General features: G+C 67.5%; 102 protein-coding genes, 2 tRNA genes and 1 pseudogene (2 of these 105 only partly in view). 53 read left to right on the forward strand and 52 right to left on the reverse strand.

Going from position 1 to position 114211, the window contains the following annotated elements:
* The 10 genes from AC1DDA_RS14860 to AC1DDA_RS14905 all read right to left on the reverse strand — a co-directional run.
* Positions 1–342, reverse strand: partial view of a 2-hydroxyacid dehydrogenase gene (locus AC1DDA_RS14860; protein WP_476796321.1) — the start only. The gene continues 624 nt to the left of window position 1, outside the view; only the first 342 of its 966 coding nucleotides appear in the window; it begins with the start codon at positions 340–342; its stop codon lies off the left edge, out of view.
* Between the two features lie 139 nt (positions 343–481).
* Entirely contained in the window at positions 482–1159 is a 678-nt protein-coding gene (locus AC1DDA_RS14865; RefSeq protein ID WP_476796322.1) for an RraA family protein, read from the reverse strand.
* Positions 1160–1168: 9 nt separating this feature from the next.
* Entirely contained in the window at positions 1169–1957 is a 789-nt protein-coding gene (locus tag AC1DDA_RS14870) for an ABC transporter permease (RefSeq protein ID WP_476796323.1), read from the reverse strand.
* A complete protein-coding gene (locus tag AC1DDA_RS14875; RefSeq protein WP_476796324.1) occupies positions 1954–2796 on the reverse strand; it encodes an ABC transporter permease in 843 nt (280 codons plus the stop codon). Before AC1DDA_RS14875 ends, AC1DDA_RS14870 begins: the two co-directional genes overlap by 4 nt.
* Positions 2793–3845 carry an ABC transporter ATP-binding protein gene (locus tag AC1DDA_RS14880; RefSeq protein ID WP_476796325.1) on the reverse strand — a complete coding sequence of 351 codons (1053 nt, stop codon included), beginning with the start codon at positions 3843–3845 and terminating at the stop codon, positions 2793–2795. The genes AC1DDA_RS14875 and AC1DDA_RS14880 overlap by 4 nt, the downstream gene beginning before the upstream one ends.
* A 10-nt stretch (positions 3846–3855) precedes the next feature.
* On the reverse strand, positions 3856–4911 hold the full coding sequence (locus AC1DDA_RS14885; protein WP_476796326.1) for an extracellular solute-binding protein: 1056 nt from the start codon (positions 4909–4911) through the stop codon (positions 3856–3858).
* 73 nt (positions 4912–4984) lie between these two features.
* Positions 4985–5809 (reverse strand): creatininase family protein, encoded by an 825-nt coding sequence (locus AC1DDA_RS14890; RefSeq protein WP_476796327.1) that lies wholly within the window; start codon positions 5807–5809, stop codon positions 4985–4987.
* Between the two features lie 32 nt (positions 5810–5841).
* Entirely contained in the window at positions 5842–6660 is an 819-nt protein-coding gene (locus tag AC1DDA_RS14895) for an ABC transporter permease (protein ID WP_476796328.1), read from the reverse strand.
* Positions 6657–7613, reverse strand: coding sequence for an ABC transporter permease (locus AC1DDA_RS14900; RefSeq protein ID WP_476796329.1), 957 nt, complete (start codon positions 7611–7613; stop codon positions 6657–6659). Before AC1DDA_RS14900 ends, AC1DDA_RS14895 begins: the two co-directional genes overlap by 4 nt.
* Positions 7610–9142 carry an ABC transporter substrate-binding protein gene (locus tag AC1DDA_RS14905; protein ID WP_476796330.1) on the reverse strand — a complete coding sequence of 511 codons (1533 nt, stop codon included), beginning with the start codon at positions 9140–9142 and terminating at the stop codon, positions 7610–7612. Before AC1DDA_RS14905 ends, AC1DDA_RS14900 begins: the two co-directional genes overlap by 4 nt.
* Positions 9143–9462: 320 nt before the next feature.
* On the opposite strand from AC1DDA_RS14905, the gene AC1DDA_RS14910 reads away from it, so the two are divergent.
* Positions 9463–10131: a GntR family transcriptional regulator gene (locus AC1DDA_RS14910; protein WP_476796331.1), complete on the forward strand. Its 669-nt coding sequence runs from the start codon at positions 9463–9465 to the stop codon at positions 10129–10131.
* Positions 10132–10454: 323 nt separating this feature from the next.
* Here the strand turns inward: AC1DDA_RS14910 and AC1DDA_RS14915 are convergent, their stop codons facing one another.
* Together AC1DDA_RS14915 and AC1DDA_RS14920 are read right to left on the reverse strand one after the other, a co-directional pair.
* Complete coding sequence (locus AC1DDA_RS14915) at positions 10455–10685, reverse strand: hypothetical protein (protein WP_476796332.1); 231 nt, start codon at positions 10683–10685, stop codon at positions 10455–10457.
* An 84-nt stretch (positions 10686–10769) separates the two neighbouring features.
* A tRNA-Glu gene (locus tag AC1DDA_RS14920) sits at positions 10770–10845 on the reverse strand.
* Positions 10846–11192: 347 nt separating this feature from the next.
* Here AC1DDA_RS14920 and AC1DDA_RS14925 point away from each other — a divergent pair.
* From AC1DDA_RS14925 to AC1DDA_RS14945, 5 genes and pseudogenes are all read left to right on the forward strand, one after another.
* Positions 11193–11960, forward strand: a complete 768-nt coding sequence (locus tag AC1DDA_RS14925; RefSeq protein WP_476796539.1) for a ComF family protein — start codon at positions 11193–11195, stop codon at positions 11958–11960.
* Positions 11961–11992: 32 nt separating this feature from the next.
* Complete coding sequence (gene grxC / locus AC1DDA_RS14930; protein ID WP_441509575.1) at positions 11993–12250, forward strand: glutaredoxin 3; 258 nt, start codon at positions 11993–11995, stop codon at positions 12248–12250.
* 94 nt (positions 12251–12344) lie between these two features.
* The gene (locus tag AC1DDA_RS14935; protein ID WP_476796333.1) at positions 12345–12821 is read left to right on the forward strand and encodes a DUF1178 family protein; all 477 of its coding nucleotides are present in this window, start codon (positions 12345–12347) and stop codon (positions 12819–12821) included.
* Between the two features lie 477 nt (positions 12822–13298).
* A pseudogene (locus AC1DDA_RS14940) lies at positions 13299–13656 on the forward strand (cell wall hydrolase); the annotation flags it as partial.
* Between the two features lie 606 nt (positions 13657–14262).
* Positions 14263–16251, forward strand: a complete 1989-nt coding sequence (locus AC1DDA_RS14945; RefSeq protein WP_476796334.1) for a methylmalonyl-CoA mutase family protein — start codon at positions 14263–14265, stop codon at positions 16249–16251.
* A gap of 108 nt (positions 16252–16359) precedes the next feature.
* Here the strand turns inward: AC1DDA_RS14945 and AC1DDA_RS14950 are convergent, their stop codons facing one another.
* Complete coding sequence (locus tag AC1DDA_RS14950; RefSeq protein WP_441509579.1) at positions 16360–16977, reverse strand: J domain-containing protein; 618 nt, start codon at positions 16975–16977, stop codon at positions 16360–16362.
* Positions 16978–17072: 95 nt separating this feature from the next.
* Here AC1DDA_RS14950 and AC1DDA_RS14955 point away from each other — a divergent pair, with 95 nt between their 5' ends.
* Entirely contained in the window at positions 17073–17345 is a 273-nt protein-coding gene (locus AC1DDA_RS14955) for a BolA family protein (protein ID WP_476796335.1), read from the forward strand.
* A gap of 50 nt (positions 17346–17395) precedes the next feature.
* Here AC1DDA_RS14955 and AC1DDA_RS14960 read toward each other — a convergent pair whose 3' ends face one another.
* The 3 genes from AC1DDA_RS14960 to AC1DDA_RS14970 form a co-directional block, all read right to left on the reverse strand.
* Complete coding sequence (locus AC1DDA_RS14960) at positions 17396–18604, reverse strand: MFS transporter (protein WP_476796336.1); 1209 nt, start codon at positions 18602–18604, stop codon at positions 17396–17398.
* Between the two features lie 84 nt (positions 18605–18688).
* On the reverse strand, positions 18689–19858 hold the full coding sequence (locus AC1DDA_RS14965; protein ID WP_476796337.1) for an acetyl-CoA acetyltransferase: 1170 nt from the start codon (positions 19856–19858) through the stop codon (positions 18689–18691).
* A 136-nt stretch (positions 19859–19994) separates the two neighbouring features.
* Positions 19995–20900, reverse strand: coding sequence for an EamA family transporter (locus tag AC1DDA_RS14970; protein WP_476796338.1), 906 nt, complete (start codon positions 20898–20900; stop codon positions 19995–19997).
* A 236-nt stretch (positions 20901–21136) separates the two neighbouring features.
* Between AC1DDA_RS14970 and AC1DDA_RS14975 the strand changes: the two genes are divergently transcribed.
* The 4 genes from AC1DDA_RS14975 (at position 21137) to AC1DDA_RS14990 (ending at position 26187) form a co-directional block, all read left to right on the forward strand.
* Entirely contained in the window at positions 21137–22714 is a 1578-nt protein-coding gene (locus AC1DDA_RS14975; protein WP_476796339.1) for a D-alanyl-D-alanine carboxypeptidase family protein, read from the forward strand.
* 7 nt (positions 22715–22721) lie between these two features.
* Positions 22722–23618 (forward strand): DMT family transporter, encoded by an 897-nt coding sequence (locus tag AC1DDA_RS14980; RefSeq protein WP_476796340.1) that lies wholly within the window; start codon positions 22722–22724, stop codon positions 23616–23618.
* Positions 23619–23741: 123 nt separating this feature from the next.
* Positions 23742–24908, forward strand: a complete 1167-nt coding sequence (locus AC1DDA_RS14985) for a CobW family GTP-binding protein (protein WP_476796341.1) — start codon at positions 23742–23744, stop codon at positions 24906–24908.
* A 139-nt stretch (positions 24909–25047) separates the two neighbouring features.
* Positions 25048–26187 carry a GNAT family N-acetyltransferase gene (locus tag AC1DDA_RS14990; RefSeq protein ID WP_476796342.1) on the forward strand — a complete coding sequence of 380 codons (1140 nt, stop codon included), beginning with the start codon at positions 25048–25050 and terminating at the stop codon, positions 26185–26187.
* On the opposite strand, the gene AC1DDA_RS14995 is transcribed toward AC1DDA_RS14990, so the two are convergent.
* The 3 genes from AC1DDA_RS14995 to AC1DDA_RS15005 form a co-directional block, all read right to left on the reverse strand.
* On the reverse strand, positions 26156–27772 hold the full coding sequence (locus AC1DDA_RS14995) for an AMP-binding protein (protein WP_476796540.1): 1617 nt from the start codon (positions 27770–27772) through the stop codon (positions 26156–26158). The genes AC1DDA_RS14990 and AC1DDA_RS14995 overlap by 32 nt on opposite strands.
* A gap of 96 nt (positions 27773–27868) precedes the next feature.
* The gene (locus AC1DDA_RS15000) at positions 27869–28930 is read right to left on the reverse strand and encodes an ABC transporter substrate-binding protein (RefSeq protein ID WP_476796343.1); all 1062 of its coding nucleotides are present in this window, start codon (positions 28928–28930) and stop codon (positions 27869–27871) included.
* A gap of 106 nt (positions 28931–29036) precedes the next feature.
* Positions 29037–29495: an Lrp/AsnC ligand binding domain-containing protein gene (locus AC1DDA_RS15005; protein ID WP_441510104.1), complete on the reverse strand. Its 459-nt coding sequence runs from the start codon at positions 29493–29495 to the stop codon at positions 29037–29039.
* A 126-nt stretch (positions 29496–29621) separates the two neighbouring features.
* On the opposite strand from AC1DDA_RS15005, the gene putA reads away from it, so the two are divergent.
* Complete coding sequence (putA, locus tag AC1DDA_RS15010; RefSeq protein ID WP_476796344.1) at positions 29622–32723, forward strand: bifunctional proline dehydrogenase/L-glutamate gamma-semialdehyde dehydrogenase PutA; 3102 nt, start codon at positions 29622–29624, stop codon at positions 32721–32723.
* A gap of 135 nt (positions 32724–32858) precedes the next feature.
* Here putA and AC1DDA_RS15015 read toward each other — a convergent pair whose 3' ends face one another.
* Positions 32859–33959 carry an NADH:flavin oxidoreductase/NADH oxidase gene (locus AC1DDA_RS15015; RefSeq protein ID WP_476796345.1) on the reverse strand — a complete coding sequence of 367 codons (1101 nt, stop codon included), beginning with the start codon at positions 33957–33959 and terminating at the stop codon, positions 32859–32861.
* 89 nt (positions 33960–34048) lie between these two features.
* On the opposite strand from AC1DDA_RS15015, the gene AC1DDA_RS15020 reads away from it, so the two are divergent.
* The 3 genes from AC1DDA_RS15020 to AC1DDA_RS15030 all read left to right on the forward strand — a co-directional run bounded on the left by AC1DDA_RS15020 (position 34049) and on the right by AC1DDA_RS15030 (position 35351).
* Complete coding sequence (locus AC1DDA_RS15020; protein WP_476796346.1) at positions 34049–34354, forward strand: ArsR/SmtB family transcription factor; 306 nt, start codon at positions 34049–34051, stop codon at positions 34352–34354.
* Between the two features lie 101 nt (positions 34355–34455).
* Complete coding sequence (locus tag AC1DDA_RS15025; protein ID WP_476796347.1) at positions 34456–34974, forward strand: RNA pyrophosphohydrolase; 519 nt, start codon at positions 34456–34458, stop codon at positions 34972–34974.
* Complete coding sequence (locus AC1DDA_RS15030; RefSeq protein ID WP_476796348.1) at positions 34971–35351, forward strand: VOC family protein; 381 nt, start codon at positions 34971–34973, stop codon at positions 35349–35351. Before AC1DDA_RS15025 ends, AC1DDA_RS15030 begins: the two co-directional genes overlap by 4 nt.
* A gap of 49 nt (positions 35352–35400) precedes the next feature.
* Here the strand turns inward: AC1DDA_RS15030 and AC1DDA_RS15035 are convergent, their stop codons facing one another.
* The 6 genes from AC1DDA_RS15035 to AC1DDA_RS15060 form a co-directional block, all read right to left on the reverse strand.
* Positions 35401–35814, reverse strand: coding sequence for a F0F1 ATP synthase subunit epsilon (locus AC1DDA_RS15035; protein ID WP_441509594.1), 414 nt, complete (start codon positions 35812–35814; stop codon positions 35401–35403).
* Positions 35815–35927: 113 nt separating this feature from the next.
* Positions 35928–37415 (reverse strand): F0F1 ATP synthase subunit beta, encoded by a 1488-nt coding sequence (gene atpD / locus AC1DDA_RS15040; protein ID WP_476780703.1) that lies wholly within the window; start codon positions 37413–37415, stop codon positions 35928–35930.
* A gap of 75 nt (positions 37416–37490) precedes the next feature.
* Positions 37491–38360: a F0F1 ATP synthase subunit gamma gene (locus AC1DDA_RS15045; protein WP_476796349.1), complete on the reverse strand. Its 870-nt coding sequence runs from the start codon at positions 38358–38360 to the stop codon at positions 37491–37493.
* A gap of 103 nt (positions 38361–38463) precedes the next feature.
* The gene (gene atpA / locus AC1DDA_RS15050; protein WP_441509597.1) at positions 38464–39996 is read right to left on the reverse strand and encodes a F0F1 ATP synthase subunit alpha; all 1533 of its coding nucleotides are present in this window, start codon (positions 39994–39996) and stop codon (positions 38464–38466) included.
* Positions 39996–40565, reverse strand: coding sequence for a F0F1 ATP synthase subunit delta (locus AC1DDA_RS15055; RefSeq protein WP_476780701.1), 570 nt, complete (start codon positions 40563–40565; stop codon positions 39996–39998). Before AC1DDA_RS15055 ends, atpA begins: the two co-directional genes overlap by 1 nt.
* A gap of 207 nt (positions 40566–40772) precedes the next feature.
* The gene (locus tag AC1DDA_RS15060; RefSeq protein ID WP_476796350.1) at positions 40773–42974 is read right to left on the reverse strand and encodes a primosomal protein N'; all 2202 of its coding nucleotides are present in this window, start codon (positions 42972–42974) and stop codon (positions 40773–40775) included.
* 155 nt (positions 42975–43129) lie between these two features.
* On the opposite strand from AC1DDA_RS15060, the gene AC1DDA_RS15065 reads away from it, so the two are divergent.
* Positions 43130–44059, forward strand: coding sequence for a tyrosine recombinase XerC (locus tag AC1DDA_RS15065; protein WP_476796351.1), 930 nt, complete (start codon positions 43130–43132; stop codon positions 44057–44059).
* 63 nt (positions 44060–44122) lie between these two features.
* Positions 44123–44683, forward strand: a complete 561-nt coding sequence (locus AC1DDA_RS15070; RefSeq protein ID WP_476796352.1) for a DUF4337 domain-containing protein — start codon at positions 44123–44125, stop codon at positions 44681–44683.
* Positions 44684–44695: 12 nt separating this feature from the next.
* On the opposite strand, the gene AC1DDA_RS15075 is transcribed toward AC1DDA_RS15070, so the two are convergent.
* Genes AC1DDA_RS15075 through AC1DDA_RS15095 form a run of 5 tightly spaced genes read right to left on the reverse strand, consistent with a single transcriptional unit; the run spans position 44696 to position 50233 of the window.
* Positions 44696–45496 carry an SDR family NAD(P)-dependent oxidoreductase gene (locus tag AC1DDA_RS15075; protein WP_476796353.1) on the reverse strand — a complete coding sequence of 267 codons (801 nt, stop codon included), beginning with the start codon at positions 45494–45496 and terminating at the stop codon, positions 44696–44698.
* Positions 45497–45522: 26 nt separating this feature from the next.
* Entirely contained in the window at positions 45523–46905 is a 1383-nt protein-coding gene (locus AC1DDA_RS15080) for an amidase (protein WP_476796354.1), read from the reverse strand.
* 16 nt (positions 46906–46921) lie between these two features.
* Positions 46922–47782, reverse strand: a complete 861-nt coding sequence (locus tag AC1DDA_RS15085; RefSeq protein ID WP_476796355.1) for an ABC transporter permease — start codon at positions 47780–47782, stop codon at positions 46922–46924.
* Positions 47779–48723, reverse strand: coding sequence for an ABC transporter permease (locus tag AC1DDA_RS15090; protein ID WP_476796356.1), 945 nt, complete (start codon positions 48721–48723; stop codon positions 47779–47781). Before AC1DDA_RS15090 ends, AC1DDA_RS15085 begins: the two co-directional genes overlap by 4 nt.
* 25 nt (positions 48724–48748) lie before the next feature.
* Positions 48749–50233 (reverse strand): ABC transporter substrate-binding protein, encoded by a 1485-nt coding sequence (locus AC1DDA_RS15095; RefSeq protein ID WP_476796357.1) that lies wholly within the window; start codon positions 50231–50233, stop codon positions 48749–48751.
* A gap of 237 nt (positions 50234–50470) precedes the next feature.
* Here AC1DDA_RS15095 and uxaC point away from each other — a divergent pair, with 237 nt between their 5' ends.
* The 3 genes from uxaC to AC1DDA_RS15110 all read left to right on the forward strand — a co-directional run bounded on the left by uxaC (position 50471) and on the right by AC1DDA_RS15110 (position 54321).
* Complete coding sequence (gene uxaC / locus AC1DDA_RS15100) at positions 50471–51874, forward strand: glucuronate isomerase (RefSeq protein WP_476796358.1); 1404 nt, start codon at positions 50471–50473, stop codon at positions 51872–51874.
* Complete coding sequence (locus tag AC1DDA_RS15105) at positions 51871–53340, forward strand: mannitol dehydrogenase family protein (protein ID WP_476796359.1); 1470 nt, start codon at positions 51871–51873, stop codon at positions 53338–53340. The genes uxaC and AC1DDA_RS15105 overlap by 4 nt, the downstream gene beginning before the upstream one ends.
* Before the next feature lie 150 nt (positions 53341–53490).
* Entirely contained in the window at positions 53491–54321 is an 831-nt protein-coding gene (locus tag AC1DDA_RS15110; protein WP_476796360.1) for a transporter substrate-binding domain-containing protein, read from the forward strand.
* A gap of 84 nt (positions 54322–54405) precedes the next feature.
* Here the strand turns inward: AC1DDA_RS15110 and AC1DDA_RS15115 are convergent, their stop codons facing one another.
* Positions 54406–55560 carry an amidohydrolase gene (locus AC1DDA_RS15115; protein ID WP_476796361.1) on the reverse strand — a complete coding sequence of 385 codons (1155 nt, stop codon included), beginning with the start codon at positions 55558–55560 and terminating at the stop codon, positions 54406–54408.
* A gap of 216 nt (positions 55561–55776) precedes the next feature.
* Between AC1DDA_RS15115 and AC1DDA_RS15120 the strand changes: the two genes are divergently transcribed.
* From AC1DDA_RS15120 to AC1DDA_RS15130, 3 genes are all read left to right on the forward strand, one after another.
* Positions 55777–57486 (forward strand): lysine--tRNA ligase, encoded by a 1710-nt coding sequence (locus AC1DDA_RS15120; RefSeq protein WP_476796362.1) that lies wholly within the window; start codon positions 55777–55779, stop codon positions 57484–57486.
* Positions 57487–57505: 19 nt separating this feature from the next.
* The gene (locus AC1DDA_RS15125) at positions 57506–58891 is read left to right on the forward strand and encodes an FAD-binding oxidoreductase (RefSeq protein WP_476796363.1); all 1386 of its coding nucleotides are present in this window, start codon (positions 57506–57508) and stop codon (positions 58889–58891) included.
* Positions 58892–58969: 78 nt separating this feature from the next.
* On the forward strand, positions 58970–59662 hold the full coding sequence (locus tag AC1DDA_RS15130; RefSeq protein WP_476780686.1) for a nitroreductase: 693 nt from the start codon (positions 58970–58972) through the stop codon (positions 59660–59662).
* A gap of 120 nt (positions 59663–59782) precedes the next feature.
* Here AC1DDA_RS15130 and AC1DDA_RS15135 read toward each other — a convergent pair whose 3' ends face one another.
* The gene (locus AC1DDA_RS15135; RefSeq protein WP_476796364.1) at positions 59783–60844 is read right to left on the reverse strand and encodes a DUF808 domain-containing protein; all 1062 of its coding nucleotides are present in this window, start codon (positions 60842–60844) and stop codon (positions 59783–59785) included.
* 173 nt (positions 60845–61017) lie between these two features.
* On the reverse strand, positions 61018–63090 hold the full coding sequence (locus tag AC1DDA_RS15140; RefSeq protein WP_476796365.1) for a 3-hydroxyacyl-CoA dehydrogenase NAD-binding domain-containing protein: 2073 nt from the start codon (positions 63088–63090) through the stop codon (positions 61018–61020).
* Between the two features lie 187 nt (positions 63091–63277).
* Between AC1DDA_RS15140 and AC1DDA_RS15145 the strand changes: the two genes are divergently transcribed.
* The gene (locus AC1DDA_RS15145) at positions 63278–64024 is read left to right on the forward strand and encodes an enoyl-CoA hydratase-related protein (RefSeq protein ID WP_476796366.1); all 747 of its coding nucleotides are present in this window, start codon (positions 63278–63280) and stop codon (positions 64022–64024) included.
* A 15-nt stretch (positions 64025–64039) separates the two neighbouring features.
* Here AC1DDA_RS15145 and AC1DDA_RS15150 read toward each other — a convergent pair whose 3' ends face one another.
* The 4 genes from AC1DDA_RS15150 to AC1DDA_RS15165 all read right to left on the reverse strand — a co-directional run bounded on the left by AC1DDA_RS15150 (position 64040) and on the right by AC1DDA_RS15165 (position 68724).
* Entirely contained in the window at positions 64040–65557 is a 1518-nt protein-coding gene (locus AC1DDA_RS15150; protein ID WP_441509618.1) for a tripartite tricarboxylate transporter permease, read from the reverse strand.
* A 10-nt stretch (positions 65558–65567) separates the two neighbouring features.
* Entirely contained in the window at positions 65568–66038 is a 471-nt protein-coding gene (locus AC1DDA_RS15155; RefSeq protein WP_441509619.1) for a tripartite tricarboxylate transporter TctB family protein, read from the reverse strand.
* A gap of 103 nt (positions 66039–66141) precedes the next feature.
* A complete protein-coding gene (locus AC1DDA_RS15160) occupies positions 66142–67143 on the reverse strand; it encodes a tripartite tricarboxylate transporter substrate binding protein (RefSeq protein ID WP_476796367.1) in 1002 nt (333 codons plus the stop codon).
* Between the two features lie 126 nt (positions 67144–67269).
* Positions 67270–68724, reverse strand: coding sequence for a peptidoglycan-binding protein (locus AC1DDA_RS15165; protein ID WP_476796368.1), 1455 nt, complete (start codon positions 68722–68724; stop codon positions 67270–67272).
* 242 nt (positions 68725–68966) lie between these two features.
* Here AC1DDA_RS15165 and AC1DDA_RS15170 point away from each other — a divergent pair, with 242 nt between their 5' ends.
* Both AC1DDA_RS15170 and pbpC read left to right on the forward strand, forming a co-directional pair.
* On the forward strand, positions 68967–74225 hold the full coding sequence (locus AC1DDA_RS15170) for an alpha-2-macroglobulin family protein (RefSeq protein WP_476796369.1): 5259 nt from the start codon (positions 68967–68969) through the stop codon (positions 74223–74225).
* 98 nt (positions 74226–74323) lie between these two features.
* Entirely contained in the window at positions 74324–76417 is a 2094-nt protein-coding gene (pbpC, locus tag AC1DDA_RS15175) for a penicillin-binding protein 1C (protein ID WP_476796370.1), read from the forward strand.
* A gap of 545 nt (positions 76418–76962) precedes the next feature.
* On the opposite strand, the gene AC1DDA_RS15180 is transcribed toward pbpC, so the two are convergent.
* The gene (locus AC1DDA_RS15180) at positions 76963–80049 is read right to left on the reverse strand and encodes an efflux RND transporter permease subunit (RefSeq protein ID WP_476796371.1); all 3087 of its coding nucleotides are present in this window, start codon (positions 80047–80049) and stop codon (positions 76963–76965) included.
* A complete protein-coding gene (locus AC1DDA_RS15185; protein ID WP_476780676.1) occupies positions 80049–81128 on the reverse strand; it encodes an efflux RND transporter periplasmic adaptor subunit in 1080 nt (359 codons plus the stop codon). The genes AC1DDA_RS15180 and AC1DDA_RS15185 overlap by 1 nt, the downstream gene beginning before the upstream one ends.
* A gap of 150 nt (positions 81129–81278) precedes the next feature.
* Here AC1DDA_RS15185 and AC1DDA_RS15190 point away from each other — a divergent pair, with 150 nt between their 5' ends.
* From AC1DDA_RS15190 to phnE (AC1DDA_RS15210), 5 genes are all read left to right on the forward strand, one after another.
* Complete coding sequence (locus AC1DDA_RS15190) at positions 81279–81971, forward strand: TetR/AcrR family transcriptional regulator (protein WP_476796372.1); 693 nt, start codon at positions 81279–81281, stop codon at positions 81969–81971.
* Between the two features lie 156 nt (positions 81972–82127).
* Positions 82128–82946 (forward strand): phosphonate ABC transporter ATP-binding protein, encoded by an 819-nt coding sequence (phnC, locus tag AC1DDA_RS15195; RefSeq protein WP_476796373.1) that lies wholly within the window; start codon positions 82128–82130, stop codon positions 82944–82946.
* Positions 82947–83023: 77 nt separating this feature from the next.
* Positions 83024–83938, forward strand: coding sequence for a phosphonate ABC transporter substrate-binding protein (gene phnD, locus AC1DDA_RS15200; RefSeq protein ID WP_441509628.1), 915 nt, complete (start codon positions 83024–83026; stop codon positions 83936–83938).
* A 142-nt stretch (positions 83939–84080) separates the two neighbouring features.
* Positions 84081–84962, forward strand: a complete 882-nt coding sequence (gene phnE, locus AC1DDA_RS15205; RefSeq protein ID WP_476796374.1) for a phosphonate ABC transporter, permease protein PhnE — start codon at positions 84081–84083, stop codon at positions 84960–84962.
* Positions 84959–85813, forward strand: a complete 855-nt coding sequence (phnE, locus tag AC1DDA_RS15210; RefSeq protein WP_441509630.1) for a phosphonate ABC transporter, permease protein PhnE — start codon at positions 84959–84961, stop codon at positions 85811–85813. The genes phnE (AC1DDA_RS15205) and phnE (AC1DDA_RS15210) overlap by 4 nt, the downstream gene beginning before the upstream one ends.
* 112 nt (positions 85814–85925) lie before the next feature.
* On the opposite strand, the gene phnF is transcribed toward phnE (AC1DDA_RS15210), so the two are convergent.
* Complete coding sequence (phnF, locus tag AC1DDA_RS15215) at positions 85926–86672, reverse strand: phosphonate metabolism transcriptional regulator PhnF (RefSeq protein WP_476796375.1); 747 nt, start codon at positions 86670–86672, stop codon at positions 85926–85928.
* Positions 86673–86760: 88 nt separating this feature from the next.
* On the opposite strand from phnF, the gene phnG reads away from it, so the two are divergent.
* From phnG to AC1DDA_RS15255, 8 genes are all read left to right on the forward strand, one after another.
* Positions 86761–87189 carry a phosphonate C-P lyase system protein PhnG gene (phnG, locus tag AC1DDA_RS15220; protein ID WP_476796376.1) on the forward strand — a complete coding sequence of 143 codons (429 nt, stop codon included), beginning with the start codon at positions 86761–86763 and terminating at the stop codon, positions 87187–87189.
* Positions 87189–87791: a phosphonate C-P lyase system protein PhnH gene (gene phnH, locus AC1DDA_RS15225; protein WP_476796377.1), complete on the forward strand. Its 603-nt coding sequence runs from the start codon at positions 87189–87191 to the stop codon at positions 87789–87791. Before phnG ends, phnH begins: the two co-directional genes overlap by 1 nt.
* Positions 87791–88993 carry a carbon-phosphorus lyase complex subunit gene (locus tag AC1DDA_RS15230; RefSeq protein ID WP_476796378.1) on the forward strand — a complete coding sequence of 401 codons (1203 nt, stop codon included), beginning with the start codon at positions 87791–87793 and terminating at the stop codon, positions 88991–88993. Before phnH ends, AC1DDA_RS15230 begins: the two co-directional genes overlap by 1 nt.
* Positions 88990–89913 (forward strand): alpha-D-ribose 1-methylphosphonate 5-phosphate C-P-lyase PhnJ, encoded by a 924-nt coding sequence (locus AC1DDA_RS15235; protein ID WP_476780669.1) that lies wholly within the window; start codon positions 88990–88992, stop codon positions 89911–89913. The genes AC1DDA_RS15230 and AC1DDA_RS15235 overlap by 4 nt, the downstream gene beginning before the upstream one ends.
* Positions 89910–90716, forward strand: a complete 807-nt coding sequence (phnK, locus tag AC1DDA_RS15240) for a phosphonate C-P lyase system protein PhnK (protein WP_441509636.1) — start codon at positions 89910–89912, stop codon at positions 90714–90716. The genes AC1DDA_RS15235 and phnK overlap by 4 nt, the downstream gene beginning before the upstream one ends.
* Positions 90717–90877: 161 nt before the next feature.
* Positions 90878–91573, forward strand: a complete 696-nt coding sequence (phnL, locus tag AC1DDA_RS15245) for a phosphonate C-P lyase system protein PhnL (RefSeq protein ID WP_441509637.1) — start codon at positions 90878–90880, stop codon at positions 91571–91573.
* Between the two features lie 2 nt (positions 91574–91575).
* Complete coding sequence (locus tag AC1DDA_RS15250) at positions 91576–92715, forward strand: alpha-D-ribose 1-methylphosphonate 5-triphosphate diphosphatase (RefSeq protein ID WP_476796379.1); 1140 nt, start codon at positions 91576–91578, stop codon at positions 92713–92715.
* On the forward strand, positions 92712–93407 hold the full coding sequence (locus AC1DDA_RS15255) for a DUF1045 domain-containing protein (protein WP_441509639.1): 696 nt from the start codon (positions 92712–92714) through the stop codon (positions 93405–93407). The genes AC1DDA_RS15250 and AC1DDA_RS15255 overlap by 4 nt, the downstream gene beginning before the upstream one ends.
* A 198-nt stretch (positions 93408–93605) precedes the next feature.
* Here the strand turns inward: AC1DDA_RS15255 and phnN are convergent, their stop codons facing one another.
* Complete coding sequence (phnN, locus tag AC1DDA_RS15260; protein ID WP_476780665.1) at positions 93606–94196, reverse strand: phosphonate metabolism protein/1,5-bisphosphokinase (PRPP-forming) PhnN; 591 nt, start codon at positions 94194–94196, stop codon at positions 93606–93608.
* Between phnN and AC1DDA_RS15265 the strand changes: the two genes are divergently transcribed.
* Both AC1DDA_RS15265 and AC1DDA_RS15270 read left to right on the forward strand, forming a co-directional pair.
* Positions 94195–94830, forward strand: coding sequence for an LbetaH domain-containing protein (locus AC1DDA_RS15265; RefSeq protein WP_476796380.1), 636 nt, complete (start codon positions 94195–94197; stop codon positions 94828–94830). The genes phnN and AC1DDA_RS15265 overlap by 2 nt on opposite strands.
* Positions 94831–94951: 121 nt before the next feature.
* Positions 94952–96457, forward strand: coding sequence for a methyl-accepting chemotaxis protein (locus tag AC1DDA_RS15270; protein WP_476796381.1), 1506 nt, complete (start codon positions 94952–94954; stop codon positions 96455–96457).
* A gap of 168 nt (positions 96458–96625) precedes the next feature.
* Here AC1DDA_RS15270 and AC1DDA_RS15275 read toward each other — a convergent pair whose 3' ends face one another.
* The 7 genes from AC1DDA_RS15275 to rpsU form a co-directional block, all read right to left on the reverse strand.
* On the reverse strand, positions 96626–97288 hold the full coding sequence (locus AC1DDA_RS15275) for a class I SAM-dependent methyltransferase (protein ID WP_476796382.1): 663 nt from the start codon (positions 97286–97288) through the stop codon (positions 96626–96628).
* Complete coding sequence (locus AC1DDA_RS15280) at positions 97285–98439, reverse strand: glycosyltransferase (RefSeq protein ID WP_476796383.1); 1155 nt, start codon at positions 98437–98439, stop codon at positions 97285–97287. Before AC1DDA_RS15280 ends, AC1DDA_RS15275 begins: the two co-directional genes overlap by 4 nt.
* 222 nt (positions 98440–98661) lie before the next feature.
* Complete coding sequence (locus AC1DDA_RS15285) at positions 98662–99930, reverse strand: S8 family serine peptidase (protein ID WP_476796384.1); 1269 nt, start codon at positions 99928–99930, stop codon at positions 98662–98664.
* Positions 99931–100179: 249 nt separating this feature from the next.
* Positions 100180–100875 carry an anti-sigma factor family protein gene (locus AC1DDA_RS15290; RefSeq protein WP_476796385.1) on the reverse strand — a complete coding sequence of 232 codons (696 nt, stop codon included), beginning with the start codon at positions 100873–100875 and terminating at the stop codon, positions 100180–100182.
* A 48-nt stretch (positions 100876–100923) separates the two neighbouring features.
* Positions 100924–101484, reverse strand: coding sequence for a sigma-70 family RNA polymerase sigma factor (locus tag AC1DDA_RS15295; RefSeq protein ID WP_476780658.1), 561 nt, complete (start codon positions 101482–101484; stop codon positions 100924–100926).
* 279 nt (positions 101485–101763) lie between these two features.
* On the reverse strand, positions 101764–102138 hold the full coding sequence (locus AC1DDA_RS15300) for a DUF6481 family protein (RefSeq protein WP_441509648.1): 375 nt from the start codon (positions 102136–102138) through the stop codon (positions 101764–101766).
* 85 nt (positions 102139–102223) lie between these two features.
* Positions 102224–102487: a 30S ribosomal protein S21 gene (gene rpsU, locus AC1DDA_RS15305; protein WP_441510105.1), complete on the reverse strand. Its 264-nt coding sequence runs from the start codon at positions 102485–102487 to the stop codon at positions 102224–102226.
* A 382-nt stretch (positions 102488–102869) separates the two neighbouring features.
* On the opposite strand from rpsU, the gene proB reads away from it, so the two are divergent.
* The 9 genes from proB (at position 102870) to AC1DDA_RS15350 (ending at position 111537) form a co-directional block, all read left to right on the forward strand.
* Entirely contained in the window at positions 102870–103994 is a 1125-nt protein-coding gene (proB, locus tag AC1DDA_RS15310; protein WP_441509649.1) for a glutamate 5-kinase, read from the forward strand.
* A gap of 112 nt (positions 103995–104106) precedes the next feature.
* Positions 104107–105348 carry a glutamate-5-semialdehyde dehydrogenase gene (locus AC1DDA_RS15315; RefSeq protein WP_476796541.1) on the forward strand — a complete coding sequence of 414 codons (1242 nt, stop codon included), beginning with the start codon at positions 104107–104109 and terminating at the stop codon, positions 105346–105348.
* 14 nt (positions 105349–105362) lie between these two features.
* Positions 105363–105974, forward strand: coding sequence for a nicotinate-nucleotide adenylyltransferase (locus AC1DDA_RS15320; RefSeq protein ID WP_476796386.1), 612 nt, complete (start codon positions 105363–105365; stop codon positions 105972–105974).
* Positions 105975–106098: 124 nt separating this feature from the next.
* A complete protein-coding gene (gene rsfS, locus AC1DDA_RS15325; RefSeq protein WP_441510107.1) occupies positions 106099–106455 on the forward strand; it encodes a ribosome silencing factor in 357 nt (118 codons plus the stop codon).
* 12 nt (positions 106456–106467) lie between these two features.
* Entirely contained in the window at positions 106468–106962 is a 495-nt protein-coding gene (rlmH, locus tag AC1DDA_RS15330) for a 23S rRNA (pseudouridine(1915)-N(3))-methyltransferase RlmH (protein ID WP_476796387.1), read from the forward strand.
* The gene (locus tag AC1DDA_RS15335; protein WP_476796388.1) at positions 106959–108320 is read left to right on the forward strand and encodes a murein hydrolase activator EnvC family protein; all 1362 of its coding nucleotides are present in this window, start codon (positions 106959–106961) and stop codon (positions 108318–108320) included. The genes rlmH and AC1DDA_RS15335 overlap by 4 nt, the downstream gene beginning before the upstream one ends.
* Complete coding sequence (locus AC1DDA_RS15340; protein ID WP_441509653.1) at positions 108317–109702, forward strand: S41 family peptidase; 1386 nt, start codon at positions 108317–108319, stop codon at positions 109700–109702. The genes AC1DDA_RS15335 and AC1DDA_RS15340 overlap by 4 nt, the downstream gene beginning before the upstream one ends.
* Before the next feature lie 159 nt (positions 109703–109861).
* Positions 109862–111031: a divergent polysaccharide deacetylase family protein gene (locus tag AC1DDA_RS15345; protein WP_476796389.1), complete on the forward strand. Its 1170-nt coding sequence runs from the start codon at positions 109862–109864 to the stop codon at positions 111029–111031.
* Positions 111028–111537 (forward strand): RNA pyrophosphohydrolase, encoded by a 510-nt coding sequence (locus tag AC1DDA_RS15350; protein ID WP_441509655.1) that lies wholly within the window; start codon positions 111028–111030, stop codon positions 111535–111537. The genes AC1DDA_RS15345 and AC1DDA_RS15350 overlap by 4 nt, the downstream gene beginning before the upstream one ends.
* Positions 111538–111652: 115 nt before the next feature.
* On the opposite strand, the gene AC1DDA_RS15355 is transcribed toward AC1DDA_RS15350, so the two are convergent.
* Positions 111653–112240 (reverse strand): hypothetical protein, encoded by a 588-nt coding sequence (locus tag AC1DDA_RS15355; protein WP_441509656.1) that lies wholly within the window; start codon positions 112238–112240, stop codon positions 111653–111655.
* A gap of 401 nt (positions 112241–112641) precedes the next feature.
* On the opposite strand from AC1DDA_RS15355, the gene AC1DDA_RS15360 reads away from it, so the two are divergent.
* Complete coding sequence (locus AC1DDA_RS15360; protein WP_038358045.1) at positions 112642–112851, forward strand: cold-shock protein; 210 nt, start codon at positions 112642–112644, stop codon at positions 112849–112851.
* Positions 112852–112969: 118 nt separating this feature from the next.
* Positions 112970–113203, forward strand: a complete 234-nt coding sequence (locus AC1DDA_RS15365) for a hypothetical protein (protein WP_476796390.1) — start codon at positions 112970–112972, stop codon at positions 113201–113203.
* 9 nt (positions 113204–113212) lie between these two features.
* Here AC1DDA_RS15365 and AC1DDA_RS15370 read toward each other — a convergent pair whose 3' ends face one another.
* Together AC1DDA_RS15370 and AC1DDA_RS15375 are read right to left on the reverse strand one after the other, a co-directional pair.
* Entirely contained in the window at positions 113213–113497 is a 285-nt protein-coding gene (locus tag AC1DDA_RS15370; protein WP_476796391.1) for a hypothetical protein, read from the reverse strand.
* Positions 113498–113786: 289 nt separating this feature from the next.
* A tRNA-Arg gene (locus tag AC1DDA_RS15375) sits at positions 113787–113863 on the reverse strand.
* Between the two features lie 28 nt (positions 113864–113891).
* Between AC1DDA_RS15375 and AC1DDA_RS15380 the strand changes: the two genes are divergently transcribed.
* Positions 113892–114211, forward strand: partial view of a hypothetical protein gene (locus AC1DDA_RS15380; protein WP_476796392.1) — the 5' end (the start) only. It continues 451 nt past the right edge of the window; the window shows 320 of its 771 coding nt (coding positions 1–320); its start codon is at positions 113892–113894; its stop codon lies off the right edge, out of view.

The raw sequence follows: 114211 nt of genomic DNA on the forward strand, positions 1-114211 counted from the left end.
CGAGAGCGTGAGGCCGAGCGCGAATTCGGCGACGGGCACCGCGTTGGAGCCGGTCGTACGCGCGACCCTGATGCCGAGCTCCTTGGCTGCGGCGATGTCGATGTTGTCGTAGCCGACGCCCCATTTGTGCAGCAGCTTCAGCTTCTTCGCCGCCCGCAGCACATCGGCGGAGACGCCGACCTGCCCGGAGATCGCGTAATCGGCCTCGGCGATGATCTCCTTCATGTGCTCGTCGCCGCGCGCGGTCCCATGCGTCAGCACGAAGCCATCAGGCAGCAGCGCGCGAAGCCGGTCGGCCCGCTCGGGGCTGGTCATGTCGAGGAGGACGATGGTCTCGGGCATGGAAAGGTCCAGTCGAATACTCAAGTCAGGGATGCAAGGAGATGCGGTCGGCGAGTTCAGGGCCCCAATCGCTGGCCCTACCCCGGAACGGCGGAGGTGGAGCACGAAGGCAGATATCGGCGCGCTTCCGCGCCGGACATCAGTCCTTCTGTGCCAGCGCGTCGAGGACCATCTTGGTCGCGCCGGAGATGTCTCCGAGCTTCTCGCCGGCCTTCACGCGCTCCTGATTGCGTTCACCGCGCTCCTGCCGGGCGATGGCGGCGTCGGCAATCGCCTCCGCCTCGGCCCGCGGCAGCACCAGCACGCCGGATTCGTCGGCAAGGATGACGTCGCCGGCCTTGACCGAGACATTGCCGCAGGAGATCGGCAGGTTGAGCGTGCCGCCGAGATTGTAGAGCCGCGTGGTGATCGGCGACATGCCGCGGCACCACATCGGGAAATCGGAATCCTCAATCTCGGCGAGATCGGTGCAGGGGCCATCGACGATGCCGCCGACCGCGCCGGCAGCCTTGGCCGCGACGGTGACGCCGCCGCCCCAGCAGGCATGCTTGTCGTCGCCGAGCCGATCGACAACAAGGATATCGCCAGGGCGAAGCAGGCCGAGCGCGTGATGCAGCAGGGTCGAATCTTGCCCGGGGATCGCCAGCGTCACGGCCGCCGCGGCGATGCGCTTGCCGCGTAACAGCGGCTGGATGCCGCGATCCATGAAACCCCAGTGCTGGGAATGGCCGATGGTCGCGGTCTCGACCTTCTGCAGCTTCTCGACCAGTGCGGCCGGCAACTGCTCGGGCATGGCTTCGATGCGGTAATCAGGCATGAGAGTCTCCTATTTCCCTACGGCACGGGCGACGCCGACGAGGCGCTCGACCACGAGGACGACGGCGAGCGTGGCAACGATCAGAACAACTGACAGCGCCGCGATGAGCGGATCTGTGCGGCCTTCGACATAGCGGACCATCTCGACCGGTAGCGTCGAGGCGCGCGGGCCGGCGATGAAAAGCGAGATCACGGTCTCGTCGAAGGACAGCAGGAAGGACAGGCAAGCGCAGGCGATGAGGCCGGGCGTTGCCAGCGGCAGCGTCACCCGGCGAACGACGCGCCAGGGCGAAGCTCCAAGCGTCGCCGCAGCCGCCTCGATATCATCCGGCAGGTTCGCGAGCGCCGTCGTCATCATCCGAATGACGAAAGGCACCGTCACCGTCATGTGACCGAGCACGAGGCCTGGCAGCGTCGCCGTCAGCTTGAGAGGCGAGAAGAACAGCAGGAGTGCCAGACCCGTGATCAGCGTCGGCAGCAAGAGCRGCGCCAGGAAAAAGCCGTTCAGCGCATCCTTTCCGGCAAAGCGCCCTTTCGCGAGGGCGAGCGCCGCCGGCACACCAATTGCGAGCGAGAGCAGGGACACCACCGCGGCGATCCGCACGCTGAGCCAGAGCGCCGCAAGCAACGGCCCGTTGCCGGCGAGCTGCTGAAACCAGCGCAGCGAATAGCCGGAGGGCGGGAACAGGATGAAGTTGTCCGCCGAGAAGGACAACATTACCACCACGACGATCGGCGACAGGATCAGCACATAGACCAGCGCCGCAAAGCCGGAGAGAACGCGCCCTGCCCCGGTCATCGCTGCAGCCTCCGCGCCACCAGGTTGGAGACCACGAGCAGGGCGAGCAGCAGCACGAGTGTGTAGATCGCCAGCACCGCCGCGACCGGCCAGTTGGTGTTGGTCGTCGCCTGCTCGAAGATCTCGGTCGCCAGCACGAAGACGCGCCCGCCACCCAGGAGCTTGGGCGTGATATAGGCCGACATCGACAGCACGAAGCCCAAGCCCGCCGCGAGCGCGATGGCCGGCAGGCTGAGTGGCAAGGTGACGCGCCAGAAGGTCCGGAACGGCGAGGCGCCGAGCGAGCGCGCGGCTTCCTCCAGCGTGCGGTCGAGCCGGCCGAAACCGGCGAGCAGCGCCAGGATCATATAGGGCATGATGCTCTCAGCGAGGCCGATGGTGACGCCGGTCCAGTTGAAGACGAGCTTCAGCGGCGCCGAAATCAGGCCAAGAGACTGCAGGGTCGTGTTGACGAGCCCGCGATCGCCGAGAATGGCGAGCCAGCCGAAGACGCGCACCACGCCCGAAACCAGCATCGGCATGATCGCGACCACCGCCAGCAGGCCGCGAAAGCGGGAATCGGTGCGGAACAGGAAGAGCGAAACGGGATAGGCGAGGCACAACGCGATCAGCGTCGACACCGCCGATAGCCAGAGCGAATTCAGCGTCAGTTCGAAGGTGAAGCCGTCATGCAGCGTGGCGCGCCAGGTCTCCAGCGACCAGGCCTCCACCATCGCGCCGGTCGGCCCGACCTCGTTGAAGGCGTTGCGGAACAGCCCGAGCGATGGCCAGACATAGATGACGAGCAGGAACAGCGCCGCCGGGATCAGGAGCAGCGGCAGGCGTTGCGAGGCGGTCATGACGCCTCGCGTGCGAAGATGCGGCTCTCGCTGCGCGGCCAGACGACCGCCACCTCGGCGCCCTCTGCGGGAACCGCAGTTCCCGACGGCATCTCGACGGTGAGTTGTCCATGGCCGCCGTCCTCGACCAGTACCTCGACGTGGTCGCCGACATAGACGCTGCGCAGCACTCGGCCGGTCAGGCGCGCCGTATCGCCGCCGGCCGGTTCGGAAACCGGCACGATCCGCATGCGCTGCGGCCTGACGAAGAGATCGGAATCCGCGGCAGCGTCCACGGGCAGGGATTGCCCCCACACGGTCGCCCGGCCCTGCCCATCGCGCGCCAGCGGCAGCACGTTCGCCCGCCCGACGAATTCCGCGACGAAGCGGGTCGCAGGTCGCTCGTAGATGTCCTCGGCGCTGCCGATCTGCGCGATCCGGCCGCGATGCATCACGGCGATGCGGTCGCACATCGTTAGCGCCTCGACCTGATCATGCGTGACGAACAGCGCGGTAATGCCGAGCGAGCGCTGGATCGAGCGGATCTCGTGCCGCATCGCATCGCGCAGCTTGGCATCGAGATTGGAGAGGGATTCGTCGAGCAGGAGGAGGGAAGGCTGGATCACAAGCGCCCGCGCCAGCGCGACACGCTGCTGCTGGCCGCCCGAAAGCTCCTTGGGGCGGCGCAGGCCGAGCCCGGCCAGTCTGACGAGCGCCAGCGCCTCCTCGATGCGCCTGGTGATCTCCCGCTGGGCTACGCCCCGCTCCTCCAGCCCGAAGGCGATGTTGCGGGCCACCGACAGATGCGGAAACAGCGCATAGGACTGGAAGACGTAACCCATGTTGCGCCGGTGCGGCGGCAGTCGAGTGATCTCGGTGCCATCGAGAGAGATCGCGCCCCGATCGGGCGCGACGAGACCGGCCAGCATGCGCAGCGTCGTCGTCTTGCCGCAGCCGGAGGGGCCGAGCAGCGCGACGGATTCGCCCCGCTCCATGGACAGCGATACATCGTCCACGGCCACGGCGTTGCCGTACCGCTTCTGCAGGCTGGAGAGTTCAAGGTAGCTCATCGCAAACCGTTCAGCGCGCCGCCGCGATGACCTCGCGCCGCCAGCGATTGTTCCACTGGTCGCGCAGCTTCAGGATCTCGTTCCAGTCGACGCCGATCATCCGGGCGCGATTTTCCGGCGAGGCGGCCGTGCGGGCCAACGCCTTGGGATCGATCTCGGCCTTGCCGTTGACCGGCGCATAGAACATCCGCTCGGTGAACGCCTTCTGCGCGGCTTGCGACAATGCATGCGCCAAGAAGGCGGCGGCTGCCGCCCTGTTCTTCGAGCCCGCAGTCAGATTGATCGTGTTGACCTGGAAGACCGAGCCTTCCGGCGGGAGCAAGGCGTTGATCTTGCCGCCGGTCTGGTCGGAATAGAGCTGAGCGCGGGCGTTCCATCCTGTCGCCACCTTCGCCACGCCGTTGAGGATCAGCGAATAGCCGTCGGGGTTGGGCTCGAAGGTGGTCACGCCAGGCGCGAGTTCCTTGAGCTTCTTCATCGCGGCATCGATGGATTTGCGGTAGTCGCCGCCTTCCATCTTCTCGACCATTGCCGTCAGCGCGAGACCCTGGATGTTCGGCGGCGCGGCGAGCGCGATCTGGCCCTTGAGATCGGGCCGCCAGAGATCGGCGAGCTTGGCGAGCTGCGGCTTGAGCGCCGCGTCCTGCACGATGACGAGATGGTCGAAAGTCACGGCAGGGCCGTACTCGCCTCCGGCGGCGCGGGCCTCCGGCAACAGCTCGTTCAGCACCGGGAACTCGGCGGGCGTCAGCTTCTCGAACAGCCCTTCGATATTACCGATGCTGGAGGTGGTGACGTCCATGATCGCGACGTCGGTCTGCGGGTCGGCCTTCTGCGCCCGCACGCTGCCGACCATCTGGGCCGAGGTGCCGCCGGGCACGTAGTTCACCTTGACGCCGGGATGCGCCTGCAGGAACGGCTCGATCACCGCCTTTGTGTAATTGTCCTGAAAGATGCCGGAATAGGACATCAACGTGATCTGCCCCGAGAGCGTCTGCGCCCTCAGGATGGCAGGCGCGGCGATGGTGGCGAGACCGGACTGAACGACGAGACGGCGGGTAATCATCAGAACCTCCTGCTGGAGCGTTGCTCCGGCCGGGCGCCGGAGCAGCGTGCTGCGGTGGTGGGCGTGTCGCAGCTCAGGCCGGAACCTTGGCGGCGAAATGAGCGACGAAGCGGGAGACGATCTCGCTCAGTTTTTCGGCCAGCTTGGCTCCGGTGTCGGGCGAGCACAGCTTCGGATCGCCCTTGCCGACACCGTCATGATAGACCTCGTCGTATTCGTGCGGCACGCCGACCTCGGCCCCTTCAAAGCTGGCGGTGCCGAGCCCGGTGAAGGGCAGATCGAGCACGGGATCGCGCTTCAGCGGCTTGCCGGCCGGCACGAAGTCAGGACGCATCAGTTCCGGGAAGAGATGCAGGCCGAGGCTGGTCAGCGGATCTGCGCCATGGCCGGAGACCTTGGCCGACATCTCGGCGCCGACGATGCCCGGCAGGAGGCCGTAGGCGATCCGCCAGAGATAGAGGCTGGGCAGCACGATGCGCTCGCGCTGGTAGAGTTCGCGCGCCACCTCCGAGATCGGCCCGACATTGCCGCCATGGCCGTTGATGACGATGATCCGGGTCAGGCCGTTGCGATGCAGCGAGTCGACCATCTCGGCGATCACCGCCGTCAGCGTTGCCTGCGAGATCGCAATGCCGCCGATCATCGGCCCGAACCAGTCGGCGCCGCCATAGGGCAGCACCGGCGCGACAAGCGTTCGCACGCCGGCCTTGCTCGCCTGGAGCGCGGCGAGCTCCGCGATCTTCTCGGCGAGGAGATAATCACCCATCGGGGCGTGGGGCCCCTGGTCCTCGTGGCTGCCCATCGGCAGCAGGATCACCGGGTTGGACTTGAGCAGCTCACGCGCCTCCCCGCCGGTGATGGTGCCCATATGGACGAGAGGTTCGGTCTTGGCGGCCATGGCGAGGTCCTTCCCTTGATTTCGGTTGGTGTTCAGCGTTCCGCCGTGCGCGGATCGAGGATGTCGCGCAGCGCGTCGCAGAGCAGGTTCATCGCGAGGATGGTCAGCGTCAGCACGGCGCAGGGCCAGAGCAGCAGCAGGGGAGCCTGCTCCATCGTCGAGCGCGCCCCACGGATCATCAGCCCCCAGGACGGCGCTGGCGGTACGACGCCGAGCCCGAGAAACGAAAGGCCGCTCTCGATCACCACTGCGGCCGCGACGGCGAGCGAGAACTGCACGAGCAACGGCCCCGCGATATTGGGCAGCACGGTCTTGAACAGCAGATGCGTGGAGCTGGCGCCGAGCGCCCGCGTCGCCTCGACATAGTCGCGCCCCTTCACCGCCAGCACCTCGGCATAGGTCACGCGGGCGAAACCCGGTAGGTAGAGCACCGAGAGCACCAGGATCAGCGTCGCGGCTCCCGGGCCGAGCAGCGTCACCACCAGCAGCGCCAGCAGCACCGGCGGGAAGCACATGATGATCTCGACACTGCGCACCGTGAGGAACGCGCCCCAGCTTCTTGCCCATCCGCCGATCAGCCCCAGCGTGACGCCGACGAGCCCGGCGGCCAGCGCCGAGGCGAAGGCGACGGAAAGGCTGGTGCGCGCACCCCAGATCAGCCGCGAGAGCACGTCGCGGCCGAACTCGTCGCGCCCGAGCCAGGATCCGGCCATGGGCCCCGCCAGCCGGTTCGCGACGTCCTGACGGACCGGATCGGGCAGCGGCAGCAGCGGCGCGGCGAGCGCGATCAGGAGGATCAGGGCAACGCAGCCCCCCGGCAGAGCCAGCTTTGTCAGGCCACGCCGTCTCATGCCGCCTGGACCCGCGGATCGATCGCCGCATGCAGCAGCTCGACGAGGAGATTGATCAACAGGAAAAGCACCGAGATCGTCAGGATGATGCCGACGACCATCGGGTAGTCGCGGCCCTCGACCGCGCGCAGCAGCGGCGTCGACAGCCCCGGCCAGTTGAAGACGTATTCGACGAGCACGGTGCCCCCGAGCAGCGTGCCCATCTGCAGACCAAGCACGGTGACGACCGGGTTCAGCGCGTTGCGCAGCACGTGCACGACCAGGACCCGACGCGGCGACAGGCCCTTGGCGCGGGCTGTGCGGACATAGTCATGGGCGAGCGCATCGAGCGTCGCCGCCCGCGTCATCCGGAACAGGACGGCGGCAAGCCCCTTGGCGATGGCGATCGCCGGCAGGGCGAGGAGCTTGAGATGCTGCGCGGGCTCCTGCGAGAAGGCCACATAGCCACCAGCCGGCATCAGCCTGAGCGTTTGCGCCAGCAGCAGGACGAGCAGCGTGCCGACAACGAAGACGGGCACGGCCAGAAGGAGCGCAGTGATCCAGGACGCGACGCGGTCGAAGGTTCCGCCGCGATGGACCGCCGCATAGATTCCCGCCGGCACGCCGAAGGTGATCGCGATGACGGTGCCGGCGAGGATCAGCTCCAACGTCCGCGGCAGCCTGAGCGCGATCTCCTGCAGGACGGGATAGTCGTCGACGAGGGAGTTGCCGAGGTCGCCGCGCAGCAGCCCCGCGAGGAAGTTCCCGTATTGCACGAGCAGTGGCCGATCGAGACCGAGCTTCTCGCGCAGTTCCGCGACCGAAGCCGGATCGGGCATCGCGCCCGAGGTCGACAGCAGAAGCTCCGCCGGATCGCCCGGCACCATATGGAGCGCCAGGAAGACAATCGTCGCCACCAGCCAGGCCGTCAGCACGGTCAGGATCAGTCGTCGTCCGAGCCAGGCCGCGCTCATCCGAAATAGGTCTCCTCGAGCATGTTGCCTGAGGAGTTGGAGAGCGCGCCGGGCAGGTTGGTGAACCCCTGCACGCTCTTGTCCATCCCGTAGCCCTGCTGCCGCCAGGCGAGGCCGACCAGCGGCACCTCCTCCAATGCGGCGCGCTGCATCTCCTTGTAGATGTCGACGCGCTTGGCCTGATCGAATTCCGCACGCCCCGCGGCGAGCGCAGCGATCGTGCGCGGCGCATCCACCTTGAAGGAGCGGCCATGCGAGGGCGAGAGCGAGGTATCCAGCACGACGGTCAGGCCATCGGGGTCGTTGTTGTCCGAGGAGACGCCATGGATCGCCATGTCGTATTGCCCGCGCGAGCCGCGGCTCACCCGTGTCGACCAGTCCGGCAGCTGCAGCTCCGCCTGGATCCCGATCGCGGCGAGGTACTGCTGGACGATCTCGGCGGTGTCCTTGTGCATGCCGAACTGAGCCGTGGCGAGCAGCGTCGTCTGGAAGCCGTTGGCGAAGCCGGCCTCGGCCAGCAGGGCCTTGGCGCGCGCCGGATCGTAGTTCCAGCCATGCGCCAGCTCCTTGTCGTACCAGGGCGTCCCCTCGACGATCGGCAAGCCCTCGAGCGGCTTGCCGCGGCCGAAGAAGGCGACCTTGACGATATCCTCGCGCTTCACGGCATGGGCGACGGCGCGGCGCACGCGCGGGTCGTTGAAGGGCGGCTTCGTGCCGTTGAACAGCACGTCCATGAACGGCCCTTCCTGGTTGTCGAGCTTGAGCCGGGGATCGGCTTCGACCGCCGCCATCGACTGCCAGGGCACATACTCGATCATGTCGACATCGCCGGAGATCAGCGCCGCGTTGCGCAGGTTCTCATCGGCGTAGACGACGAACTTGATGCCTTTGAGCTTCGGAATGCCCGGCTTGTAGAACTTGTCGAAGGCGGCGAGCTCAAGCGAAGTGCCTCGCTCCTGCCCGACGAGACGATAGGGGCCAGCGCCGATCGGCTCGTTCGGGCTCGACTTTCGCCAGATGACGAACGTGTTGTAGTTGGCAAACCAGCTCGGCAGCGTCGCCTGCGGCCCCTTGGTGACAAGGCGAACGGTCTGCGGATCGGGAATCTCGACCCGCTCGACCAGCTGGAATTGCGACCGCATATAGGCGGTCGATTTCTCGCCGGCGATCTGCTCGATCGACCACTTCACGTCATCGGCCGTGACCGGTTCGCCATTGTGGAAGACGCAGCCCTTGCGCAGCTTGAAGACCCAGGCGCCATCCGCGTCGCGTGACCAGGATTCAGCCAGTTCGCCGCGCAATTCGCCCTTGGGATCATAAGAGACGAGGCTGCGGTGGGTCAGCATCTTCACAGTGCCCGCCGATGCACCGGTCGAAACCCATGGCTGCAGATTGGGCGGGAAGGCGGAGAGCCCGTAGCGGATGATGCCGGAGGAGCGCTGCGCGCGCGCCGGACGGCTCAGGAAGGGCGAAGCCAGGAGTGGAGCGGCAAGGCCACCACCAAGGACGGAACGGCGAGAGATGGTCATCGGCTGATCCTCTGCTGCTATGTCCAATGGCCCGCCGGACTATCCCGGCTCGTGGCCTGGGAAGGGGACGAGCGACGGAACCGTTCTGGTACGAGCAATTGCCGCGCCAGCGTTCCCGACATGCCGGACGAATCCGAAATCTCGATCCGGAAACCGGCTTCGCAGCATCATGAGAGGCAGCACGGTCATAAGGTTCCCCGGCGTGGCTTCGGCGCGCTTTGTCGCTCGGTCCATGCTCTTGATGCGCCATGTATACGTGGCGGATTTTTTGCTGTCTACTGCCGACTTGCCCTATACCGCGCAGAATGGGGGCACCAACGATGACGATGATCGAGCAAGATGAAACGGCTGCCGCGCGCAGCAAGCCGACCCGCGAGCGGGTTTACCTCTATGTGCGGGAGCAGATCCTGCGCGGGCGCTTCCCCGGCGGTTCCTTTGTCGAGGAGGAGGAAATCTCCTCGGCGCTCGGCGTTTCGCGCACGCCGGTCCGCGAAGCCTTCCATCGGCTCGAAGCTGAGAGGTTCATCGACCTGCTTCCGCGCCGCGGCGCGCTCGTCCGGCAAGTCACAGCCCAGGAATTGCTCGATCTCTACGAAGCCCGGCGCATGATCGAAGGGCATGCGATCAGCCGCATCTGCCGGGAAGAAATTCCATTGCCTGCCGACATGCAGGCCATTCTCGACGAGCTCGAACGCATGCCGCAGGACGACTATTTCAACCGGGTCGAGCTGAACCGCCAGTTCCATTTCGTCATGGTCGCGGCCGTCGGCAATATCGTACTCTCAGAACTCTACCAGTCGCTTGGCGCGCGCCAGCAACGCGTCGCGATGACCGCGATCCACACCGACCCCAGCCGCATCGCGCGCATCAGCAAGGAGCATCATGCCTTGTTCGCGGCGCTCGCCGAATGGGACGAGGAGAAGGCCCTCGCCATTCTGGAGCAGCATCTGCGCCCGATCGTCGGCGTGATCTCGCGCCTGCCGGATTGAGCCGGCTCCCGGGGCACAGGCTTGGGAACTGCGAGGATCGCCCGGGACCGGGCCGCGCGCCGCAGTCGGCCGAAAGCAAGATGTGGCCGACTGTCCGCTGCACCCGCTCGCTACCTTGCTCATTGAGGTCGTCGTTCATGCGAGCCAGCGTTTCCGACCATTCGTCGAACAACTCTGCACGGTCTGCGATGTCGACAGGCGGGCTGATGGCGGCGGTGCGCAGCACGTTGCGATAGAAGTCGACGACAAGCTTCCGGTGTTCGAGCCAGCTGAGCTTGGATAGGTTGCGGCCGCCAACTTTGTTGGCGAGGATCAGTTCAGCGTCACCCGAACAGCGCTTCCATGAACGGCTCCTCATAGCGATCAAGGCTTCGCCGCCGAGCGCTGCGTTTGCCTTCGATCCGTCCTGCGCAGGCTAACCGGATGGCCCCGGCCTTGCGTTTGAACTTGGCTATGAATGCGCCAACCACAGCCACCGGCACGCGCTTATCGTAAAAGTACCGACCGTTGCGGACGATCCCGTACGGCGTATTGGGCACGGTTTCGGTACTCATGCATGCCCAAATGGATGGCAGCCTGAGCCGAGTAAACCGCTGATTTTTCGAGAGTTTAAGCCCTTCAAGGGCTTAGGCGGCGAATGGCGCTCCCTAGGGGACTCGAACCCCTGTTTTCGCCGTGAGAGGGCGACGTCCTAGACCGCTAGACGAAGGGAGCAGCGCCGGTCGTGGGCGTCTCTGTAGTCGGAGCGCCGCAACGCCGCAACTGCTTTTTTGAAGCTGTCCCGACAAAAATCCTCGGATCGGCCCGAAGGGCTTCAATTGACGCGGCGAACATCCCCGCCTTTTCCAGGCGGACGCGGCCTCGAGATGGAGATGAGCGGAACATCCCGTCGGTAGCCGGCTCAAGCGATGCGCCGCTCACGCGAAAAAGAGCGGCGCGAGCCGCGCAGGAAGCGGCTAGCAGGTCTTGCAAGCCCGCCGGCGAGATTGAAAATTGCCGAGGCAGCTTGGGGGAGCGTTTCGGTGGGCGGCGAAAGCGAGCAGCGACGATCCCTGGCCTTCATCGCCCTGCACCACGGCCGCCTTGCCTTTCGGGCCGGGCTCGGCGGCCTCATCGCGATCGTCTATCCTCCGGCCTGCGTCGCCTGCCAGGCCGCGACCGGCGAGGCGCAGGCGCTCTGCCCCGCCTGCTGGGGCGGCATCGGCTTCATCGAGCGCCCTTATTGCGAGCGGCTCGGCACGCCCTTCGCCGTCGATCTCGGGCCCGGCCTGCTCTCGCCGGCCGCGATCGCCGATCCGCCGGTCTTCACGCGGGCCCGTGCCGTCTGCCGCTTCGATGGCGCGGCGCGCGAACTGGTGCATCGGCTGAAATATGGCGACCGCATCGAACTCTCCCTGACGCTCGGGCGGATGATGGCCCAGGCAGGCCGCGAACTGCTCGGCGAGGCCGAGATCGTCGTGCCCATCCCGCTGCACCGCGCGCGGCTCTGGAGCCGACGCTTCAACCAGGCCGCCGCGCTGGCCGGCGTCGTGGCGCGCCAGGCGAAGCTCCCGCTCGCGCCCACCCTGCTCGCCCGCGTCAAGCGCACGCGCCAGCAGGTCGGGCTCACCCGCTCGCAGCGCGCCGACAATCTGCAGGGCGCATTCCGGGTGCCGGACGCGCAACGCCCGCAGGTCGAAGGCCGGCGCATCCTCCTGGTCGACGACGTCCTGACAACCGGCGCGACCGCCAATGCCGCAGCGCGGGCGCTGTTGCGGGCCGGCGCGCGCGATGTCGACATCCTGACCTTCGCACGGGTCGTGACGGATGGCCGGGAAGGCACTACATGAGAGCGCAGCATCTTATCGAGAGCCCTCAGCCCATGCCGCCGGTCACGATCTACACCACCTCCTGGTGCCCCTATTGCAAGGCGGCCAAGACGCTCCTGACCCGAAAGGGGGTCGCTTTCTCGGAGATCGATGTCGATGGCCAGCCGGAATTGCGGCAGACCATGACGGCCCGGGCAGGCGGGCGCACTTCGGTGCCGCAGATTTTCATCGGCGAGCGCCATGTCGGCGGCTCGGACGACATCCACGCGCTCGATGCCCGCGGCGAGCTCGACGAGTTGCTCGCAGCCTGAGGCACCTGGCCTTCACTGCCCCGCCATGCCCGGCAGGCAGCACTCCTTGCGTGCCGATTTGCCTTGGCGACGCGGCGCCACCATCTAAGATCACATGATCCGCTACACGCTCATCTGCGACAACGGCCACGAATTCGAGAGCTGGTTCCCGTCCTCCGGCGACTTCGAGGAACAGGCGAGGCGCGGCTTCGTCACCTGCCCGGCCTGCAACAGCGCCAAGGTCGAGCGCGCGATCATGGCGCCCAATGTCGCGCGCAGCGATCTCGGCGTGCGCCCGGCCGAGCCCTCGCCGGAAGCGCCTGCGCCTGCGGCCGCATCGCCAGCCCCGGTCGCGCTGATGAGCGACAAGGAGAAGGCTTTCCGCGAGATGCTGACCGCGCTGCACCAGCACGTGCATGAGAATGCCGAGCATGTCGGAGAGCGCTTCGCCGACGAGGCGCTGAAGATCCATCATGGCGAGGCGGAATCGCGCGCCATCTATGGCGAGGCAACGGCCGACGATGCCCGCATGCTGCATGAGGAAGGCGTGGATTTCCTGCCGCTGCCGCGCTTGCCCGGCACACGGAACTGAAGCCTCCGGCCGGAGCGGCGCGAAACTCCGCCCGGCGGCGCGCGAGTTCCCATAAATATTCAGGCCGCGAAGCGCCCAATTTTGCGTTCTCTGACAAAGCGTTAGCATGTAACCCGATGCAAGGGAGGGTCGCTCCGACCGGTCTTTGCGTCGCGGGGCCTTCCTTCCCGGATTAACTTTCTGTTATTGATTTCGGGTTTCTTTGCCGGTGATCCCGGTGCGCCCCCCCGGCTGCCCATGATCCCGAACTCAGGAGGTTGCCGCATGAAGCGGGCCGCGATCGCTGCGCATGGTCTCCGTTCTGGCGGAGTTTTCAGGTACGGCGGACGTGGATCGGTCCCGATTCTGATGGCTCTCCTCGCGCCGGCCCTTGGCGCCTGCAGCATGTCGCCGGTCGATTCGGCCGCGGTCTCCGCGCCGACGACGAAGGAGCCGGCCGCCGCGCGCAAACGCGCCGTCGCGCTGGCCAAGGCCGATCCGCGCGAGAAAGAGTGCCTCGTCCGCGCGATGTATTTCGAATCGAACCGGTCGAGCGAGGCCGGCCTGCTCGGCGTCGGAACGGTGGTGATGAACCGGGTCGAATCGCAGCGGTATCCTGAGACGATCTGCGGCGTGGTCGGCGCTCCCCGCCAATTCGCCGCCGGCGTCCTCACCCGCCCGATGCCGGAACACACCCGGCCGAAGATCGAGGCCATTGCGGACGACATCCTCAACGGCCGCCGGAACGAGGCGGTCGGATCGGCCAAGCATTTCCATATGGCCGGCATGCGCTTCGGCTACGCCAACATGCATTACGTGACCGTGGCCGGCGGCAATGCCTTCTATCTCAAGGGCGAGCGCCCCGAGCGCAGGCGGATCGAGGAGCCGACGATCCAACTGGCCTCGGCATCCACCTCCGCGCCGCTTGCGACCGCCACACCGGCCGTGTCCACATCCTTCGCCTCGGCGCCGCTTGCCTTCGCTCCGGAGACGGCAGCACCGAAGCTCGTAACGTTCCAGGCACCGGCGGTCATGCTGGTCAAGAACGCGCCGCTGCCGCCGGGCCGGCCGCTCGATCTCGATCTGCCGAAAGCCTCCGTCCGCGCCTTCGTCGTGCCTGCGAAGGCCGACAACCGCGTGGCTCTTCTTGCGGCGTCCGAGATCCGGGGCAGTCTCTCCTCGCGATAGCCGCTCGACGCGCGCGGGATCAGTCACCGCCTTCATCCTGAGGAGCAGGCCATCGGCCCGCCCTCGAAAGATGATGGTCCGTATGGTTCCAGAACTTTCCTGAAGCATCCTTCGAGACGCAGCCTTCGGCTACTCCTCAGGATGAGGGCTTGAGCATAGGCCCGACTCAAGCCGAAAACCGTCCGCCTAACGTCGAAGGGGACATCGCGGAAGCTCTGGCGTTATCTTCGCCGCAGTGCAACATTCAGATTGCTCTGCAATACGGGGAGACGCCATGACCGCGACGAAGCTTGGCGGCCAGCAGACGGGCCAGCGCGACAAGCCCTGGATCTTCCGCACCTATGCGGGGCACTCCGACGCGGCCGAGTCCAACCGGCTCTACCGGACCAATCTCGCCAAGGGGCAGACCGGCCTTTCCGTCGCCTTCGACCTGCCGACACAGACCGGCTACGATCCGGACCATGTGCTGGCCCGCGGCGAGGTCGGCAAGGTCGGCGTGCCCGTGAGCCATCTCGGCGACATGCGGGCGCTGTTCGACCAGATCCCGCTGGCGCAGATGAACACCTCGATGACGATCAACGCGACGGCAGCCTGGCTGCTCTCGCTCTACATCGCCGTCGCCGACGAGCAGGGCGCCGACCGCAAGCTGCTGCAGGGCACGACGCAGAACGACCTCGTGAAAGAGTATCTCTCGCGCGGAACCTATGTCTTCCCGCCGCGCCCCTCGATGCAACTCACCACCGACATCGTCGTCTTCACGGCCAGCGAGCTGCCGAAATGGAACCCGACGAATGTCTGTTCCTACCATCTGCAGGAGGCGGGAGCCTCGCCGGTGCAGGAATTGTCCTTCGCGCTGGCGACGGGCATCGCCCTGCTGGATTCGATCCGCGCCCGGCCGGAAGTCAGCCCGGAGGAATTCCCCGGCACCGTCGGGCGCATCTCCTTCTTCGTGAATGCCGGGATGCGCTTCGTCACCGAGCTCTGCAAGATGCGGGCTTTCGTCGAGCTCTGGGACGAGATCACGCTCGGCCGCTACGGCATCGCCGATGAGGCGATGCGCCGGTTCCGCTATGGCGTGCAGGTCAATTCGCTCGGGCTGACCGAGCCGCAGCCGGAGAACAACGTCTACCGCATCCTGATCGAGATGCTCGCCGTGACGCTGTCGAAGAAGGCGCGCGCGCGGGCCGTGCAGCTGCCGGCCTGGAACGAGGCGCTCGGCCTGCCCAGGCCCTTCGACCAGCAATGGTCGCTGCGCATGCAGCAGGTCCTGGCTTACGAGACCGACCTGCTCGAATTCGGCGACATCTTCGACGGATCGACCGTGATCGATGACAAGGTCCGCGAGCTCAAGGAAGCCGCACTCGAAGAACTCGCCAGGATCGACGACATGGGCGGCGCGCTCGCCGCCGTCGAGAGCGGCTACATGAAGCAGGCGCTGGTCGAGAACGGGGCGCGGCGCATCGAGGCGATCGAGCGCGGCGAGCAGGTCGTCGTCGGCGTCAACAAATTCACCAACAGCGAGCCCTCCCCGCTCTCGGCCGGCGACGGCGCCGTCGTCACCGTGCCGGATTCGGTCGAGACGGAAGCCATCTCCCGCCTCAAGGCCTGGCGCTCCGCCCGCGATGCGAGCGCTGCCGAGGCGGCGCTGGCGGAGCTCTCGGCGAGCGCGCGGGAAGGCCGTAACGTCATGCCGGCCTCGATCGCCTGCGCCAAGGCCGGCGTCACCACCGGCGAATGGGCGCAGAACCTGCGCGAGATCTTCGGCGAGTACCGCGCCCCGACGGGCGTCGACACCACCAGGCTCGGCGATGCGAGCGGCCTCGCCACCGCCAAGGCAGCCGTGGAGAAGGCGACCGAACGCCTCGGCCGCCCGCCGCGCTTCCTCGTCGGCAAACCCGGCCTCGACGGGCACTCGAACGGTGCCGAGCAGATCGCGGTGCGAGCGCGCGATGCCGGGATGAATGTGAGCTATGGCGGCATCCGCCAGACGCCGGAGGAGATCGTCAGCGAGGCCCGGGAGAGCGAAGCCGATATCATCGGGCTCTCGATCCTCTCCGGCTCGCATCTGCCGCTGGTGCGCGACGTCACCGCGCGGCTGCGGGTCGCCGGGATGGACGTGCCGGTGGTCGTCGGCGGCATCATCCCGCCCGACGACGAGAACGCCCTGCGCAACATGGGCGTGGCGCGTGTCTACACGCCGAAGGACTTCGCGTTGGACGGCATCATCGCCGATGTCGCGGGGCTAGCGGCGAAGAAAAGTTGATCGCTCTCCGCGTCATGGCCGGGCTTGTCCCGACCATCCACGTCCGGCGGTCGCAGGTGATGTTCAAGACGTGGATGCTCGCCACAAGGGCGAGCATGACGGCGGAGGCTAGACCATGCCCACGCTCTTCAACTGCTGATAGGCCTTGAGGATTTCCTGAAGCGTGCCTTCGCGCGAGCGGTCGCCGCCATTGGCGTCCGGATGGAAGCGCTTCACCAGCTCCTTGTAGCGCGCCTTGATCACGACCGAGTCGGCGGTGTCGTCGAGGCCGAGCGTATCGAGCGCCTTGCGCGCGACGACGCCCACGCGCGTTTCCGGCTGGGCCGCCTGCTGCTTGTTGCGCGCGCCGAACAGGTTGAAGGCGTCGTGCATGTCGGCGCTGGCATCGCCATTCGCCTTGCGCCCGCGCTGCGACATCCGCGCCGCCTTGGAATTGACGCCGAGCTTCCAGGTCGGCCTGTGGCCGATCTCCTCCTGCTTCGCGTAGGCCGCGAGCGCGTCGTCATCCATGCCGGCGAAGTAGTTGTAGGTCGCGTTGTAGGACTTCACATGCTCCATGCAGAACAGGAAGAACTGGCCCTCGCGGCCGCGCCCCTTCGGCGCACGGAATTCGCCGCCGCGCGCGCAGCCGGGATGGTCGCAGCGCGGCGCATCGCTGTCGACGGTCGCTTCCGCCTCGGAAGAGCCGATCCTGATGCTGTCGAAAAGGCGTGAGTTGATGTTCATCGTCGACGGTTTATGAGACGCAGGGTTCGGGCCGGCAAGTGCGATGCAGCACATCGCCGAACCGAAAGGACAATCATCGCAACGGTGGCACGATCATGACCGCAATCGCTGAAAGAATCACGCGAAAGCTGACCGAAGCCTTTGCGCCACAGGAATTGAAGGTGATCGACGAGTCGCACCAGCATCAAGGCCATGGCGGCTGGCGCGAGGGCGGAGAGACTCACTTCCGCGTCAATATCGTGTCGGAAGCCTTTGCCGGCAAGAGCCGGCTCGAGCGCCACCGCCTGGTCAATGCGGCACTGGCGCAGGAACTGGCCGACCGCATCCACGCGCTGGCGATCGCAGCGAAGGCGCCGGGCGAGAGTTGAGCGCCGCTCCCCGCGGCCACCGATCCGAGCCTGTGGAGGCCGGTCCGGCGCTACCTGACCGCGGGGGCGGCTGCCTTCGACTCCGAGGGCGAGGCCGCATAGACGGCAAGCGTGACCGCCAGCGCGACGCCCATGAAGACGAACAGCCACCCAAAGGTGGTCTGCGGCTCGTAGCCGTGCCTGTCGAGGGTGTTGACGAGCCGACCCGAAAGCCATTGCATCACGCCCGCCCCGCCCATGAAGACGAAATTCATGAAGGTGACGCCGCGGCCGATCTCCAGAGGTGACATGAAGGCGCGCGCATGCGCCATCACCACGGCATAGGTGACACCGAACAGACCGATGACGAGGAAGAGGCCAACCGCGAGGCGGGGCGATTCCTGTCCCCAGAGTGCCAGCACCAGGCACGCCAAGACTACGATCACCCCACAACCCACGACTGTGATCTTGGCGCCGATCCGTCGATAGAGCGGCAACACCAGCAGCGCTCCCAGCGCGATGAAGCCGCCCATGGCCATCGCCGCATAGCTGGTCGCGGCAAGGTCGAAGCCGTGCACGGTCTGGAGATAGGGCGCGATCCACAAGCCGCGCGTCGAGATCGTCACCCCGTAACTCACGAAGGTGAAGGGGAAGATCAGCCAGAGCGGCCGCTTCACCAAGATCTGCCGGATTCCCTCCAGCAGCGAGACATGCCGTTGCGGAGTGTCGGGCAGCGGCGGCGGGTCCTTCAACAACAGGATCACCAGCAAGGCCGTCAGCGCCACGATTCCGGCGAGGCCGAAGACAGTCGCACGCCAACCATAGGCCGCCAGGAAATAGGCGAGCGGCGCGCCGCTCAGGGGATCGCCGACGGATCCGAACCCGATCAGGAGTGACGACATCGTCGCGAAATGCCGCGGCGAATAGAGCCGCGCGGCGAGATAGAAGCCGGACATCAGGATGGGCGAGCAACCGATGCCGATCAGCGCGAGGGCCGTCAGGGCAGTCACATAGTTTTGCGACAGGCCGAAGATCACCGTCCCGGCGACGGCGACGAGAAGGAAGCCGGCCAGCGTCCGCCGCGGGCCTATCCGGTCGAGCGCATTTCCGACCGGGAATTGCGAGAGCGCGAAGGCGATCAGCCAAGCGGCCTGCAGGCTGCCGAGCTGCCCCTGATCGAGGCCGAGATCCCGCGTGAGATCCCCCGAGATCACGGCCAGAAAGGCGCGGAAGAACTGGCTCAGGATATAGGCGAGCAGCAGAACGAGGAAGCTCGTCACATCAGGCCGCCTTTGCTCGGCGGCCTGTGTTCCGGCGCTCCCGCTGTCCGCTAGGCCGCTCTGCCCTTGCCCGGGACGCCCGCCTCACTTGATGCGTTCGAGCACGGAGACGTAGTTCGCGACCGCGGCCCCGCCCATGTTGAAGATGCCGCCGAGGCGCGGCTCGTCCAGTTGCATGCCCTCCGGCGCCTCGCCGGTGAGCTGCATCGCCGAGAGCACATGCATCGAGACGCCGGTCGCGCCGATCGGATGGCCCTTGGCCTTGAGGCCGCCGGAAGCATTGACCGGCAGCTTGCCGTCCTTCTGCGTCCAGCCTTCCTTGATGGCGCGGGCGCCGTCGCCTTCCTTGGTCAGGCCCATTGCCTCGTATTCGATGAGTTCGGCGATGGTGAAGCAGTCATGCGTCTCGACAAAGGAGAGGTCGTCGAGCGTCACGCCGGCCTCGGCCAGGGCTTTCTGCCAGGCGAGCGCGCCGCCCTCGAACTTCAGGATGTCGCGCTTCGACATCGGCAGGAAATCCTGGACATGGGCCATACCGCGGAAGCCGACGGCGCGGCGCATCTGCAAGGCGGTCGCCTCGTCGGCCAGCACCAGCGCAGCGGCGCCGTCCGAGACCAGCGAGCAGTCGGTGCGCTTCAGCGGGCCGGCGACATAGGGGTTCTTCTCGCTCTCCTCGCGGCAGAAGGCATAGCCGAGATCCTTGCGCATCTGCGCATAGGGGTTCTCGACGCCGTTCTTGTGGTTCTTGGCCGCGATCATCGCGAGCGCGTCGGACTGGTCGCCGTGGCGCTGGAAGTAGGCGGCGGCGATCTTGCCGAAGACACCGGCAAAGCCGGCCGGCGTGTCGCCATCCTCGGGCAGATAGGAGGCCTTGAGCAGGTTCTTGCCGATCTCTGCCCCCGGCGTCTTCGTCATCTGCTCGACGCCGACGACGAGCACGATCTTGGCGTCGCCGGCCTTGATCGCCCGCACGCCCTGATGGACGGCGGCGGAGCCGGTGGCGCAGGCGTTCTCGACGCGGGTGGTCGGCTTGAAGCGCAGGGCCGGATCGGCCTGCAGGACGAGCGAGGCGGTGAAGTCCTGTGCCGAGAAGCCGGCGTTGTAGTGGCCGAGCACGATCTCGTCGACCTGATCGGCGGTGATGCCGGCATCGACCAGTGCGTCGGTCGCGACCCGCACGATGAGACTTTCGACGGTTTCGGCATCCTGCTTGCCGAACGGCGTATGCGCCCAGCCGACGATTGCAGCGCTCATGACGGCTCTCCTTATAATGTGTAGCTACACGTCATCTTGGCAGCCTTGCGCCGCCCGGCAAGCCGGTATCCGTGCATGATCGCCGTGCGTGGATCGGCTGACTCTTCTTGTCTCCAGCACTAGCTGGCTGCTGGGCTCATCGCAATGCCACCGAGAGCAGCAGCCCGACGCCGCCGACGATCATCGCCATGCCCAAGATCTCGCGCCGGCTTGTGCCTTCGGAAAAGAGGCGACGCGAGGCGATCTGCGCCAGCGGCACCTCGATCAGCGCCAGCGTGCGGACATTCGCGGCCGTGGTCAGCGAGAAGCCGATGAACCAGAACTGCGAAGCGGCGGCGCCGAGGAAGCCGGCGGAGAGCGAGCGGCGCCAGTTCTTGAGGCTGCGGAACAGGGCCTCGCGATTGGCGGCGAGCAGGTAGACCGTGAGGATCAGCGTCTGCAGGCCGAGGCCGAGCACGAGAATGGTCGAGGCGCGGATCAGGAAGCCGCCCTCCGGCAGCGCCTGGATGCCGCCGCGAAAGCCGACCGCCGAGAGGGCGAAGAAGGCACCCGAGACGATGCCAAGCACGGCGGGGCGCAGGCCGGCGCGGGTCAGCTTCTCGCCGGGTTTCCACGAGACGACGATCACACCGGCCGTCGCGATCGCGATGGCGAGGAACTTCAGCGGCGTCAGCGCGTCGCCAAGCAGGAACGCCCCAAACAGCGCGACCTGCACGGGCTCGGTCTTGGTGTAGGCGGTGGTGACCGCGAAGGAGCGCTCGCGCATCGCCGCCAGCATCAGCGCCGTCGCCGCAATCTGCGTCAGCGCGCCCCAAAGCGTATAGCCCAGGGAAGCCATGCCGACGGCCGGCGGCAGGCGTTCGAGGCCGATGCAGGCCAGGACCAGGAACAGCACGGCGAAAGGCAGGCCGAAGAGGAAGCGCACCTGCGTGGCGCCGACGACGCCGATGATGTCCGTGAGGGAGCGTTGCGCCAGATTGCGGGCAGTCTGCAGCAGCGAGGCGAGAATCGTCGCCGGAATCCAGAGAAGGCCAAAAGCCACGGTAAGCTCCGGGAAGGAATGAGCGCCTAAGGTTGCCCGCAGCTTTTGAACCGACGCTCCTGTCTAGGCAAATCGCTCGGCAGAGGGTAGGTATGCATCTGCTGGCTGGCGACTGCGTCGGCCGTCTCGAAAATGCCGCATGCGTCGCGTTGAAAGCTGCGCGTCCCGCTTGGTCCAGACTGCCCGCTTCCTCTTCGTCCCGCCAGTTTCATCCAGACAGGTTCAAAGCCCGCCCGATGACCCCCTCCCGCTTTGCCGCCGTCCTCGCCCTCAGTTTCATCGCGACGGGCCCCGCTCTCGCCGGGGCGAGTCTGGTCGTCGACGCATCGAGCGGTGCGGTTCTCTCGAGCGAAAACGCGACGCAGGCCTGGCGGCCGGCCTCCACCACCAAGATGATGACGATCTATCTCGCGCTGAAGGCGGTGCGGGAAGGGCGCCTCGCACTGGAGACCGCGATCCCGGTTTCGAAGCTCGCAGCCAGCCAGCCGCGCGTGAAGGTCTATGCCCGGCCGGGGCAGGAGATCACGCTCGACAACGCGCTGCGCATCATGATGGTGAAATCGGCCAACGACATCGCCTATGTCGTGGCCGAGGGCGTCGGCGGCGATGTCCCGACCTTCGTCGGCATGATGAATGCCGAGGCTCAGCGCCTCGGCATGCGCGACAGCAATTTCGTCAACCCCAATGGCTGGGACCATCCCGACCAGCAGACCAGCGCGCGCGATCTCGCCGTGCTCGCCATGGCGCTGATGCACGACTTCCCGCAATATTCGGACTACTGGAACACCTCGGCCGTACAGCTCGGCAAGCAGGTGATGCAGAACACCAATGGCCTGGTCGGCCGCTATCCCGGCATCGAGGGCATGAAGACGGGGTTCACCTGCGCCTCCGGCTTCAACGTCGTTGCGACGGCCAGCCGCGGCGGCAAGACGCTGATCGCCGTGGTGCTCGGCTCGGTTTCCGGCGTCGAGCGCACCGTCAAGGCCGCCCAGCTCCTCGACGACGGCTTCAGTCGCTGGGGCGGCGGCGGCATCACCGTCGCCTCCATGGCGCCCAGCGGCACGCGCGCGCCGAATATCTGCGACGACGTTCGCCATCGCGGCGGCGGCGTGGCGCTGGCTGACGATGCCGACATCTCCGGCCCGATCGCCGCTTCGGCTGCCGCCGGTGGCAATGATTCGGACGGCGGCCGGTTCGGCGGCTTCACGACGCAGTCGGCAGGCCCCGTCGCCACGCGCTCGCCGCGCGGGCGCATCGTTCTCGGCCAGCGCGCGCAAGTCGTGCCGGTTCAGGTCTCCTTCGGCCGAACCGCCGGCTCCGCCGCCGCTCCGCTCGCCGCCAACGCCACGGCCCAGCCGGAATCGCGGGTCGCGCGCGGCACGGCCCCGACGATCGAGCCGGGCGCTCCCGTCGCCGCCGGGCTCGCCATTGCGCCGCGCCGCACCGCGTCGAGCAATGGCGCGATCCCGCGTGGCACCACCGCCTTCGCCCCCGCCGATGCGCCGGTCCAGCCCTCCGCCAATGCGTTCGAGGCCGGCCCGCTGCGGCTTCAGGGCGCGGTCCAGCGCGGTGCGGCGAATGCCGCGAGCCTGCGTGCGGGCGCGGCCGCCGGCATCAAACCCGCTCCCCGCAACGCCAAGGCGCAAGCGGCCAAGCCCCAGCCCGCAAAGACTCCGGCGACCAAGCCCCAACCCGGCAAGGCGCCCGCCAGCACGAGCGCACTGCCCAAGCCCCGGCCGTCGCAGGCTGCCGTGAAGCCGCAGGCCGACAAGCCCGCGGCCAAGGCAAAGGCCAAGCCCGCCAGCGACGCCTGAGGCCTGATTGGACACGGGGGCAGCCAGCGCACGCCAGGGTTTGCTGCTGGCTTTTGCCTCGGCGGCCGCCTTCGGCACCAATATCGTCAGCGCGCAGATCGCCGGGCAGGTCGGCCTCAGCGGTCCTTTGCTCGTCTTCTACCGCGTCCTGCTGATGCTGATCCTGGTCGGCGGCGCCGCGCTGGCCTGGCGCAGTTCCCTCAGTCTCGCCCGCAACGAACGGCAGCCCGTCCTGCTCTTCGGTCTCGCGACCGCGTTGGTCGGCACCGCCTATCTCTCCTCGGTCAGCTTCGTGCCGGTCTCGGTCGCGGCTGTGGTGTTCTACACCTTTCCGATCCTGATCGTGCTGACCGAACCGCTGTTCACGGCAGCCCCCTTCCGGGCCGACCGGTTCGCAGTCGCGCTCCTGGCCTTCCTTGGAATCGCACTGGTCGTCGGCCCCGACCTCAGCGGGCTCGATCCGCGCGGGCTCGCCCTCGCCTTCATCGCCAGCCTCAGCGCCACCGCGCAGTTCTTCGCCGCCGCGCGCTGCGCCGAAGTCGCGACGCTGCCGAAGCTGTTCTGGTCGCATATCGTCATCCTGCCGGTGACGCTGGCGATCCTGCTGATCACGGGCGGGCTGCTGCCGCCGCAGACCTTCCTGCTCGCGCCGATCGCCGTCGCCATTACCTATGGCGGCTACATCATCGGATTCCTCTTCCAGATCCTGGCGCTGGCGCGCATCGCGCCCGGGCCGGCCGGCCTCGCCTTCTGCGCCGAACCGGTCTTCGCCGTGGCGATCGCCTCTATCGTGCTCGCCGAGCGGCTGGGACCGCTGCAATATGCCGGCGGCGCCCTTGTCATCGTCGCCCTGGTCATTAATGTAATAGTAGAACATTCACGGCGGAGCGTGGTGCCTGCCTGAAGGCTGGATCGTCTTGTGTCCCAGGATGCATGGCGGGGCTCCGGCTATTTCACGAAGCGTCGGATTTTCCCGGAAGGTGGATTCCACTTTTCGGTCCGATGCGCTGAGACCGGACGACAGATCATGACCGGCGCCAATGCCCGCCCTGCTCCCATACCGCTGACGCTGCTCACCGGCTTCCTCGGCGCCGGCAAGACGACGCTGCTGAACCGGCTGCTGAAAGACCCCGCGCTCGCGGACACCGTGGTGCTCGTCAACGAATTCGGCGAAATCGGGCTCGACCACCTGATGGTGGAGGGCGTCGAGGAGAACATGATCCTCCTCGAATCCGGCTGCCTGTGCTGCACGATCCGAGACGACCTCATCGTCACGCTCGAGGATCTGCTGCGCCGGAGGGATAATGGCCGGATCGGCGCCTTTTCCCGCCTCGTCATCGAGACGACCGGCCTCGCGGACCCCGCGCCCATCCTGAACGTGCTGATCAACCACCCCTATCTTGCCATGCGCTTCCGGCTCGACGGCGTCGTCACACTCGTCGACGCCGTCAACGGCATGGCGACGCTCGATGGCCATGAGGAGGCGCGCCGACAGGTCGTCGCCGCCGACCGGCTCGTCCTGACCAAGACCGACCTCGCAGGCCCGGCCGATGCGCTGCGCGCACGCCTCGCCGCGCTGAATCCCGGCGTCGAGATCCTTCCTCCGGACGCGGCGGCGAGCGCGCTGACGGGCGCCGGCCTCTACGATCTGGCTGAGCGCCCGGCTGCGCTGCGCCGCTGGCTGGCCGAAACCGAAATCCCCGATCACGGCCACAGCCATCATCACCATGATCACGGGCACGGACACGGGCACGGGCACGGGCACGGGCACGGGCACGGGCACGGGCACGGGCACGGGCACGGGCACGGGCACGGGCACGGGCATCACGGGCAGGAACCTCATGATGTCAATCGTCACGACGAAGCGATCCGCGCCTTCACGTTGACGGCCGATCGGCCTGTCGCTCGCAGCACTTTCGATCTGTTCTGGACCCTGCTGCGCTCGATCCATGGGCCGCGGCTGCTACGGCTGAAAGGCCTTGTCGATGTGGCCGAGCAGCCCGGGCGCCCGCTGCTTGTGCACGCCGTCCAGCAGATTCTGCATCCGCCCGTCACGCTCGACTCATGGCCTGATGCCGACCGGCGCTCGCGCCTCGTCCTGATCGTCAAGGATATCGAGGAGGAGACCGTCCAACGCCTGTGGTCGGCCTTCCTCGGCCAGCAGGCGGAGCGCGCCGAGGCCGCGCGCTCCTAGCCACCCTCGACCGGTCGCCCTGGCACAGCCGCAGCGGCCTGCTTCTTGAAGCATCTCTCCCGCATGGCGAGGCACATGCCCGTATCTCGCCATTACGGCACAGCCTTGCGCCGGAGCGACGCATCGGGAGCGGGAGCGGATGAGCAAGATCATGGCCCTGGCTAGCGTGGGCGGCACGGCGTCGATGATGCCGACCGGGGCGCGATCGCATCCCGGCACGGCAGTGCACTGCGAAATCCGCCCGCTCTCCTCCTGCGACGGGATCGTCGGAGAATGGGCTGATCTCGCAGCGCGTGCGATCGAGCCCAATCCCTTTCTCGATCCCGGATTCGCGCTCGCTGCGGCCCAGCATCTCGTCTCGTTCCGTGACGTCGCGCTCATGCTGCTCTGGCAGGGCGAGGCAGCACGGCAACAGCGCCGGCTGATCGGCCTCGTGCCGTTCCGCCGGCGCCAGCGCTTGTTCGCGGCCGAGGCTCTCGACGAATTCGCCGATCCCCGCCTGTTCAACGGTACGCCCCTGATCGACAGCACTTTCGTGGCGCCAGCCCTGTCCGCGCTGCTGCGTGCCTGGCGCCGGGAGGCTGGGCCGACCGCCGGCCTGACATTCCCGGCGGTCGATCCGGCCGGACCGTTCGCGACGGCACTCATCCGCATAGCCCGCAGGCACGGCTTCACGGCGGACTGGCAAGATATTGGCTTGCCCGGCCCGCGGCTGGCAGATTCGGCCGGCCCCAGGGAGGCACGGACGGCTTTGGAGGCACAGGGAACGCTGCGCCTGGAAGAACCCTCGACCCTTGCCGGCCGGCGCGACGCCGTCGAGATCCTGCTTGCGCTGGAGGCGTCGGGCCAACGTGGGCAGACCGGCCGGGCAACCCTTCAGGATATCCGCGAGGCCGCCTTCCTGCGCAGCATGAGCCGCAACCTCAGCCGACAGAAACTGTGCCGGATCGCGCTGCTGATGCTGGACGAAAAGCCGATAGCGGCAGCACTGACGCTCGGCCGCGCTCCGTCGCGCTGGCTCTATCTGGCGGCCGGCGATGACGGCCTGGCCCCGGCCAGGCCGCTGGCGCTGCTCCTGGCGATGATGCGCAAGGCCGCTCCCGCGCGCTCGATCAGGCTCGCTGGCGGCCTGCCGATCTTCGAAGCCGTGAGCGGCGGCTTCGGAACGCTGCGCCTCAACCATCGACGGGCCGGCACCCCGGCCGATCTGGCAGCGCGTATTCGCCGGCGGATCGGCCAGTCGCTGTTCAGGCCTCGGCCCGCAGCACACGGCGGATGATCTTGCCCGTCGTGGTCAGCGGCAATTCGCCCCGAAACGCGATCTCGCGCGGATACTCATGTGCCGAAAGCCGTGAGCGCACGAAGTTCTGAAGCTCGGATACCAGAGACGGCGAGCCGTCCTGACCCGGTTTCAGCACAATGAAGGCCTTGACGATCTCGGTGCGCAACGCATCGGGCTTGCCGACCACCGCAGCGAGCGAGACTGCGGGATGTTTCAGCAGGCAATCCTCGATCTCGCCCGGCCCGATCCGATAGCCGGAGGAGGTGATGACATCGTCGTCGCGGCCGATGAAGCGGACATAGCCGTCGACATCCTGCGCGCCCTGGTCGCCGGTGGTCATCCAGTCGCCGACGAACTTCGCCGCCGTCGCCTCCGGATTGCGCCAGTACTCGAGGAACATCACCGGGTCGGGCCGGCGCACGGCGATCTGCCCCTCCTCGCCCGGCGCGCAGACCGAGCCGTCGGGCCGGATGATCGCGACATCATGGCCGGGAACCGACTTGCCGATCGATCCGGGCCGGCTGACACCGACAGCGGCGCTGGAGGCAAGGACGAGGTTGCACTCGGTCTGGCCATAGGCCTCGTTGATCGTGAGGCCCAGCGCCTCGCGCCCCCAGGCCAGCGTCTCGGCGCCGAGCGCCTCGCCCGCCGCCGCGACCGTGCGCAGGTTGAGCCGCCAGCGGCCGCGCGGATTGCCGGCACCGCGCAGCATCCTCAGCGCGGTCGGCGGCACGAAGGCGTTGCGGATGCCGAGATCCTGGATCAGACGGTAGGCCTCGTCGGGCTCGAAGCGCGTTACCGGCCGGGCGACGACCGCGACGCCGAAATGCAGCGCCGGCAGCAGCATGTTGAGCAGGCCGCCGGCCCAGGCCCAGTCGGCCGGCGTCCAGGCGAGGTCGCCCGGCCGCGGCATGAATTCATGCGGCATCTGCACGCCCAGCAGATGGCCGGGCAGGACGCGGTGGCCATGCAGCGCGCCCTTCGGATTGCCAGTCGTGCCCGAGGTATAGATCATCAGGGCCGGATCGTCCGGCGTGGTCTCCACCGGCGTGAAATCGGGGCTGCCTTCGGCGAGGAGTTCGTCCCAACCTTGCGCGCCGCGATCCGGCCCGTCGGTCGAAATCAGCAAAGCGAGTTCCGGCAGCGGCTGCGCGATCTGGCGGAGCTTGCCGAGGCCGGCTTCGTTGGTCACCACGACCTTCGCGCCGGAATCCTCCAGCCGGTAGGCCAACGCATCCACGCCGAACAGCGCCGCCAGCGGCACCGCGATGGCGCCGAGCTTATAGGCCGCGAGATGCGCGGTCAGCACCTCCCGCCCCTGCGGCAGCAGGATGGCGACACGGTCGCCGCGGCCGACGCCGCGCGCGCGCAGGGCACTGGCCAGTCGGTTGGAATGCTCTCGGAACCAGCCGAAGCTGACCGGCGTCACCCGCCAATCCTGCGAAACCTCGATGATGGCCGACCGTTCCGGCGCGCTCGCGGCCCAGCGGTCGCAGACGTCGACGGCGATGTTGTAGCGATCCGGAATGCGCCAGCGGAAAGCTTCACGCAATGCGGCGTAGTCGGTCTGGTCTGGCAATATCAAGGTGGAGGTCCGGTGGCAGGCGCGGCACGATAGGCACGCGCTCAGCCACTGTCACCTACCCGCGGCGCGGCCTCTCCGTGCGTCACGATGCGCTCAGAACATGCGTTCGCCGGCTGGCGGCAGGAATGCGTCCGAAAATGCATCGCCCGCGCGCGCCTTGTCCCGGAAGCTACCCGCCAAAGTGAGCTGATCCAGCGCCCGCGACCAGCGCTCGCCATCGATCCCGCCCAGGCCGTGCGCCCGGACATAGGGCGTGAGCACGTTCCGCTCGTTGACCATGCCGAGCTTCTCGCGCTCGATCTCCGGCTGAGCATCCTCGTTGCGGCGAACCACCAGCTGCGCGCTGGCGCCAGGGTTCAGGACGGCATCACGGACCCCGTGCGTGACGGCGCGCACAAGACCGCGCACCGCATCGGGCTTGCTGGCGGCGAACTTGCCCGCCACGATGACCGCGTTGCCATAGAGCACAAGGCCATGGTCTGCCATCTCCATCAGCACGATGTCGTCCGCCGGCACACCGCGCCCCTTGAGGGAAACATAGGTCGAGGTGCCGAACCCAAAGGCGGCATCGAGTTCCCCGGAAGCCAGCATCGGCTCCCGCACCGGAAGACCCACGGTCTCCAGCCTGATCTTGCTGTCGTCGATCTTGTTCAGGCTCTTGAAGATCGGCCACTGCGCAAAGCTGGCCTCGGCGCTCGCCGTGCCCAGCTTGCGGCCCTCCAGGCTCGCCGGCTCGGCCGTGATGCCCCGGCTCTTGCGGCCGATCAGCGCGAAGCCCGGCCGATCATGGATGATCATCACCGCCTTCAGATCGGCGCCGGGGTTCTCGTCGCGGAAGCGGATGAGCGCATTGACGTCCCCGAAGCCGGCATCCTGCGCACCAGCGGCCAGCCGCTGCAGCAGGGCACGCGAGCCGCTGCCCGGCTCGATGGTGACATCAAGCCCTTCGGCGCCGAAATAGCCCTTGTCCTGTGCGGCCAGGAAAGGCGCGGTCAAGCCGTCGAAACGCCGGTCCAGCGCGAAGCGAACCGGCGTATTGCCCTGCGCACGGGCAGCCCCGCCGCCCGCGATGCAGGCCGCCACAACGCCGGCCGCCAGTTGCCCGAACCCGCGCCGACACAGGACTGGGAAACGAGGGGGCGGAACGAGGGGCATGGCAGGACTCCGGGCGCCTTGCTGACCGCGATGCGGCATCTCCGCATCGTCCATGCTTCTTGACAGCATAAGATGTTGAAATGGCGTCAACGCGGCAGATGTTTCGCTACAAAGGCAGTGCGCCGTCGGTTTTCACTTCTTCCATCACTGCATAGGTCCGCGTCTCCCGGACCGCCGGCAGGGCCAGCAGCACCTCGCCAAGGAAGCGGCGATAGGCGTTCATGTCCGCCACGCGCGTCTTGACCAGATAGTCGAAGCCGCCCGCGACCATGTGGCATTCCAGGACCTCCGGCGCCCGCTTCACCGCCGCGGCGAAGCGCTCGAAGGCATCCGGCGTCGTCTTGTCGAGATAGACCTCGACGAAGACGAGGAGGTGCAGGCCGAGCTTCTCCGGATCGAGCGTGGCGCGGTAGCCGGTGATGTAGCCGTCGCGCGTCAGCCGCTTCAGGCGCTCGCCCGTGGCGGTGGGAGAAAGCCCGACCTTCTCGGCAAGCTCGACGCCGGCGATGCGGCCGTCGCCCTGCAGCAGAGCGAGGATACGGCGATCCGTCCTATCCAGCATGATAATTCTCTAGAAAATTGCCATAGCACTGGATTTTATACTGGAATGACCGATGAAATGCCAATTGATATGCGGCGGTTGATCCACCATCCTTCAGATAATCCAGTCCAGCCCCCTTCGGAGCCCCTTATGGTCGCCTCTGCCCCGCGTACCGCCATGCCGCCTTTCCGCGCGCCCTATGCCCAGGATGACGGCGCCATCGCCGGCCGCCTGCTCGCCGGCGCCCGGCGCGACCCCGCCGCCAAGGCCCGGATCGACGCGCGCGCGACCGGGCTGATCGATGCCATCCGTACCCGCAAGGTCGGGCTCGGCGGCATCGAGGAATTGCTGCGCGAGTATTCGCTCTCCACCAAGGAAGGGCTTGCCCTGATGGTGCTGGCCGAGGCGCTGCTGCGCGTGCCGGACGCCGCCACCGCCGACCAACTGATCGAGGACAAGCTCGGCCAGGGCGACTTCGCCCATCACGAGTCGAAATCCGATGCCTTCCTGGTCTCGGCCTCGGCCTGGGCGCTCGGCATCACCGCCCGCGTCATCCAGCCGGGCGAGACGCCGACGGGTATCGTCAGCAGCCTTGCCAAGCGCCTGGGCGTGCCGACCGTGCGCACCGCGACCCGCCAGGCGATGCGCGTGATGGGCAGCCATTTCGTGCTCGGCCAGACGATCGAGGAGGCGCTGAAGCGCGCCCGTTCCGGCACCGGCAAGCTCTACCGCTATTCCTTCGACATGCTCGGCGAAGGCGCGCGCACCCAGGCCGATGCCGACCGATATTTCAAGTCCTATGCTGATGCGATCGACGCCATCGGCCGCTCCGCCGGCAATGACAAGCTGCCCAACCGGCCGGGCATCTCGGTCAAGCTCTCGGCGCTGCATCCGCGCTATGACGCCACCAACCATGAGCGCGTGCTGTCCGAACTCGTGCCGAAGGTCATCGACCTCGCCCGCCAAGCCAAGAGCTACGACCTCAACTTCACCGTGGACGCCGAAGAGGCCGACCGGCTGGAGCTGTCGCTCGATGTGATCGATGCCGTCTTCGCCGATCCCTCGCTCGATGGTTGGGACGGTTTCGGCTTGGCCATCCAGGCCTATCAGAAGCGCGCCTCGGCCGTGATCGACCATATCGGCCGGCTGGCGGAGACCTACAGCCGGCGCATGATGGTGCGGCTGGTCAAGGGCGCCTACTGGGACACCGAGCTCAAGCGCGCGCAGGAGCGCGGGCTGGCCGATTATCCCGTCTTCACCCGCAAGGCGATGACCGACCTGAACTACGAGGCCTGTGCGGCACAGCTCCTGAAGCTCAGGCCCCGTATCATCCCGCAATTCGCCACGCATAATGCGCTGACCGTCGCGACCGTCGCCGAGATGGCTGGTAATGCCGAGGGCTTCGAGTTCCAGCGCCTGCACGGCATGGGCGAGGCGCTCTACGAGAAGCTGCTGCGCGAGAACGAAGGCTATGCCTGCCGCACCTATGCGCCGGTCGGCGGCCATCAGGACCTGCTCGCCTATCTCGTCCGCCGCCTGCTGGAGAACGGCGCCAACTCCTCCTTCGTCAGCGCCTCCGGCGATCCCGACGTGCCGGTCTCGCAGCTTCTGCTCGCACCTGCCGACATCATCGGCACGCCGGGCGCGGCGCGGCATCGCCGCATCCCGCTTCCGGCCGATCTCTACGGGCCGTCGCGCAAGAACTCGGCCGGCACTGAGCTCGGCCACGAAGCCAGCCTCGACGCGCTGGTGAAGGACATCGCGGCGGCCAAGAGCTTCCCGGATGCCGCTCCGATCATCGACGGCAAGGCCCAGCCCGGCGCCGCTCGCGACGTGCGCTCGCCGATCGACAACAAGCCGATCGGCAAGGTCACCGATGCCGATGCCGCGACCGCCGAACGTGCCCTGCTCGCGGCGAAGGCCGGCTTCCGCGCCTGGAGCGAGACGCCGGCCCGCATCCGCGCCGCTGCGCTGCGCAGGGCCGCCGACATCATGGAGGCCCGTCACGGGTTGCTGATCGCGCTGCTGCAGTGCGAGGCCGGCAAGACCATCGACGACGCCATCTCCGAGGTGCGCGAGACCGTCGATTTCTGCCGCTACTACGCCGCGCAGGCGGAGGAGCAATTCGCGAGCCCGACGGCGCTGCCCGGCCCGACCGGCGAGGAGAACCGGCTGATCCTGCGCGGGCGCGGCGCCTTCGTCTGCATCGCGCCCTGGAACTTCCCGCTCGCGATCTTCACCGGCCAGGTCGTCGCCGCGCTCGTCGCTGGCAACAGCGTCGTCGCCAAGCCGGCGCCGCAGACGCCGATCATCGCGACGGTCGCGGTGAAGATCCTGCACGAGGCCGGCGTGCCGGTCAGCGCGCTGCATCTCGTGCCGGGCGGAACCGAGGCCGGCGCGGCGCTGGTCGCGCATAAGGACGTGGCCGGCGTCGCCTTCACCGGCTCGACCGCGACGGCGCGCGGCATCAACCGGGCGCTCGCCGCCAAGGACGGCCCGATCGTGCCGCTGATCGCCGAGACGGGCGGTCTCAACGCCATGATCGTCGATGCCACGGCCCTGCCGGAGCAGGTGGCCGATGATGTTGTGATGTCGGCCTTCCGCTCGGCCGGCCAGCGCTGCTCGGCGCTCAGGCTGCTCGTGGTGCAGGACGACGTCGCCGACAAGATGCTCGAAATGATCGAAGGCGCGACCAAGGAGCTGAAGCTCGGCGATCCCCGCAAGCTCGACATCCATATCGGCCCCGTCATTGATGACGCCGCCAAGCAGCGCCTCGACAGCCATGTCGCCGCCATACGGCAGCAGGGCCGCGTCGCCTGGGCCGGTGAGGCACCCGATCTCGGCGGCACCTTCGTCGCGCCGCATATCGTCAGGCTGGACCGCGTCACCGACCTCACCGCCGAGCATTTCGGGCCGATCCTGCATGTCGTGCGCTGGAAGGCGGGCGAACTCGACAAGGTGATCGACGCAATCGACGCCTCCGGCTACGGGCTGACACTCGGCGTCCACTCGCGCATCGAGACGACGGTCGAGCGCGTGGCCGAGCGCCTCTCGGCCGGCAACATCTATGTGAACCGCAACATCATCGGCGCGGTGGTCGGCGTGCAGCCCTTCGGCGGCCACGGGCTGTCGGGCACCGGCCCCAAGGCCGGCGGCCCGCACTACCTCGCCCGCTTCGCCACGGAGCAGACGGTGACGATCAACACCGCGGCGGCCGGCGGCAATGCCAGCCTGATCGCGATGGGCGAGTAGCAACGGCTTCCCCCGTCATTTCCGGCAAGGCGGGAAGCGGTGCCGATCCGGAATCCATCGTCAGGCGTCGCGTGCGACGATGGATTCCGGGTTTTCGCTTCGCTCCGCCCGGAATGACGGCGCAGTTCCAGTTCGTTACGCCGCGCGGTAGCGGGCGAGCCAGTGGGCGTAAGGCGTCGGCAGGGTCTTCCAGGCCGGGTTCTCGACGCCGAGCGCCTGCGCCGCAGCATAGGGCCAGTGCGGATCGGCCAGCAGCGGCCGGCCGAGCGTGACGAGATCGACCTTGCCCTCGCGCACCAGCGCGTCGGCCTGTTCGGGCTTGCTGATGTACCAACTCGTCGAGGCCGGCAGGCCGGCCTCGCGGCGCACCCGCTCGGCCACCGGCGCCAGGAAGGCCGGGCCCCACGGAATCTTGGCCTCGTTGGTCGAGAAGCCGACGCTGACGTCGATGAAGTCCAGCCCCTCGGCCTTGAAGCGCTTCACCAGCTCGATCGCCTCGGCAAGCGTCTCCTCGTCCTGGCCGTCATACTCGATCACGCCGAGGCGGGCGGACAACGGACGGTCCTCCGGCCAGACCTTGCGCACGGCGGCCAGCGTCTCGATCAGGAAGCGGCTGCGGTTCTCGAAGCTGCCGCCGTATTCGTCCCTGCGCTGGTTGGCATGGCGCGACAGGAAGCTCTGCGCCAGATAGCCATGGGCGAAATGCAGCTTCAGCCATTCGATGCCGATGTCCCGGGCGCGCTCGGCGGCGGCGACGAAATCGGCACGGACGCGCTCGATGTCGACCTGCGTCATGGCGCGCGGCACGCGCGAGAGTCCGCCGCCCTGAGCGATGGCAGACGGAGCGATCGTCTCCCAGCCACGCGGATCGTTTGCCGGAATGTGATCGTCACCCTCCCAGGGACGATTGGCGCTGGCCTTGCGGCCGGCATGGCCGATCTGGATGCCGGTCGCGGCGCCGGCCTTGCGCATCTCGGCGACGATCGGCGCCAGCGCCTCGGCCTGTGCGTCGTTCCACAGCCCGAGGCAGGCCGGCGTGATCCGCCCTTCCGGCGAGACACCGGTCGCCTCGATGACGACAAGGCCAGCGCCGCCACGCGCCAGCCCGGCGAGGTGGGCGCGATGCCATTCGTTGGCGACGCCGTCCTGCGCGGAATACTGGCACATGGGCGATGTCACGATGCGGTTTCGCAAGGTGACGTTCTTCAGGCTGAAAGGATCGAACAGGCCGGACATGCTTGGCTCCGCGTAGGGAATTTGATTGTTCGATAATTCGATATTTTTCGAACTTTGGCAATATCAAATCCCTGTGATAGGATTCTCCGATGCGACATGCCCGCCTGCCCGCTTCGGAAGAAATCGCGCTGGAGGACGTCTTCCACGCGCTGAGCGACCCATTCCGATTGGAGGTCATCCGCCGGCTTGCGACGGAAGGAGAGGCGAGCTGCCAGGCCCTTGAAGGTGACCGGCCGAAATCCAGCGTCTCGCATCATTTCCGCGTCCTGCGCGAGGCCGGCCTGATCCGCACCCGCAACGAGGGCGCGACACGGATGAACGCGCTGCGCCGCGACGATATCGAGCAACGCTTTCCTGGCCTTCTCGCCTGCGTTCTTCCGAAGCGGCAAGATTGAATTTTGCCGGCTGCCATTCTCCGAATTGAGCTGGCTGCGTCAGGTAGCTTACGCTCCGCCAGGCCGTTTCACGGGCCCGGGCTGCGTCCTATGCTCAGCGGATGAGTCTCCCTTACCGCCCCAATGTCGGTATCGCCCTGTTCAACGCAGCGGGGCTCGTCTTTTCCGGCCGCTCGCATAGCGCAGGCCCCGAGGTGATCCTGCCCGGCTTCGACTGGCAGATGCCGCAAGGCGGCATCGATCCCGACGAGGACATCATCGCCGCCGCGCGCCGCGAACTCGCCGAGGAGACCGGCGTGACCCGTGCGGCGTTCCTGGCTGCGACCGACGATTGGTGGAGCTACGACTTCCCGTTTTATGACGGACCGCCGCACAGGCTCTCGGCGTTTCGCGGTCAGCGCCAGCGCTGGGTTGCCTTCCGCTTCACGGGCAGCGAGGACGAGATCGACATCAGCCAGCCGAACGGCGACGAGCCTGCGGAGTTCAGCGAATGGCGCTGGCGTCCGCTGAACCAGATGCCGGGGCTCGTCGTTCCCTTCAAGCGGGTCGTGTATGAGCGGGTCGTCGCCGCCTTCACGGCCTTCGCCAGGCCCATCACGGCGGAAGGAATGGACCGATGAGCATCATCGAACTCGACCACTGCGTGATCCATGTCTGCGACTGGGAACGCTCGAACGCCTTCTACCACGACGTGATCGGCGCCGAGATCATCCCGAACACGAATGGCTTCGTCTATCGCATCGGGCGGGCGCAATTGAACTGCCACGGACCGGGCCTCGACCCCACCCCGGTGGCCCGCCTGCCTGTGCCGCCTGGTGGCAGCGATCTCTGCTTCGTCTGGCCGGGGCCGATCGCGGAAGCGATCACCCATCTCCAACGGCAGAACGTCGCGATCGAGCTCGGCCCGGTCCAACGCTTCGGCCGGGGCGGCCATGGCACGAGCGTCTATTTCCGCGACCCCGACGGCTCGCTGCTGGAGTTCATCAGCTACGCATGAAAAAGGGCCGCTCGCGCGGCCCCTTGCATTCTCGGTTTGCAGGCGACGCTCAGGCCGCTTTGCGCTGCTCGAAGACGTGCTTGAACTCGCGCAGCTGCACCAGCGCGTCCTGCAGGCGCTTCTGCTCGTCCTCATTGTGCGAGCCGGCAAGGCGCGTCTCGGCGGTCAGGATTTCGGCGTCGAGGACGGCGGTGTCGACATCCTCTAGAAATCGGCCCTGCTCGGCGAGGATCGTCGTCGAAGCCTGGTTGACCTCGACGAGGCCGCCATTGATGAAGAATTCCTTGCCGTTGCTCTCGGTCGTCTGGACGAAGACGATACCGGCCTTGAGCGTCGCGACGAGCGGCGCATGGCCGGCGAGCACGGTCATCTCGCCCTCGACCGACGGGACGATGACGCTGATGACGTCGCCCGAGAACAGGATGCGCTCTGGCGAGACGAGTTCGAACTTGAAGGTGGCCATCGTTTCATTCTCCCCGGCTCGTCATGGCCGGAATTGCCCCGGCCATCTCGGAAACCAGCAGTTTCTGGTCATGAGATCCCCGGGCCGAGCCCGGGGACGACGCGTTCGGAAGCTTACGCGGCCTCGGCGGCCAGGCGCTGAGCCTTCTCGACGGCTTCCTCGATCGAGCCGACCATGTAGAAGGCCGCCTCCGGCAGGTGATCGTACTTGCCCTCGACCAGGCCCTTGAAGCCCTTGATCGTGTCTTCGAGCGAGACGAGCTTGCCCGGCGAGCCGGTGAAGACTTCCGCGACGTGGAAGGGCTGCGACAGGAAGCGCTCGATCTTGCGGGCGCGCGCCACCGTCATCTTGTCGTCTTCCGAGAGTTCGTCCATGCCCAGGATCGCGATGATGTCCTGCAGCGCCTTGTAGCGCTGGAGGATCTGCTGGACCTGACGGGCGACGCCGTAATGCTCCTCGCCGACGATGTCGGCCGAGAGCATGCGCGAGGTCGAGTCGAGCGGGTCGACCGCCGGGTAGATGCCCTTTTCCGCGATCGAGCGCGAGAGCACGGTCGTGGCGTCCAGGTGGGCGAAGGAGGTCGCCGGCGCCGGGTCGGTCAGGTCGTCGGCGGGCACGTAGATCGCCTGCACCGAGGTGATCGAGCCCTTGTTGGTGGTGGTGATGCGCTCCTGCAGGTTGCCCATATCGGTGGCGAGCGTCGGCTGATAGCCCACCGCCGAGGGGATGCGGCCGAGCAGCGCGGACACTTCCGAGCCGGCCTGCGTGAAGCGGAAGATGTTGTCGACGAAGAACAGCACGTCCTGGCCCTTGTCGCGGAAGTCTTCCGCGACGGTCAGGCCGGCGAGGGCGACGCGCATGCGGGCGCCCGGCGGCTCGTTCATCTGGCCGTACACAAGGGCGCACTTGGAACCAGCGGTCGAGCCGCCGTTTTCCTTCGGGTCCTTGTTGACGTTCGACTCGATCATCTCGTGGTAGAGGTCGTTACCCTCGCGGGTGCGCTCGCCGACGCCGGCGAACACGGAGTAGCCGCCATGGGCCTTCGCGACGTTGTTGATCAGCTCCATGATCAGCACGGTCTTGCCGACGCCGGCGCCGCCGAACAGGCCGATCTTGCCGCCCTTGGCGTAGGGCGCCAGCAGGTCGACGACCTTGATGCCGGTGACGAGGATCTGCGCCTCGGTGGCCTGCTCGGCATAGGACGGAGCGGGCTGATGGATGCCGCGGGTATGGCTCGTCAGGATCGGGCCGGCTTCGTCGACCGGCTCGCCGATGACGTTCATGATGCGGCCAAGGCACTCGTCGCCGACCGGGACGGCGATCGGGGCGCCGGTATCGGTGACCGGCTGGCCGCGGACCAGACCTTCGGTGGAATCCATCGCGATGGTGCGGACGGTGTTCTCGCCGAGGTGCTGGGCGACCTCGAGGACGAGGCGATTGCCGAGATTGTCGGTTTCGAGCGCGTTCAGGATCTCCGGCAGGGCGCCGTCGAACTGCACGTCGACAACCGCGCCGATGACCTGGGCAACGCGGCCGGTGCCGGTGTTGGCGGGCTTCTCGTCGGCGGTCTTCTTGGTGGTCTTGGTAGCGGCTTTGGCCATGGCGGAACCTCGGGACTAGCGCATTCGGATGTTTCGGCAGCCGGCGGAGAGCACCGCCGGCAAGAGTCTAGGCGGTTAGAGCGCTTCCGCGCCGGAGATGATCTCGATCAGTTCCTTCGTGATCATCGCCTGGCGCGAGCGGTTGTAGAGCTGCGTCTGCTTCTTGATCATCTCGCCGGCGTTGCGCGTGGCGGAATCCATCGCCGACATGCGCGCGCCCTGCTCGGAAGCTGCGTTCTCGAGCAACCCGCGCAGGATCTGCACAGTCAGGTTGCGCGGCAGCAGCGTCTCGAGGATTTCGCCCTCGTCCGGCTCGTAGTCGTAGACCGCGTCGGTCTGCTGCGTGCCTTCCGGGATTTCGGCCGGGATGATGCGTTGCGCCGTCGGAATCTGGGCGATCACCGAGCGGAAGCGCGAGAAGAACAGCGTCGCGACGTCGAACTCGCCATTGCCGAAGCGGGTCAGGACGTTCTGGGCGATCGCCTCGGCGTTGACGAAGCCAACCTGCTTGAACTCGCGCAGGTCGATGAACTCGATGATCTCCGCCGCGAACTGCCGGCGCAGGATATCGTAGCCCTTCTTGCCGACGCAGATGATCTTGACCGTCTTGCCCTCGGCCTTCAGCGCATTCGCCTTGTCGCGGGCGAGGCGCGCGATCGAGGAGTTGAAGGCGCCGCACAGGCCGCGCTCGGCGGTCAGAACCAGCAGCAGATGCACCTTGTCCGAGCCCGTGCCCGAGATCAGGCGCGGCGCGCTCGACCCGGTCACGCCGGAAGCGAGGTTCGCCAGCACCGTCTCCATGCGCTCGGCATAGGGGCGCGCGGCCTCGGCGGCCGACTGCGCGCGGCGCAGCTTGGCAGCCGCGACCATTTGCATGGCCTTGGTGATCTTCTGCGTCGCCTTCACGGAGGCGATGCGGTTACGTAGGTCCTTAAGGGACGGCATCCGGTCTCTATCCCCTACCCGTCAGCCGCTCAGTGCGACGACGAAGCAATCCAGAGAGGCGGCGCGGCGGAGCCTCATCGGCTCGCCGCGCCCGCGGTCACGATCAGGCGAAGGACTTCGCGAAGTTCGTCACGATGTCCTTGAGCTTGGCGGCGTTGGCGTCCGACAGGTCCTTGCTCGTACCGACCTCGTTGAGGAAATCGGCATGCTTCGAGCGGACCAGCGACAGCAGGCCATCCTCGAAGGCGCGGACCTTGTTGACCGGCAGCGCGTCGAGATAGCCGTTCACGCCGGCATAGATCACGACAACCTGCTCTTCCATCTTCAGCGGCGAGAACTGCGGCTGCTTCAGGAGCTCGGTCAGACGGGCGCCGCGGTTGAGCAGGCGCTGCGTGACCGCGTCGAGGTCCGAGCCGAACTGGGCGAAGGCAGCCATCTCGCGATACTGGGCGAGCTCGCCCTTGATCTTGCCGGCGACCTTCTTCGTCGCTTTGGTCTGCGCCGAGGAGCCGACGCGCGACACCGAGAGGCCGACGTTCACGGCCGGACGGATGCCCTGGTAGAACAGGTCCGTCTCCAGGAAGATCTGGCCGTCGGTGATCGAGATCACATTGGTCGGGATGTAGGCCGAGACGTCGTTCGCCTGCGTCTCGATGACCGGCAGCGCCGTCAGCGAGCCGAGGCCGGCGGCCTCGCCCATCTTCGCCGCGCGCTCAAGCAGGCGGGAGTGGAGATAGAACACGTCGCCCGGATAGGCCTCACGGCCCGGCGGACGGCGCAGCAGCAGCGACATCTGGCGGTAGGCGACGGCCTGCTTGGAGAGGTCGTCATAAATGATGACGGCGTGCATGCCGTTGTCGCGGAAGAACTCGCCCATGGCGCAGCCGGCGAAGGGCGCCAGGAACTGCATCGGAGCAGCGTCCGAGGCGGTGGCCGCCACGACGATCGAGTACTCGAGCGCGCCGCGCTCTTCCAGAACCTTGACGAACTGGGCGACGGTCGAGCGCTTCTGGCCGACGGCGACGTAGACGCAGTAGAGCTTCTGGCTCTCCGGGGCGCCTTCGCCGTTCAGCGACTTCTGGTTCAGGATCGTGTCGAGCGCCACGGCGGTCTTGCCGGTCTGGCGGTCGCCGATGATGAGCTCGCGCTGGCCGCGGCCGATCGGGATCAGGGCATCGATCGCCTTGAGGCCGGTCGCCATCGGCTCGTGCACCGACTTGCGCGGGATGATGCCGGGGGCCTTGACGTCGACGCGGGCGCGGGTCTTCGCCTTGATCGGGCCCTTGCCGTCGATCGGGTTGCCGAGCGCGTCGACGACGCGGCCGAGCAGCTCCTTGCCGACGGGAACGTCGACGATGGCGCCGGTGCGCTTGACGGTCTGGCCTTCCTTGATCTCGCGGTCGGAACCGAAGATCACGACGCCGACATTGTCGCTCTCGAGGTTGAGCGCCATGCCGCGCACGCCGGACTCGAACTCGACCATCTCACCGGCCTGGACCTTGTCGAGGCCGTAGACGCGGGCGATGCCGTCACCGACGGAGAGAACCTGGCCGACTTCGGTGACCGAAGCTTCCGAGCCGAAATTCGAGATCTGAGCCTTCAGAATGGCGGAGATTTCAGCGGGGCGGATGTCCATCAGCCGACCTCTTTCATGGCAAGACGAATTGAATTGAGCTTGGTTTTCAGCGAGGCGTCGACCATCCGCGAAGCCATCTTCACAATGAGCCCGCCGATCAGCGTCGGATCGACCTTGATCGAGATGTCGACATCCTTGCCAGCAACGCCCTTGAGCGCCGCGCGGATCTCGTCGACGCGCTTGGCCGTCGGCTCTTCGGCGACCGTCACCTCGGCGGAGACGATGCCCTTGGCCTCGGCGACCAGGCGCTTGTAGCCGGTGATCATGCCCGGCAGCGCGAAGAGGCGGCGCTTGCTGGCGACCAGCCCGATGAAATTGGCGGCGATGCCGGTGATGCCGGCCTTCTCGAGCACGGCCTTGATCGCGGCGACCTGCTCCTCGGCGGTGAAGGCCGGGCTCTCGATCAGGCGAGTGAGATCGGCGCTCTCAGCGAGCAGGCCGTTGAAAGCATCGAGAGCCGCGGCGACGGTATCGATCGCACCCGTCTCCTCAGCCAGTTCGAACAGAGCGGTGGCATAGCGCTGAGCTACGCCCGACACCAATGTCCCCTGCGATCCGCCTTCAGCCACGCTTCCCGTCTCTCGTTTCAAGGGACTGCACCGGCGACCTTCCAGAGAAGGTGGAGTGCATCGTCCCGGCGCTGCGAGTATCTTAGGCGCAAAGTCGGCAAGACGACTTCGCGACCGAAATGTGGCGGTGCACTAGCATGCGGTTCCGGGCCACGCAATCGCTAGTTCGCCATCGTAAGCGGCGATTTTGCCACGGCTTTCAGCAATTCAAAGGAAGCTCTGTGGATCGACGTCGACTGCGACCCTGACCGAGCCCTTGGGGCGCGGCGCCCGTTTCAGCCAGCCGCGCAGGTAATCCTGCAGATTGATCTCGCGCGTCGTTTTGACGATCAGGCGCACGCGATGGCGCCCCCGCAACACCGCAAGCGGCGCTTCCGCCGGCCCCAGCACCATGATTCCGTCTCCGGCCTCCGCACAGCGCGCCAAGGCACGGGCATGACTTTCGGCCTCTGCTTGCGCGCTCGCGGAAACGATCAGCGCCGCCAAACGGCCGAAAGGCGGCAGCCCTGCCGCCTCCCGCGACGCCTCCTCTGCGGCATAAAAGCGCTCCGGGTCGCCGGAGATGAGCGCCTTGAGCACGGGATGCTCGGGGTCATGCGTCTGAAGCAGAGCGCGACCCGGTTTCTCGCCCCGTCCTGCGCGACCCGTAACCTGCCGCAGCGCCTGAAAGGTCCGCTCGGCCGCGCGCGGATCGCCGGAGGTGAGGCCGAGATCGGCATCGATCACCCCGACCAGCGTCATACCGGGGAAATTATGGCCCTTGGCGACGAGCTGGGTGCCGATGACGATGTCGAATTCGCCCTCGGCCACCCCCATCAGCTCCTGCTTCAGCCGCTCGGTCCCGCCGGGAAAATCGCTGGAGAGCACAATCGAACGCGCCTGTGGAAAAAGTGTCGCGACCTCCTCGGCCAGCCGCTCGACGCCCGGCCCGCAGGCGATCAGGCTCTCCGGCTTTTGGCAGGCGGGGCATTCATGCGGCCGGCGCTCGACATGCCCGCAATGGTGGCAGACCAGCGCGCGCCGGAAGCGATGGTCGACCAGCCAGGCCGTGCAGTTCGGGCATTGGAAGCGATGGCCGCAATCGCGGCAGAGGGTCAGCGGCGCATAGCCGCGCCGGTTGAGGAAGAGCAGCGACTGCTCCTTCGCCTCCAAATTCGCGTCGACCGCCTTGATCAGCGCACCCGACAGCCAGCGCCCGCGCTCCGGCTTGTCGCGGCGCAGGTCGACGAGGCCGAGCTGCGGCAGTTCGCGGCCGCCGAAACGCTCCGGCAGCTTGAGATGGGCATAGCGGCCGCGCTCGGCATTGACCCGCGTCTCCAGCGAAGGCGTCGCTGAGGCAAGCACGACAGGGGCATTCTCGATCCTGCCGCGCACGACCGCCATGTCGCGGGCGTGGTAGGAAACGCCGTCCTCCTGCTTGTAGGCGCTCTCGTGCTCCTCATCGACGACGATGAGGCCGAGATCGCTATAGGGCAGGAACAGGGCCGAGCGCGCGCCCGCCACCACCTTCGCCTCGCCGCTCGCGATCGCCGCCTGGAGCCGCTCGCGCCGCCGGCCGCTCACGGCCGAATGCCAGAGCCCCGGCTTGACGCCAAAGCGGGCCTCAAACCGGTCGATGAACTGCGCGGTGAGCGCGATCTCCGGCATCAGGATCAAGCTCTGCCTGCCCTGCCGGATCGCCTCGGCGACTGCCTCGAAATAAACCTCCGTCTTGCCCGAGCCGGTGACGCCTTCGAGCAGCGAAACACCGAACGTCTTCGCCTGCACCGACGCGACCAGCGCCTGCGCCACCTCTCCCTGCCCCTCCGACAGCTCGGGCACAGCATGGTCGGGATCGGGCCGCGCCGCGATGGCTTCCCGAGGCAATGGCTCGACCACGAAGGTGCCGGCATCGGCGAGGGAATCGATTACGGCAGCGCTGACCGAGGCGGCCTCGGCCAGCGCCGATTTCGCGATCAGCAATCCGCCCTCGGCCGCCGCAATGGCCCGCGCCCGCGCGGGGGTCATCCGTCCCGGCGGCGGCCCGGCGAGCCTGACGCCGAGCTTCGGCCGCTCGGGCGTATCGTCCGGCTGCCGCCGCAGCGCCAAGGCCAGCACCGAGCCCTTCGGCGCTAGCGTGTACCAGGCGACCCAGTCGACGAGCTTGCGCAACGCCGGGTCGAGCGGCGGCATGTCGTATTTGCCGGTGACCTTTTTGAGATTGCCGCCGCGCCCGCTGCCGATATCCCAGACCACGCCGACCGTCTCGCGGGGCCCGAGCGGCACCTGCACGACATCGCCGGGCTTTAGCGAGAGCCCTGCGGGCACGGCATAGCTATAGGCCTGATCGAGCCCGAGCGGGATCAGCACGTCGACCGTGCCGCCTGCGATCATGTCCGCCGTCTCGTCCATGGCGGCAGTGTCTAGCATCGATTCGTGACCTGTTAAGGCGGGAGCGTCATGCTGGATGCTTGGCCACCCGTCATGCTCGCCCTTGTGGCGAGCATCCACGTCTTGAACACCGACCTCGATCAGCCAAAACGTGGATGGTCGGGACAAGCCCGACCATGACGGAACGCTTGCGCATGACCGATTTCGACAGCTTCCGGCAGGAGTGGCTCCAGCATCTCTCGGCCGAGCGGCGCCTCTCGCCGAAGACGCTGGAAGCCTATAGCCGCGACCTCGGGCAGTTCACTGCCTTCTTGAGCGAGCATCTCGGCGGGGCGCCATCGCTTGCCGACATCGCCGGCCTCAAGCCCGCCGATCTGCGCGCCTTCCTCGGCCAGCGGCGCCGCGACGGCGTCGGCAACCGCACGCTGATGCGCCAGCTCGCGGCCCTGCGTTCGTTCGCCCGCTTCGGCGAGCGCAGCGGCAAGCTCACCGCCGCCGCCTTCGCGGCGACACGGGGGCCGCGCCTCGGCAAATCGCTGCCACGCCCGCTCGAACCCTCCACCGCCCGCGCCGTCACGCAGGCCGATACCCGCGCCGGCGAAGAACGCGAGCAATGGATCCTCGCCCGCGACGCCGCCGTGCTCGGCCTGCTCTATGGCAGCGGCCTGCGCATCTCGGAGGCGCTCTCGCTCGCCCGCGCACAGGCCCCGCAAAGCGCCGGCGACACGCTGACCGTCATCGGCAAGGGCAGCAAGACGCGGATGGTGCCGGTGCTGCCGATCGTGGTCACGGCGATCGCCGAATATCTGAAGCTCTGCCCCTGGCGCCTGCCGCTAAGCGGCCCGCTCTTCGTCGGCGCCAAGGGCGGCCCGCTCTCGCCCCGCATTATCCAACTTGCTGTCGAGGGCCTGCGCGGCGCGCTCGGCCTGCCCTCCTCCGCCACGCCGCACAGCCTGCGCCATTCCTTCGCGACCCATCTGCTCGGGCGCGGCGGCGATCTGCGCGCCATCCAGGAACTGCTCGGACACGCCTCGCTCTCGACGACGCAAATCTACACGCGCATCGATTCGGCCCGGTTGATGGCGGCCTATGACGCCGCTCATCCGCGGGCCCGCGGCGGCTGACATCTTGCTGCCTTAACGGAAAGCCTTAAACAGCGCCGCCATATCGGCCCTGCAAGGTGATTCGTGTCCGGCTCCATCGAAACGCCCGAGGGCGGCAACAAGCGCATCGCCCTGCTGATCGCGCTGCTTGCGCTCACGCTCGCCTTCTCCGAGATCGGCGGCAAGAATGCCGAGCAGGAAGCCGTCGCCAAGAATATCGAGGCCTCCAATCTCTGGGCCTTCTTCCAGGCCAAGACCATCCGCGGCACCACCGTGCGCACCGCCGCCGAGGCGATGGAGGTCGAACTCGCCGGCATTGCCGACGAGGCCGCCCGGCAGCGCCTGAGCAAGCGCATCGAAAGCTGGAAGCAGACCGTCGCGCGCTACGATTCCGAGCCCGAGACCAATGAGGGCCGCAAGGAACTCGCCGCCCGCGCCAAGGCGGCCGAGGCGCAGCGCGACATCGCCGCCGCCCGCGACGACAAATTCGACATCGCCTCCGGGCTGATCCAGATCGCGATCGTGATCTCGTCCGCCGCGATCATCACCGGCGTCACGCTGCTCGCCTTCACCGGCGGCCTTCTCGGCCTCGCCGGCGTCGCGCTGATGGCGCTGGCCCAGTTCGCACCCACCGCGCTGTTCTGAGGCTGCCGCGCCTCAGTAGTGGATCGCGCCGCGGATACCGCCGCCGCAGGCGATGGCATCGCCATTGATCGCGACGCTGCGCGGCGAGGCCAGGAAGGCGACGACATCGGCGATCTCCGAGGCGTCGACCAGCCGCCCGATGGTGTTGCTCGCCGCCATATCGGCTTCGACCTGCGCCTCGCTCTTGCCGCGGGCGGCAGCCCGCGCCGCGACGATGGAAGCGGTCCGCTCCGTCCGGGTCGTGCCGGGATGGACGACGGTGACGTTGATGCCGCGAGGGCCGAGTTCGTCGGCGAGGTTCTTGGTCAGCGCCGCCACCGCGACATTGCGCATCGAGCCGATGGTCGAGCCGGTCAGACGGACGGCGAGCCCGCTGATGTTGATGATGCGGCCCCAGCCATTGGCCGCCATATGCGGCGCGGCCTCCCGCGCCATGCGCAGGTAGCCCATCACCTTAACGTTCACATCGTCCCAGAACAGCGCGTCAGTGATCTCGGCGAGCTTCGGCGGCGGCGCCTGCCCGCCGGGCTTGGCAGCGGCGTTGACGAGGATGTCGAGCCCGCCGAGCACCGCGACGGTATCGGCAACCAACGCCTTCACCGACGCATCATCGCTCGTGTCGACCGTGCGGCCGACCACCTTGCGCCCGCTCTCGGCGGCAAGCGCCGCAGCCGCCTCGTCAAGCTCCTTCTGATTGCGCGCGGCGATGACGACGTCGGCGCCTTCCAGCGCGAGTTGCCGCGCGATGGCACGGCCGATGCCCTTGCTGCCGCCGGTCACCAGCGCGCGCTTGCCTTCGAGCTTCAGGTCCATGACGTTTCTCCCTCTCCGCTCCAGTCTCAGGCGGACGGCCAGCGGATCGCCCCGCCGCGCATTGTCTCCCAGGCCCGCGCCATCCTGAGCACGCCGAGATCGTCGAAGCGCCTGCCGGTGATCTGCAGGCCGATCGGCAGGCCGCCCGCCGTCAGCCCGGCATGAACCGAGATCGCCGGCTGGTCGGACATGTTCGCCGCCACCGTGAAGCAGATATGCTCGAAGGGCTGCGCGGGATCGTTGACCGGCGAAGCCCATTCGGCCGGGAAGCTCGGCACGGGCGAGACCGGCGAGAGGATGAAGTCGTAAGGCAGGATCGCCTTCAGCGCCGCGTCGCGCATCGCCATCATCTGGCTCATGCCGCGATAAACGCGTTCGCCCGGCAAATCCCTGCCGCCCTCCGCCCAGGCGAAGATGTAGGGCAGCACCTTCGCCCGCTTCTCCTGTGGCAGCGCGCCGATGTCGATCCAGGCGCGCTGGCGCCAGAAATCATCGAGCCCGTCGAGCATCTCGCGGGTAATATGAGGCGCCACCGGCTCGATAATGGCGCCCGCATCGGCAAAGGCCTTCGCCGCAGCCTCGATCGCGGCCCTCGTCTCCGGCTCGACGGCGAGCCCGATCCCGGCATCGAACTGCAGGCCAATGCGCAGCCCCTTCAGATCGATGTCGAGCACCAGCCAGTCGATCTCCTGCGGTGGCAGGCTCATGCCGTCGCGGGCATCGGGCCTCGACAATTCCCGCATCAGCAGCGCGGCGTCCTCGACCGTGCGCGTCATCGGCCCGGCGACGCGGCCATAATAGGTCGGGTCGATCGGCACCCGCCCGAAGCTGGGCTTCAGGCCGACGAGCCCGCACCAGCCGGCGGGCAGGCGGATCGAGCCGCCGATATCGGTGCCGACATGCAGCGGCCCATAGCCCGCCGCTCCCGCCGAACCGGCACCGGCCGAGGAGCCGCCGGGGTTCTTGCTGACGTCCCACGGATTGCGCGCGGGCCTGTGGAAGCTCGACAACCCGGAGGAGAGCATGCCGTAATCCGGCATCGTCGTCTTGCCGAGGAAGACCATGCCCGCTTCGCGCAACCGTGCGGCCGGCGGGGCATCATCGGCAGCGGGAGAGAGATCGTTCGCGGCCGCGCCGAGCGGCACCGGAACGCCCTTTGTCCTGATATTTTCCTTGATCGTGCCGGGCACGCCGTCGAGCGGCAGCGCCTGCCCGTTCCGCCAGCGCGCCTCGGAAGCCCTGGCCTGCGTCCGCGCGCCCTCCGGATCATAGGCGTAGAGCGCATCGAGCTTAGGCTCCCAGGCCGCGATCCGCGCGATCACCGCCTCCGTCACCTCGACAGGCGAGAGCGCGCGGTCGCGATAGGCGGCGAGAAGCTCCGTGGCGCTCAGATCGGCAAGATCGGTCATTCCCATGTCCTCTAAGTCACCGGCTGCGGCGCAGACGCGGATCGACGGCATCGCGCAAGCCGTCGCCGAGCAGGTTGAACCCCAGCACGGTCAGCGCGATCGCGGCACCCGGAAAGATCGCAAGCCAGGGCTGCGTCGCCATGAAGGTCTGGGCTTCGTTGAGCATACGCCCCCAGGACGGGTTCGGCGGCTGCGTGCCCAGCCCGAGATAGGACAGCCCCGCTTCGGCCAGCACCGCGAGCGCGAACTGGATCGTCGCCTGCACCACCAGGATGCCGGCGATGTTCGGCAGGACATGATGCAGCGTGATCTGCCGGTTATTGAGCCCGGCCGCCCGCGCCGCCTGGATGAAGTCCTGCGCCCAGACCTGCAGTGCCGCCCCCCGTGCCAGCCGCGCGAAATAGGGCAGGTTCAGCACGCCGATGGCGACGACGGCGTTGAGCATGCCGGGCCCGGCGATCGCGGTCATCATGATCGCGGTCAGCACGGCCGGGAAGGCGTGGGTGAAATCGGCCGTGCGCATGATGACGTTGTCGAGAATGCCGTCGCGCCTGACCGAGGCGATGAGCCCCAGCGTCGTGCCCGCGACCATGCCGATGCCGACCGCGCCGAGCCCCACCGCCAGAGAATTGCGTGCGCCGACCATGATCATCGAAAAGACGTCACGGCCGAACTGGTCGGTGCCGAACCAGTTGGTGGCCGAGGGCCCCTTGAGTCGATTCAGAATCGCCATCTGCGTCGGCGGATAGGGCGTCCAGACGTAGGAAGTCAGCGCCGCTGCGACGACGAGCACGGCCAGTACCGCCCCGATCACGAAGGACGGCGCGAGCCACCAGAGCCGACGGCCGCCCGGCGTCCTGTCCTCGACCGCGCTCATGCCTGCCTCAAGCGCGGATCGATCAGCCCGTAGAGCAGTTCGACAGCGAAATTGATCAGAATCGCCAGAGCGGCGAAGAGCATGACGAGGTCCTTGACCACGATCAGATCGTGCTGGGCGATGGCCTGAAAGACGAGCCGGCCCAGCCCCGGCAAAGCGAAGACATTCTCGATGATGATCGCACCGGCAATCAACACCGAGAACTGAAGGCCGAGGATCGTCACCACCGGGATCAGCGCGTTGCGCAGCGCATGCCGGCGCATCGTCACGCCTTCGCTGAGGCCCTTGGCGCGGGCGGTGCGGACGAAATCCTCCTGCAATGTGTCGAGCATCGCGGAGCGCGTCACCCGCGCGATGATCGCCGCCTGCGGCAAGGCGAGCGCCAGCGCGGGCATGAGCAGCGCCTTCAGCGCCGTACCGAAGCCCGCCTGCCAGCCCGGAAAGCCGCCGGCCGGCAGCCAGCCGAGCCCGACCGCGAAGACGAGCACGAGCAGGAGGCCGAACCAGAAATTCGGAATGGCCAGGCCGGCCTGGGCAAAGGCCATCACCCCGGCATCGGCCAACTGACCGCGGCGCGAGGCGGCGAGCATGCCGAGCGGGATGCCGATTGCCATCGCGAGCCCGATCGCCATCAGCGCGAGCGGCAGCGTCACCGCCATGCGCTCGGCGATGAGTTGCGCCACCGGCACGCGATAGGTGTAGCTCAGGCCGAGATCGCCGGTGACGAGCCCTCCCAACCAGAGGAGGAAGCGCAGCACCGCCGGCTTGTCGAGCCCCATCTCGGCATGCAGCGCCGCCAGTGCTTCGGGCGAGGCGTTGAGACCAAGCGTCACCGCCGCCGGATCGCCCGGCAGCACCTCCAGCACGATGAAGATGACCAGCGACGCCGCGAGCAGGGTCAGGGCCAGCGCGACGAACCGGCGCAGGATGTAGCCGATCATGGCGTTCTGCCGCCTGCCGCCGGCCTCACCGCCAGCGCAGCTCCGCCAGCGGCGTCACGGGCAATGGCCAGTCGGTCCACATGCCGTCGAGCGCGGCGTTCGCGACCGTGATCTTCGGCAGGATGAAGAGGAAGCCGTTGACCGCGTCCTGAGCCAGCATCCGCTGCGCCTGCTTGTAGAGTTCGTTGCGGGCCCCCTCGTCCAGCGTCCCGGATATCTTGGCGATCAGCGCCTTGAACTCGGGATTCCGGTACTGGAAGTAATAATCGTCCCGCGCATAGATATCGATGTCGAGCGGCTCGGTATGGGCGATGATGCTGAGATCGTAGTCCTTGTTGCGGAAGACGCGCTCCAGCCATTGCGGGAATTCGAGCGGCTCGATCGATGCGTTGATGCCGATCTGCGCCAGCAGCGCCGCGACGATCTCGCCAGAGCGGCGGGCATAGGAGGGCGGCGGCAGTTTCAGCGTGCAGTTGAACCCGTTCGGGAAACCAGCCTCCGCCAGCAGCGCCTTGGCCTTGGCGGGGTCATAGGGGTAGGTGCCGGTGAGGTCGACATAGGCCGGGTGCAGCGGCGAGAAATGGCTGCCGATCAGGCTGACGTCGAAGCCGTAGACGCCGAGCGCAATGGTCTTGCGGTCGAGCGCATGGGCGATGGCCTGCCGGACCCTAGGCTTGTCGAAGGGAGGCTTGGCGTTGTTGGTGGCGAGGATGGTCTCGCCCTCGGTGCGGCCGATCGTGACCTTGAGCTTGGGGTCGGCCCTGAGCTGCGGCACCGCCTCGGGCGCCGAGAGATTGGTGTGGGCGTCGACATCGCCGGCCCGGAGCGCCGCGACCTGCGCCTGCGGATCGGACATGAAACGGAAGATCGCCTTGGCCAGCGCCGGCTTCTCGCCCCAATAGCCGTCGAAGCGGGCGAGTTCGAGCCGGTCGCCACGGTTCCAGCGCACGAACTTGAACGGGCCGGTGCCGACCGGATTGGTCTTGTTGCTGGAAGCCGTCGCCGGCGCGACGATCACGGCATCGCCCCAGCTGAGACCGTAGAGGAAATTCGCGGTGGGCTGCTTGAGCTTGATCACCACCATAGCCGGATCGGGCGTCGCGATCTCGGCGATCGGCGTGAAGAGCTGGCGCTGGGCGTTGGCCGGCGCGACAGCGCGCTCGAAGGAGAACTTCACCTGCTCGGCGGTGAAGGGCGTGCCGTCATGGAAGGTCGCGCCCTGCCGAAGCTTGAAGCGATAGGTGACGTTGTCGTCCGCGATCTCCCAGCTCTCGGCGAGGCAAGGCTGGAGCTTGCCGGTCCGGTCCATCTTCACCAGACCCTCGAAGATGTTCTGCAGGGTTACCTCGCGGATCGCCTGGGCGGCACCGGAGGTCGGATCGAGCGTCGGCGGCTCCAGCGTCTGGGCGATGGTGACGCTGTCCTTCGCCTGCGCCAGCGCGACGACGGGAAGCTGCGCCGCCAGCGCCGCCAGCCCCGCGCCAGCCAGGAGTTCACGCCGCGTCGTCATATCCATCGCTCCGATGCCGTTGCGGCGCGAGGATGGCGCGGGAGACGCGGCGAGCGCAAGCCTGCTTCCGGCACAATCCCCGCTGGGCAGAAACCAGATCTGGCGCACTAGTATACCAGACGATTGACCCCTGTCGCAGCCGGCTCTAGAGCGGGATATGAAAAAGTGGGAAGCGGTCTTTCACATCGATCCCGCTCCGACATTGCGAAATCGATCACGCGACCGATGGAGACACCCATGTTGCTGCACGACGATCGCCTCTTCCCCGCCGATCCGGTGACGCGCGGCATTGCGCGCCGGCTCTTCGCCACCGTCCGCGACCTGCCGATCATCTCGCCGCACGGCCACACCGATCCGCGCTGGTATGCCGAGGACAACGCCTTCCCCGATCCGGCCACGCTCTTCGTCAAGCCGGACCATTACATCTTCCGCATGCTCTATTCCCAAGGCATCCGGTTGGAGCAGCTCGGCATCGCCCGCAAGGATGGCGGCGAAGTCGAGAGCGACCCGCGCAAGATCTGGCGCCTCTTCGCCGATAATTGGCGTCTCTTCCGGGGTACGCCGACCCGGCTCTGGTTCGAGCACGCGGCCTCGACCGTCTTCGGCGTCAACGAGCGCCTGACGCCTGAGAGCGCCGACCGGATCTACGACAAGATCGCCGCCAAGCTGGACGAGCCCGAGCTTCGGCCCCGCGCCCTGTTCGATCGCTTCAAGATCGAGGCGATCAGCACCACCGAAGGCGCGCTCGACGATCTGAAATGGCACGACATGATCCGCTCGTCCGGGTGGGGCGGCAAGGTCGTCACCGCCTATCGGCCCGACAGCGTCGTCGATCCGGAATTCGAGGGCTTCGCCGACAACCTCGAGAAGTTCGGTGAGCTGACCGGCGAGGATATCAGCAGCTGGACCGGCTATCTCGCCGCCCACCGCCAGCGGCGTGCCTATTTCAAGGAGCGCGGCGCCACCTCCTCCGACCATGGCCATGCGACGGCGCGCACCGCCAACCTCTCGGATGCGGATGCCGAGAAGCTCTACGCCAAGATCCTCAAGGGCAAGGTCTCGGCGAAGGACGCGGACCTCTTCCGCGGCCAGATGCTGACCGAGATGGCGAAGATGAGCCTTGATGACGGCCTGGTCCTGCAGATCCATCCGGGCTCCCATCGCAACCACAACGCCGCGCTGTTCGAGCATTTCGGCCGCGACATGGGCTGCGACATCCCGACCGAGACGAATTACGTTGAAGCGCTGAAGCCCCTGCTCGACGCCGTCGGCAACGAGCGCAATCTCACCGTGATCGCCTTCACGCTGGACGAGACCGCCTATTCGCGCGAGCTCGCCCCGCTCGCCGGCCATTATCCGGCGCTGAAGCTCGGACCGGGCTGGTGGTTCCTCGATGCGCCCGAAGCCATGCTGCGCTTCCGGGAACTGACGACCGAGACGGCCGGTTTCTACAACACCGTCGGCTTCAACGACGACACCCGCGCCTATCTTTCGATCCCGGCTCGTCACGACGTCGCCCGCCGCGTCGACTGCGCTTATCTCGCCAAGCTCGTCGCCGAGCACCGGCTGGAAGAGGACGAGGCGGCCGAAGTCGCCCATGATCTCGCCTATCGCCTCGCCAAGGAGGCCTACAAGCTGTGACCCGTCTCTCCGCTTCGACCCTTACCGGCCTGCCGGCTTCCATCCGCCGCCCCGCCTATGACCGCACGGCCCTCAAGCCGGGCATCGTCCATCTCGGGCTCGGCGCCTTCGCCCGCGGCCACCTCGCCGAATACACCGAGGACGCGCTGGAAAAGCGCTTCGGCGCCTGGGGCATTGTCGGCGCGAGCCTCCAGCGCCCCGACCAGCGCGACCGGCTGAAGCCGCAGGACGGTCTCTACACCCTGCTCAAGCTCGCTCCCGCTGGGCCGGAATTGCGCGTCATCGGCTCGGTGCTCGACGTCCTCGTCGCGCCGGAAAGCCCGGCCGCCCTGATCGCGAAGCTCGCCTCCCCCGAGACGCGGATCGTCTCGCTCACCGTCACCGAGAAGGGCTATTGCCACGACCCGGCGACGGGCCGGCTCAAGGCCGATCATCCCGACATCCTGCGCGACCTCGAAAACCCTGACGCGCCGCGCTCGGCCGTTGGTATCCTGGTCGCCGGCCTGCGGGTTCGTCGCGCCGAGGGGCGTGGCCCCTTCACCGCGCTCTGCTGCGACAACCTCCCGTCCAACGGCCATGTGCTGCGCGGCCTCGTCCGCGACTTCGCTTCCCTCACCGACGACAAGCTCGCCGCCTGGATCGAGGCCAACGGCGCCTTCCCGGCGACGATGGTCGACCGTATCGTGCCGGCGACGACGGATGCCGACATCGCCGAGGTCGCCAAGCTGATCGGGCTGGACGATGCCGCCCCGGTCATCGGCGAGCCCTTCCGGCAATGGGCGATCGAGGATGTCTTTGCAGATGGCCGGCCAGATTGGCACGAGGTCGGCGCGCAGATGGTCTCGGAAGTCGCGCCCTTCGAGTTCATGAAGCTCAGGATGCTGAACGGCGCGCATTCCTCGCTCGCCTATCTCGGCTATCTCGCCGGCCACGAGACCGTTGCCGAGGCCAGCGGCGACCCGGTCCTCGCCCGCTTCCTCGAAGGCCTCTGGGCCGAGATCATCCCGACCGTGCCGGCGCCGCAGGGCGTCGTGCTGGCGGACTATGCAAAGGCCCTGCTCGCCCGCTTCCAGAACCCGGCGATCCGCCACCGAACCTGGCAGATCGCCATGGACGGCTCGCAGAAGCTGCCGCAGCGCCTGCTCGGCACCATCCGCGCGCGGCTGAAAGCCGGCGGCGGAATCGACCATCTCGCGCTCGGGGTGGCCGCCTGGATGCGCTACGTCACCGGCACCGACGAGAAGGGCGGCGCCATCGACGTCCGCGATCCGCTGGCGGCCGAGCTGAAGCGCCGCGCCGAGGCGGCCGGGCGGGATGCCAAGGCGCTGGTCGAGGCGCTCACCGGAATCGAGGCCATCTTCGGATCCGACCTGCCGGGCGACGTCCGGTTTACGAAGCCGGTGACTGCTCACCTCGCCTCGCTCCTCGACAAGGGCGCGAAGGCGACGGCGGCGAGCGTCGGCTAAGGTCGCTCCGTCATTCCCGGGCGAAGCAAAGCTTCGACCCGAGAATCTCAGGACGGGAAGGCGCTGGTTTAGGAGATGCTCGGGTCAAGCCCGAGCATGACGCGGCCTCGCCTCTTGATCCACCGCCTCATCCGGCGCCAGATGCGCAGGATGCTTCGTGCGCTGACCGTTCTTGCCGCCTCGATCCTGCTGGCCGCGACCGCCATGGCGCAGGAGCCGCCGCGCATCGCGATCCCCAATCTCTGGGACCCGCGCATCCGGCTCGACCGGCCGGAACCCGGCCCGCCGCGCGTGGTGCGCTTCCTCACCGACGACGACTACCCGCCCTTCCATTTCGCCGGGCCGGACGGGGCGCTGACCGGCTTCTCGGTCGAGCTCGCCCGCGCTGTCTGCGACAGGCTCGCCTGGACCTGCACGATCCAGCCGCGCCGTTTCGACACCTTGCCGGATTCGCTGGCCGAGGGACGTGGCGACGTGCTGGCAGCCGCGATGAACCTGACGCCGGCGCTGCGGCAGCGCTTCGCCGCGAGCCATCTCTATTTTCGCGCCCCCGCCCGGTTCGCCACCACGCGCGGCAATGCGCGTTCGACACTCGACAGCGCCGGCCTGCAGGGCCGCCGCGTCGCCGTGGTCACCAACTCCGCGCATCAGGCCTTTCTCGAAAGGCTGATGCCCTTCGTGCAGCGGCGCGAGAGTGCCGATCTCGGTGCGGCCATCGCCGCCTTGCGCAGCGGCGAGGCGGAATATGTCTTCGCCGATGGCGTGGCGCTGTCCCTGTCTCTCGCCGGCAGCAGCGGGGAGTTCGCCTTCTCGGGCGGGCCTTATCTGGAGAGCCGCCATTTTGGCGAAGGCGTCGCCTTCCTGCTGCGCAAGGACGATCCCGCCCTGAAGCGCGCCATCGACTACGCGCTGCAGGGCCTGTGGGATGACGGGACCTATGCCCGTCTCTATCTGCGCTTCTTCCCGGTCAGCCCGTACTGAAATCCCATCCCGAGCCCTCATCCTTCGAGACGCGCGCCTCAGGCGCGCTCCTCAGGATGAGGGCTCAGATGGACGAAACCGCTGTTACGGCGCGTTGCTGGCCAGCGCCTGCTTCGCCACCGCCGCGAGCCAGCCCGAGGTCGCGGGCAGGATCGCGTCGTTGAAGTCGTAGCGGTCATTGTGCAGCTCGCCGCCATCCACGGCAGGGCCGTTGCCGATCCAGACATAGGCGCCGGGCCTGTCCTGCAGGAAGTAGCAGAAATCCTCGGAGGTGGTGCTGGCGGAGATGTCGCGGCGGACCTCCAGCCCGGCGGCCTTGCCGGCATTCGCCGCCATGTCCTCCTCGTCAGGCGTATTGATCGTCGCCAGCCCGCCGAGCGAGAAATCGACATCGGCCTTCATCTCGAAGGTCGCGGCGATGTTGTTGGCGATGTCGCGGATGCGCTGCACGACGCGCTCGCGCACCGGAACCGTGAAGACGCGATAGGTGCCCTCGATCCAGACATGGGTCGGGATCTGGTTCGAGGCGAGCCCGCCATGGATCTGGCCGATCGTGACGACGGCGTTGTCCATCGGGCTGACATTGCGCGAAACGATGGTCTGCAGCGCCACGATCAGATGGCCTATCGCCGTGATCGGATCATGTGTCAGCTCGGGCTTGGCGGCATGACCGGCGGTGCCAGACAGGGTGATCTTGAACTTGCCGGGCTCGGCCATCACCGGGCCGCGATGCACGGCGACGGTGCCCGCTTCCAGCCCCGGCCAGTTGTGCAGGCCGAAGACGCGCTCCATCGGGAAGCGTTCGAACACGCCGTCCTGGATCATCGCCTTGGCGCCGCCATAGCCTTCCTCGGCCGGCTGGAACAGGAACTGCACCGTGCCGCTCCAGCTCTCGTCGTTCTTGAGAAGCGCCGCCGCGCCGAGCAGCGAGACCGTGTGGCCGTCATGGCCGCAGGCATGCATGACGTTGGTCTTGCCGGATTTGTAGGGGAGGTCGTTCACCTCCTGGATCGGCAGCGCATCCATGTCGGCGCGCAGGCCGACAGAGCGCTCCGAGGAGCCGCGCGACAGCGTCGCGACGACGCCGTGGCCGCCGACATTGGCGGCGAAGGGGATGCCGAGCTCCTTCAGCTTCTCCTGCACGAAGGCGCTGGTCTGCGCCTCCTGCAACGACAACTCCGGATTGGCGTGGAGATGTCGTCGCCACGCGGTCAGCTTGTCGAGCAAGTCGCGGTCCAAGGCGGCATCCTTTCAAGGCATGGTCTAAAGCGAATAAGGCAGGGGCGAACCTATACCGCCATGGCAAGCCGGCAAGCCGCTTCGGCGAGGGGCCGCACCCTCGTTTGCCGCATTTCAACCGTGTTCGCGCATTGACGCCGCCCTTCGCAATCTGCGAAAGCCCCTTCTTCGCTTTTGCGATATGGTTTTCCCGCTCAGGAGAGGACACCGCCCCTCATGCCCGCCTTCGACGCAGCCCTCGTTGACGCCGCCCAGCGTTCGGCCTCCTGGCCGTTCGAGGAGGCGCGCAAGCTCGTGGCCCGCATCGAGAAATCCGGCAAGAAATCGGTGATCTTCGAAAGCGGCTACGGCCCCTCGGGCCTGCCGCATATCGGCACCTTCGGCGAGGTCGCCCGCACCTCGATGGTGCGCCACGCCTTCCGCGTGCTGACCGGCAACACCATCCCGACGCGCCTCATCGCCTTCTCGGACGATATGGACGGCCTGCGCAAGGTGCCGGAGAACGTGCCGAACAAGGAGCTGCTCGCCGCCAATCTCGGCAAGCCGCTGACCGAGGTGCCGGACCCGTTCGGCACGCACGACTCGTTCGGCCGCCACAACAATGCGCGGCTGCGCGCCTTCCTCGACAGCTTCGGCTTCGACTACGAGTTCAAGTCCTCGACCGACGCGTACCGTGCCGGCGAGTTCGACGCGACGCTGCTCATGATGCTCGCCCGCTATGATGCGGTGATGAAGATCATGCTGCCGACGCTGCGCGAGGAGCGGGCCGCAACCTATTCGCCCTTCCTGCCGATCCACCCGAAGACGCGCGTCGTCATGCAGGTGCCGATCGACGAGATCGATGTCGAGGCCGGCACCATCGTCTGGGCCGACCCGCAGACGCAGGAGCGCTTCGTCACCCCCGTCACCGGCGGCCATGTGAAGCTGCAGTGGAAGCCGGACTGGGCGATGCGCTGGGTCGCGCTCGGCGTCGACTACGAGATGGCCGGCAAGGATTTGATCGACTCGGTCAAGGTCTCTTCGCAGATCGCCCGCGCGCTCGACGGCACGCCGCCGGAGGGCTTCAACTACGAGCTCTTCCTCGACGATCTCGGCCAGAAGATCTCGAAGTCGAAGGGCAACGGCCTGACCATCGAGGAATGGCTGACCTATGGCCCGCCGGAGAGCCTGGCGCTCTACATGTTCCAGCGTCCGCGCGAGGCCAAGAAGCTGCATTTCGACGTCATCCCGCGCGCCGTCGACGAATATCTCCAGTTCCTCAACGGCTATGAGCGGCAGGACTGGAAGAACCGCCTCGGCAACCCGGTCTGGCACATCCATGCCGGCGATCCGCCTGCACCGGAGGTGATTGCTGCCGGCGAGGGCGAGAACGCGGTGAGGACGCAGGTCACCTTCGGCCTGCTGATGAACCTCGTCGCCGTCGCGAATTCCGAGGACAAGGCCGTGCTCTGGGGCTTCCTCCAGCGCTATGCGCCGGGCATGTCGCCGCAGACCCATCCGCGCCTCGATGCGCTGGTCGGCTACGCGATCGCCTATTTCCGCGATTTCGTGAAGCCGGCGAAAAGCTATCGCCCGGCCGACGAGGTCGAGCGCGATGCGTTCACGAAGCTCGACGCGGCGATCGCCGCCCTGCCCGCGGACGCTACGCCCGAAATGGTGCAGGACACGGCGCTCGACATCGCCCGCGCCATCTCGCGCTACCAGAACCTCACCGCCAAGAACGCGACGCCGGAGCGTCCCGGTGTTTCCGGCGATTGGTGGAAGGCGATCTACCAGGTGATGTTCGGCGAGGATCAGGGCCCGCGCTTCGGCTCCTTCGCGGCGATCTACGGCCTGCCCAACACCCGCGCCCTGATCGCCAAAGCGCTGGCCGGCGATCTGGCGAGGGAACATGCCGCCTTCCTCGCGGCGCGCAAAGCCGACTGACGAGCCTACGGAGCCTGCCATGACCTTTCCCGACGACGCGCTCGCGGCGCTGGCGGAGGTGGTCGGCCCCAGTGGCCTGCGCAGCGGCGAGGCGATCCCCGCTCGCAATCGCAAGGACGCCTCCGATACGCCGGAGGGCCTGCCGGCCGTGCTCGTCACGCCGCGGACGACGGAGGAGGTCGCCGCGGTGCTGGCGATCTGCTCGCGCTTCTCGCTGCCCGTCGTCGTCCAGGGCGGCATGACCGGGCTCGCCGGCGGCGCCACGCCGCAGGCAGGCGAGGTCGCCCTCTCGCTCGAACGCATGAACGGCGTCGAGGAGATCGACCCGGTAACGCGGACGATGACCGTGCTCGCCGGCACGCCGCTCGCGGTCGTGCAGGAGAAGGCTGCGGCGGCCGGCTTCCTCTACGGCGTCGATCTCGGCGCGCGCGGGACCTGCACGATCGGCGGCAATGTCGCGACCAATGCCGGCGGCGTGCAGGTGCTGCGCTACGGCATGACCCGGCGCAGCGTGCTCGGCCTCGAAGCGGTGATGGCCGACGGCCGCATCGTGGGCCATCTCAAGAAGGTGGTGAAGAACAATGCCGGCTACGACTGGACGCAGCTTTTCATCGGCAGCGAAGGCACGCTCGGCGTCGTCACCCGTGTGCTGCTGGCGCTCCAGCCAGCGGTGACCGGCACGCAGACGGCGCTTTGCGCCGCCGGCAGCGTCGCCAACGCGCTCGCGGCGCTCAACCGTCTCGAAGCCCGGCTCGGCGGCGGCCTGCTCGCCTTCGAGGCGATGTGGTCCGAATACATGAAGGCCGCGATTGAAAAGGGCGGCCTGCCCGCTCCCTTCGCCGGGGAGCCCGAGGTCACGCTCGTCGTCGAAGCGGCGATGGGCTCGGATAACACGGGCGAGGAGACCTTTGCGGAAGCGCTCGCCGAACTTGCGGAAGAAGGCCTGCTGGACGATGTGCTGATCGCCCAGTCGGGCCGGGACCGGCAGCGTTTCTGGGCCTATCGCGAGGCGAATTACGAGTTCTACCGCGACCTGCCGCTCGGCATCCATTTCGACGTCAGCATTCCCCTGGGCGCCATGGCGGATGCGGTCGCCTTGCTGCGCCAGCGTGTCAAGGCGCGTAGCGGCACGGCCTTCCCGATCGTCTTCGGCCATCTCGCCGACAGCAACCTGCATCTCTCGATCCATGACGAGACTGGGGATCTCTCAGGCTTCGCCGACATCGTCTACGAACTGGTCCGGGAGAAGCAGGGCAGCATCTCGGCCGAGCATGGCGTCGGCGTGCTGAAGCGGCCCTATCTCGGCATGAGCCGCTCGGATGCCGAACTCGCCCTGATGACATCGCTGAAGCGGACGCTGGACCCCGGCAACATCCTCAACCGCGGGCGCATCCTGCCGGCCTGAGCCACGACGATCGGTCTCTGGCGCACGGCCGGCGGCTCTGTCACAACGCGGTGGAGCAAGCAGCCGGAGACGCGGAGCATGATCGCGGCGATGACACCTATCGAAGCCGTCGAGCACGCCATCCGCTCGCGCCGGGCCGTTCGCGCCTTCCTGCCCGATCCGGTCGAGCCCGATCTCGTCCGCCGCCTGATCGATCTGGCGGCGCAGGCCCCTTCCGGCACCAACATGCAGCCCTGGAAGCTCAGGGTGATCGGCCCGCAGTCCCGGGCAAGCCTCGAAGCAGCGCTGCTCGCAGCGCTCGAAACCGGCGAGCGCCCCGGCGTCGAGGAGTACCGTTACTATCCCGAACGCTTCCGCGAGCCCTATCTCTCGCGACGCCGCAAGGTCGGGTGGGATCTCTACGGCCTGCTCGGCGTGGCGAAGGGCGATAGCGAAGGCATGAAGCGGCAGACCGCGGCAAACCTTCGCTTCTTCGATGCGCCGGTCGCGCTGATGCTGACGATCGACCGCGATCTCGAAATCGGCTCCTGGCTCGATCTCGGCATGTTCATCCAGAACCTGCTGATCGCCGCGCAGGGCCACGGCCTCGATTCCTGCCCGCAGGCGATCTTCGCGCAGTTCCATCCGATCGTGCGGCGCGAGCTGGCCATTCCCGAGGACGAAGTCGTGGTCTGCGGCATCGCTATCGGCAAGGCCGATGCGGATGCCCCGGCCAACCGCCTCGTGCCGGAGCGCGAGCCGGTCGAGAGTTTCACCAGCTGGCTGGATTGAGGCTGGGCCAACCGCTCGTCATGGTCGGGCTTGTCCCGACCATCCACGCCTTCCTTCGGCGAGGGCGGTGTTCACGACGTGGATACTCGCCGCAAGGGCGAGCATGACGGCGAAATCCCGCTACGATTCATGCCTGGCATCGGGTGCAGGCCTGCCCGCACCCTTCCTGAACAGTTTCAGCACCGGCTCGACGAGCCAATGCATCGCGACGATCGCGATGCCGCCGACGATGAGCCCGAAGACCGCCGACAGCGCCGCCCCGGCCAGCCACTCCCCGGCGCCGGCGACCGCGGTCGGCAAGGCGCGGCCGGCCGCCACGGCAAGGTCATGGACGCCGTGGCCGAGGCCTGAGAGGCCGTAACCCTCCAGCCCGTGGATGATGATGCCGCCGCCGACCCAGAGCATCGCCGCCGTACCGACCGCACCGAGCAGGTTGAGGAAAGTGGGCATGCCGCGCACGAGGCCGCGCCCGAGCGGCTGCGTCAGCCAGCGCAGCGCACGGTCGAGCCTGCTCGCTTCACCCGGCTTCGGCCGCCTGAGGCCCAGCAGGCTCGTGCCGGGGCGCTGGTTGGCGGCAAGCGCAACGCCGACATCATCCGCCTTCACGATCAGCGCGACGACGCCATAGACGGCGACGGTGATGCCGATGCCGACGATGGCGAGCACCGCCGCCTTCATCCAGAACGACTGGTCGGAGACGCCGGCAAGCGTGATCGCCATGATCTCCGCCGAGAGGATGAAGTCGGTCTTGATCGCACCGGCGACCTTCTGCTGTTCGAGGGCCGCGGGGTCTCCCGCCGTCTCGCCCAGCTTCGCGGCGCCATGCGGCAGCACCAGCTCCAGCACCTTCTCGGCGCCTTCGAAGCAAAGAAAGGCGCCGCCGGCCATCAAGAGCGGCGTGATCGCCCAGGGCGCGATCAGCGCGAGCAGGAGCGCGCCCGGCAGCAGGAAGAGGAGCTTGTTGCGCAGCGAGCCCAGCGCGATCCGCCAGATGATCGGCAATTCGCGCGAGGCGGCGAAGCCCACGGCATAGCGGGGCGTCACCGCCGCATCATCGATGACGACGCCCGCCGCCTTGACCCCCGCCTTGCCGGCCTGGGCCACGACATCGTCGACCGACGCCGCCGCAACCTTGGCTATGCCGGCGACGTCGTCGAGCAGCGCAAACAATCCCGAAGCCAATCGCCTCTCCTGAGATGACGCAAACGGCCGCGACCCTAGCCCGCTTTCCGCGAGCCGTCATTCTCGGGCGGAGCGCAAGCACAGACCCGAGAATCTCAGGCCGAGGAGGCTCCGGAGCCTCTCGTCAGAGAGATGCTCGGGTCAATCCCGAGCGTGACGAGCCTCAATCCGACTCAGCCCTTCAGGCTCGCGAAGCCCTTGCCCTCGGCCGCGAGGCGCCTGAGCAGCGGCGCCGGCTCCAGCGCCTTGTCGCCGGTCTCGGCGGCCTGTGCTTCCAGCCGCTTCGCGATGACGTCGAGCCCCACCGTATCGGCCCAGTACATCGGACCGCCCCGCCAGGCCGGCCAGTTGTAACCGTTGATCCAGACCACATCGATGTCGCCCGGCCGCGCCGCGATGCCCGCTTCCAGAATGCGCGCCCCCTCGTTCACCATCGGGTCGAGCAGACGCGCCAGGATCTCCTCCTGGGTGAAACTGCGCCGTGTCACGCCCTGCTCGGCCGAGATGCGGGCGATCAGCGCCTCGACCTCGGGGCAGCGCTGGCCGCTGCGCGCACCCTGCGGATAGAGGTAATACCCGCGCCCGGTCTTCTGGCCGAACCAGCCGGCCTCGCAGATCGCATCCGCGACGGGCGCCTTCAGACCGCGCGCCTTGCGCGAGCGCCAGCCGATGTCATTGCCGGCAAGATCGGCCATGGCGAAGGGCCCCATCTTGAAGCCGAAACCGACCAAGGCGGCGTCGACCTCATGCGGCAGGGCGCCCGCGATCAGCAGCCGCTCGGCGGCGCGCGTGCGCTGCTCCAGCATGCGGTTGCCGACGAAGCCGAAACCGTTGCCGACCACGACCGGAACCTTGCCGAGCTTTCGCCCGAGCGCGACGGCGGTGGCGACCGCATCGTCGGCCGCGCCCTTCGGCCTGACGACTTCGAGCAGCTTCATGACGTTGGCCGGGCTGAAGAAATGCATGCCGATCACGTCCTGTGGCCGCCTGGTCGCCGCCGCGATGGTGGGCACGTCGAGATAGGAGGTGTTGCTGGCCAGGATCGCGTCGGGCTTGGCGACCTTGTCGAGTTCTCCGAAGATCTGCTGCTTGACGCCCATCTCTTCGAAAGCGGCCTCGATGACGATATCGGCGCCGGCAGCCGCAGCGAGCCCGACGGCCGGCCTGATCAGCGCCATGCGCCGGGCCTTCGCCTCCGGCGTCAGCGACCCCCGCGAAACCGAGATGTCGTAGATCGCGCCGATACGATTGATGCCGTTGTCGAGCGCAGCCTGCGCCGTCTCGATCAGCGTCACCGGGATGCCGGCATTGGCGAAGCACATGGCGATGCCGCCGCCCATCGTTCCCGCCCCGATCACGGCGGCGCTGGCGATCTCCCGAGGCTTCACCTCCGGCCCGATGCCCGGCACCTTCGCGACCTCGCGCTCGGCGAAGAAGACATGGCGCAGCGCCTTGGAGCGCTCGTCGGAGATCAGCGACAGGAAGAGCTTGCGCTCGACGGCCACGCCTTCCGCGAAGGGCATGGTGAAGGCGCTGCGGACCGCCTCGACCAGCGCCGGCACGTTCGGCATGCCGTCGGCCTTCTTCAGCGCGTCCTTGGCCAGCGCCTCGAAAGCTTCGCGATCCGCCTCGGTCAGCCTGTCGTCCTCGGCGCTCGTGACCGGACGGCGCCCTTCGGCGGCAAGCCCCTCGGCCAGCCTGATCGCCGCCTTGACGACATCGCTGGAGACGACCTCGTCGAGCAGTCCGTATTCGAGCCCCTGCCCCGCCGAGATCGGCTCCCCGGAGAGCATGACCGGGAAAGCCTTCGACGCGCCGATCAGCCGCGGCAGGCGCTGCGTGCCGCCGGCGCCGGGGATGAGGCCGAGCTTGATCTCGGGCATGCCGAGCTTGGCAGCGGGCAGCGCGACGCGGCCATGGCAGGCGAGCGCGACCTCGAGCCCGCCGCCGAGCGCGATGCCCTGGATCGCCGCGACCACCGGCTTGGCCGAGGCCTCGATCGCGTCGAGCAGATCGGGCAACAGCGGCGGCGCGGGCGGCTTGCCGAACTCGCTGATATCGGCCCCGGCGATGAAGGCCTTGCCGGCGGAGGCGATCACGATCGCGACCACCGAAGCGTCGGCGTTCGCCTGCTGGATTGCGCTCGCGAGCCCTTCGCGCACCGCGGCGCCAAGCGCATTGACCGGTGGATTGTCGATGGTGGCGAGCGCGACCGGGCCGCACATCTCAAGCTGAACCTTCGTCATCGACGCTCTCCGCAATTCCTGTCCCGCGCCCGACTCGCAAACCAAGGCAGCGAAGGCGTCTGGCGGGCAAGGGAGAATCGGGACCGCGCGATGTCAAGCACAGGGCGACGACGAAAGACGCATCCGGCCTCGCTTGACCCTGTCCGAAGGGCCATGTCATCCGGGCTGGGCAATCAGGAGCGGACCGATGAGCGAAGTGCTGAGCGAAACCGTCGCGGCCGGCGTGGTGCAGGTCACCATGAACCGGCCCGACCGCAAGAATGCGCTGGATCGGGCGAGCTATGCCGGGCTGATCGCGGCGATCGGCGCCGCCGAGGCCGACGCCTCTATCCGAGCCATCCTCCTGACGGGCGCCGGCGGCTGCTTCACCAGCGGCAACGACATCAAGGATTTCGCCATCGCCGCCGCCTCCGGCGAAGGCCCGCGCATCGCCATCGACTTCCTCGAGGTGATCTCGACAGCCCGGAAGCCGATCGTCGCGGCCGTGGAAGGTTTCGCCGTCGGCATCGGCACGACAATGCTGCTGCATTGCGACCTCGCCTTCGCCGCCCGCTCCGCAACCTTCCGCCTGCCCTTCGTCACGCTCGGCCTCTCGCCCGAGGGCGGATCGAGCTATCTGCTACCCCTCGTCGCCGGCTCCAAGAAGGCGGCCGAATTGCTGATGCTGGGCGAGGCCTTCAATGCGGAGGCGGCCGCCGAAGCTGGTCTCGTGAATGCCGTGGTCGAGGACGGCACGGCGCTGGAAGCCGGTCTTGCCAAAGCCAAGGCACTGGCGGCTCTGCCGCCGGAATCGCTCGCGCTCACCAAGATGCTGCTGAAGCGCGGCTCGGCGCAGGCCGTGGCAGAGACCATCGCGACGGAAGCTCGCCATTTCGGCGAGCGCCTGCGCTCGCCGGAGGCGATGGCGGCCTTCGCCGCGTTCTTGAAGAAGTGAGGGGTCGGCGCCGCTTCAGGGCGGCGCCGTGTCCCCAGCCAGCGCCCCCGCGGGACGGCGCCCGAAGGGCAGCAGCCGCCAGACCATCAAGCCCCAGATGACGAGCGTGCTGACGCCCAGAACGCCGGCGATCGGCCGTTCGAAGAACACTAGGAACGAACCGTCCGACTTGATCATCGAGGTCATGAAGTTCTGCTCGAGCATCTCGCCGAGCACGAGGCCGAGGATCAGCGGCGCTACCGGCACGCCGTGCTCTTCCAGAAGCCAGCCGAAGACCCCCATCACCACCATCAGGACGACGCCGTAGAGCGAATTGGTCATGGCGAAGGAGCCGACCATGCAGAAGATCAGGATGATAGGCAGCAGGATGTTGCGCGGCACCCGGAGGATCTGCTTTGCCGACTTGATCGCCGCCCAGCCAAGCGGGAACATCAGGATGTTGGCGAGGATGAAGATGATGAAGACGGCATAGATCAGTTCCGGCGTCTGCAGAAAGACGCTGGGACCGGGATTCATGCCCTTCATGTAGAGCACGCCGATGACGATAGCGGTAATCGAATCGCCCGGGATGCCGAAGACGAGCGCCGGTATCCAGGCACCGCCGAGCGCGGAATTGTTGGCCGAGGTCGAATCGACGATGCCCTCGATATGGCCGGTGCCGAATTTCTCCGGCTCCTTCGAGAGCTTCTTCGAGACGGCGTAGGAAACCCAGGCCGCGATGTCCGCGCCGGCGCCAGGCAGCGCGCCGATGACGGTACCGAGGATCGAGCCGCGGAAGAAGTTCCTCCAGTATTTCCGCCAGACGGCCCCGACGCCGGCCAGCATGTTGCCGACCTGCTGCTTGACCATCGTCGCGCCGGCCTCCATCGAGACCGCACCGCGCAGGAGCTCGGACACGGCGAACATACCGATCAGCGTCGGAATGAAGTTGATGCCGGAGAGCAGATCGACATTGCCGAAGGTGAAGCGCGGCTGGCCGGCCGCAGGGTCGATGCCGATGCAGCCGATGGCGAGGCCGACGAACAGCGACAGAAGCCCCTTCACCGGATCGCCCGTGCCGATGAAGACGGCGCAGGTCAATCCGAGACAGGCCAGCCAGAAATACTCGAAGGACGAGAAGTTGATCGCCACCTCGGCCAGAACCGGCGCCAGCAGGATCAACACGATAACGCCGAAGATGCCGCCAAGGACCGAAAAGACGAGGTTGACGCCCATGCAGAGGTCGAGTTGACCCTTCTTGGTCATCTCGTAGCTTTCATCCGCATAGGCGGCCGAGGCCGGCGTCCCCGGCATGCGCAGCATGGCGGCGGGAATGTCGCCGGCGAAGATCGCCATGGCCGTCGCGGTGACGATGGCGCCGAGCGCCGGCACCGGAGCCATGAAGAATGTGACGGGCACGAGGAGCGCGGTCGCCATCGTCGCCGTCAGGCCCGGCATGGCGCCGACGAACATGCCGAACATCGCGGAAGCGAGGATGACGCCCAGGACCTGGATGTCGAAGACGAGCCCGAAGGCAGTCGTGATCGCTTGCATCGCCAACTCCTCAGAGCACGCTGTCGAGGATGCCGCGCGGCAGGGGCACGAGCATCATGCTGCCGAAGAACCACTGGACGAGCGCTGTCATCGCCGCGGCCACGATCAGCGCCGTCAGCGGGCGGACGCCGAACCACAGGAACAGCACGAGCTGGATCAGGAAGGCGCAGGGAATGAAGCCGAGCGCCTCTGACGCGAGGAGATAGAACAGCATCGCAGCCAGCATCAGCGCGAAGGAAGCGATGTGGCGCGGCTGCCTGACCCAATCGGCGAGGACGAGCCATGGCACCGCCGCAGGCAGACGCCGTTCGCGCAGGATCAGCAGCAGTGAGCACAGGATGATGCCGGTGCCGAGGATGCGCGGGAACAGGCTCGGGCCGTAGTTCTGGCCCGGAAACGCCGGGAAGGAAAATGTCAGCGCGATCATGATCGCGGCCAGCACGATGAACGTGGCGCCGACGATGGTGTCGTTGAAACGCATCGGTTCGACCTTGTCCGAGCGGCCTGCCCGCAACGCGGAACGCAGGCCTGAAAGGCATTGCGACGGACGGCCGGGCCGCCCGTCGCGCTTTGGCTGCGTCGGTTCAGCTCGCCTTCTTGGCGAGGCCCGCGGCGGCCATGGCGGTACCCATCGCCTTGTCGCCATCGGCCATGAACTTGGTGAAGCCAGCCTGGTCGGCAAAGGTCATGCCGAAGCCGCGCGCATTCATGAAGTCCTGGAATTCCTTCGATTCATAGGCCTTCTGGAGCTCGGCGATGAGGATTTTCTGAACGTTCTCGGGCAAGCCCTTCGGCCCGGCGATGCCGCGCCAGGCGCCGACGGAATAGTTGACGCCCAGTGTCTCGTTCAGAGTCGGCACATCCTTGAACTGCGGGTTGCGCTCCTTAGCCATGATCGCCAGCGACTTGGCCTTGCCGGCGTCGAGCATGGCGCGGGCTTCCGGCACGGAGCAGGTGACGATGTCGATGCCGCCGGCAGCGAGATCCTGCATCGCCGGCGCGGCACCGTTCGATGGTGCCCAGGCGACATGGTCAGGCTTCAGTCCCATTGACACCAGCCAGCCGATCAGCGCGAGGTGCCAGATGCCGCCCTGGCCCGTGCCGGAAGCCTTGAGCTTGCCGGGAGGAGCGGCCTTGATCGCCTCAGCCAGCGCCTTGATGTCCTTGTGGGGGCTCGACGCGCTGACCTGTACGCCCGGCGGATCCTCGTTCATCAGGGCGAGCGGCGTATAGCTCGCAGGGGTCAGATCGGTCAGTCCCTGATGGTGCATCATGCTGATCTCGACCGTCAGCATGCCGATGGTGTAGCCGTCGGGGGCGGCGGTCGCGATGGCGGAGTGGCCGACCACGCCCGAGCCGCCGGTCCGGTTCACCACGTTGACGGGCTGGCCCAGCCCTCTCTCCAGCATAGCGGCGACGATACGCGCCGTTGCGTCCGTGCCGCCGCCGGCGCCCCAGGGGCAGATCAACGTAATCGGACGGGCCGGCCACTTCGCCTGCGCGATGGCTGGCGCCGCAATCAGGCTGGCAGCGCCCGCCGCGGCCGCGCCCTTGAGCACAGTTCGCCTGTCGATGAAATCACTCATTCCCCATCTCCTCCGCTAAATCGATTTAGTATACGGGCGCTCCTCGTCCGCGACGGGGCTCCCTTGGTACGACGGCTTATCTGAGCCGATCGCGCGGCGGGTGACAACCTGCGATTTAGTCGGATGCTACAGGCTGCAGATGACGGGCAGAACGCTGCCCGATACCCGCTCGACCACCGCGCCGGTGCTGAGCTCGGTGCCCGCCGCAGCCGGCGATAGCGAGGCGCCGGCCTTGCCGAGCATCGCCTGGATGGCAGCGGCATCGGCCAGCGCGTAGCTGCGCTGCGGCGCGATGCCGGCGATCAGGACCTTGTCGGAGGGGTTGTCGGTGACGATCCCGACCAGACGCCCCTGCCGGTCGAAGGCGGGGGCGCCGGCCTGTCCAGGCTGCAGGGGCGCCCGCAGCGCAGGCTTGGCGCCGGCCGCCTGCACGCTGTGCCCCGGCAGTGCCAGAGCAACCCTTTTGCCGGCATCGTTGCCAAAGGCGACGAGCACCAGCGCCTCATCGGCACGCGGCGCCTCCGCGCGCAGGCCGGGCGGCTTCGTAGCACCCGTGCCGTCGAGATCGAGCAGGACGAGCCCGCTCGCATCGTCCTTCAGGCGCAGCTTGCCGGCGCGATTACCGACGCGCAGGCTGCGGCAGCCATCGACCGCTGGCGCGACACTCAGGGCCATCCGCTCATTGAGCGCGATCGCGACGCCATAACGTTCGTTGCTGCGCACGGCCGGCACCGCCTGCGAGGGCAGCCCGGCCTGCGGGCTGGCCGCACCGGCGACCGACGGAGGCGCGGGGGGGACCGCCCCGGTCGGGAAGGGCTCGAAGCTCGCCGCAATCGCGATGACGAGCCTGTCGACCGTCGGCGCGACCGCCTTGTCGTAGCCGATCGAGAAGCCGCGCAGCCCCTGCGGCCCGGCCGCGAGCCGGCGATAGAACCGCCCGGTCGGCGTCTCGCCCGTCACCACGAAGAACTCCGGCCGGAGCAGCTTGTAGGTGATCTTGCGGGGACTGTTCGGGTTGACGGCTGTCGCCTTCTCGAAGAGCGCGGCGAGGTCCTCGCCCGGCGGCGAGGCGGAAGTGTCGAGCGTGACCTTCTCGTCGGCGCTCTGCCAGCGGCTGCCGCCGGAGGGCGTCGCGTCGCGCCTCGGCAGCAGCTTCGTCGGGATGCCGATCTGAACGCCGGTCTTCTCGTCGACCAGAATGCGGAAGCCGGCCAGGTCGCGCGCGACCTGCGCGGTCCTCGCCAGGGCGACCCGCTCGGTGGGAAGGAGCATACCGTCAGCCAACCCACGCGCGCCCTTGAAGGTGTTGATCGCCCGGAAGGTCAGGGGACCAAAGGCGCCGCTGACCGCGCCGTTGAACTGGCCGGCCCAGATCAAATCGCTCTGGATCGCCTTGCGCTCGGCCTCGGGCAGAGCCTCGAAACTCGCCTGCGCCGCCGCCATCTGCGGATTCGGCGCCTGAGCCTGCGCGCCGGGCGCCTGCGCCCAAGCGCCCGCATGCGGCGCGGCCACCAGCGCGAGCGCCAGCACCGCGGCGCGAGCTCGTCCGATTCGCAGGCGGGTCTGGCAGGCGCGCGGCATCATCTCGTCCTCAAGGCGGGGGCAGAGCGGCTGCATTGAGCGTCAGAACGCGCCGCGCCGCAACCATGGCAAAGCAGCTCCGTCGGAAGTTGTGGCGGCTTGCGTCCCGCCGGTGCGACCTGCATTCGCATGACTTGAACGCGCGCCGGGCGGTGATAGCCTGCCGGCCCCGTCTCACGCCGTCATCGGCCCGAAGCCTTTGCCGCCGACCCTGGCGGGCCGGCCGACGAAGAGGAACGACGATGACCCTGCTTTCCCGTCTCGCGCTCGCCCTCTGCCTGACCTTCTCGGCCGCACCCGCCTTCGCCCAGAAGGCCTATGTCCGCAACGACCTGCTCTCCGACGGGCAGCGGCTGGAGGAGCGCCTGAAGCGCGAGGTCTCGGCCGGGAACCGCTCCGCAGCCGACGCCGTGCGGGCCGGCGAGATCGCGCTCGCCCGCGGCGATGCCCGCTCCGCCCTGCCCCAGGCCAATGCCGCAATCGTCGCGGATTCCACCAATTCCGCCGGCTGGCGCCTGATGGCGCGCGCCGCCAACGCCATCGAACCGCGCGACTACCGCGAGCGCTGGGAGCTGCGCGAGCGCGCCATCGCCGCTGCCTATCTCGCCTACAGCCGAGCGACCACCCGCAGCGACGAGGCGGCGTCGCTCGGCGTGCTCGCCCAGACCTTCGAGAAGAACGAGCTGTGGCGCCCCGCGCTGACCACCTATCGCCTCAGCCTGGACCTTGCCGCCAACCCTGCGCTGCAGAGTTCCTATGAGAGCCTGCGCGAGAAGCGCGGTTTCCGCCTGATCTCAAACAAGACCGATTCCGACGCCGCCTCCCCGCGCGCCTGCTTCGAGTTCTCGGAAGCGCTGGCACGCGGACGCGTCGACTTCGCGCCCTATGTCGCCATCTCCGACGGAAAAGGCGATTTCGCCGTCAGCGCCGAGGATCGCCAGATCTGCGTCGACGGCCTCAAGCATGGCGAGCGCTATGGCGTCGTCATCCGCCAGGGCGTGCCCTCGGCCATTCCCGACGAGACCCTTTTGAAATCGGCCGATTACGAGATCTATGTCCGTGATCGCACCCCCTCGGTGCGCTTCACCGGCAAGAACTACGTGCTGCCGCGCACCGGCCAGCAGGGCATCCCGGTCGTCTCGGTCAATTCAGGCAAGCTCGACCTCGAGGTCATGCGGATCGGCGACCGCAACCTGATCAACTCCGTCCATTCCGACGACTTCCTCGGTCAGCTCGGCTCATGGTCGGCAAAGCAGATCTCGGGCGATAAGGGCCAGAGCGTCTGGACCGGCACGATGGACGTGAAGTCCGAATTGAACCAGGACGTGATCACCGCCTTCCCTGTCACGGAAGCTGTCGGCAGTCTCAAGCCCGGCGTCTATGTGATGTTCGCCAAGCCTTCGGGCGGGCCGGCCTCCGCGCCCGTCAGTGACGATAGCGATTCCTATGACGACGGCTCGACCCGCGCGACGCAATGGTTCGTCGTCTCCGATCTCGGCCTGACCTCCTTCACCGGCCCGGACGGCGTGCATGTGCTGGCACGCTCGCTCGCCGATGCGAAGCCCGTGGCCAATGCGGAACTTCGCCTCATCGCGCGCAACAACGAGGTGCTCGGCACGGCGAAGACCGACGCAAACGGCTATGCCCGCTTCGATGCAGGGCTTGCCAAGGGCCAGGGCGGCAATGCGCCCGGCCTCGTCACCGCCTCGCTCGCCGAGGATTACGGCTTCCTCGACCTGAAGCAGACCGCCTTCGACCTCTCCGATCGCGGCGTGAAGGGCCGCGTCGCGCCTGCCGGCCTCGACGCCTATCTCTACACGGAGCGCGGCGTCTACCGTTCGGGCGAGACGGTCTATCTCACCTCCCTGCTGCGCGACGCCAAGGGCGCCGCCGTCACGGGTCTGCCGCTGACCATCGTCGTCAAGCGTCCTGATGGCGTCGAGTATCGCCGCCGTCAGGTGGAGGATCAGGGTGCCGGCGGCCGTGCCCATTCGATCCAGCTCGTCTCCGGCGCCGCGACCGGCACCTGGCGGGTCCTCGCCTATTCCGATCCGAAGGGGCAGGCGATCGGCGAGACCTCCTTCCTCGTCGAGGACTATGTGCCCGAGCGCCTGGAACTGACACTGACGCCAAAGGCACCGCTGCTTCAGGCCGGCCAGCCGGCCGAGCTCGACGTCGCCGCGCGCTATCTCTACGGCGCGCCTGGCTCCGAGCTCGAGGTCACCGGCTCGATGACCATCCGTGCCGCGGGTGCCAGCGCCATCCCCGGCTTCAAGGACTATCAGGTCGGCCTCACCGACGAGGCCTTCGAGCCGGTCCAGAGCGAGTTCGAGGAGAGCACCACGACAGACGCCGCCGGCAAGGCGGTGATCACCAACCCCGTGCAGCAGCCCGACACCAACCGCCCGCTCGAGGTCGAGATGACCGTGCGCGTCGGCGAGCCCGGCGGGCGCGCCATCGCTCGCTCCGTCACCTTGCCGATCGTGCCGAAGGGCGCCGCCATCGGCGTCAAGAAGCTTTTCAGGGACGGCGACCTCGGCAACGGCCAGACCGCCAATTTCGAAGTGATCATGGCGACCGGCGACGGCAAGCGCATCGCCCGGCCCGGCGTCAAATGGGTGCTGTCGAAGGTGCGCCGCAACTATCAGTGGTTCTTCCAGGACGGCCGCTGGAACTATGAGGGCGTGAAAACCACCCGCCGCGTCGCCGATGGCGAGATCGCGGTGGCGGAAGCCGTGGGCGCAAAGATCGCTGCGCCGGTCGAGTGGGGCAATTACCGGCTCGACGTGACCTCGGACGGCGTTGAGGCGGCCGAAAGCTCGGTCTCCTTCAGCGTCGGCTATGAGAGCGACAAGACGGCGGATACGCCGGATGTGCTCGATGTCGCGCTGGACAAGGCAGCTTACGCCGATGGCGAGAGCCTGCAGGTTCGCCTCTCGCCGCGCTTCGCCGGCAAGGCGACGCTCGCGGTGATCACCGACAAGGTCGCGGATATCCGCACCATCGACATCACCGAGGGCGGCACCAGCGCCAGCATTCCCATTAAGGCCGAATGGGGCGCCAGCGCCTATCTCGTCGTGCTCGCCCATCGCCCGATGGACGCCGCCGCCAAGCGCCTGCCCGGCCGCGCCATCGGCCTTTCCTGGTTCCAGATCGGCAAGGAGCAGCGCACGCTGGCTGTTGATCTCGGCGCGCCGCAGCTGGTGCGCCCGCTCTCGACGCTGTCGCTGCCGGTCAAGGTCACCGGCATGAAGCCGGGCGAGGAGGCCTATGTCACGTTGGCCGCCGTCGATATCGGCATCCTCAACCTGACCCGCTATGAGAGCCCCGATCCCAGCAAATTCTTCTTCGGCCAGCGCCAGCTCGGCCACGAACTGCGCGATCTCTACGGCTATCTGATCGACGGCATGCAGGGCACGCGCGGCGCGATCCGCACCGGCGGCGACGGGGCTCCCCAGCTTGAAGGCGAGAAGCCGACGCAGGAGCCGCTCGCGCGTTACTCAGGCGTGGTCAAGGTCGGGCCGGACGGCACGGCGAAGATTGATTTCGACCTGCCGGCCTTCAACGGTTCGGTGCGCGTCATGGGCGTCGCCTGGTCGGCCGGGCGCACCGGCCAGGCCAGCGCCGATGTGATCGTGCGCGACCAGATCGTCGCGCAGGCGACGCTGCCGCGTTTCCTCGCCATCGGAGACCAGTCGCGCTTCCATCTCCAGGTCGACAATGTCGAGGGGCCGGCCGGCGCTTATACCGTCGATCTCGACGTCAAGGGCCCGGTGCTGGTCGCGGCCGACGCCACCCGCCGCACCATGCAGCTCGGCGCCGGCGCCAAGACGCAGATGACGATCCCCGTCACCGCCGCGGGGCTCGGCCGCGCCGAGTTCGATGTGCGCGTTTCCGGGCCGAACGGTATCGGCACGGTGCAGAACCTCGCCGTACGCGTGCAGCCCTCGACTGCTACGATCGCGCGCCGGATCGTCCGGGCCATCCCCGGCAATGGCGGAGCGATCACCGTCTCCGCCGATCTGCTGGCCGATCTCGTGCCGAATTCGGGACAGGTCTCGGTGAGCGTCTCGCCCTTCGGCTCGCTCGACGTGCCTGCCCTGCTGAAGGCGCTCGACCGCTACCCCTATGGCTGTACCGAGCAGACCGTCTCGCGCGCGCTGCCGCTGCTCGCCGTCAACCAGCTCGCCTCGCTGGAGCAGCTCGCGCTCGACGACAAAGCCGACGAGCGCGTCGTCAACGCGATCGAACGGGTGCTGGCGCGGCAGGGCGGCAACGGCTCCTTCGGTCTCTGGGGCGTCGGCGGCGACGATCTCTGGCTCGATGCCTTCGTCACCGACTTCCTGACACGGGCCCGTGAGAAGCAGTTCGCCGTGCCGCAGATCGCCTTCAACCTCGCGCTCGACCGCCTGCGCAACCAGGTCGTCAACACCAGCGAGATCAACAAGGAGGAAGCCGCCGGCATCGCCTATGCGCTCTATGTGCTCGCCCGCAACGGCCGGCCGGTGATGGGCGATCTACGCTACCTCGCCGACAACAAGCTCGGCGATTTCGCGACCCCGCTCGCCCGCGCCCAGATCGGCGCTGCGCTCTCCGCACTGGGCGATCGCGGCCGCGGCCGCGCCGCCTTCGGCAGCGCGCTCGGGCTGCTGCAGCAGGCTGGTGACGACGGCCTGTCGCGGCCCGATTACGGCTCGCGCCTGCGCGACGGCGCCGGCGTGCTCGCCCTGATCGCCGAATCCAACGGCGAGCGCGCCGACATCTCCCGCGCCGTCTCGATCCTCGACGCCACCCGCAACAGCGCCCGCTACAGCTACACCTCGACGCAGGAGCAGATGTGGATGGTGCTGGCCGCGCAGGCCATGGCCAAGGACGCCGAGGGCATGATGCTGACCGTCGATGGCGCCGCTCGGAAGGGCGCCCTCTACCGCACGCTCTCGGCCGAAGCGCTGGAGGGCAAGCCCCTGACCATCGCCAATCCCGGCGCGGCCAGTGCGCAGGCGGTCATCACCGTCGCCGGCATCCCGACCGCGCCGGAGCCGGCGCTGAACCAGGGCTTCGGGCTGGAGCGCGTGATCTACACGATGAAGGGCGAGCGCGCCGATCCCGCCCGCCTGCGCCAGAACGAGCGCTATGTCGTGGCGCTAACTGTCTCGGAAGGCGCGCCGCGCTACGGCCGTTTGCTGCTGGTCGATCCGGTCCCAGCGGGCCTTGAGATCGAGAACGCCAACCTGACGGAGGGCGCCTCGGTCGCTGGGCTGGATTGGCTGAAGCAGGAGGTTTCGCCGGTTCATACAGAGTCGCGCGACGACCGCTTCGTCGCCGCCTTCGAGCGCTCGGGCGCGAAGAGCGACAAGCTCGCCTACACCGTCGCCTATATCGCGCGGGCGGTCTCGCCCGGCCGCTACGTCTCCCCCGCCGCCGTGATCGAGGACATGTACCGGCCGGATCGCTTCGGCCGTACCGGCTTCGGCACGGTGGAGATTACGTCGGTGCGGTAGTGATGAGCGAGAGCGGGCAGACACGGCCGTCTTTCTCGGGCGCAGCGCAGCGCAGACCCGAGAATCTCGATCAGGAGATGCTCGGGTCAAGCCCGAGCATGACGCCGTGCCCTGGCCACTTTCATAAACTGAAGATCGCCGCCGGTGTCTGCGTACTCGCGTTCGTTGCGGCAGCCACCGCCCTCGCCGTCTACGCCCGCTCGCTCCCCCCGCTCGACCTCTCCGCCGCGGCCGATCGCTCGACCGTGGTGCTCGACCGCGAGGGCAAGCTGCTGCGCCCCTTCCTCACCGCGGACGGGCGCTGGAAGCTGCCGGTCACCAACGGCGATGTCGATCCCCGCTACCTCGCCATGCTCAAGACCTTCGAGGACAGGCGCTTCGACAACCACCACGGCATCGACCCGCTGGGCATGCTGCGCGCCGCCAGCCAGATGCTGGCGAATGGCCGCGTCGTCTCCGGCGGCTCGACCCTGACCATGCAGGTCGCCCGCCTGCTGGAACCGCGGGAGGAGCGCACGCTCGCCGCCAAGCTCCGGCAGGCCGTCCGTGCCGTCGAGCTGGAACGGCGCTTCGACAAGGCGAGCATTCTCGACCTCTATCTCACCCTCGCCCCCTTCGGCGGCAATCTCGAAGGCGTGCGCGCCGCGAGCTTTGCCTATTTCGGCAAGGAGCCGAAGCGGCTCTCGACCGCCGAGGCCGCGCTCCTCGTAGCCCTGCCGCAATCGCCCGAGACGCGCCGGCCGGACCGCTTCGTCGAGGCCGCCCGCAAGGCGCGCGAGCGCGTGCTGGAGCGGGTGGAGCAGGCCGGGCTCGCGACACGTGACGAGGTCGCCGCCGCCCGCGACGAGCCGATCCCCACCGCGCGCCGCCCGTTCCCCAGTTTGAGTCCGCATGTCGCCGAGCAGGTCGTTGCGGAAGCACCGACATTGCGGGTCCACAAGCTTGCGCTCGACGCAAGGCTGCAAGCCTCGCTCGAAGGCCTCGCCCGCGAGCGCAGCCTGGGGCTAGCCCCGCAAGTCTCGATCGCGATCCTCGCAGTCGACAACGAGACGGGCGAGGTCCGCGCCTCGGTTGGCGGCGTCGACTACTTCGCGGCCGAACGCGCCGGCTCGCTCGACCTGACACGGGCGCTGCGCTCGCCGGGATCGGCGCTGAAGCCATTCATCTACGCGCTCGCCTTCGACAACGGCATCGCCCATCCAGAGACGATGCTGGAGGACCGGCCGGCGCGCTACGGCATCTATATCCCCGAAAATTTCGACATGACTTTCCAGGGCATGGTCAGCGCCCGCAAGGCGTTGCAGCTCTCGCTCAACGTGCCGGCCGTCGAACTGCTCTCGGCGCTGGGCCCGCAGCGCTTCCTCTCGCGGCTGCGCGATGCCGGCATCGCCATCGCCATGCCCAGGGACAGCGGCGCGCCCGGCCTCGCGGTAGGCCTCGGCGGGCTTGGTATCACCTTGCAGGACCTGACGCGCGCCTATGTCGGGCTGGCCCGCGGCGGGGAGATGCTGCCGCTGAGCTTCCGCCAGCAGGCGGCCACGTCAGGCCCCGCCCCGCGCCTCGTCGACCCCGTCGCGGCCTGGTATGTCGCCGATACCTTGCTCGGCGCGCCGCCGCCACTCAACGCCGTGCCCGGCCGCATCGCCTACAAGACCGGCACCTCCTATGGCTATCGCGATGCCTGGGCCGTCGGCTTCGACCGCAAGCACACGATCGGCGTGTGGGTCGGGCGGGCCGACAATGGCGCCGTGCCCGGCCTCGTCGGGCGCACGGTGGCCGCGCCAATCCTGTTCGACGCCTTCGCCCGGCTCGGCATCGATCCACGGCCCTTCCCGCAGCCGGCGGACGCGATCGTTGCCAGCACCGGCCATCTGCCGCCGCCGCTCAGGCATCTCCGGCAGGACGTGCCCAAGACCGTGACGGCGATGACGACGCCGACGCTGAAGCTCGCCTTCCCGCCGGACGGCGCGCGTATCGATCTCTCCGCCGCCGCCCTCGACGGCAAGGGCCAGCTCAACCTCAAGGCCGCCGGCGGGTCGCCGCCCTATACCTGGCTGGTCGACGGATCGCCGGTGACCGAGCCGCAGCGCCGGCGCGAGACGCAGTGGCAGCCGCCGGGCAAAGGCTTCATGCGGATTTCGGTGATCGACGGCACCGGCGCGAGCGAGAGCGTGTCGGTGCGGCTGCAGTAGCGAGCCGGCATCGCAACCGGTATCGGCCCGGCGGCACCCGCACCGAAAGCCCCGTACAGGACTGGCCTGCGGGGTTTTCGGGCAAGCGTATCCGAGGGATGCGCGGAGCCTTGCGGCGTTCGCAGTCGACGGCTGCGTGCCGATGTCGAGTCGATGTCGATGGTGTCGAACAGCGACGACCTCGCGCTGCCCGGCTCCGCGCACGGGTATCTGGGGGTCCGCCTCGCTTCGACGCCCGGCGAGGGCGCGGGCCTGCCTGTTTCGGCCCGTGCGAAGTCGGCACCTCCACGCCTGACAGGCCCGCAACGGCCCGGGGCGTGAAGCCCGCAATCCCATCCGGCCCACGATGCCTCGCGAAGCCCCTCGGTCGGGTGGGACGCGCGCAGCATAGGCATGGGTTGGACGGGCGGGGATAAGTCAGGCGGCAGACGCCGTCATGCTCGGGCTTGACCCGAGCATCTCATGCCGAAAGAGACTCCTGCGCCGTCCCGTCCGGAGATTCTCGGGTCTCCGCTACGCTTCGCCCGAGAATGACGCAGGTGGCCCTACTCCGCCGGATGCAGCTGCGCCCCGTGCGCCTCTTCATCCGCGCCGTGGCGCGAGCCATGGACCTTGCGGGCGAGATAGCTATAGGCGACCGGCACCACATAGAGCGTCAGCAGCGTGCCGAAGGTCATGCCGCCGACGATGACCCAGCCGATCTGCGAGCGGCTTTCCGCGCCGGCGCCATGGGCGATGGCGAGCGGCACGGCGCCGAGCACCATCGCGCCCGTGGTCATCAGGATCGGCCGCAGACGCAGCTCCGCCGCCTCGACGAGGGCGTCGATCATCTCCTTGCCCTCCTCGCGCAGCTGGTTGGTGAACTCCAGGATCAGGATGCCGTGCTTGGTGATCAGGCCGACGAGCGTGATCAGGCCGATCTGGCTGTACACGTTCATCGTCCCGCCCGTGTAGTAGAGCGCCGCGAGCGCGCCGGTGAGCGAGAGCGGCACCGAGACCATGATCACCACGGGATCGACGAAGCTCTCGAACTGCGCCGCCAGCACCAGATAGATGAAACCGAGCGCCAGCAGGAAGACGAGGAAGATGCTCGCGCCCGACTGCTTGAACTCGCGGCTCTGGCCGGAATAGTCGACCTGGACCGAGGATGGCAGCACGCGTGCGGTCGCGTCCTCCAGCACCTTGAGCGCATCGCCGAGCGAATAGCCGGGCGCAGGCAGCGCCGTGATCGTGGCCGAGCGCAGCTGATTGAAGCGGACCAGCTCCTTGGGCGCGACGGTCTCCTCGATCTTGACCAGGCTCGACAGCTGCACGACTGCGCCGCTGCGGCCCATCAGATAGATCGATTGCAGCGCCTGCGGCGTGTTGCGCTCGGAGCCCGCGACCTGCAGCATCACGTCGTACTGCTTGCTGTTCATGTTGAAGCGCGTGACCTGTCGCCCGCCGAGCAGCGTCTCCATGGTGCGGCCGATGACATCGACACCGACGCCAAGGTCGGCGGCGCGCTGCCGGTCGATCGTGACCCGGATCTGCGGCTTGTCGAGAATGAGGTTCGTCTCGACGTTCCAGAGCGCCGGAGAATCTGCGACCTCCCGCATCAGCTGGTCGACATAGCTCTTGAGCTGGGCGTAGCTCTCCGAGGAGCGCAGCACGAACTCCACAGGCTTGCTGTTGGCGTTACCCTGGCCCAGCGAGGGCGGGTTGTTGGCGAAGAGGCGGATGCCGGGGATCTGCCCGAGCTCGCGGGTGATGTCGGCGACCAGATCCTGCTGCTTGCGCTCGCGCTCCTCCCAGGGCTTGAGCCGGGCTATGGCGATGGCGCGGGTCACGTCGGGGAAGCCGACGATGACGAGATAGGTATCCACCTCCTGGAGCTTGCTGAAATATTCCTCGACCCGGCGGGCATAGCTCGCCGTGAAGGACATGGTCGCCCCTTCCGGCGCAACGCCGATCACGTTGATCGTGCCGCGATCTTCGACAGGCGCCAGCTCCGAGCGCAGATGGGTGAAGAAGTAATAGCCGCCGCCGGCGACGCCGACCGCCAGCAGGACGACGAGCGGACGCACGGTGAGCGCAGCGCGCAGCGAGGCCCTGTAGCCCCGCGACAGCCCCTCGAAGCCACGCTCCAGCACGTTGTACAGCCAGCTATGCTTGTCATGGTGACGCAGGAGCTTGGCGCACATCATCGGCGTCAGCGTTAGCGCAACGAAGCCCGAGACCAAGACCGCGCCGGCGAGCGTGAGCGCGAACTCGATGAAGAGCTTGCCGGTGCGGCCGGTCGAGAACGCCATCGGCGCATAGACCGCCACCAGCGTCAGCGTCATCGCCACCACGGCGAAGGCGATCTCGTTGATGCCGCGGATCGCCGCCTTGTTCGGCTCCATGCCGTCCTCGATATGGCGGTGGACGTTCTCCAGCACCACGATGGCGTCGTCGACGACGAGGCCGATGGCGAGCACCATCGAGAGCAGCGTCAGCGTGTTGACGGTGAAACCGAACGCATACATCAGCGCGAAGGAGCCGATCAGCGAGACCGGGATCGTCACCAGCGGAATCAGCGTCGCCCTGAGCGAGCGCAGGAAGACGAAGATGATGAGAACGACGAGGACGATCGCCTCGATGATCGTCTGGAACACCGCCTTGATCGAGCGGTCGATGAAGATCGAGCTGTCGTAGGAGACCGCGATCGACATGCCGTCGGGCAGATCCTCGATGATGCCGGGCAAGGCTGCGCGCACGCCGGACGAGACGTCGAGCGGGTTCGCGGTCGCCTGCTTCACGATGCCGACGGTCACCGAGGGCGAGCCCTTGAACCAGGCCGCGTTGCGCTCTTCGAGCGCGCCGAGCTCGACGCGCGCCAGATCCTTCAGCTTGATCGGGAAGCCGGCGGCATCCTTCACCACGATCTCGCGGAACTGCTCCGGCGTGACCAGGCCGGTCTGCGACAGCACGGTGAACTCGCGGTCGCTGCTCTCGATCCGGCCCGATGGAATCTCGATGTTCTGGGCGCGAACCGCCGCCTCGATCTGCTGGACGGTAACGTCATAGGCGGAGAGGCGCGAGCGATCGAGCCAGATGCGCATCGCATATTGACGCTGGCCGAGAATGCGGACCTCGGCGACGCCGGTGATGTTCTGGACGCGCTCGGCGATGAAGCGATCGGCAAAGTCGGTCAGCTCGAGCGGGCTGTGCCGGGTGCTGGTCAGCGACAGGTAGAGGACCGGCTGCGAATCCGCCTCGACCTTGGCGATGATCGGTTCGTCGATCTCTTCCGGCATGCGCCCGCGCACGCGGCTGACGCGGTCCCGCACGTCGGAGGCCGCAACGTCGGGATCGATGTCGGGGCGGAAGCGCACCGAAATCTGGCTGCGCTCCTGGCGGCTGGCCGAGGAGATGATCTCGATGCCCTCGATGCCGGCGATCGAGTTCTCCAGGATCTGCGTGACCTGGGTCTCGATGATCTCGGCCGAGGCGCCGCGATAGATCGTCTGCACCGAGACGATCGGCTCGTCGATGTTCGGGTATTCGCGGACGGTGAGGCGGCCATAGCAGACGATGCCGATCAGCATCACCAGCAGGCTCAGAACCGTCGAAAGGACGGGCCTGCGGACGAAGAGCTCGAACAGGCTCATCAGAGCTGGCTCGTCTGGACGGGCTTTTCCTTGACGGAGATGGTGCTGCCGTCACGCAGCCGCATCTGACCGGCGGTGATGATCTGCATGCCGGGCTTCAGCCCGCCGACCACCTCGACCTTGCCGGGCAGGCGCTTGCCGAGCTCGACCGCGACGCGGCGCGCCTTGCCGTTCTCGGCGACGTAGATCATCTTGCCAACGCCGTCGGGCACCACCGCCATCTCGGGGATGACCATGGCGTTCTCGCGCTGGTCGACCGTGATCGACAGCCGGGCGAACAGGCCGGGCTTCAGGGCGAGGTCGCCGTTCGGAACGTTGGCGCGCAGGCGGATCGCGCGGCCGTTGACGTCGACGACCGGGTCGATCGCGAAGATCTGGCCCGTGAAAGTCCGGTCCGGAACGGCATCGACGCGCACCTGGACGGGCTGGCCGACCTTGACGCGGCTCAGATAAATCTCCGGCACCCGGAAATCGACCTTGATCGGGTCGATGCTGGTCAGCACGATCAGCGGCTTGCCGACGGAGACATAATCGCCGATGCCGACCGAGCGCAGACCGACGACGCCGCTGAACGGCGCGACGATGGTCGATTGCGCGAGCTTGGCCTTGGCAAGCTGGACGCGCGCCTCGCTGGACGCGAGCCGCGCCGTCGACTCGTCGAGCGCGACCTGCGTGCCCGAGCCGCGCTGCACCAACGCCCTCAGCCGCTCGTTGGTGTCGCGCGCCAGCCCGAGATCGGCCAGCGCCTGCTTCAGCTCGGCATCGAGGATGGCGGTATCGAGCTTGACCAGATCCTGACCGGCCTTGACCCGCTCGCCCTCCTTGAAGCCGAGAGCGACGACGCGGCCGGCGATTTCGGAAGCGATGATCACGGATTCATCCGCGGCGAGCGTGCCGAGAGCCTCGACCTCCTCGTTGACGGTCATCGTCTCGACGGAAGCCACCTCCACCGGCACGGCGCGCGGCCCGGAAACGGCGCTGGCCTGGGCCTGCTGCGTGCCGGCACGCTGGTTGCGGTAAGCGTAATAGCCGCCGCCCGCGAGCGCCGCGACCACGACGAGGAGAACAAACCGCTTCATAAGACTGGACGCTCCAATACCGCGCGACTATCTTAGACTGGACAGTCTAGTTTGATAAGAGGCCAAGTGTGCGGGAGCATGGCTGACACCCCCCTCCGTCGACACCGGGCAACCCCTCTCACCGAACCGGCAGGCGCCGAGGCAAGACCCGTGCCGAAACCCCTCCGGCGAAACGGCGCCAAGACACGCCTGCTCGATTCCGACCAGACCGAAACGAACCCGGCCAAATCCCTTTCCGCCGAACGCGCGCGCCCCGACAAGCACGACGCCATCACCCGCGCAGCCGCCGAAACCTTCCTTGCGGAGGGGTTCGAGCGCGCGAGCCTCGACCAGATCGCCCATCGGGCCGGTGTTTCGAAACAGACGATCTACAGCCATTTCGCCGATAAGGAGGCGCTGTTCAAGGCGATTTGTGCCGGCCTCACGGAAACGTTGACTCTGCCGCTCGAGCAGGCGTCGCCCGCCGCCGATCTGCGCAGCGCCCTGACGCAGCTGGGCGAGGACATGCTCAAGCTCATGCTGCGTCCGGCCTCTCTCGATCTGCACCGGCTGGTGGTCAGCGCCTCGCCACGCTTTCCCGAGCTCGGCCACGCTGCCTATGAGGCCGGCGCCAAGAGAATGAGCGCCGCCATCGTGACGCTGCTCATCGAACGGTCACGCGTCGGCCACGGCGTTGCCCGGCCGCTCGGCCTTGCCGAAGCCGATCTCCTCGCCGAACAGTTCGTCGGCATGCTGCGCGGCCTGCACCAGTTGCGCGGCCTTCTCGGGGTGAAGCCGATGCCGGCCACCCAACGGAAAGCCTATGTTCGCGCCTGCGTCGACGCGCTGCTGAACGCGCTCTGACGAGGCCATCCAAGGTCACCGGATCGCGCTTTCGGCCACTGTCACGTCGCTGTCATCAGCCGCCGCTAGCTCTCGTCGCCATGGAGATGAGTTGCCCCACGGTCAGGGCCGGACGGGGCTGCGCTCATGCCCGCATCGTGCGCGAGAACCCATCACATGCTGCGTATCGAAGGTCTGACCAAGCGCTTTGGCGACAAGAATGCTGTCGACAATGTCTCGCTGTCGATCCCCAAGGGTGAGATGGTCGGCGTGATCGGCAGGTCCGGAGCCGGCAAATCAACTCTGCTGCGCATGCTCAACCGGCTGGCGGAGCCGACATCCGGCCGGATCGCCTGCGAGGAGCAGGAGGTCACCGCGCTGAAGGGGGCTTCGCTGCGGCGCTGGCGCCGCGACACGGCGATGATCTTCCAGCAGTTCAACCTCGTCGGCCGCCTGGACGTGCTGACCAACGTGCTGCTCGGGCGCCTGAACCACCGCTCCGCGGCCCTGACGCTGGTCAAGAGCTTCTCCGAAGACGACAAGATCCGCGCCATTGCGGCGCTCGAACGTCTCGATATGGGGCATCTGCTGGCACAACGCGCCGAGACCCTGTCCGGGGGCCAGCAGCAGCGCGTCGCCATCGCCCGCGCCCTGGTCCAGGAGCCGCGCATCATCCTCGCCGACGAGCCGATCGCCTCGCTCGATCCCCGTAACACGCAAGTCGTCATGGACGCGCTGTTCCGCATCAACCGCGAGGACGGCATCACCGTGATGTGCAACCTGCACGACCTCGATATCGCGGCAAAGTATTGCGACCGGCTGATCGGCATGGCGGCCGGCAAGGTCGTGTTCGACGACGTGCCGCAGGCGCTGACGCGCGAGGTCGCAGCCGAACTCTACGGCATCGAAGCCAAGGATGCCGGCGCCGAGGCGCTGGACGCGCTCGATGCCATCGCCGCCTCCGAGGCGAAGCGCGCCCGCCAGAAGATCGCCTGACAAGCGAAGGATCGCCGGCGCGGCCAAAGGCCGTCGCCGCGAAAAGAGCATCCCGACAGCAACCAGGAGCAGACCCAATGCTGACCCGTCGTCATACCCTCAAGCTCGCCGTCGCCGGCCTCGCCGCCACCGCTGCCCCGGCCTTTGCCCAGGACTGGAAGGCGAAGTATCCGGAGCTCGTCTTCGCGATCATCCCGGCCGAGAACGCCTCGGGCGTGGTCGAGCGCTACACCCCCTTCGTGAACTATCTCGCCAAGGAACTCGGCACCAAGGTGACGCTGCGCATCGCCAATGACTACGCCGCGATCATCGAGGGCCAGCGCGCCGGCAACATCCATATCGGCATGTACGGCCCGGCGTCCTTCGCCCGCGCCCGCATGACCGGCGCCAAGGTCGACGCCTTCGCGATCGAGACCAACCTCGACGGCACGAAGGGCTATCACTCCGTCTTCTACGTGAAGAAGGACTCGCCCTATCAGAAGGTCGAAGACCTCAAGGGCAAGAATCTCGGCCTCGTCGATCCGAACTCCACCTCGGGCAACAACGTGCCGCGCTTCGTCCTCAACCAGATGAAGATCGAGCCGGAAACCTTCTTCTCCAAGGTCGTCTACACCGGCAGCCACGAGAACGCGGTCATCGCCCTGCAGCAGGGCACCGTCGACATCGCCGCCAACTGGTGGAACGACGAGCAGGAGTCGAACCTGCAGCGCATGGCCCGCAAGAACATGGTCAAGGCCGACGACTTCCGGATCATCTACAAGTCCGAGCAGATCGTGAACTCGCCGATGGCCTATCTCACCGACCTGCCTGATGACCTCAAGGCCAAAATCCGCGACGCGGTGCTGAACCTCGCCACCAAGGACAAGGCCGCCTTCGACAAGATCTATGAAGGCAAGCAGGGCCCGCTCGTCGCCGTCGACAACAAGGCCTACGACCCGATCATCGAGCTCAACAAGTTCGTCGACGACCTCCGCAAGAAGAAGTCGTCGTAATCATCAGCACGTCATGCCCGGGCTTGACCCGGGCATCTCCCGACAGAGATTCCCGGGTCTGCGCTTCGCTTCGCCCGGGAATGACGCCCTTGTCCGGGATCGGCTCCAGCCGGTCCCGAGACGGAGTGGAAGCGCCCCCGCCATGACCCTCGCGATCGACCGCAACGACCCGGCCATCCTGGCCCATGCCGAGACCTATCGGCAGGCGGCCGTGGCCAAGCGCCGCCAGGCGCTCATCGGCGCCGCCGTCTTCATCGTCTGCGTCCTGCTGGCCGCGCGCGGCTCGGAGGTCGATCTCGCCAAGTTCTTCGCGAACATCCACCGCTTCCCGAAATACATCTACGAGACGCTGCCGACGCTGCGCCTCGCCAGCCTCGGCTCAGACCTTGCGGAATGGTATTGGGGCCTCAAGAACTGGCTGAAGCTGCTCTGGCAGACCATCCTGATCGCCTATGTCGGCACCGTGCTCGGCGCCGTCGGCGCCTTCCTGTTCTGCTTCGCCGCCGCCGCCAATCTCGGCCGGTCCGCATGGCTGCGCTTCACTGTCCGCCGCTTTCTCGAATTCTGCCGCACCGTTCCGGAAATCGTCTTCGCGCTGATCTTCGTCATCGCCTTCGGTCTCGGCCCGTTGCCCGGCGTGCTTGCCATCGCCATCCATACCATGGGCGCGCTCGGCAAGCTGTTCTCAGAGGTGGTCGAGAACATCGACTTGAAGCCGGTTGACGGCGTCATCGCCTCCGGCGGCAGCTGGTGGCAGATCGTGCGCTTCGCTGTCGTGCCACAGGTGCTCTCCAATTTCGCCAGCTATGCGCTGCTGCGCTTCGAGATCAATGTCCGCGGCGCCTCGATCATGGGCTTCGTCGGCGCCGGCGGCATCGGCCAGGATCTGATCGAGGCCATCCGCAAATTCTACTTCACCGATGTCAGCGCCATCCTGCTGCTGATCATCGTCACGGTGATGCTGATCGACTACGGCACCGAGCGCCTGCGCCACGCCCTCCTCAGCCTGGAGCACGGTCGATGAGCCTCGCCTTCACCCCGGCCGAGCGCGCCGACATCGTCAACCGCCACCAGGCCGCGATCCGCGGCTCGCTCAAGACGAAGCTCGCCACCATCGGCACCATCGCCGTGCTGCTCGGCCTCTTCGTCTACGGGCTGACGACCCTTGAGACCTCGCTCTGGAAGATCCTCGCCGGGCTCGGCAATCTCGGCTCCTTCGTCGGCCTGATGCTGCCTCCCAACCCCGGCTCCTGGGCCCGCGCCCTGATCTTCGTGCAGGCGCTGTTCGAGACGATCGCCATCGCCTTTCTCGGCACCGTTCTGGCGGCGACACTCGCCCTTCCGCTCGGCTTCATCGCGGCGCGCAACGTCGTCGCCAACCGCGTCGTGCATTTCCTGGCCCGCCGCTCGCTCGACACGGTGCGCGGCGTGGACGCGCTGATCTGGGCGCTGATCTGGGTGAACGTCGTGGGCCTCGGCCCCTTCGCCGGCATGCTCGCGATCATGACCAGCGATCTCGGCGCCTTCGGCAAGCTCTATTCGGAAGCGATCGAGGCCGCCGACCGCAAGGCGGTCGAGGGCGTCGCCTCCGTCGGCGGCGGCAAGGCGCATGAGATCCGCTTCGGCCTGCTGCCGCAGGTGCTGCCGGTCATCGCGAGCCAGGTGCTCTATTTTATCGAATCCAACACCCGCTCCTCGACGATCATCGGCATCGTCGGCGCCGGCGGCATCGGCCTCTATCTCGCCGAGACGATCCGCACGCTGGAATGGCAGCAGGTCTCCTTCCTGATCCTGCTCATCCTCGCCGCCGTCTCCGCCATCGACTTCCTCTCTGGCAAGCTGCGCTTCGCCATCATCGGCAAGCGGGCGAGCTGACCTCCTGGGCCGTCGTTCTCGGGCGTAGCGAAGCGAAGACCCGGGATTCTCCCGCGGCAAGAGGCGGCTCTTCGTCCTGAGATGCTCGGGTCACGCCCGAGCATGACACTCCTCAACGATCCCCGAACGGCTCGATCACCATTTCCATGCGTTCGGCGGCGAAGACGCTCGAGACCAGATGCACCGGCGTCAGGTCCGGCAGCGCATCCACCGCCGTCGAGATCATCACGGCAGCCTCGGGCGCGATCTCCAGCAGTTCTGCCTCCTGCTCATCGGCAAGCCGCGCCGTCAACCGTGTCGAGAGGCGCACATAATCCGTGATGCCGTAGACCTTGAAGGCTGCCGTGATAGAACCGGCCGCCTCACGATAGACCTTGTCGAAATCCGGGAAGCGCTCGACCGAAAGCCAATGCGTGCCCGTGCCCATCGGCACGCCATCGGCGAGGCTTACGCCCCGCACGCACCACAGCGGCGTCCCGAGCTTCAGGCCCAGCGCCGTGCAGGCCGCCGCCTCGCCGACGACCGTCTCGGCCGACAACATGCGGCTCGTGCCGGTGATGCCGAGCTTGCCCATATTGGTGCGCATGCTGACGCGCCGTCCGATCGGATAAGGCAGGCGCGGCGCTGTCACCTGCGTGCCGCGTCCGCGCGCGACCGTGACCAGCCCCTGCTCGGCCAGATGCCGGAAGGCCTGCCGCACGGTGTGGCGATGCACGCCGTAGCGTTCCGCCAGCGCGACCGAGGCAGGCAGCGTGTCGCCGAGCTTGTACTCGCCGCGCCCGATCGCATCAGCCAGCTCATCGGCGATGCGCCGCCAGGCTGTTCCGCCATCCCGTTCCGCGATTGCCGCATCCGTCATCAAAATTTCATCCGAAAAGTATAGACCTTTGCCATCAACTCCCCTAGCATAGTCTAGACATTCGGAACTGACCAGCGAGCCCGCGCCGATGAGCCAGAAAACCGCGAGACAAGGCTGGATGGCGACGCTGGCGCGCGCCTCCCGCACCGAGATCGAGACCCTGTTGGGCGATCCACCCGACCATGAAGTGCTCAAGGCCCCCGAAACCGGAACCGTGATGGTCGAGGGCCGCGCCGGCGGTGCCGGCCGCCGCTTCAATCTAGGCGAGGCCACGGTGACGCGCTGCGTCGTGCGCCTTTCGACCGGACGGATGGGCTTCTCCTATGCGCTCGGCCGCGACGGCCGCAAGGCGCGGCTGGCCGCGTTGCTGGACGCCCGGCTTCAGGACGAGGCCGAAGGCGGCCTGCATGAAGGCGTCGCAGCTCTCGCGGCGCAGCAGGCGGCCGCCCGAGATCACGCCTCCCGCAAGGCAGCGGCCACGAAGGTCGATTTCTTCACGCTGGTCAGGGGCTCGTGATGTCGCCGCAATCGATGATCTCCCCCGGCTTCTCCGATCCGGTCTTCCAGTCCCAGGCGGCCTTCCGCGCGCTGCTCGCCGCCCTTTCCGAGCCCGGCACGCTGCAGCGTGTCGCAGCCGAGATCGCACCGCCGGAGGGTCTTGCCGCTGCTACGGCGACCGCGCTGCTGTCGCTCGCCGATTACGAGACGCCGGTCTGGCTGCCCGCAGCCCTGCGCGACGGCGCGGCCGGCGCGTGGCTGCGCTTCCATTGCGGCGTCGCGCTGGTCGACGATCCCGCCAAGGCCGCGTTCGCCGTGCTCGACGGCGCGGCAAATGAACCGAAGCTTTCCGCCTTCAATCTCGGCAACGACCAGTTCCCGGATCGCTCGACCACCGTGATCGTGCAGGTCGCAGCGCTGGAGGGCGGCACCGCCTTCACCCTCTCCGGCCCCGGTATTCCCGGCACCCGCACGGTCGCGCCGCAGGGCCTGCGCCCCGGCGTCGTCGAGGAGCTTAGCGAGAACAACGCGCTCTACCCGCTCGGCGTCGATGTCGTGCTCGCCCATGGCGACGGTATGATCGGCCTGCCGCGCTCGACGCAAATCGAGGAGGCTCGCTGATGTATGTCGCAGTGAAAGGCGGCGAGGCCGCCATCCTCGCAACGCACGACCTCGTCGCCGAGGCGCGCCGCGGCGACCCCGCCGTGCCGGAAATCAGCGTTGCCCAGATCCGCGAGCAGCAAGCGCTGGCCTGCGCCCGCGTGATGAACGAGGGCTCGCTCTACGATCAGGATCTCGCCGCGCTCGCATTGAAGCAGTCGCAGGGCGACGTCATCGAGGCCGCCTTCCTGATGCGCGCCTATCGCACGACGCTGCCGCGCTTCGGCTCGTCCGAGCCGCTCGACACGGCCGCGATGGCGATCCGCCGCCGGGTGTCGGCGACCTATAAGGATCTGCCGGGCGGGCAGGTGCTCGGCCCGACCTATGACTACACGCATCGGCTGTTCGACTTCGCGCTGATGGATTCTCCCGCCGTCAGGGCCGGGCTTGACCCGGCCATCTCGGGACAAGAAGGCACCGGAACCTCCGTGTCCAGAGATGCTCAGGTCAAGCCCGAGCATGACGGCCTGAAAGCCCCTCTCGACGCGACCATGCCCCGCGTGCCGGATATCCTCGGTGCCGAGGGTTTGATGGAAGCCGAGGAGCCGCCGGAAGGCGATCCGCGCCCCTTCGACCTCACCCGCGATCCGGTCTCCTTCCCGGCCGACCGCGACGTGCGCCTGCAATCGATGGCGCGCGGCGACGAGGGCTTCCTGCTCGGTCTCGGCTATTCCGTGCAGCGCGGCTTCGGCGGCACCCACCCCTTCGTCGGTGAGGTGCGCGTCGGCGAGGTCGCGGTCGAGTTCGTGCCGGAAGAGCTCGGCTTCCCGGTCGATCTCGGCGACGTCACCCTGACCGAATGCCAGATGGTCAACCAGTTCCAGGGCTCGAAGGAGGTTCCGCCGCAATTCACCCGCGGTTACGGCCTCGTCTTCGGCCATAGCGAGCGCAAGGCGATGTCGATGTCGCTGGTCGATCGCGCCCTGAAGGCGCGCGATTTCGGCGAGGCGACCAACTACCCCGCGCAGCAGGACGAGTTCGTCCTCTACCATGCCGACAATGTCGAGGCGGCCGGCTTCGTCGAGCATCTCAAGCTGCCGCACTATGTCGATTTCCAGGGCGAGCTCGAGCTGATCCGCCGCATCCGCCGCGAACGCGAGGAACGGCTGGCTCGCGAGCAGGACGCCAAAGAGCCTGACAGCATGCCGGAGGCTGCGGAATGACCCTTCACCAGATTCCGGCGGATGATACGAAGCCGGCTTATAACTACGCTTATCTCGACGAGCAGACCAAGCGGATGATCCGCCGCGCCTTGCTCAAGGCGGTCGCGGTGCCCGGCTATCAGGTGCCGTTCGGCTCGCGCGAGATGCCGCTCGCCCGCGGTTGGGGCACCGGCGGCATCCAGATCACCGCCGCGATCATCGGCCCGGACGATACGCTGAAGGTGATCGATCAGGGCGCCGACGACACCACCAACGCCGTCTCGATCCGCAAGTTCTTCGAACGCACCGCCGATGCCCGCACCTGCGAGGCGACGGAGGAGGCGACGATCATCCAGACCCGCCACCGCATCCCGGAGGCGCCGCTCAAACCCGGCCAGGTCATGGTCTATCAGGTGCCGATGCCCGAGCCGCTGCGGAGGCTGGAGCCGCGCGAGGCCGAGACCCGCAAGATGCACGCCTGGGCCGAATACGGGCTGATGCAGGTCAAGCTCTACGAGGACATCGCCCGCTATGGCGAGATCACCAAGACCTATGACTATCCGGTCATGGTCAACGATCGCTACGTGATGGCGCCCTCGCCGATCCCGAAATTCGACAATCCGAAGATGCACATGTCGCCCGCGCTCCAGTTGTTCGGCGCCGGCCGCGAGAAGCGCATCTACGCGCTGCCGCCCTATACCAGCGTGCGCAGCCTGGATTTCGAGGATCATCCCTTCCGCATCCAGAGCTGGACCCAGCCCTGCGGGCTCTGCGGTGCTGCCGACAGCTATCTCGACGAGGTCGTGATCGACGATCGCGGCGGGCGCATGTTCGTCTGCTCCGACAGCCATTACTGCGAGACCCGCCGGGCCGAAGGCCATCGCGGCACCATGCTGGGCGATGCCGCCGCGAGCGGGCTGGTCGAGGAGACGACACCATGACCCTTCACGTCGCTCCCGCCGAGCTCGATCTCGAACCCGCCCCCCTGCTCTCGGTCGCCAATGTCAGCCGCTTCTACGGCGAGCGCATCGGCTGCGCCGATGTCTCCTTCGATCTCTGGCCCGGCGAGGTGCTCGGCATCGTCGGCGAATCCGGCTCGGGCAAATCGACCCTGCTGCGCTGCCTTGCCGGCATCGACAAGCCCGACGAGGGCGAGGTGCTGTTTCGCGGCGGGTCTGAACCGCTCGATATCTACTCTGTCTCCGAGCAGGAGCGCCGCCGCCTGATGCGTACGGCCTGGGGCATCGTCCACCAGAACCCGCGCGACGGCCTGCGCATGGACGTCACCGCCGGCGGCAATGTCGGCGAGCGGCTGATGGATCGCGGCGACCGGCATTACGGCCAGATCCGCGAGCGCGCGCTCGACTGGCTGAGCCGAGTCGAGATCGCGGGCGCCCGCATCGACGACCGGCCGCGCCAGTTCTCCGGCGGCATGCAGCAGCGCCTGCAGATCGCCCGCGTCCTGGTCTCGGAACCGCGCCTCGTCTTCATGGACGAGCCGACCGGCGGCCTCGACGTCTCCGTGCAGGCCCGCCTGCTCGATCTGCTGCGCGTGCTGGTGCGCGATCTCGGCCTCGCCGCGATCATCGTCACCCACGACCTCGCCGTCGCCCGGCTCCTGACCGACCGGTTGATGGTGATGAAGGACGGCAACGTCGTCGAGCAGGGCCTGACCGATCAGGTCCTCGACGATCCGCACCATGCCTATACGCAGCTTCTCACTTCGGCGGTGCTGAGTGTGTGAGCAATGCAGAGCGTCATTCTCGGGCGGAGCGCAGCGCAGATCCGAGAATCTCCTGCAGGAAGGGGCGCCCTTCTTTCCTGAGATGCTCGGGTCGAGCCCGAGCATGACGAGCTTGCACCCGTCACATCCTCGTCACTGCGAATCGGCAAGGCACTGACACCATGACCACGATGATTCAGGTCGAGAACGTCGCCAAGACCTTCACCCTGCACAACCAGGGCGGAGCGCGGCTGCCCGTCTTCGACAACGTCAATTTCCATGTCGAGGCCGGCGAGGCGTTGGTGCTTGCCGGCGCGTCGGGCGCCGGCAAGTCGAGCCTGCTGCGCATTCTCTACGGCAACTACAAGCCGACGGCGGGCGCGATCCGCATCACCCATGCCGGCCGCCCGGTCGACATCGTCGCCGCCGTGCCGCGCACCGTGCTCGATGTCCGCCGCCGCACGCTCGGCTTCGTCTCGCAATTCCTGCGCGTCATCCCGCGCGTCTCGACGCTCGACATCGTGCGCGACCCGCTGCTGGCGCGCGGCGCTCCGGCGGAGACCGCAACCGCGAAGGCGAAGGCCATGCTCGCCCGCCTCAACTTGCCGGAGCGGCTGTGGAACCTCGCGCCCGCCACCTTCTCGGGCGGCGAGCAGCAGCGCGTCAACATCGCCCGCTCCTTCGTCGATCCCTCGGCGATCATGCTGATCGACGAGCCGACCGCCTCGCTCGACGCCAATAATCGCGACGTCGTCGTCCAGCTCATCTCGGAGGCGCGCGCCGCCGGCTCCGCCATCGTCGGCATTTTCCACGACGAGGCGGTTCGCGAACGCGTCGCGACGCGCTATCTCGACATCACCGCTTTCCGGAAGGCCTGACGATGCAAACCGTTCTCACCAACGCCAAACTCATTCTCGAGAACGAGGTCGTCACCGGCACCATCGCCTTCGACGCGAACGGCATCGTATCGGTCGATCAGGGCGGGTCATCCCTGCCCGGCGCCATCGACGTGGGCGGCGACTATGTCGCGCCCGGCCTCGTCGAGATGCACACTGACAACATGGAAAAGCACTTCATGCCGCGCCCCAAGGTCTTCTGGCCGAACGGGCTGGCGGCGGCGCTCGTCCATGACGCGCAGATGGCCGCGGCCGGCGTCACCACCGTCTACGACGCCGTCTGCGCCGGCACGCCCTTCTCGGCCAAGGACTACCGCAAGGACATCTTCGCCGACGTGATGAAGGCGCTCGCCGAAGGCAAGCGCGAGAACGTCTTCCGCATCGACCACCGCATCCACATGCGCTGCGAGCTGACGAGCCCGGACCTGATCAAGGACATCGAGCCCTATCAGGACGACGAACTCGTCCAGCTTGTCTCGTTGATGGATCACACGCCGGGCCAGCGCCAATGGCGCAACATCGAGCATCTGCGGACCTATGCGATGGGCAACGGCAAGACGCAGGAAGAGTTCGAGGAGGACGTGGTGATGCGCCAGCAGGAAGGCGCCACCAACGTCTCGAAGAACTGGTCGGCGGTCGTCGACGTCTTCCGTTCGCGCGGCATCCCGCTCGCGACCCATGACGACACCACGCCCGAGCATGTCGCAGATGGCATCGCGTCGGGCGCCGTGATCTCCGAATTCCCGACCACGATCGAAGCGGCCGGAGCCGCCAAGAAGCATGGCCTCGCGACTGTCGCGGGCGCGCCCAACGTCGTGCGCGGCGGCTCGCATTCCGGCGGCGTCTCGGTCTCGGAACTGGCCGAGAAGGGCCTGCTCGATGGGCTCTCCTCGGACTACGTTCCGGCGAGCCTGCTGCAGGCCGTCGTCAAGCTCAATGCCGGCCACGGCATCGCGCTGCCCGAGGCGATGGGCATGGTGACCTGGAAGGTGGCCGACATCCTCGGCCTCAAGGATCGCGGCCATCTCAAATCCGGCCTGCGCGCCGACCTGCTGCGCTTCAAGGTGCTCGGCGCCACGCCGGTCATCAGCGCCGTCTGGTCGAAAGGCGAGCGCGCGTTTTGAGCAAGCCGCGCTACGCCGTCTATTACGCTCCCGCCGCCGAAAGCCCCCTCTGGCGCTTCGGCAGCGCGACGCTCGGCTATGATGCGCTCACCGGCGAGGATCTGTCCTTCGCCGTTCCACCCGGCTGCGATCCGGCTCAATGGCCGGCTCTCACCGAGGAGCCGCGCCGCTACGGCTTCCACGCCACGCTGAAGGCGCCCTTCGAACTCGCCCATGGGCGCAGCGAAGAGCAGCTGCGCGCCTTCGCCCGGAACTACGCCGCAGGCCGGGAGGGCGTGACGCTGGCGGGGCTGAGCGTCACGGCGCTCGGCTCCTTCGTGGCGCTGACGCCGTCGGAGCCTAGCGAGGAGCTGCAACGCTTCGCCTTCACGCTCGTGCAGGCCTTCGAGCCGTTCCGCGCGCCGCTGGAGGAAGCGGACCGGGCGCGACGCCTCAAGAGCCCGCTCACCCCCGCGCAGCACGCCTATCTCGAAGCCTATGGCTATCCATATGTGGGCGACGCCTTCCGCTTCCACATGACGCTGACCGGCTCCTTGCCGGGCGAGCACGCGGCACCGGTCAAGCAGGGGCTGGAAGCGGCCTATGCGGAGGCCCTCCCGACCGGATCGGTCAAACTCGACCGTTTCGCCCTGTTCAAGCAGGACGGCCGCGCCGGCCGCTTCCGCCTGCTCGATTCATATCCCTTCGGCTAAAATGCCCCGCGTTGCCGGCGTTCCACCGTCATTCCGGGGCAGGCCGCAGGCCTGAGCCCGGAACCCATGAACACCGGACAGAGATCAGGAAGCGGCTGCACCGACAGCATTCGGATGGTCGAAAGACGCGTTCACGGGTACCGGGCCCATCGCCGCGCGATGCCCCAGAATGACGGCCAGCTTCGATCGCCGGATCGCCTACCGACCGAGCCCGCGCAGCACGGCGAGCAGCTCTCCGGCGGCCTCGGCAATGCTGCGATCGTTCATGATCGTGACGATCTCGGCGCTTTCAGCCGTCAGCGGAGCCTCGCGCTTCAGGCGCGCCGCGATATCCGCCTCGCTCTCGCGCCCGCGCGCCGCGAGCCGCTGCGCCAGCACCGGCACCGGGGCGGTGATGTTGAGCACCACCACACGCTCGGCCAGCCGCTCGGCCGCCGCGATGACGGCGCGGGAAATATTGACGATCACCACCGCGCCCTCGGCGATGCCGGCGAGCTCGGCCGCGGGGATACCGTAGCTCAGACCATGCGCCCGCCAGCTCAAGGCAAGATCGCCCTTCACTTCGGCCTCGCGGAAAGCGGCCTCGTCGCAGGAATCGTGATCCTCGGCGCCGGCCATGGCAGGGCGGGTGATCAGCCGGCGGGCGAAGCGGAAGCGCGGATCGCCGGCGAGCCCGGCCCGGCCCGCATCCATCAACGTGTCCTTCCCCGCACCGGAAGGCCCGACCACGAGGACAAGCGCGCCCGCTGCTGAAACGGGGGCCGCAAGATCAGGAGACTGTAAGGACATGGCTGCGAAGAAGCTGGGACTCGAAGCGGTGATCGACCCGACCGCTCAGGTGAGGCAGGCGACGCTCGGGCGCTACACCGAGATCGGCGCGCGCACGAGTTTCGTCGAGTCGACGATGGGTGATTACTCCTATGTCGTGAACGACGCGAATGTCATTTACACGACGATCGGAAAATTCTGCTCGATCGCGGCGATGACCCGGATCAATCCCGGCAACCATCCGATGCACCGGGCGAGCCAGTCGCATTTCACCTATCGCGCCTCCGCCTATTTCGACGATGCTGAGGACGATGCCGCCTTCTTCGACTGGCGCCGGGCGCATGCGGTGACGATCGGCCACGATGTCTGGATCGGCCATGGTGCGATCGTGCTCGCCGGACGCAACATCGGCACCGGCGCGGTGATCGCGGGCGGCGCCGTCGTCACCAAGGACGTCGCCCCCTACACAATCGTCGCCGGCAATCCGGCCCGGCCGGTCAGGCGGCGCTTTTCCGAGGAGACCGCCGAGCGGCTGCAGGCGCTTGGCTGGTGGGACTGGGACCATGCGCAGCTGCGCGCGGGGCTGGACGATTTCCGTCATCTGCCGGTGGAGGCGTTCCTCGACAAATACGAGGCGCTGAAGGGCGAGGCCTGAGGCGGTCGGCCGCAGCAGATCGATCCAGATCGGCCCCCCTCCTCACCGGCCGTTAACCCGTGATCGGCGAGAGAGGGCAGCGGGCTCGAACAGTCGCGGGCCCAAAAGGAATTACCGTCTCATGTCCGCACCGGATCATCTCGCCAAGCGCCTGGCCTTCCTCGGCCTCGACACCGCAGCGAACAGCCATATCCGTGACGTCCACGAGACCCTCAGCGCCGCCATTCCGGGCGCGCTCGACGCTTTCTACGATCAGGTGCGCGCCTTTCCGGAAACCCGCGGCTTCTTCGGCAGCGACGAGCATATCGAGGCCGCCAAGCAGCGGCAGGTTCAGCACTGGGGCGGGATCGCGACCGGGAAGTTCGACGAGAACTATGTCAATGCCGTGACCCGCATCGGCAAGGTCCATGCCCGCATCGGGCTTGAGCCGCGCTGGTATATCGGCGGTTATGCACTGATCCTCGAGCAACTGCTCGGCGCCGTCCTGCAGGCGCGCTGGCCGAAGAACGCGCTCGGCAGGCGCATGTCCGGCGCCGACGAGCGCGCGGCCGAGATCGGCGCCGTCGTCAAGGCCGCCATGCTCGACATGGACTATGCCATCACCGTCTATCTCGAGGCCTCTGAAGCGGCTCGCCTCAAGGTGGAGGCCGAGGCGCACGCTGCCGAGCAGGCGAAGGCGGCCGAGCGCGATCAGGCGATCGCCTGCGTCAGCAAGAGCATGGCCGCACTGGCCGAGGGCGACCTGACCCATCGCATGAGCAACGAGATTCCGGCCGAATACGCTGAGATCCGCGAGCATTTCAATGCGGCGATGGCGCGGCTTCAGGAGATGGCTGCAACGATCAAGACGACTTCGACCGCGATCGCCGCCTCCTCGCAGGAAATCAACAGCGGCGCGCAGGACCTGTCCATGCGCACCGAGCAGCAGGCTTCGGCACTGGAAGAGAGCGCCGCGACGACTGAGCAGCTCGCGGCCTCGGTCAAGACATCCTCGCAGGCCTCGCGCGAATCCGTCGCGCTGGCGGACGAGGCAGCCAATGTCGCCCGCACCGGCGGCAACATCGTCAGGGACGCTGTCGACGCGATGGCCCGGATCGAGGGGGCTTCGAAGCGAATCTCCGAGATCACCGACGTGATCGACGGCATTGCCTTCCAGACCAACCTGCTGGCGCTCAACGCCGCCGTCGAGGCCGCGCGCGCCGGCGAGGCCGGCCGCGGCTTCGCCGTGGTTGCGGCCGAGGTGAGGGCGCTGGCCCAACGCTCGGCCGACGCCGCCAAGGACATCACCGGCCTGATCGCCTCCTCCGACGTCGAAGTCGCCGAGGGCGTCAAGCTCGTCAGGCAGGCCGGCGAGACGCTCAGCCGGATCGTGGCCGCCTCCGCAAAAGTGTCGAGCACGGTCGAGGAGATCGCGTCGGCCGCCGGCGAGCAGGCCAACGGCATCGACGAGATGAGCCAGACCGTCAGCCACATGGACGAGATCACGCAGCAGAACGCGGCGCTAGCCGAACAGAGCGCGGCCTCGGCGCGTACGCTGCTCGACCAGATCGACCACCTCAACCGGCTCGTCGCCGCCTTCCGGACGGAGCCGACCGCTGAAACCTCGGCCCGCCGCCGCACGGCGTGAACGAGCGGCTTCGGATCAGACTGGCCAGCGACAAATTCCCGCCGTCATCCCGGGCTTGACCCGGGATCCATGCCGGAGCGTTGTCGATTCAGGTTCGGGCATGGATCCCGGCTCTGCGCCTCGCTGCGGCCGGGATGACCCAGGTCACCCGGGAAGCACCGATATGCGTCAACCCGCCAAGCGCCAGACCGAGCTGCGCTTGATCTCGGCGTCCTCCAATGCGCGCGTCACCGGCACCTGGTAGGTCGCAACCGCCTCCAGCCGTCCCTTCGGCAGATAGCTGCGGCCGGGATCGCCGATCAGCACGGTCGCGCCGCGGGCAGATAGGGCGGAGAGCCAGGCGATGACGCGCTCGGCCATGTCGCGCTCGTAGCAGACGTCCCCGGCACAGACGACCTGCCAGCCCTCGTCGCGGCCGATGAGATCGTCGGCCCGCGCCGTCACGGCGACGTCGTTGGCTGCGGCGTTGATGCCGATCGCAGCAACCGCGAAGGCATCGATATCGCAGGCCTCGACCCGCGCGGCGCCCGACTTTGCGGCAGCGATCGCCACCAGCCCGGAGCCGGAGGCGAAATCGAGGACATGCCGGCCCGCCACGATCTGCGGATTGTCCAGCAGATAGCGCGCCAGCGCCTGCCCGCCGGCCCAGGCGAAAGCCCAGAAGGGCGGCGGCAGACCGATGACGGCAAGCTCCTCCTCGGTCTTCTGCCAGAGTTCGGTCGCCTCCTCGGCGACATGCAGGGAAATCTCCACGGCGTGCGGAACAGGGAGCAACCGCGTATGCGCGCGGATGAAGCCCTCGCGGTCGAGAGCCGACGCCGCCTCGCTCACGCGACCTTCTCCGTCGCAGGCGCGGCCAGCAGCCCCTGATACAGCGCCTTCACAGCGTTCATCACATCGCGCTCGGTATGGCCGTCGAGCAAGCGGGCGCGGGCATTCGCGCCCATCCGCTCCGCGAGACCGGGCGCGCGGGCGAATACGGCGAGCGCCTTGGCCAGCGCCGCCGCATCGTCGGCCGGCACGACCATGCCATCCTGTCCCTCGCGCACGAAGCTACGGCAGCCCGGCACATCGGTCGTCAGGATCGGCCGGCCGCAGGCGGCCGCCTCCAGGATCGTGCGCGGCAGGCCTTCGCCGCCACGCGATGGCAGGATGCAGAGATGATGCGCCTTCCAGACCGCCTCGACATCCCGGGTCGGTCCCGCCCAGTTTATGCCGGGTCGCGCTGCCCACTCCTTTAAGGTCGCCTCGGGGATCGCCTTAGGATTGGACGGATCGGGCGCGCCGTGGATGGTGAGCTCAACCCTGGCCCCCTCGGCACGGGCGAGCCTGACCGCCTCGACCGCGAGATCGACGCCCTTGGACCAGAGCATGCGCGCGACGAGCGCGACCTTGAGCGGCGGCGCCGGCGGCATCGGCGACGGCATCAGCATCAGCGGATCGACCCCGGCCCCGCCGACGATCGCGACCTTGCCTGCGTCCTGGGGGTCCAAGCCCAGCGTGACCGGATCATCCGGGTTCTCGAAGAGGAAGCGCACCTGCGGGCCGTCGATCGCCCCGCGCAGCCAGGCGATCGCAGCGAAGCGGGCTGCGGCGGCCAGAGCCCCCTGCCTGGCGCCGATGAAACCGAGGCCGGTCAGCGCATAGACCCGCCGGTCGATACCGGCGAGCTTGCCGGCGAGGCCGGCGAGCGCGATCGGCTTCAGCGCAATGCAATGCAGGATATCGGGCTTCTCAGCCGCGATCAGCCGTCTCAGCGCGGCGACCTGCTTGACCAGCGCGCGCGGATCGAGGCTGCGCCGCTCTGCCTCCAACGCGACCAGCCGCGCACCCGTCGCCTCGATGGCGCGCCGATGGTTGCGCTCGCGCGCGATGACGGCAACGTCGAGGCCAAGTTCGCGCGCCGCCCGCGCCATCGGCAGGAAATGCGAGGCGAAGAACCAGTCCTCGGTGGCGACGAAGAGAAGTTTCGGGCGTGGCATCGCGCCATCAGGCCGATGCGGGGGCGCAGGTCAAGAGCGCCGATAGCTCAGAGTCCTTTCGGACACTTCCGAGCCCTCCTCCTGAGGAGCAAGCGAAGCTTGCGTCTCGAAGGATGCTCCAGATGGTTCCGGAACCTCCTGGACCATCCTTCGAGACGCAGCCTCCGGCTGCTCCTCAGGATGAGGGCTGGAGGATAAGGGAGGCTTCTGCGAAAGAACCGATCAGGGCCGTGCCGTCGCGACCGGCAGAACGCGCGCCAGCGCCGCCGCAGGATCGATCCGCCCGGCGCCGAAGACAGGGTCGCGCCCCTTCGAGCCGAGATCGGTCGCGCTCTCGGCGATGATGCGGCGGGCGCTGTCGGGATCGAGCTCAGGCTGCTTCTCCAGCAGCAGCGCGACGAGCCCGGAGACATGGGCGGCCGCGATCGAGGTGCCGGAGGTGAAGGCATAGCGCCCTCCCGGCTCAGCCGTCAGCACATCGACGCCCGGCGCGGCGATGGCGACGTAAGCACCGCGATTGGCATCGATGAAGACCTTGTCGTCGGCATCGGTCGCCGTCACGGCGATGACGCTGGGGTCGGCGCCGGGGTAGAGCGGTGCCGAGCGGATGCCGCCATTGCCGGCGGCCGCCACCGCAATGACGCCGCGCTCCTTTGCGCCGGCCAGCGCCTTTGACAGCAGGCGATCCTGCGGCCCGGCGAAGCTGAGATTGACCACCTTCGCCCGCTGCTGAACCACCCATTCCAGCGCCGTCAGGATCTGGAAGGACTTGCCATTGGCCGAGCTCGCCTGCGGGCCGCCGAAGGCGCGGGCGACGATCAACCGGGCGGCCGGCGCGATGCCCTGCAATTCGCCATGCGCGACGATGGCCGTCGCCATGGAGGTGCCGTGCGCGTGCGGGGTCGCCAGCCCGTCGACGGCGTCGAGATAGGCGAGGACCGAGCCGCTGATCTCGGGATGCTCCATGTCCACGCCGGAATCGATCATGCCGACGCGAATGCCGCGCCCAAGCGCGAGCTTGCGGGCTTCGCCGAGACGCAGCTTGTCGACGACATATTGCGGCGGCAGCACGCGCCGGACGGCCGCCGTCCCGCGCGCCGCCGTCGCGGGCTCCCCAAGCCGCAGGCTGGGGGCCGGCAGCCCGCTTGCCTCGGAAGACGCCGTCGTCGGCGCAGCCGAAGCGTTCGAGGCGCCCGGCCCGGGCGGCGTGCCCTGCTGCAGATCGAAGAGGAAGTTCGGCTGGGCGCCGGCGATGCTGCTGTCGTCACCCATCTGGGTCAGCACGGCCCGCAGGTCGCGGCCGGCCTCCAGCCTGGCGCGGACGATGGTGACGTTGGCCAGTTCGAAGCGCTGGCGGGCGATTAGGGTCGCGCCATAGCGACGCAGCACGATATCGGCCTCGGCGTTTGGCGCCAGCTCGAACAGCACCTCGTCCGGGACGAAACGGGTCTCGTCCGGCGCCGGCACGATGGCGCGCTGCTGGCGCTGCATCCAAGACCCCGGCGGCACGCGCATCGAACGGTTGGCCCCGTTGGCGGCGGGCTGCTGGGGCCCGGCCGCGGGAGCCTGGGCACGAGCGGCGGCAGGAACAAGCGCCGTCGCCCATATGAGCAATGCAGCGCCCGCGAGGCACCGCATCAGCGCTGTCCCGCTTGTGAAGCCGGATCGCAGCATGGCCTGGCCCTCCCGCCGCAGAACATCATGCCATGGCGCCGACGAGCGGCGCCTCAAAAGGATCGCTCAGGGCGCGGGCGCGACGAAGCTGACGATGGCGCTCTCGCTCTTCATCCGCGTCGCGATCGCATCGACCTGGGCTGATGACAGCGAGGCATCGCCGACACGCACCTTGAAGAAGCCGTTCGCGCGCGGTCCGTCAACGACCGAGGCATCGAAGCGCTTGAAGAAAGCGGCGATCTCGCCGGCTTTCGCCTCCGGAGCGAAACTCAATAGGACGTAGCGCTCCGAAGCCCGCGAGCCCGGCGCCGAAGCCGTCTGGAAGCCGGCGCCCCCGTCCCGCAGCGCGAGCCCGGTAATGGCGACGCCCTGCAGCGCGATCAGCGCGATGGCGGCCGCGCTGGCATAGGCGAGCCGGCGCGGCGGCTGCGACGCGAGCAGGCCGCCGAGCCAGCCCAGGAAGCCGCGGCCCATGCTGTCGGTCGCCCGGGTCAGCAGCGGCGCCTGATGGGGAGCCGTGTCGATCTCGGCCATCAGCTTTTCGAGGGCACGATGCGACGGGGCGCCGAGGCTCTCGTTGAGCAGAACCGTCTCGGCCATGTCGTCGCGGATGATGTCGAGCCGGGCGGCGAGCTCGGCGTCGCCGGCGAGCGCGGCTTCGACGCGGCGCTTGTCGGCGTCCGAGATGCGGCCATTGGCATAGAAGGGCAGCAGCTCCTCGAGCTCGCGGCGCTTCGGATCGCTTGCGATGCTGTCGGTCATCACGCCACTCCTCCGGCGGCCTGGCCGCGCTTCATAACACGCAACGCCTCAAGGCCAGCCACGGTCGATACCGGCAGCCTTGAGCATCTCGCCCAGCTTCTTGCGGGCATGGAAAAGCCGGGTCTTGACGGTGTTTTCGGGAATGCCGACGATCCGCGCGACCTCCTCGACGGAGGTCTCGTGGTAATAGACGAGGTCGACGACCTCGCGGTGCTCGGCAGAAAGGCGTTCGAGGCAAGCGCGGATCGCAAGGCCCTTGTCCTGCTTCTGGAGCACGATCTCGGGGCCGTCGGATTCATCCTCGATGCTGCCGGCGTAATCCTCGTCCAGCTCGGCGTCGCGGCGCTTGCGCAGGAGCGACCACGCCTTGTTCCGGGCGATGGCGAGCAGCCAGGTCGAGACCGAGGCGCGCGCCTCGAAGCGATCCGCCTGTCGCCAGAGATCCATGAACACGTCACTGATCACATCCTCGGCAAGCGTCTCGTCGCGGACGAGCCGCAGTACGAAACGGTAGACCCGCACCTGATGCCGTGAGAACAGCACCTTCATCGCGAGCCGGTCGCCCGAGGCGATCCGTTTGACGAGATCCTCGTCCGATTCCGTATGCATTGCCCCTCGAAGGCCAGGCATCCCGGCTCGCACCCATTCGTCGCGGCGAGCAGGGAAAAGGTTCAACCCAGGCGCACATTAATCTGCACGAGCGGATTTGCCGATAGGTCATCAGGGGAAGAACGAGCTTTTTTGCCCGTAAACCAGCCATTTCAAGACTGTCGAAGCGCCGTCGCGGCCAGGCGGACATGAAAAGGGGCGCCCGCGGCGCCCCAGATCGCATTGATGACATGCGCGAATTCTTGGCGCTCGGCTGGCATCAGCCGAGCGGAAAGTGCGCTAGCGGCGCTTGCCGGCCGTGCGCATCTGCATGTACTGGACCGCTTCGAGCAGCACCTTGCGCGGACGCTCGGCATCACGCTTAGCCTGCTCCGCCTTGCGGGCGGCCTCGCGGGCGATCTCTTCCTGGCGCTTCTCTTCTTCGATCCGCGCGCGCTCGAGCGCCTCGAGGCGCTCCTTCTCGGCCCGGATCTTCGCCTTCTCGGTTTCGCGTTCGGCGCGAGCCTGAGCGATGGCTTCCCGCTCCTCGCGTCGCTGCACCATGACCGGGTCATCGACCTTGGGCCGTGCCTTGAAACGCTCAAGCAGCGCCTGCTTGGCTTTGGCGGAGTTGGCCTGACGGTCGGTGAAGCTGCGGTCGCTCGGATTCTTCAAGGGTGATCTTCTCTCGGGTTGTTACGGGTTAATTATCGGCCCGCGCGGGCGCCTTAAGCCAGATCGAGCCGAATTGGTATCGAAATCAACGCGCGGCACCCCCGCTTCCAACGCGGAGCGGACGATTTTTCGGGCGTGGCGCCGCGATCAGACCTTCCTGGCGCGCCTGCTTGAGCGCCGCCTTGCGGGCCCGCCGCACGGCGGTGGCCCTTTCGCGGATGCGGCGCTCCGAGGGTTTCTCATAGGCCGTGTGCCGCTTCACTTCGCGCATGAGACCTTCGCGCTGAAGTTTCCGCTTCAGCACGCGCAAGGCCTGGTCGATGTTGTTGTCGCGAACAAGAACCTGCATCGCAGCTCCTTTCTGCGTTGATCGATCGCCACGCCCCGGTCGGAGCGTGAACCGGCGATCCATCCCATCGGTGAAGCATCCGATCCGCCCGAGACGTAAAGTCCACGGCTCTGTCAGACGCTCCGCTGCCTTCCTGCGCGACCGCAAGACGGGTCCTGTCGTGACGCTAGGCACCACGCATATCCCCAAAGGCTCGCGGGGCGAGGCTTCGGAGCGGAACGGCGCGATCGGCAGAACGTGGATATGGGTCTGAACGGCCGTTTTTTCAACGGGATCGATTGCAGATGCACGCCGAGCACGCCGGCCCCGATGGTCCCACCGCTTTACAATCGCCCGGTTTTCCCCAACAGGCAGGGGGTCGCTGCAACAGATCGTGTGTCCCGTGAAGACGCCTTCGCTTTCCGATTTCCGCCGCATCGTCGTGAAGGTCGGCTCCAGCCTGCTGGTCGACCGGGCCCGCAGCCGCCTGCGCCATGCCTGGCTCGCCGCCCTCGCCGAGGATCTCGCCGAGTTGCACCAGCGCGGAGCCGACGTGCTCGTCGTCTCCTCCGGCGCGATCGCGCTCGGGCGCACCGTGCTCAACCTGCCTTCGGGCCCGCTGCGGCTGGAAGAGAGCCAGGCCGCCGCCGCCGTCGGACAGATCGCGCTCGCCCGCAACTGGGCCGAGGCGCTGGCCGCCCACGGCCTTACCGCCGGGCAGATCCTGCTGACTCTGGCCGATACCGAACAGCGACGCCGTTATCTTAACGCGCGCGCGACGCTCGGGCGCCTGCTCGACCTGCGCGCCATCCCCGTCATCAACGAGAACGACACCGTCGCCACCACCGAGATCCGCTATGGCGATAACGACCGGCTCGCCGCCCGCGTCGCAACCATGGCCGGCGCCGACCTTCTGGTGCTGTTCTCCGATATCGACGGGCTCTATACGGCCCCGCCGAACAAGGACCCGAGCGCGCGGCATATCCCCGTGGTCGAGCGCATCACACCGGAGATCGACGCCATGGCCGGCGGCGCGGCCTCAGAGCTGTCACGCGGCGGCATGCGCACCAAGATCGAGGCCGGCAAGATCGCCGCTGCAGGCGGCACCCACATGCTGATCGCCGACGGGCGAGCCAAGAATCCGCTGGCGAGCGTGGCCGCCGGCGGGCGCTGCACCTGGTTCCTCTCCGCCTCGACACCCGCGACCGCGCGCAAGACCTGGATCGCCGGCACGCTGGAGCCGCGCGGCACGCTGCATGTCGATGCCGGCGCGGCACGCGCTCTGCGCGGCGGTGCCAGCCTGCTGCCGGTCGGCGTTGCCCGCATCGAAGGCGAGTTCGCGCGCGGCGATGCGGTGCTGATCCGCGACCCCGACGGACAACTGCTCGGGCGCGGCCTCGTCGCCTATGATGCGGCCGAGGCCGCGCTCGTGCTCGGCAAGGCCTCGCGGGACATCGAGAGCGCGCTCGGCTACCCCGGACGCGCCGAGATGATCCACCGGGACGACATGGCGCTCGGGCTAGGCTAAGCTTTCTTCCGGGCCGGCTTTTGCCGGCGGGGTTTTTGGGCTGGGTGAGATGACGGGCGACAGCGCATTGCGCATCATCGCGACGAACGAGACCGGCGATGTCCGGCTCGTGATGCAGCAGGTCGGCCGGCGCGCCCGCGCCGCCGCACGCAAGGTCGCGCTCAGCCCCACCGAGCAGCGCAACGCCGCCCTCATCGCCATGGCCGATGCGCTGCGCGCCCGCAGCGCCCGCATTCTCGCCGCCAACGCACAGGACCTCATCGACGGCAGAGCGGCGGGTCTCAGCGCCTCCTTCATGGACCGCCTCGCCCTTGACGAGAAGCGCCTCGCCGCCATTGCCGAGGCCGTCGCCGAGGTCGCCGACCTGCCCGATCCGCTCGGACGCGTACTAGCGGAATGGACGCGGCCGAACGGACTGCGCTTCGAGCGTGTCGCCACACCGCTTGGCGTCATCGCCGTGATCTTCGAGAGCCGCCCCAACGTCACAGCCGATGCCGGCGCGCTCTGCCTGAAGAGCGGCAATGCCGCGATCCTGCGCGCGGGCTCGGATTCCTTCCGCTCCTCGACCGAGATCGCCGCCGCGATGCGCGAGGGGCTGGAGGCCGCTGGCCTGCCGAGCGATGCCATCCAGCTCGCGCCGACGCGCGACCGCGCTGCGGTCGGTGAAATCCTTGCCGGCCTTGACGGGAACGTCGACGTGGTCGTGCCGCGCGGGGGAAAGAGCCTCGTCGCCCGCGTTCAGAGCGAGGCGCGCGTGCCGGTCTTCGCCCATCTCGACGGCAACTGCCATGTCTATGTGGACGCGAAGGCCGATCTTGCCATGGCCCGCGAGATCCTGCTCAACGCCAAACTGCGCCGCACCGGCGTCTGCGGCGCGGCCGAGACGCTGCTCGTCGACCAGGCCTGTGCGGCGACCCATCTCGCCCCGCTCGTCAGAGCGCTGCTCGATGCCGGGTGCGCCGTGCGCGGCGATGGCGCCGTGCAGGCCGTCGACCCGCGCGTGACGCCCGCCAGCGAGGAAGACTGGGCGACCGAATATCTCGACACGATCATCGCGGCGAAGGTCGTGCCGGGGCTCGATGCCGCAATCGACCATATCGAGCGCTACGGTTCGCATCATACCGACGCGATCGTCACCGCCGACGAAGCCGCCGCCGCCCGCTTCCTGGCAGAGGTCGATTCGGCCATCGTCATCCACAATGCCTCGACCCAGTTCGCCGATGGCGGTGAGTTCGGCTTCGGCGCCGAGATCGGCATCGCCACGGGCCGCATGCATGCGCGCGGCCCCGTCGGCGTGGAGCAGCTCTGCTCATTCAAGTACCGCGTCCATGGCGCGGGCCAGACGCGCCCCTGAGCCGTGCAGCACGGATGACGAGCGAGCATCTGCGCCTGCCGCCCCATGCGCCGGGCCTGTGCATCGGCCTGTTCGGCGGCAGTTTCAACCCTGCCCATGACGGCCACAGGCTGGCGAGCCTGACGGCGCTGCGGCGCCTGCAGCTCGACCGCATCTGGTGGCTGGTCACCCCAGGCAACCCGCTAAAGGACAATGCGAAGCTTCCGCCGCTCGGCGAGCGCCTGCGGCAGGCGCGCGATGTCGCCAACCATGCCCGCATCAACGTCACCGGCATCGAGGCGACGCTGCGCACCCGCTACACCGCCGACACGCTGCGCGCGCTGAAGCGACGCTGCCCGGGCGTCAACTTCGTCTGGATCATGGGCTCCGACAATCTCGCCGGCTTCCACCGCTGGGCGGAGTGGCGGACAATCGCCCGAATGATGCCGATTGCGGTGATCGACCGGCCGGGCTCGACCCACAGCGCCATGGCCTCGCCCGCCGCCAACTGGCTGTCGCGCTGGCGCATTCCGGAAAATCAGGCTGCGAGTCTGCCCCGCTCCCGGCCTCCGGCCTGGGTTTTCCTGCACGGCAAGCGCTCGACGTTATCCTCCACCATGCTGCGCCTTCAGGCCGGCCGCGATTGAATTCCGAGGCTACCCGGCTTATTTTGCCTGTGTCGCGCCGAGAGCGCGTCTGGATCGAGAGGATACGTCACTGACCCGTCAAACCCTTGGTGAGGCCGAGCCGAAGCCGCTTCCCCAGGCCGCTATCTCGGAAAATCCCTCTGCCGATAGCATCGCCCTCGCGCAACGTGTCCTCGAGGATATGAAGGCCGAGGACATCACGGTGATCGACCTCGTTGGCAAGACGTCGCTGGCCGACGCGATGATTATCGCGTCCGGCAACGTCAACCGCCACGTCGCCGCCATCTCGGATGCCCTGATCGAAGCCCTCAAGGGCTCCGGACTTCCCACGCCGAACGTCGAAGGCATGCCTGCCTGCGACTGGGTGCTGATCGATACCGGCGACATCATCATCCACGTCTTCCGACCCGAAGTGCGCCAATTCTACAATCTCGAGAAGATGTGGGGCACCGACCGGCCGAACGAACGCCTCGATAGCTGACGTCGTTCGCGGATGCGGCTCGCAGTCATCGCCGTCGGCCGGCTCAAGGATGGGCCGGAACGCGAGCTCTGCGAGCGGTATCGTGAACGCGGGGTCGCGCTCGGGCGCGGCATCGGCCTGAGCGGGCCCGACATCGTCGAGATCGCCGAAAGCCGGGGCCGGCGCCCCGAGGAGCGCAAGCGCGAAGAGGCGCAGGCGATCCTCGCCCATGTCTCCTCGGCCAAGGCGCAGTCCGGCCTCCTGATCGCGCTCGACGAACGCGGCCGCCAGCTCGGCAGCGAAGCCTTCGCCAGCCGGATTGCCGCCGCCCGCGACGCCGGAACCGGCCATGTCAGCCTGATCATCGGCGGCGCCGACGGCTTGAGCGAGGAGATTCGCGACAAGGCCGACGTAACGCTCGCCTTCGGCGCGCTGACCATCCCTCACCAGATCGTCCGGGCGCTCGTGCTGGAACAGCTCTATCGGGCGATGACGATCATCGCCGGGCACCCCTATCATCGCGCATGACCTTCGCCGCGCCGCTGATTCGCTCCGGGCTGCGCCTTCTGAGCCTCGCCGCTCTGCTGGCAGCTCCGCTCGTTGCGCCGGCCTTCGCTCAGACGAGCACGCCCGATCCCGAGGCCCTGTCGCGCGAGGCGATGCAGAAGCTCGTCGAGAAACAGGCCCGTGAAGCCGAGCTCAAGGCGATCGAGCAACGCCTCGCCGGAAACGCCGACGCCCGCGCCAGGCTTGAAAAAGAAATCGCCGCGATCCGCGCCGACCGTGCCGCGCTCAACAACGCCCTGCTCGACGCCACCGCGAAGACGCAGGCCGGCGAGGAACGGCTGGGTGCGCTGGAGAAGCGCCTCGCGCTGCTGCAATCCAGCGAAACGGCTATCCGCCGCTCCCTCGACGGCCGGCGCGGTCTGATCGCAGAAGTGCTCGCCGCCTTGCAGCGCATCGGCCGGGCCCCTCCGCCTGCAGTGCTCGTGCGGCCGGAGGATATCCTCGAAGCCGTGCGCGCCTCGATGCTGCTCGGCGCCGTCGTGCCCGATCTGCGCCAGGAGATCGAAATCCTCGCCACGGATCTCGGCGAGTTGGTGCGGCTGCGCGACAACATCGCCGCCGAGAAGCTCAAGATCGGCACGGAGATGGAGCAGCTCGCAGGCGAACGGCAGCGGCTGGCGTCGCTGATCGATGCCAGGCGCGCGCGCGAAGCCAGCGCCGCTAAGGATGTCGAAGTCCAGCGGGCGCTCGGCAACGAGCTCGCCGGCCAGGCCCGCTCGATGCGCGACTTCGTCGAGAAGATCGAGAAGGAGATCTCCGTCGCCAACAGGGCGGCGGAGGCGGCCCGCCAGGCCATCGAGCAGGAAACGCGCGAGCAGCGCGAGCGCATGACGGCGCTCGCCTTCAAGGACCCGGCGCGCCTCGCCCCCAAGATCGCCTTCGCCGACGCCAAGGGCCTGCTCTCGCTGCCTGTCGCGGGATCACGATTGCGTGGTTTTGGCGATGCCGACGGCGCCGGCGGCACAATCCGCGGAATTTCACTGGAAACCCGGCCCAACGCCCTAGTTTCGGCGCCTTCTGACGGTTGGGTTGTTTACGCGGGGCCGTTTCGTTCGTTCGGGCAACTCTTGATCCTGAACGCAGGGGGTGGATACTACATCTTGCTTGCCGGCATGCAGCGGATCGATGTCGCGCTCAATCAGTTCGTCCTGGCGGGGGAACCGGTTGCGACGATGGGCGAAACATCGGAAGCTGCCGCGACGACAGTAGGAGTAGGAACCGGGCAGCCGGTCCTCTATATCGAATTCAGAAAAGACGGTGTTTCGGTCGACCCGACTCCGTGGTGGACGAAATCGCAAGGCGAAAAGGTTCGCGGATGATGCGCAAGGTTTCCCTCGTTCTCGCCGGCGCCATCATGGGCGCGGGCCTGACCGGACTCGCCACTCAGACCAGGCTGCTCAGCTCGACCAGCGCTGTCGCCGCTTCGGCCGAGGTCTATCGCAGCCTGAACCTCTTTGGTGACATCTTTGAGAAGATTCGCACCGATTACGTCGACAAGCCCGACGAGCAGAAGCTGATCGAGGCCGCCATCAACGGCATGGTCTCCTCGCTCGACCCGCATTCGTCCTATCTCGACGCCAAGGCGTTCCGCGATATGGACACCGACATGCGCGGCCAGTTCGGCGGACTCGGCATAGAGGTGACGATGGAGGACGGCGTCCTCAAGGTCGCCAAGCCGATCAAGGACACGCCCGCCTCCAAGGCCGGCATCCTCGCCAACGACATCATCCGCCAGATCGACGGCACCGAGGTGAAGGGCCTGTCCCTGACCCAGGCGGTCGAGAAGATGCGCGGGCTGATCAACACCCAGGTCACGCTCAAGATCGAACGGCCGGGCAAGACCGACCCGCTCGAATTCACCCTGACCCGCTCGACCATCGTCGTGCCCGCGGTCGAGGAGCGTGTCGAAGGCGATATCGGCTATATCCGCATCGGTACTTTCTCCGAGCAGACATATGACGGCCTGCGCAAGGCCATCGACAAGCTCTCGAACGACATCGGCCAGGACAAGCTCAAGGGCTATGTCATCGACCTCCGCAACAATCGCGGCGGCCGCCTCGACCAGTCCGTGCTGGTCTCCGACGCCTTCCTCGAGCGCGGCAAGATCGTCTCGACCCGTGGCCGCAATGCCGAGGAGACCCAGGTCTTCAACGCCAAGTCGGGCGATCTGACAAAGGGCAAGCCGCTCGTCGTGCTGATCAACGGCTCGTCCGCCTCGGCGGCGGAGATCGTTGCCGGCGCGCTGCAGGACCACAAGCGCGCGGTCGTGATGGGCACGCGCTCCTTCGGCAAGGGCTCGGTGCAGACGGTGATCCCGCTCGGCTCGAATGGCGGCCTGCGCCTGACCACGGCGCGCTACTACACGCCGTCGGGCAACTCGATCCAGGCCAAGGGCATCACGCCGGACATCGAGGTCCAGCAGGACATCCCGCAGGAGATCAAGGACAAGCTCGTCGACAACAAGGGCGAAGCTGCGCTCAAGGGCCATCTCAAGGCCGGCGAGGGCGAGGAGCAGTCCGGCTCCGCTTCCTACGTCCCGAACGATCCGGCGAAGGACACCCAGCTGATCGCCGCCTTCAACCAGTTGCGCGGCATCAAGAAGGACACCGCCCAGATCGTCGAGAAGCCGGCGACCGAGGCCGCCCCGGCCCCGGCCCCTGCGGCGCCGACCCCCGCTGCCCCGGAAGCGCCGAAGAACTGAGCCCTGACGGGAGCCTTCGGGCTCGACGCCGGGCCGCTTAGGCGACAAGACTAGCGCGCGGGCCACTGATTCGGGCCCGCGGCGCAACTTTGAGGACGGCTGACTTTGGCCGGAACGCCGCTGACGGAGCTCAATCGGCCGCTCGGCCAGGATCGAGCCATGCCTTCCGGCAAACCGTGGGGCCGTTGGCTTGCGACTGCTGCGGCCGGCTGTGTCGGCAGCGTGATCCTCGGTCTCGTGCTTGTCGCCGCATTGCGCCGCGACCCCGATGGCGGCCAGCCGGTCGCCTATGCGGCCATCGAAAAGCGCGCCGCGCCCGTTTCCTCCGTCCCGCCGAGCTCCGATGCGGCGCTATCTGCCGCGCGCGGCCCGGCGAGCGCTGCCCAGCTCGAGAACAGCGCCGGCGTGACCGTCGTGCGCGCGGGCGAGGATGCACCGGGCGCGATCATCATCACCGTCCCGGATGAGGCGGGCGCGATCAAGCTCGCGCCGGCCCCCGACAATCGTCTGGTGGAGCGCAGCCGCTACGGCCTGCTGCCGAAGCTCGGCCCGGATGGCGCGACTCCGGCCAAGATCTATGCCCGCCCGCTCGGCCCGGAGCCTTCGGTCAAACCGGCCGGACGCATCGCCCTGCTCGTCGGCGGCCTCGGCATCAGCCAGACCGGCACGGCCGACGCCATCGCCAAGCTGCCGGGGCCGGTCTCGCTGGCCTTCGCGCCCTATGGCACCGAGCTCGAGCGCACCGTCCAACGCGCCCGTGGCGAAGGCCACGAGGTCTTCCTGCAGCTGCCGATGGAGCCGTTCGACTATCCGGACAACGATCCCGGTCCGCACACGCTGCTGACCGGCCCGAAGGCCTCGGACAATATCGACAAGCTGCACTGGTCGCTCGGCCGCTTCACCGGCTATGTCGGCATCGTCAACTTCCTCGGTGGGCGCCTCACCGCCGATGAGAATGCCCTGTCTCCGCTCCTGCGCGAGCTTGCCGGCCGTGGCCTCATGGTCATCGATGACGGCTCCTCGGCGCGCAGCCTCCTCGCCAGCTCCGCCACGCGCGCCCAGATCCCGGCCATCAAGATCGATCGGGTCGTCGACGCCGTCACTCGCCCCGATGCCATCGACAAGGAACTCGCGGCACTGGAGGCGCTGGCGCGCGATCAGGGCGTCGTCGTCGCCGCCGCCAGCGCCCTGCCGGTCTCGATCGAGCGGATCAATCGCTGGGCTCAGTCGTTGGAAGCCAAGAAGATCGCGCTCGTTCCGGTCAGCGCAGCCCGCGGCTTCCGCAATCCCAAGACCACCGGATCAGTTTCAACCGGACCACAGCGATGACCGAGAGCGCTCCCGAAGGCTACCGTCCCTGCGTCGGGCTCGCCCTCTTCAACACCGAAGGGCTGGTCTTCGTCGGCCGGCGCGCCAACAAGACCCAGCGGGAGCATGTCGCGCCGGGTCATGCCTGGCAGATGCCGCAGGGCGGCATCGACAAGGGCGAGACGCCGCTGGAGGCGGCCCGCCGCGAGCTGGCGGAGGAGACCAACGTCACATCCGTCGAATTGCTCGCCGAAGCTCCGGGTTGGCTGAGCTACGACCTGCCTGATGATATCGGCAAGGAAGCCTGGAAAGGCCGCTGGCGCGGGCAGGCGCAGAAATGGTTCGCCTTCCGCTTCCTAGGTGCCGATGACGAGATCAACATCCTGACCCCGGCCGGAGGCCACAAGGCCGAATTCGACGCCTGGCGCTGGGCGCGGCTCGACGAGACACCGGAGTTGATCATCCCGTTCAAGCAGGGCGTCTACCGCCAGGTCGTCAGGCATTTCGCGCCCTTCGCACAGGGCTGAGCCGCATCGCCGCGCTTTCCCGAATCGCAGAATCGCTCCAAGCGATCGCTACATCGCGGTTTTCCCACGCGTACGGGGCGTCCGCCTCGCTCGAAAATGCTCTCGTCGGCAGCGCTCAGCCCATCGTGTAGACGACGCGCCCGAGCCAGTAGAGCTGATAGGCGATGTGCACGGACGCCAGCGCAAGATGGACGGAGCGCCGCGCCGAGATGAAGGCCACGAGGCAAAGCAGCAGCCCGATCGGCACCTGCACGAGGTAGTCGCCGCTGAGCTGGCTCCAGCGCTCGGTGCCCTTGATCAGCGTATCGACGATATCGAGCAGGAAGGCTGTCGCCAGCAGGCCGAAGAACCAGCGCCGGCGCTTGATGAAGAAGTCCTCGTAGCCCGCATATTCGGAAATGTTGTCCGGGAAGAGCAGCGCAGCGAGCAGGTAAAGCACGACCGCATAGCCGATCAGGAAGAGATAGATTCCGAAGCTCCAGGCGGGGATACGCGAGAGGCCGAACTCCCACCACCAGAACAGCACCAGCTCCAGCAGGATCGAGCCGACCCAGAGCAAATGGAGTAGCGACAGGCGATAGCGGTCGGGATGCTGGATGAAGCTGGCGATGCCGGTCAGCATCCGGGTGATGCCGAGACCGATGACCATGCCCATGACGATGCGGACATGGGGGAAGAGCTCATGCGGCGAAATCGTCTCCATGCGATCTGCTTAGAACACCGCGCCGGAAAGGGGAATCCGCCACCCCAAAACGCGGTTTTCAAGACTGACAGCTCCCGCCAGGTCCTTTTCATCGCGCCAGCAATTCCATGCCTCGCTACGTGCCTGAATGGGGTTGCGATGCAGAGAAATTTTCGCCGGAAAACGCCCTCCGATCTCATAGTTAAAGTGATCAAGAAAATAAATAAAAGAGGTCACCCCAGAAAACTAATTGAAATCCTCTCCAAAATAAAATAGATATAACTTCATCGAGATTGCTTGGACGGCCGTTGTTATTTTCGCGCTTTGGCGCGGCTCTGATAAACTCCCCCTTTCGAAATCGTTCTGAACTCGTCGAACATTCTGTCGGCGAGCGACAGGTCTTGCCAAAAGGAGGGTTTTTCATGACCACCGGCACAGTGAAATGGTTCAATTCCACCAAGGGTTTCGGCTTCATCCAGCCCGATGACGGCAGCCAGGACGTGTTCGTGCACATCTCCGCCGTCGAGCGCGCTGGCATGCGGGACCTCCAGGAAGGCCAGAAGCTCGGATACGAAGTCGCTCGCGACAACCGTTCCGGCAAGATGGCCGCGGAACAGCTCCAGACTGCGTGATTAGGCAATCGTCGCCGTTGACCACGGATGTACTGGCACCAGCGACTTTAGCCACTCGAAAGGCCGGGCACCTGCTCGGCCTTTTTGCTTTTCAATCCAAACATGAATGGAAATCATAATGTTCGAAATTTCAAAGCAGCGCTTAACCGCCGACAATCAGTTCTTGAAGATCCAGACCCGGGCTCTCTCTCACGCGAGGATCATGTCCGAAACGGAAAAGCTAACCCAGCAGCGCGAAGACAACATGCTCAAACTGCGCGGGCTCCGTTTGGCGAAAGAGGCCAATGTCAAACAGGCCGGGCTCGCAGCACAGATCAACAAGAAGTCGCGGCGGCGTCCGGGCTTCAAATAGCTCTGGATCTCACTCGCCGATATCAGAAATCAGGCGCCCGCCGACCTGAGGGGCTCGCTGAAAGCCAGCGGAATGATTGAGGATCAGAACGGGCTCGCGCTCTGTGATCCGCCCTTCCGCGAAGGCCCGGGGATAGCCGGCGCGGTTCTCGTCCATCGTCCGGCATGGGATGAGGCGGCGCAGCGGGATACGAGGCCTCCGCGCAATTTTCAGTCGATCGAGGCGACGGGCGAGCGCGCTGGTCATGTATCGGCACTCAATGCTGCGGCGATGGCTGCCTGTCCTGAGCGCCATGCGTCGCCATCTCCGCAAAGGCACGACTGAACGGCGGCCATCGCGTCAGACCACGAAGTCGGACTAGATCAGCGGCAACCGCTGCGTCGCGCGCTTCCCTGGCGATACGATCTGCTATTCCACAAGGTAGCTTCCCGGCAAAGACAAGCGACCTGGAGAAACTGGTGAAGGACGCTCGCCTAGCTCGCGCTCGGCATCAGCTAGCCTCGGACGGCGTTGGGGCAAATGTTGGGTGTCGCGAATCAACCCCAAAATTCACGATATAATTCAATGACGTATGTAGAATCCATGGCGTCCCGGAAGGGATTCGAACCCCTGACCTACGGTTTAGGAAACCGTTGCTCTATCCTGCTGAGCTACCGGGACGCACAAAAACTCGTGTAGCATAATCGCGATGCGGGTGAAGTCCCTTCTTGCAACTGTCATGATCGCAGCGCTGCCGAACACGCCGGCCGCGGCGGCATCGGATTGCGCAGCCGCCCAGCAGATGGAAACCACGGCCGCCCGGCTGGCCGGTCTCAACGCCGCCGGCGACCCGGTCCTGAGCGATGGCAGAACGCTGCGCCTGATCGGGCTGGCGCCGCGTCAGAGCGGTGAGGAGGCTGCCCGCTTTCGCGCTGGGCTGGAACCGTTCCGCGACCGCTCGCTCGATCTCGCCGTCGTCGGCGAGCCCGACCGCTGGGGACGCTGGCCGTCGAAGCTGTTCATCCCCGC

This window comes from Allobosea sp. 10N428 (genome assembly GCF_056394545.1).

Bases quoted from the DNA above. Each gene is read 5' to 3' on its own strand.
- AC1DDA_RS14865 (WP_476796322.1), bottom strand. From the start codon at position 1,159: ATGCCTGATTACCGCATCGAAGCCATGCCCGAGCAGTTGCCGGCCGCA.
- AC1DDA_RS14875 (WP_476796324.1), bottom strand. From the start codon at position 2,796: ATGACCGCCTCGCAACGCCTGCCGCTGCTCCTGATCCCGGCGGCGCTG.
- AC1DDA_RS14880 (WP_476796325.1), bottom strand. From the start codon at position 3,845: ATGAGCTACCTTGAACTCTCCAGCCTGCAGAAGCGGTACGGCAACGCC.
- AC1DDA_RS14885 (WP_476796326.1), bottom strand. From the start codon at position 4,911: ATGATTACCCGCCGTCTCGTCGTTCAGTCCGGTCTCGCCACCATCGCC.
- AC1DDA_RS14890 (WP_476796327.1), bottom strand. From the start codon at position 5,809: ATGGCCGCCAAGACCGAACCTCTCGTCCATATGGGCACCATCACCGGC.
- AC1DDA_RS14895 (WP_476796328.1), bottom strand. From the start codon at position 6,660: ATGAGACGGCGTGGCCTGACAAAGCTGGCTCTGCCGGGGGGCTGCGTT.
- AC1DDA_RS14900 (WP_476796329.1), bottom strand. From the start codon at position 7,613: ATGAGCGCGGCCTGGCTCGGACGACGACTGATCCTGACCGTGCTGACG.
- AC1DDA_RS14905 (WP_476796330.1), bottom strand. From the start codon at position 9,142: ATGACCATCTCTCGCCGTTCCGTCCTTGGTGGTGGCCTTGCCGCTCCA.
- AC1DDA_RS14910 (WP_476796331.1), top strand. From the start codon at position 9,463: ATGACGATGATCGAGCAAGATGAAACGGCTGCCGCGCGCAGCAAGCCG.
- AC1DDA_RS14915 (WP_476796332.1), bottom strand. From the start codon at position 10,685: ATGAGTACCGAAACCGTGCCCAATACGCCGTACGGGATCGTCCGCAAC.
- grxC (WP_441509575.1), top strand. From the start codon at position 11,993: ATGCCGCCGGTCACGATCTACACCACCTCCTGGTGCCCCTATTGCAAG.
- AC1DDA_RS14935 (WP_476796333.1), top strand. From the start codon at position 12,345: ATGATCCGCTACACGCTCATCTGCGACAACGGCCACGAATTCGAGAGC.
- AC1DDA_RS14945 (WP_476796334.1), top strand. From the start codon at position 14,263: ATGACCGCGACGAAGCTTGGCGGCCAGCAGACGGGCCAGCGCGACAAG.
- AC1DDA_RS14950 (WP_441509579.1), bottom strand. From the start codon at position 16,977: ATGAACATCAACTCACGCCTTTTCGACAGCATCAGGATCGGCTCTTCC.
- AC1DDA_RS14955 (WP_476796335.1), top strand. From the start codon at position 17,073: ATGACCGCAATCGCTGAAAGAATCACGCGAAAGCTGACCGAAGCCTTT.
- AC1DDA_RS14965 (WP_476796337.1), bottom strand. From the start codon at position 19,858: ATGAGCGCTGCAATCGTCGGCTGGGCGCATACGCCGTTCGGCAAGCAG.
- AC1DDA_RS14975 (WP_476796339.1), top strand. From the start codon at position 21,137: ATGACCCCCTCCCGCTTTGCCGCCGTCCTCGCCCTCAGTTTCATCGCG.
- AC1DDA_RS14985 (WP_476796341.1), top strand. From the start codon at position 23,742: ATGACCGGCGCCAATGCCCGCCCTGCTCCCATACCGCTGACGCTGCTC.
- AC1DDA_RS14990 (WP_476796342.1), top strand. From the start codon at position 25,048: ATGAGCAAGATCATGGCCCTGGCTAGCGTGGGCGGCACGGCGTCGATG.
- AC1DDA_RS15000 (WP_476796343.1), bottom strand. From the start codon at position 28,930: ATGCCCCTCGTTCCGCCCCCTCGTTTCCCAGTCCTGTGTCGGCGCGGG.
- putA (WP_476796344.1), top strand. From the start codon at position 29,622: ATGGTCGCCTCTGCCCCGCGTACCGCCATGCCGCCTTTCCGCGCGCCC.
- AC1DDA_RS15015 (WP_476796345.1), bottom strand. From the start codon at position 33,959: ATGTCCGGCCTGTTCGATCCTTTCAGCCTGAAGAACGTCACCTTGCGA.
- AC1DDA_RS15020 (WP_476796346.1), top strand. From the start codon at position 34,049: ATGCGACATGCCCGCCTGCCCGCTTCGGAAGAAATCGCGCTGGAGGAC.
- AC1DDA_RS15025 (WP_476796347.1), top strand. From the start codon at position 34,456: ATGAGTCTCCCTTACCGCCCCAATGTCGGTATCGCCCTGTTCAACGCA.
- AC1DDA_RS15030 (WP_476796348.1), top strand. From the start codon at position 34,971: ATGAGCATCATCGAACTCGACCACTGCGTGATCCATGTCTGCGACTGG.
- AC1DDA_RS15035 (WP_441509594.1), bottom strand. From the start codon at position 35,814: ATGGCCACCTTCAAGTTCGAACTCGTCTCGCCAGAGCGCATCCTGTTC.
- atpD (WP_476780703.1), bottom strand. From the start codon at position 37,415: ATGGCCAAAGCCGCTACCAAGACCACCAAGAAGACCGCCGACGAGAAG.
- AC1DDA_RS15045 (WP_476796349.1), bottom strand. From the start codon at position 38,360: ATGCCGTCCCTTAAGGACCTACGTAACCGCATCGCCTCCGTGAAGGCG.
- atpA (WP_441509597.1), bottom strand. From the start codon at position 39,996: ATGGACATCCGCCCCGCTGAAATCTCCGCCATTCTGAAGGCTCAGATC.
- AC1DDA_RS15060 (WP_476796350.1), bottom strand. From the start codon at position 42,974: ATGCTAGACACTGCCGCCATGGACGAGACGGCGGACATGATCGCAGGC.
- AC1DDA_RS15065 (WP_476796351.1), top strand. From the start codon at position 43,130: ATGACCGATTTCGACAGCTTCCGGCAGGAGTGGCTCCAGCATCTCTCG.
- AC1DDA_RS15075 (WP_476796353.1), bottom strand. From the start codon at position 45,496: ATGGACCTGAAGCTCGAAGGCAAGCGCGCGCTGGTGACCGGCGGCAGC.
- AC1DDA_RS15080 (WP_476796354.1), bottom strand. From the start codon at position 46,905: ATGACCGATCTTGCCGATCTGAGCGCCACGGAGCTTCTCGCCGCCTAT.
- AC1DDA_RS15085 (WP_476796355.1), bottom strand. From the start codon at position 47,782: ATGAGCGCGGTCGAGGACAGGACGCCGGGCGGCCGTCGGCTCTGGTGG.
- AC1DDA_RS15090 (WP_476796356.1), bottom strand. From the start codon at position 48,723: ATGATCGGCTACATCCTGCGCCGGTTCGTCGCGCTGGCCCTGACCCTG.
- AC1DDA_RS15095 (WP_476796357.1), bottom strand. From the start codon at position 50,233: ATGACGACGCGGCGTGAACTCCTGGCTGGCGCGGGGCTGGCGGCGCTG.
- uxaC (WP_476796358.1), top strand. From the start codon at position 50,471: ATGTTGCTGCACGACGATCGCCTCTTCCCCGCCGATCCGGTGACGCGC.
- AC1DDA_RS15110 (WP_476796360.1), top strand. From the start codon at position 53,491: ATGCTTCGTGCGCTGACCGTTCTTGCCGCCTCGATCCTGCTGGCCGCG.
- AC1DDA_RS15120 (WP_476796362.1), top strand. From the start codon at position 55,777: ATGCCCGCCTTCGACGCAGCCCTCGTTGACGCCGCCCAGCGTTCGGCC.
- AC1DDA_RS15125 (WP_476796363.1), top strand. From the start codon at position 57,506: ATGACCTTTCCCGACGACGCGCTCGCGGCGCTGGCGGAGGTGGTCGGC.
- AC1DDA_RS15130 (WP_476780686.1), top strand. From the start codon at position 58,970: ATGATCGCGGCGATGACACCTATCGAAGCCGTCGAGCACGCCATCCGC.
- AC1DDA_RS15140 (WP_476796365.1), bottom strand. From the start codon at position 63,090: ATGACGAAGGTTCAGCTTGAGATGTGCGGCCCGGTCGCGCTCGCCACC.
- AC1DDA_RS15145 (WP_476796366.1), top strand. From the start codon at position 63,278: ATGAGCGAAGTGCTGAGCGAAACCGTCGCGGCCGGCGTGGTGCAGGTC.
- AC1DDA_RS15150 (WP_441509618.1), bottom strand. From the start codon at position 65,557: ATGCAAGCGATCACGACTGCCTTCGGGCTCGTCTTCGACATCCAGGTC.
- AC1DDA_RS15155 (WP_441509619.1), bottom strand. From the start codon at position 66,038: ATGCGTTTCAACGACACCATCGTCGGCGCCACGTTCATCGTGCTGGCC.
- AC1DDA_RS15160 (WP_476796367.1), bottom strand. From the start codon at position 67,143: ATGAGTGATTTCATCGACAGGCGAACTGTGCTCAAGGGCGCGGCCGCG.
- AC1DDA_RS15165 (WP_476796368.1), bottom strand. From the start codon at position 68,724: ATGCCGCGCGCCTGCCAGACCCGCCTGCGAATCGGACGAGCTCGCGCC.
- AC1DDA_RS15170 (WP_476796369.1), top strand. From the start codon at position 68,967: ATGACCCTGCTTTCCCGTCTCGCGCTCGCCCTCTGCCTGACCTTCTCG.
- pbpC (WP_476796370.1), top strand. From the start codon at position 74,324: ATGACGCCGTGCCCTGGCCACTTTCATAAACTGAAGATCGCCGCCGGT.
- AC1DDA_RS15180 (WP_476796371.1), bottom strand. From the start codon at position 80,049: ATGAGCCTGTTCGAGCTCTTCGTCCGCAGGCCCGTCCTTTCGACGGTT.
- AC1DDA_RS15185 (WP_476780676.1), bottom strand. From the start codon at position 81,128: ATGAAGCGGTTTGTTCTCCTCGTCGTGGTCGCGGCGCTCGCGGGCGGC.
- phnC (WP_476796373.1), top strand. From the start codon at position 82,128: ATGCTGCGTATCGAAGGTCTGACCAAGCGCTTTGGCGACAAGAATGCT.
- phnD (WP_441509628.1), top strand. From the start codon at position 83,024: ATGCTGACCCGTCGTCATACCCTCAAGCTCGCCGTCGCCGGCCTCGCC.
- phnE (WP_476796374.1), top strand. From the start codon at position 84,081: ATGACCCTCGCGATCGACCGCAACGACCCGGCCATCCTGGCCCATGCC.
- phnE (WP_441509630.1), top strand. From the start codon at position 84,959: ATGAGCCTCGCCTTCACCCCGGCCGAGCGCGCCGACATCGTCAACCGC.
- phnF (WP_476796375.1), bottom strand. From the start codon at position 86,672: ATGACGGATGCGGCAATCGCGGAACGGGATGGCGGAACAGCCTGGCGG.
- phnG (WP_476796376.1), top strand. From the start codon at position 86,761: ATGAGCCAGAAAACCGCGAGACAAGGCTGGATGGCGACGCTGGCGCGC.
- phnH (WP_476796377.1), top strand. From the start codon at position 87,189: ATGTCGCCGCAATCGATGATCTCCCCCGGCTTCTCCGATCCGGTCTTC.
- AC1DDA_RS15230 (WP_476796378.1), top strand. From the start codon at position 87,791: ATGTATGTCGCAGTGAAAGGCGGCGAGGCCGCCATCCTCGCAACGCAC.
- AC1DDA_RS15235 (WP_476780669.1), top strand. From the start codon at position 88,990: ATGACCCTTCACCAGATTCCGGCGGATGATACGAAGCCGGCTTATAAC.
- phnK (WP_441509636.1), top strand. From the start codon at position 89,910: ATGACCCTTCACGTCGCTCCCGCCGAGCTCGATCTCGAACCCGCCCCC.
- phnL (WP_441509637.1), top strand. From the start codon at position 90,878: ATGACCACGATGATTCAGGTCGAGAACGTCGCCAAGACCTTCACCCTG.
- AC1DDA_RS15250 (WP_476796379.1), top strand. From the start codon at position 91,576: ATGCAAACCGTTCTCACCAACGCCAAACTCATTCTCGAGAACGAGGTC.
- AC1DDA_RS15265 (WP_476796380.1), top strand. From the start codon at position 94,195: ATGGCTGCGAAGAAGCTGGGACTCGAAGCGGTGATCGACCCGACCGCT.
- phnN (WP_476780665.1), bottom strand. From the start codon at position 94,196: ATGTCCTTACAGTCTCCTGATCTTGCGGCCCCCGTTTCAGCAGCGGGC.
- AC1DDA_RS15270 (WP_476796381.1), top strand. From the start codon at position 94,952: ATGTCCGCACCGGATCATCTCGCCAAGCGCCTGGCCTTCCTCGGCCTC.
- AC1DDA_RS15280 (WP_476796383.1), bottom strand. From the start codon at position 98,439: ATGCCACGCCCGAAACTTCTCTTCGTCGCCACCGAGGACTGGTTCTTC.
- AC1DDA_RS15285 (WP_476796384.1), bottom strand. From the start codon at position 99,930: ATGCAGCGCCAGCAGCGCGCCATCGTGCCGGCGCCGGACGAGACCCGT.
- AC1DDA_RS15290 (WP_476796385.1), bottom strand. From the start codon at position 100,875: ATGACCGACAGCATCGCAAGCGATCCGAAGCGCCGCGAGCTCGAGGAG.
- AC1DDA_RS15295 (WP_476780658.1), bottom strand. From the start codon at position 101,484: ATGCATACGGAATCGGACGAGGATCTCGTCAAACGGATCGCCTCGGGC.
- rpsU (WP_441510105.1), bottom strand. From the start codon at position 102,487: ATGCAGGTTCTTGTTCGCGACAACAACATCGACCAGGCCTTGCGCGTG.
- AC1DDA_RS15315 (WP_476796541.1), top strand. From the start codon at position 104,107: ATGCAGCAGGTCGGCCGGCGCGCCCGCGCCGCCGCACGCAAGGTCGCG.
- AC1DDA_RS15320 (WP_476796386.1), top strand. From the start codon at position 105,363: ATGACGAGCGAGCATCTGCGCCTGCCGCCCCATGCGCCGGGCCTGTGC.
- rlmH (WP_476796387.1), top strand. From the start codon at position 106,468: ATGCGGCTCGCAGTCATCGCCGTCGGCCGGCTCAAGGATGGGCCGGAA.
- AC1DDA_RS15335 (WP_476796388.1), top strand. From the start codon at position 106,959: ATGACCTTCGCCGCGCCGCTGATTCGCTCCGGGCTGCGCCTTCTGAGC.
- AC1DDA_RS15340 (WP_441509653.1), top strand. From the start codon at position 108,317: ATGATGCGCAAGGTTTCCCTCGTTCTCGCCGGCGCCATCATGGGCGCG.
- AC1DDA_RS15345 (WP_476796389.1), top strand. From the start codon at position 109,862: ATGCCTTCCGGCAAACCGTGGGGCCGTTGGCTTGCGACTGCTGCGGCC.
- AC1DDA_RS15350 (WP_441509655.1), top strand. From the start codon at position 111,028: ATGACCGAGAGCGCTCCCGAAGGCTACCGTCCCTGCGTCGGGCTCGCC.
- AC1DDA_RS15355 (WP_441509656.1), bottom strand. From the start codon at position 112,240: ATGGAGACGATTTCGCCGCATGAGCTCTTCCCCCATGTCCGCATCGTC.
- AC1DDA_RS15360 (WP_038358045.1), top strand. From the start codon at position 112,642: ATGACCACCGGCACAGTGAAATGGTTCAATTCCACCAAGGGTTTCGGC.
- AC1DDA_RS15365 (WP_476796390.1), top strand. From the start codon at position 112,970: ATGTTCGAAATTTCAAAGCAGCGCTTAACCGCCGACAATCAGTTCTTG.
- AC1DDA_RS15370 (WP_476796391.1), bottom strand. From the start codon at position 113,497: ATGGCGCTCAGGACAGGCAGCCATCGCCGCAGCATTGAGTGCCGATAC.